107 protein-coding genes, 2 tRNA genes and 3 pseudogenes (1 of these 112 cut by a window edge) are annotated in these 115,021 nt (G+C 59.5%); 61 read left to right on the plus strand and 51 right to left on the minus strand.

What is annotated here, in order from left to right:
• The 5 genes from L904_RS24790 to L904_RS24815 form a co-directional block, all read left to right on the plus strand.
• Positions 1–2,999 (plus strand): M10 family metallopeptidase C-terminal domain-containing protein (locus L904_RS24790; protein ID WP_198157984.1); only part of this gene is annotated, 2,999 nt, incomplete at its 5' end.
• Positions 3,000–3,078: 79 nt separating this feature from the next.
• Entirely contained in the window at positions 3,079–3,594 is a 516-nt protein-coding gene (locus L904_RS24795; RefSeq protein WP_051671902.1) for a toxin-activating lysine-acyltransferase, read from the plus strand.
• Between the two features lie 111 nt (positions 3,595–3,705).
• Positions 3,706–5,421 carry a type I secretion system permease/ATPase gene (locus tag L904_RS24800; RefSeq protein ID WP_245285043.1) on the plus strand — a complete coding sequence of 572 codons (1,716 nt, stop codon included), beginning with the start codon at positions 3,706–3,708 and terminating at the stop codon, positions 5,419–5,421.
• Positions 5,418–6,728: an HlyD family type I secretion periplasmic adaptor subunit gene (locus L904_RS24805; protein WP_245285044.1), complete on the plus strand. Its 1,311-nt coding sequence runs from the start codon at positions 5,418–5,420 to the stop codon at positions 6,726–6,728. Before L904_RS24800 ends, L904_RS24805 begins: the two co-directional genes overlap by 4 nt.
• A gap of 723 nt (positions 6,729–7,451) precedes the next feature.
• The gene (locus L904_RS24815) at positions 7,452–8,624 is read left to right on the plus strand and encodes a hypothetical protein (RefSeq protein ID WP_155272882.1); all 1,173 of its coding nucleotides are present in this window, start codon (positions 7,452–7,454) and stop codon (positions 8,622–8,624) included.
• Between the two features lie 44 nt (positions 8,625–8,668).
• Here the strand turns inward: L904_RS24815 and L904_RS24820 are convergent, their stop codons facing one another.
• The 6 genes from L904_RS24820 to L904_RS24845 all read right to left on the minus strand — a co-directional run bounded on the left by L904_RS24820 (position 8,669) and on the right by L904_RS24845 (position 12,853).
• Positions 8,669–10,084, minus strand: coding sequence for a hypothetical protein (locus L904_RS24820; RefSeq protein ID WP_035263559.1), 1,416 nt, complete (start codon positions 10,082–10,084; stop codon positions 8,669–8,671).
• 9 nt (positions 10,085–10,093) lie between these two features.
• Positions 10,094–11,350, minus strand: coding sequence for a hypothetical protein (locus tag L904_RS24825; RefSeq protein ID WP_051671903.1), 1,257 nt, complete (start codon positions 11,348–11,350; stop codon positions 10,094–10,096).
• 335 nt (positions 11,351–11,685) lie between these two features.
• Positions 11,686–11,946, minus strand: a complete 261-nt coding sequence (locus tag L904_RS28255) for a hypothetical protein (protein ID WP_059762697.1) — start codon at positions 11,944–11,946, stop codon at positions 11,686–11,688.
• Between the two features lie 57 nt (positions 11,947–12,003).
• A complete protein-coding gene (locus tag L904_RS28260; protein WP_059762699.1) occupies positions 12,004–12,318 on the minus strand; it encodes a hypothetical protein in 315 nt (104 codons plus the stop codon).
• Between the two features lie 98 nt (positions 12,319–12,416).
• Entirely contained in the window at positions 12,417–12,701 is a 285-nt protein-coding gene (locus L904_RS28265; RefSeq protein WP_059762701.1) for a hypothetical protein, read from the minus strand.
• 76 nt (positions 12,702–12,777) lie between these two features.
• Positions 12,778–12,853: transfer RNA gene (locus tag L904_RS24845), tRNA-Lys, on the minus strand.
• A 282-nt stretch (positions 12,854–13,135) separates the two neighbouring features.
• Between L904_RS24845 and L904_RS24850 the strand changes: the two genes are divergently transcribed.
• Together L904_RS24850 and L904_RS24855 are read left to right on the plus strand one after the other, a co-directional pair.
• Positions 13,136–13,882 carry a cytochrome c biogenesis CcdA family protein gene (locus tag L904_RS24850; protein WP_035263567.1) on the plus strand — a complete coding sequence of 249 codons (747 nt, stop codon included), beginning with the start codon at positions 13,136–13,138 and terminating at the stop codon, positions 13,880–13,882.
• 34 nt (positions 13,883–13,916) lie between these two features.
• Positions 13,917–14,855, plus strand: a complete 939-nt coding sequence (locus L904_RS24855) for an AEC family transporter (RefSeq protein WP_035263560.1) — start codon at positions 13,917–13,919, stop codon at positions 14,853–14,855.
• On the opposite strand, the gene L904_RS24860 is transcribed toward L904_RS24855, so the two are convergent.
• Positions 14,839–16,047, minus strand: a complete 1,209-nt coding sequence (locus L904_RS24860) for a UbiH/UbiF family hydroxylase (RefSeq protein ID WP_035263561.1) — start codon at positions 16,045–16,047, stop codon at positions 14,839–14,841. The two genes, L904_RS24855 and L904_RS24860, sit on opposite strands and share 17 nt — an antisense overlap.
• A 209-nt stretch (positions 16,048–16,256) precedes the next feature.
• Here L904_RS24860 and pcsA point away from each other — a divergent pair, with 209 nt between their 5' ends.
• From pcsA to L904_RS24910, 10 genes are all read left to right on the plus strand, one after another.
• Positions 16,257–16,982, plus strand: a complete 726-nt coding sequence (gene pcsA, locus L904_RS24865) for a phosphatidylcholine synthase (RefSeq protein WP_035263562.1) — start codon at positions 16,257–16,259, stop codon at positions 16,980–16,982.
• 211 nt (positions 16,983–17,193) lie between these two features.
• A complete protein-coding gene (locus L904_RS24870; RefSeq protein WP_020810305.1) occupies positions 17,194–18,750 on the plus strand; it encodes an ABC transporter ATP-binding protein in 1,557 nt (518 codons plus the stop codon).
• Complete coding sequence (locus tag L904_RS24875) at positions 18,740–19,831, plus strand: ABC transporter permease (protein WP_020810306.1); 1,092 nt, start codon at positions 18,740–18,742, stop codon at positions 19,829–19,831. Before L904_RS24870 ends, L904_RS24875 begins: the two co-directional genes overlap by 11 nt.
• Positions 19,831–20,751 carry an ABC transporter permease gene (locus L904_RS24880; protein WP_031233912.1) on the plus strand — a complete coding sequence of 307 codons (921 nt, stop codon included), beginning with the start codon at positions 19,831–19,833 and terminating at the stop codon, positions 20,749–20,751. Before L904_RS24875 ends, L904_RS24880 begins: the two co-directional genes overlap by 1 nt.
• Before the next feature lie 35 nt (positions 20,752–20,786).
• The gene (locus tag L904_RS24885) at positions 20,787–21,860 is read left to right on the plus strand and encodes a BMP family ABC transporter substrate-binding protein (protein ID WP_003523439.1); all 1,074 of its coding nucleotides are present in this window, start codon (positions 20,787–20,789) and stop codon (positions 21,858–21,860) included.
• 211 nt (positions 21,861–22,071) lie between these two features.
• A complete protein-coding gene (locus tag L904_RS24890) occupies positions 22,072–22,809 on the plus strand; it encodes a FadR/GntR family transcriptional regulator (protein ID WP_031233913.1) in 738 nt (245 codons plus the stop codon).
• Positions 22,810–23,032: 223 nt separating this feature from the next.
• Complete coding sequence (glmU, locus tag L904_RS24895; protein ID WP_020810308.1) at positions 23,033–24,394, plus strand: bifunctional UDP-N-acetylglucosamine diphosphorylase/glucosamine-1-phosphate N-acetyltransferase GlmU; 1,362 nt, start codon at positions 23,033–23,035, stop codon at positions 24,392–24,394.
• A gap of 102 nt (positions 24,395–24,496) precedes the next feature.
• On the plus strand, positions 24,497–26,323 hold the full coding sequence (gene glmS, locus L904_RS24900; RefSeq protein WP_020810309.1) for a glutamine--fructose-6-phosphate transaminase (isomerizing): 1,827 nt from the start codon (positions 24,497–24,499) through the stop codon (positions 26,321–26,323).
• Positions 26,320–26,823, plus strand: a complete 504-nt coding sequence (locus L904_RS24905; protein WP_035263563.1) for a GNAT family N-acetyltransferase — start codon at positions 26,320–26,322, stop codon at positions 26,821–26,823. The genes glmS and L904_RS24905 overlap by 4 nt, the downstream gene beginning before the upstream one ends.
• Positions 26,824–26,836: 13 nt before the next feature.
• Positions 26,837–27,505, plus strand: coding sequence for a DUF502 domain-containing protein (locus tag L904_RS24910; protein ID WP_020012801.1), 669 nt, complete (start codon positions 26,837–26,839; stop codon positions 27,503–27,505).
• A gap of 1 nt (position 27,506) precedes the next feature.
• On the opposite strand, the gene L904_RS24915 is transcribed toward L904_RS24910, so the two are convergent.
• The 4 genes from L904_RS24915 to recG are packed head-to-tail and all read right to left on the minus strand — an operon-like array spanning position 27,507 to position 30,589.
• Positions 27,507–27,890 (minus strand): type II toxin-antitoxin system VapC family toxin, encoded by a 384-nt coding sequence (locus L904_RS24915; RefSeq protein WP_020809195.1) that lies wholly within the window; start codon positions 27,888–27,890, stop codon positions 27,507–27,509.
• Positions 27,887–28,144: a type II toxin-antitoxin system Phd/YefM family antitoxin gene (locus L904_RS24920; protein WP_020809194.1), complete on the minus strand. Its 258-nt coding sequence runs from the start codon at positions 28,142–28,144 to the stop codon at positions 27,887–27,889. The genes L904_RS24915 and L904_RS24920 overlap by 4 nt, the downstream gene beginning before the upstream one ends.
• 54 nt (positions 28,145–28,198) lie before the next feature.
• Positions 28,199–28,471 (minus strand): hypothetical protein, encoded by a 273-nt coding sequence (locus L904_RS24925; protein ID WP_020809193.1) that lies wholly within the window; start codon positions 28,469–28,471, stop codon positions 28,199–28,201.
• A 12-nt stretch (positions 28,472–28,483) separates the two neighbouring features.
• Entirely contained in the window at positions 28,484–30,589 is a 2,106-nt protein-coding gene (gene recG / locus L904_RS24930) for an ATP-dependent DNA helicase RecG (RefSeq protein ID WP_020809192.1), read from the minus strand.
• Between the two features lie 189 nt (positions 30,590–30,778).
• Between recG and L904_RS24935 the strand changes: the two genes are divergently transcribed.
• The 3 genes and pseudogenes from L904_RS24935 to L904_RS24945 all read left to right on the plus strand — a co-directional run bounded on the left by L904_RS24935 (position 30,779) and on the right by L904_RS24945 (position 35,324).
• Positions 30,779–31,090, plus strand: coding sequence for a succinate dehydrogenase assembly factor 2 (locus L904_RS24935; protein WP_003508031.1), 312 nt, complete (start codon positions 30,779–30,781; stop codon positions 31,088–31,090).
• 4 nt (positions 31,091–31,094) lie between these two features.
• Positions 31,095–34,591, plus strand: a pseudogene (gene mfd, locus L904_RS24940) (transcription-repair coupling factor).
• Between the two features lie 394 nt (positions 34,592–34,985).
• Positions 34,986–35,324 carry a hypothetical protein gene (locus L904_RS24945; protein WP_020809190.1) on the plus strand — a complete coding sequence of 113 codons (339 nt, stop codon included), beginning with the start codon at positions 34,986–34,988 and terminating at the stop codon, positions 35,322–35,324.
• 97 nt (positions 35,325–35,421) lie between these two features.
• Here the strand turns inward: L904_RS24945 and L904_RS24950 are convergent, their stop codons facing one another.
• The 5 genes from L904_RS24950 to L904_RS24970 all read right to left on the minus strand — a co-directional run bounded on the left by L904_RS24950 (position 35,422) and on the right by L904_RS24970 (position 40,945).
• On the minus strand, positions 35,422–36,360 hold the full coding sequence (locus L904_RS24950; protein ID WP_020809189.1) for an AraC family transcriptional regulator: 939 nt from the start codon (positions 36,358–36,360) through the stop codon (positions 35,422–35,424).
• Between the two features lie 85 nt (positions 36,361–36,445).
• A complete protein-coding gene (locus L904_RS24955; protein WP_020809188.1) occupies positions 36,446–37,273 on the minus strand; it encodes an oxidoreductase in 828 nt (275 codons plus the stop codon).
• Positions 37,274–37,399: 126 nt separating this feature from the next.
• Positions 37,400–38,332, minus strand: a complete 933-nt coding sequence (locus L904_RS24960; RefSeq protein WP_020809187.1) for a DMT family transporter — start codon at positions 38,330–38,332, stop codon at positions 37,400–37,402.
• A 51-nt stretch (positions 38,333–38,383) separates the two neighbouring features.
• Positions 38,384–39,052 (minus strand): DsbA family oxidoreductase, encoded by a 669-nt coding sequence (locus L904_RS24965; protein WP_020809186.1) that lies wholly within the window; start codon positions 39,050–39,052, stop codon positions 38,384–38,386.
• 45 nt (positions 39,053–39,097) lie between these two features.
• Complete coding sequence (locus L904_RS24970) at positions 39,098–40,945, minus strand: extracellular solute-binding protein (protein ID WP_020809185.1); 1,848 nt, start codon at positions 40,943–40,945, stop codon at positions 39,098–39,100.
• 307 nt (positions 40,946–41,252) lie between these two features.
• On the opposite strand from L904_RS24970, the gene L904_RS24975 reads away from it, so the two are divergent.
• Positions 41,253–41,909 (plus strand): invasion associated locus B family protein, encoded by a 657-nt coding sequence (locus L904_RS24975; RefSeq protein ID WP_003523420.1) that lies wholly within the window; start codon positions 41,253–41,255, stop codon positions 41,907–41,909.
• 92 nt (positions 41,910–42,001) lie between these two features.
• Here the strand turns inward: L904_RS24975 and hspQ are convergent, their stop codons facing one another.
• The 4 genes from hspQ to L904_RS24995 form a co-directional block, all read right to left on the minus strand.
• Positions 42,002–42,331 carry a heat shock protein HspQ gene (gene hspQ / locus L904_RS24980; RefSeq protein ID WP_020809184.1) on the minus strand — a complete coding sequence of 110 codons (330 nt, stop codon included), beginning with the start codon at positions 42,329–42,331 and terminating at the stop codon, positions 42,002–42,004.
• A gap of 88 nt (positions 42,332–42,419) precedes the next feature.
• A complete protein-coding gene (locus L904_RS24985; protein WP_020809183.1) occupies positions 42,420–43,340 on the minus strand; it encodes a DMT family transporter in 921 nt (306 codons plus the stop codon).
• Positions 43,341–43,440: 100 nt separating this feature from the next.
• On the minus strand, positions 43,441–44,850 hold the full coding sequence (gene glnA, locus L904_RS24990) for a type I glutamate--ammonia ligase (protein ID WP_003523416.1): 1,410 nt from the start codon (positions 44,848–44,850) through the stop codon (positions 43,441–43,443).
• Between the two features lie 71 nt (positions 44,851–44,921).
• Positions 44,922–45,260 (minus strand): P-II family nitrogen regulator, encoded by a 339-nt coding sequence (locus tag L904_RS24995; protein ID WP_003515720.1) that lies wholly within the window; start codon positions 45,258–45,260, stop codon positions 44,922–44,924.
• Positions 45,261–45,618: 358 nt separating this feature from the next.
• Here L904_RS24995 and L904_RS25000 point away from each other — a divergent pair, with 358 nt between their 5' ends.
• Entirely contained in the window at positions 45,619–47,094 is a 1,476-nt protein-coding gene (locus tag L904_RS25000) for an NAD(P)H-hydrate dehydratase (RefSeq protein WP_020810638.1), read from the plus strand.
• A 264-nt stretch (positions 47,095–47,358) separates the two neighbouring features.
• Here L904_RS25000 and L904_RS28645 read toward each other — a convergent pair whose 3' ends face one another.
• The gene (locus L904_RS28645) at positions 47,359–48,399 is read right to left on the minus strand and encodes a GlxA family transcriptional regulator (RefSeq protein WP_020810639.1); all 1,041 of its coding nucleotides are present in this window, start codon (positions 48,397–48,399) and stop codon (positions 47,359–47,361) included.
• A 271-nt stretch (positions 48,400–48,670) separates the two neighbouring features.
• Positions 48,671–48,889, minus strand: a complete 219-nt coding sequence (locus tag L904_RS25010; RefSeq protein WP_020810640.1) for a hypothetical protein — start codon at positions 48,887–48,889, stop codon at positions 48,671–48,673.
• 126 nt (positions 48,890–49,015) lie between these two features.
• On the opposite strand from L904_RS25010, the gene L904_RS25015 reads away from it, so the two are divergent.
• Entirely contained in the window at positions 49,016–49,954 is a 939-nt protein-coding gene (locus L904_RS25015; protein WP_020810641.1) for a LysR family transcriptional regulator, read from the plus strand.
• Between the two features lie 54 nt (positions 49,955–50,008).
• On the opposite strand, the gene L904_RS25020 is transcribed toward L904_RS25015, so the two are convergent.
• Complete coding sequence (locus L904_RS25020; protein WP_031233971.1) at positions 50,009–50,929, minus strand: methylenetetrahydrofolate reductase; 921 nt, start codon at positions 50,927–50,929, stop codon at positions 50,009–50,011.
• A 91-nt stretch (positions 50,930–51,020) separates the two neighbouring features.
• Positions 51,021–51,797 carry a formyl transferase gene (locus L904_RS25025; protein WP_031233972.1) on the minus strand — a complete coding sequence of 259 codons (777 nt, stop codon included), beginning with the start codon at positions 51,795–51,797 and terminating at the stop codon, positions 51,021–51,023.
• Between the two features lie 192 nt (positions 51,798–51,989).
• On the opposite strand from L904_RS25025, the gene L904_RS25030 reads away from it, so the two are divergent.
• Positions 51,990–52,151, plus strand: coding sequence for an entericidin A/B family lipoprotein (locus tag L904_RS25030; protein ID WP_003495552.1), 162 nt, complete (start codon positions 51,990–51,992; stop codon positions 52,149–52,151).
• 118 nt (positions 52,152–52,269) lie between these two features.
• Positions 52,270–53,022, plus strand: a complete 753-nt coding sequence (locus L904_RS25035; protein ID WP_371259442.1) for a phosphodiester glycosidase family protein — start codon at positions 52,270–52,272, stop codon at positions 53,020–53,022.
• A gap of 9 nt (positions 53,023–53,031) precedes the next feature.
• Here L904_RS25035 and L904_RS25040 read toward each other — a convergent pair whose 3' ends face one another.
• Complete coding sequence (locus L904_RS25040; protein ID WP_020810644.1) at positions 53,032–53,382, minus strand: hypothetical protein; 351 nt, start codon at positions 53,380–53,382, stop codon at positions 53,032–53,034.
• Positions 53,383–53,773: 391 nt separating this feature from the next.
• Complete coding sequence (locus tag L904_RS28270) at positions 53,774–54,040, minus strand: hypothetical protein (RefSeq protein WP_035260629.1); 267 nt, start codon at positions 54,038–54,040, stop codon at positions 53,774–53,776.
• Between L904_RS28270 and L904_RS25050 the strand changes: the two genes are divergently transcribed.
• Complete coding sequence (locus L904_RS25050; RefSeq protein ID WP_035260630.1) at positions 54,039–55,442, plus strand: L-serine ammonia-lyase; 1,404 nt, start codon at positions 54,039–54,041, stop codon at positions 55,440–55,442. The two genes, L904_RS28270 and L904_RS25050, sit on opposite strands and share 2 nt — an antisense overlap.
• 65 nt (positions 55,443–55,507) lie before the next feature.
• The gene (locus L904_RS25055; RefSeq protein ID WP_035260632.1) at positions 55,508–55,942 is read left to right on the plus strand and encodes a DUF1489 family protein; all 435 of its coding nucleotides are present in this window, start codon (positions 55,508–55,510) and stop codon (positions 55,940–55,942) included.
• 82 nt (positions 55,943–56,024) lie between these two features.
• Here L904_RS25055 and L904_RS25060 read toward each other — a convergent pair whose 3' ends face one another.
• The gene (locus tag L904_RS25060) at positions 56,025–56,633 is read right to left on the minus strand and encodes a transglutaminase-like cysteine peptidase (protein ID WP_035260634.1); all 609 of its coding nucleotides are present in this window, start codon (positions 56,631–56,633) and stop codon (positions 56,025–56,027) included.
• A gap of 239 nt (positions 56,634–56,872) precedes the next feature.
• On the opposite strand from L904_RS25060, the gene L904_RS25065 reads away from it, so the two are divergent.
• Entirely contained in the window at positions 56,873–57,124 is a 252-nt protein-coding gene (locus L904_RS25065; RefSeq protein ID WP_020811311.1) for a hypothetical protein, read from the plus strand.
• A 224-nt stretch (positions 57,125–57,348) separates the two neighbouring features.
• Here the strand turns inward: L904_RS25065 and L904_RS25070 are convergent, their stop codons facing one another.
• Positions 57,349–57,966, minus strand: coding sequence for a PilZ domain-containing protein (locus L904_RS25070; protein ID WP_003508056.1), 618 nt, complete (start codon positions 57,964–57,966; stop codon positions 57,349–57,351).
• 183 nt (positions 57,967–58,149) lie between these two features.
• Positions 58,150–58,707, minus strand: a complete 558-nt coding sequence (locus tag L904_RS25075) for a PAS domain-containing protein (RefSeq protein ID WP_020811310.1) — start codon at positions 58,705–58,707, stop codon at positions 58,150–58,152.
• 353 nt (positions 58,708–59,060) lie between these two features.
• Here L904_RS25075 and L904_RS25080 point away from each other — a divergent pair, with 353 nt between their 5' ends.
• Together L904_RS25080 and L904_RS25085 are read left to right on the plus strand one after the other, a co-directional pair.
• Positions 59,061–59,798 (plus strand): rhomboid family intramembrane serine protease, encoded by a 738-nt coding sequence (locus tag L904_RS25080; protein ID WP_020811309.1) that lies wholly within the window; start codon positions 59,061–59,063, stop codon positions 59,796–59,798.
• A 154-nt stretch (positions 59,799–59,952) separates the two neighbouring features.
• On the plus strand, positions 59,953–60,387 hold the full coding sequence (locus L904_RS25085; RefSeq protein WP_003523399.1) for a CBS domain-containing protein: 435 nt from the start codon (positions 59,953–59,955) through the stop codon (positions 60,385–60,387).
• Positions 60,388–60,439: 52 nt separating this feature from the next.
• Here the strand turns inward: L904_RS25085 and L904_RS25090 are convergent, their stop codons facing one another.
• From L904_RS25090 to folE, 4 genes are all read right to left on the minus strand, one after another.
• Positions 60,440–60,769: a hypothetical protein gene (locus tag L904_RS25090; RefSeq protein ID WP_020811308.1), complete on the minus strand. Its 330-nt coding sequence runs from the start codon at positions 60,767–60,769 to the stop codon at positions 60,440–60,442.
• Positions 60,770–60,823: 54 nt separating this feature from the next.
• A complete protein-coding gene (locus L904_RS25095) occupies positions 60,824–61,765 on the minus strand; it encodes a patatin-like phospholipase family protein (RefSeq protein WP_020811307.1) in 942 nt (313 codons plus the stop codon).
• Between the two features lie 94 nt (positions 61,766–61,859).
• Positions 61,860–62,312, minus strand: a complete 453-nt coding sequence (hisI, locus tag L904_RS25100) for a phosphoribosyl-AMP cyclohydrolase (protein ID WP_020811306.1) — start codon at positions 62,310–62,312, stop codon at positions 61,860–61,862.
• A gap of 126 nt (positions 62,313–62,438) precedes the next feature.
• A complete protein-coding gene (gene folE, locus L904_RS25105; RefSeq protein ID WP_003523394.1) occupies positions 62,439–63,065 on the minus strand; it encodes a GTP cyclohydrolase I FolE in 627 nt (208 codons plus the stop codon).
• Positions 63,066–63,347: 282 nt separating this feature from the next.
• On the opposite strand from folE, the gene L904_RS25110 reads away from it, so the two are divergent.
• The 4 genes and pseudogenes from L904_RS25110 (at position 63,348) to thrS (ending at position 66,806) form a co-directional block, all read left to right on the plus strand.
• Positions 63,348–63,794 carry an iron-sulfur cluster assembly scaffold protein gene (locus L904_RS25110; RefSeq protein WP_020808939.1) on the plus strand — a complete coding sequence of 149 codons (447 nt, stop codon included), beginning with the start codon at positions 63,348–63,350 and terminating at the stop codon, positions 63,792–63,794.
• A gap of 3 nt (positions 63,795–63,797) precedes the next feature.
• A complete protein-coding gene (yidD, locus tag L904_RS25115; RefSeq protein ID WP_020808940.1) occupies positions 63,798–64,157 on the plus strand; it encodes a membrane protein insertion efficiency factor YidD in 360 nt (119 codons plus the stop codon).
• Positions 64,154–64,678 carry a DUF1697 domain-containing protein gene (locus tag L904_RS25120; RefSeq protein WP_020808941.1) on the plus strand — a complete coding sequence of 175 codons (525 nt, stop codon included), beginning with the start codon at positions 64,154–64,156 and terminating at the stop codon, positions 64,676–64,678. Before yidD ends, L904_RS25120 begins: the two co-directional genes overlap by 4 nt.
• A gap of 125 nt (positions 64,679–64,803) precedes the next feature.
• Positions 64,804–66,806: pseudogene (gene thrS / locus L904_RS25125) on the plus strand (threonine--tRNA ligase).
• Positions 66,807–67,023: 217 nt separating this feature from the next.
• Here thrS and L904_RS25130 read toward each other — a convergent pair.
• Positions 67,024–68,004: a hypothetical protein gene (locus L904_RS25130; RefSeq protein WP_020808943.1), complete on the minus strand. Its 981-nt coding sequence runs from the start codon at positions 68,002–68,004 to the stop codon at positions 67,024–67,026.
• Positions 68,005–68,114: 110 nt separating this feature from the next.
• On the opposite strand from L904_RS25130, the gene L904_RS25135 reads away from it, so the two are divergent.
• The 3 genes from L904_RS25135 to L904_RS25145 all read left to right on the plus strand — a co-directional run bounded on the left by L904_RS25135 (position 68,115) and on the right by L904_RS25145 (position 70,573).
• Positions 68,115–68,696 (plus strand): nitroreductase, encoded by a 582-nt coding sequence (locus L904_RS25135; RefSeq protein ID WP_020808944.1) that lies wholly within the window; start codon positions 68,115–68,117, stop codon positions 68,694–68,696.
• Positions 68,696–69,307 (plus strand): flavin reductase family protein, encoded by a 612-nt coding sequence (locus L904_RS25140; RefSeq protein ID WP_020808945.1) that lies wholly within the window; start codon positions 68,696–68,698, stop codon positions 69,305–69,307. Before L904_RS25135 ends, L904_RS25140 begins: the two co-directional genes overlap by 1 nt.
• Positions 69,308–69,382: 75 nt before the next feature.
• Positions 69,383–70,573, plus strand: a complete 1,191-nt coding sequence (locus L904_RS25145) for a DUF2336 domain-containing protein (RefSeq protein WP_020808946.1) — start codon at positions 69,383–69,385, stop codon at positions 70,571–70,573.
• Between the two features lie 167 nt (positions 70,574–70,740).
• Here the strand turns inward: L904_RS25145 and L904_RS25150 are convergent, their stop codons facing one another.
• Positions 70,741–71,160 carry a hypothetical protein gene (locus tag L904_RS25150; protein ID WP_020808947.1) on the minus strand — a complete coding sequence of 140 codons (420 nt, stop codon included), beginning with the start codon at positions 71,158–71,160 and terminating at the stop codon, positions 70,741–70,743.
• Positions 71,161–71,266: 106 nt separating this feature from the next.
• Here L904_RS25150 and L904_RS25155 point away from each other — a divergent pair, with 106 nt between their 5' ends.
• Positions 71,267–71,722, plus strand: coding sequence for a GNAT family N-acetyltransferase (locus L904_RS25155; protein WP_020808948.1), 456 nt, complete (start codon positions 71,267–71,269; stop codon positions 71,720–71,722).
• 182 nt (positions 71,723–71,904) lie between these two features.
• On the opposite strand, the gene L904_RS25160 is transcribed toward L904_RS25155, so the two are convergent.
• A complete protein-coding gene (locus L904_RS25160) occupies positions 71,905–73,143 on the minus strand; it encodes an AI-2E family transporter (protein WP_020808949.1) in 1,239 nt (412 codons plus the stop codon).
• Between the two features lie 229 nt (positions 73,144–73,372).
• Here L904_RS25160 and L904_RS25165 point away from each other — a divergent pair, with 229 nt between their 5' ends.
• Positions 73,373–75,106, plus strand: coding sequence for an ABC transporter ATP-binding protein (locus tag L904_RS25165; RefSeq protein WP_020808950.1), 1,734 nt, complete (start codon positions 73,373–73,375; stop codon positions 75,104–75,106).
• A 25-nt stretch (positions 75,107–75,131) separates the two neighbouring features.
• Here L904_RS25165 and L904_RS25170 read toward each other — a convergent pair whose 3' ends face one another.
• Complete coding sequence (locus L904_RS25170) at positions 75,132–75,359, minus strand: hypothetical protein (protein WP_003523379.1); 228 nt, start codon at positions 75,357–75,359, stop codon at positions 75,132–75,134.
• Between the two features lie 372 nt (positions 75,360–75,731).
• On the opposite strand from L904_RS25170, the gene L904_RS25175 reads away from it, so the two are divergent.
• Positions 75,732–77,057, plus strand: a complete 1,326-nt coding sequence (locus L904_RS25175; RefSeq protein ID WP_020808951.1) for an Nramp family divalent metal transporter — start codon at positions 75,732–75,734, stop codon at positions 77,055–77,057.
• A 6-nt stretch (positions 77,058–77,063) separates the two neighbouring features.
• Here the strand turns inward: L904_RS25175 and L904_RS25180 are convergent, their stop codons facing one another.
• From L904_RS25180 to L904_RS25205, 7 genes are all read right to left on the minus strand, one after another.
• A complete protein-coding gene (locus L904_RS25180; RefSeq protein WP_020808952.1) occupies positions 77,064–77,396 on the minus strand; it encodes a DNA-binding transcriptional regulator in 333 nt (110 codons plus the stop codon).
• Positions 77,386–77,664 (minus strand): BrnT family toxin, encoded by a 279-nt coding sequence (locus L904_RS25185; RefSeq protein ID WP_020808953.1) that lies wholly within the window; start codon positions 77,662–77,664, stop codon positions 77,386–77,388. The genes L904_RS25180 and L904_RS25185 overlap by 11 nt, the downstream gene beginning before the upstream one ends.
• 114 nt (positions 77,665–77,778) lie before the next feature.
• The gene (locus tag L904_RS25190; protein WP_035263962.1) at positions 77,779–81,597 is read right to left on the minus strand and encodes a vitamin B12-dependent ribonucleotide reductase; all 3,819 of its coding nucleotides are present in this window, start codon (positions 81,595–81,597) and stop codon (positions 77,779–77,781) included.
• Positions 81,587–81,718 (minus strand): hypothetical protein, encoded by a 132-nt coding sequence (locus L904_RS28545; RefSeq protein ID WP_256364474.1) that lies wholly within the window; start codon positions 81,716–81,718, stop codon positions 81,587–81,589. The genes L904_RS25190 and L904_RS28545 overlap by 11 nt, the downstream gene beginning before the upstream one ends.
• 552 nt (positions 81,719–82,270) lie before the next feature.
• Positions 82,271–82,768 carry a xanthine phosphoribosyltransferase gene (gene gpt / locus L904_RS25195; RefSeq protein WP_035263984.1) on the minus strand — a complete coding sequence of 166 codons (498 nt, stop codon included), beginning with the start codon at positions 82,766–82,768 and terminating at the stop codon, positions 82,271–82,273.
• Positions 82,769–82,878: 110 nt separating this feature from the next.
• Positions 82,879–83,724 (minus strand): universal stress protein, encoded by an 846-nt coding sequence (locus L904_RS25200; protein WP_035263965.1) that lies wholly within the window; start codon positions 83,722–83,724, stop codon positions 82,879–82,881.
• A gap of 221 nt (positions 83,725–83,945) precedes the next feature.
• Positions 83,946–84,737: a competence/damage-inducible protein A gene (locus L904_RS25205; protein WP_003523372.1), complete on the minus strand. Its 792-nt coding sequence runs from the start codon at positions 84,735–84,737 to the stop codon at positions 83,946–83,948.
• 277 nt (positions 84,738–85,014) lie between these two features.
• On the opposite strand from L904_RS25205, the gene wrbA reads away from it, so the two are divergent.
• Complete coding sequence (gene wrbA / locus L904_RS25210) at positions 85,015–85,614, plus strand: NAD(P)H:quinone oxidoreductase type IV (protein ID WP_003509751.1); 600 nt, start codon at positions 85,015–85,017, stop codon at positions 85,612–85,614.
• 513 nt (positions 85,615–86,127) lie between these two features.
• On the opposite strand, the gene L904_RS25215 is transcribed toward wrbA, so the two are convergent.
• Positions 86,128–86,373: a DUF982 domain-containing protein gene (locus L904_RS25215; protein ID WP_003523370.1), complete on the minus strand. Its 246-nt coding sequence runs from the start codon at positions 86,371–86,373 to the stop codon at positions 86,128–86,130.
• Positions 86,374–86,467: 94 nt separating this feature from the next.
• Positions 86,468–86,773 carry a hypothetical protein gene (locus L904_RS25220; RefSeq protein WP_003523369.1) on the minus strand — a complete coding sequence of 102 codons (306 nt, stop codon included), beginning with the start codon at positions 86,771–86,773 and terminating at the stop codon, positions 86,468–86,470.
• A 708-nt stretch (positions 86,774–87,481) separates the two neighbouring features.
• Here L904_RS25220 and L904_RS27425 point away from each other — a divergent pair.
• A complete protein-coding gene (locus tag L904_RS27425) occupies positions 87,482–87,634 on the plus strand; it encodes a DUF3309 family protein (RefSeq protein WP_003495626.1) in 153 nt (50 codons plus the stop codon).
• A gap of 106 nt (positions 87,635–87,740) precedes the next feature.
• Here the strand turns inward: L904_RS27425 and L904_RS25225 are convergent.
• Positions 87,741–87,814, minus strand: a tRNA-Cys gene (locus L904_RS25225).
• A gap of 304 nt (positions 87,815–88,118) precedes the next feature.
• Between L904_RS25225 and L904_RS25230 the strand changes: the two genes are divergently transcribed.
• The 6 genes from L904_RS25230 (at position 88,119) to exoR (ending at position 96,361) form a co-directional block, all read left to right on the plus strand.
• Positions 88,119–88,790: a protein-L-isoaspartate O-methyltransferase gene (locus tag L904_RS25230; protein WP_035263968.1), complete on the plus strand. Its 672-nt coding sequence runs from the start codon at positions 88,119–88,121 to the stop codon at positions 88,788–88,790.
• Between the two features lie 389 nt (positions 88,791–89,179).
• Positions 89,180–90,187: a cell division protein PopZ gene (gene popZ, locus L904_RS25235; RefSeq protein ID WP_035263970.1), complete on the plus strand. Its 1,008-nt coding sequence runs from the start codon at positions 89,180–89,182 to the stop codon at positions 90,185–90,187.
• Between the two features lie 220 nt (positions 90,188–90,407).
• Positions 90,408–93,251 carry a valine--tRNA ligase gene (locus tag L904_RS25240; protein WP_035263974.1) on the plus strand — a complete coding sequence of 948 codons (2,844 nt, stop codon included), beginning with the start codon at positions 90,408–90,410 and terminating at the stop codon, positions 93,249–93,251.
• A gap of 461 nt (positions 93,252–93,712) precedes the next feature.
• On the plus strand, positions 93,713–95,002 hold the full coding sequence (locus L904_RS25245) for an outer membrane protein transport protein (protein ID WP_035263977.1): 1,290 nt from the start codon (positions 93,713–93,715) through the stop codon (positions 95,000–95,002).
• A 268-nt stretch (positions 95,003–95,270) separates the two neighbouring features.
• Positions 95,271–95,573, plus strand: a complete 303-nt coding sequence (locus L904_RS27430; RefSeq protein WP_245285050.1) for a hypothetical protein — start codon at positions 95,271–95,273, stop codon at positions 95,571–95,573.
• Entirely contained in the window at positions 95,567–96,361 is a 795-nt protein-coding gene (gene exoR, locus L904_RS25250) for an exopolysaccharide production regulator ExoR (RefSeq protein ID WP_003509731.1), read from the plus strand. Before L904_RS27430 ends, exoR begins: the two co-directional genes overlap by 7 nt.
• A 90-nt stretch (positions 96,362–96,451) precedes the next feature.
• On the opposite strand, the gene xth is transcribed toward exoR, so the two are convergent.
• Both xth and erpA read right to left on the minus strand, forming a co-directional pair.
• Positions 96,452–97,249 carry an exodeoxyribonuclease III gene (gene xth, locus L904_RS25255; protein WP_020811520.1) on the minus strand — a complete coding sequence of 266 codons (798 nt, stop codon included), beginning with the start codon at positions 97,247–97,249 and terminating at the stop codon, positions 96,452–96,454.
• A gap of 311 nt (positions 97,250–97,560) precedes the next feature.
• Positions 97,561–97,893, minus strand: coding sequence for an iron-sulfur cluster insertion protein ErpA (gene erpA, locus L904_RS25260; protein ID WP_020811519.1), 333 nt, complete (start codon positions 97,891–97,893; stop codon positions 97,561–97,563).
• A gap of 215 nt (positions 97,894–98,108) precedes the next feature.
• On the opposite strand from erpA, the pseudogene L904_RS25265 reads away from it, so the two are divergent.
• From L904_RS25265 to L904_RS25325, 13 genes and pseudogenes are all read left to right on the plus strand, one after another.
• Positions 98,109–99,325 (plus strand): annotated as a pseudogene (locus L904_RS25265) (deoxyguanosinetriphosphate triphosphohydrolase).
• Positions 99,326–99,400: 75 nt separating this feature from the next.
• Positions 99,401–101,158 carry an arginine--tRNA ligase gene (gene argS / locus L904_RS25270; RefSeq protein WP_003522720.1) on the plus strand — a complete coding sequence of 586 codons (1,758 nt, stop codon included), beginning with the start codon at positions 99,401–99,403 and terminating at the stop codon, positions 101,156–101,158.
• Between the two features lie 66 nt (positions 101,159–101,224).
• Positions 101,225–104,254, plus strand: coding sequence for an SPOR domain-containing protein (locus L904_RS25275; protein ID WP_020811355.1), 3,030 nt, complete (start codon positions 101,225–101,227; stop codon positions 104,252–104,254).
• 260 nt (positions 104,255–104,514) lie between these two features.
• Complete coding sequence (gene nagZ / locus L904_RS25280) at positions 104,515–105,531, plus strand: beta-N-acetylhexosaminidase (protein ID WP_020811354.1); 1,017 nt, start codon at positions 104,515–104,517, stop codon at positions 105,529–105,531.
• Positions 105,532–105,589: 58 nt separating this feature from the next.
• Positions 105,590–106,438, plus strand: a complete 849-nt coding sequence (locus L904_RS25285) for a ScpA family protein (RefSeq protein ID WP_003522723.1) — start codon at positions 105,590–105,592, stop codon at positions 106,436–106,438.
• Positions 106,428–107,162 carry an SMC-Scp complex subunit ScpB gene (gene scpB, locus L904_RS25290; RefSeq protein WP_031234093.1) on the plus strand — a complete coding sequence of 245 codons (735 nt, stop codon included), beginning with the start codon at positions 106,428–106,430 and terminating at the stop codon, positions 107,160–107,162. Before L904_RS25285 ends, scpB begins: the two co-directional genes overlap by 11 nt.
• A gap of 128 nt (positions 107,163–107,290) precedes the next feature.
• Positions 107,291–107,497: a twin-arginine translocase TatA/TatE family subunit gene (locus L904_RS25295; protein WP_003509722.1), complete on the plus strand. Its 207-nt coding sequence runs from the start codon at positions 107,291–107,293 to the stop codon at positions 107,495–107,497.
• Between the two features lie 157 nt (positions 107,498–107,654).
• Positions 107,655–108,413: a Sec-independent protein translocase protein TatB gene (gene tatB, locus L904_RS25300; RefSeq protein ID WP_020811582.1), complete on the plus strand. Its 759-nt coding sequence runs from the start codon at positions 107,655–107,657 to the stop codon at positions 108,411–108,413.
• Positions 108,410–109,213: a twin-arginine translocase subunit TatC gene (gene tatC, locus L904_RS25305; RefSeq protein WP_003522727.1), complete on the plus strand. Its 804-nt coding sequence runs from the start codon at positions 108,410–108,412 to the stop codon at positions 109,211–109,213. The genes tatB and tatC overlap by 4 nt, the downstream gene beginning before the upstream one ends.
• Positions 109,214–109,314: 101 nt before the next feature.
• Positions 109,315–110,598 (plus strand): serine--tRNA ligase, encoded by a 1,284-nt coding sequence (gene serS, locus L904_RS25310; protein ID WP_020811581.1) that lies wholly within the window; start codon positions 109,315–109,317, stop codon positions 110,596–110,598.
• Between the two features lie 206 nt (positions 110,599–110,804).
• Positions 110,805–111,575: a 5'/3'-nucleotidase SurE gene (gene surE / locus L904_RS25315; RefSeq protein WP_020811580.1), complete on the plus strand. Its 771-nt coding sequence runs from the start codon at positions 110,805–110,807 to the stop codon at positions 111,573–111,575.
• A complete protein-coding gene (locus L904_RS25320; protein ID WP_003522731.1) occupies positions 111,572–112,225 on the plus strand; it encodes a protein-L-isoaspartate(D-aspartate) O-methyltransferase in 654 nt (217 codons plus the stop codon). Before surE ends, L904_RS25320 begins: the two co-directional genes overlap by 4 nt.
• Before the next feature lie 345 nt (positions 112,226–112,570).
• On the plus strand, positions 112,571–114,133 hold the full coding sequence (locus L904_RS25325; protein WP_035260163.1) for a LysM peptidoglycan-binding domain-containing M23 family metallopeptidase: 1,563 nt from the start codon (positions 112,571–112,573) through the stop codon (positions 114,131–114,133).
• A 292-nt stretch (positions 114,134–114,425) separates the two neighbouring features.
• Here L904_RS25325 and mobB read toward each other — a convergent pair whose 3' ends face one another.
• Together mobB and mobA are read right to left on the minus strand one after the other, a co-directional pair.
• Complete coding sequence (gene mobB / locus L904_RS25330) at positions 114,426–114,941, minus strand: molybdopterin-guanine dinucleotide biosynthesis protein B (protein ID WP_020809123.1); 516 nt, start codon at positions 114,939–114,941, stop codon at positions 114,426–114,428.
• Positions 114,938–115,021 carry the final stretch of a molybdenum cofactor guanylyltransferase MobA gene (mobA, locus tag L904_RS25335; protein WP_020809124.1) on the minus strand. The gene runs 543 nt beyond the window's last position, so the window shows 84 of its 627 coding nt (coding positions 544–627); the start codon falls outside the window, past its right edge; the stop codon is at positions 114,938–114,940. The genes mobB and mobA overlap by 4 nt, the downstream gene beginning before the upstream one ends.

The following is a 115,021-nucleotide window of genomic DNA, read 5'->3' on the forward strand; positions in this document are numbered from 1 at the left end:
TGGAGGAAATTCTCAGTGGCAGGTCAGATAGTCTATCTGGCGGGAGCGGAAACGACATCTACGAGGCAGACCTGTTCGGCGGGTCGGTAACGATATCTGAAATCGAAGGTTCCGATCTTTTAAGGCTGACCGGTGGTGTCGAACCTAAACACGTTTCATTGACGCGGGAGGGTGACGATCTCGTCATATACAACGTTCAAAATAATGCCAACGCGATTCGAATTCAGGGTCAATTCGCTGCTGGCATACGCAAAGTCGAGGTCCTTCAGTTCTCCGATGGCTACATCATCAATCTGAGTAATCTGATAATCGGTGACGACGGAGACAACACGCTCATCGGAACCGAGGGTGACGATGGCATTCTAGGCTTGGGAGGCAACGATAGCATCCTGGGCCTCGGCGGCGACGACTTCCTGGATGGTGGCGCGGGCAAAGATGCAATTTTCGGGGGCCGCGGTAACGATACTATCCAAGGTTCCGGCGAAGACGACATTCTTTCCGGCGATGAAGGGAACGACGTAATCGTCGGTGGAGCTGGCAATGACATGTTGATCGGCGGGCAAGGTCGGGACACTTTTGTCATCAACATCGAGGACGGCAACCGTGAGACGATCGCTGATTTCGAAAGAGGTCAAGATCGCATCGATCTGACCGGCTTCGGAAATCGCTTCGTATCTCTAAAGCAGATCAAATACTTCGGCTCAGCTATCGAGCAGGTGGGCCCAGACGCGACGTTGAAGTTCGGGAACAGTCAGTCCGTGTTGATTGAAGATATCGATTCCTCTTCTCTTATCGAAAGCGACTTTCTTTTCAACCTTCACAAGATTGAGGGCACAGTCGGCACTGATAAAAACGATATCATCGTAGGTACTCACGGGAGCGATGTTATCAATGACGGTAGCGGCCTCGATCTCCTGACGGGCGGCGCTGGCGGTGACGTCTTCAAGATCACTGCAGGCTATGGAGACATCGACACAATTACAGATTTCAATGTTTGGGAGGATCGCATCGATCTCTCAGGCTTTGGTGACCGAATCTCCATCGCGCAACTGAAAATCACCCAGATCGGAAACGATTCTATTATCGTCATAGGCGACAATCAGCATCTTCTGTTAGAAAATGTCCAAGCAAGTGCTCTCAAGGATGAACACTTCTATTTTGATGTCTTCGTTGATCGGACGATGGAAGCTCAAAGATTCAGCGGGCATATCGATCACGATTTTGGAAGAGACGAGATAACTGAATGGGACGCAGACGACTCGGTCTTTGCTTCGGTTCAGAGGAACGTTGACATTCCTAAGGGTTCAGCTGGTGCGGGCATTTGGCATCACGATCCGTCATTCGACACATTTGATAATATCTTCAAAACAGGTCCCACCTCAGTTTTCCATAACAATGAATATTGGGTTCAGACCGGGGGCAAAAAGAAACGCAATGAGCTCGTTCGAGAGACTGATTTCCGGGTGGAGGAGTTTATCTGGTATTATGATCTTCCAAGTGACGAACCCAACACCTCAAATGACGAGATGCATGGTAACTGGTGGTCCGAGCGGATCTGGTCCTTCGGCGGGAATGACGCAATCCATGCGAATGGCGGTGACGACCAAGTCTGGGCGGGTAATGGAAATGACTACGTCAGCGGCATGGACGGTAACGACACCATTCACGGGGAAGATGGCTTTGATCATCTTATCGGCGGTACCCACGACGACTGGATTCATGGCGGAGGCCACAGCGACAGACTTTACGGAGAGGATGGTCACGACACTCTGATAGGTGGATGGGGCGAAGATCTACTCGAAGGAGGGAATGGGGACGACCAACTTCATGGTGAAGAAGGTTTTGATATACTTCGTGGTGGTAGTGGCCACGATGTCCTCCACGGTGGAGGCCATAACGACACGCTGCAAGGTGACGACGACAACGATCAACTCAACGGTGGCTGGGGCGAAGATTATCTCGACGGTGGAAACGGCAACGACGTATTGAACGGGGAAGATGGGTACGACATTCTGAGAGGCGGCGCCCACAATGACTGGATGAATGGCGGCGGCCACAACGACACCTTGTATGGAGATGATGGTGACGACACTTTGATCGGCGATTGGGGTGACGATCGCTTGATGGGCGGGTCTGGGCATGATGCATTGCACGGTGGCGCCGGATCCGACGATCTCGACGGTGGTGACGGAAACAATCGTCTCTATGGTGGGCCTGGCGCGGACGTCCTGAGAGGCGGTCCAGGCTGGGACTACCTTGTCGGCGAGGATGGCAACGATCTCATTTACGGCAACGGAGGCAATCACTGGATCCATGGCGGAAGCGGCGTTGATGTTATTTATGGCGGCGCAGGCCACGAGATAATTTATGGCGGTTCCGGTTCCGACATGATCGACGGCGGCGATGGAAGCGATCTGATCTTCGGCGGCGTTAACAACGACATTGTGAATGGCGGAGGCGGCAATGATCGCTTGTTTGGAGGCACTGGAAACGATCGAATGAGCGGTGGCTTCGGTGAAGACTACGTCGATGGTGGTTCCGGCAATGACGTTATCCACGGCAATGACGGCAAGGACAGGCTGATTGGGGACATCGGCGACGATGTCTTGGATGGTGGGAACCAAAACGACCAGATCTTTGGAGGGCAAGGCCGCGACCATCTCATTGGCGGACATGGCGCTGACTTCCTCGACGGCGGTGCGGATGATGATGTGCTGGAAGGAGGAGCAGGTGGCGATGTTCTTGCCGGAGGACAAGGCGCGGACCTGTTCAGGTTCACTAGCCTATCAGACAGCCGACGCGTGGCGACGGATGTCATAATCGATTTTGATCGCACACAGGATAAGTTTGACTTCAGGGCACTCGAGTTGAGCTACGCCAATATCGTTGTCGTCGAAAGCTCCAGTCATACCGATATCCTCGCGGATCGTGACAACGATTTCTCGATCAGACTTTTGGGATCTGGCTATAAGCTCGACCAATCCCATTTCTTGCTCTGAGCGGCCCTGAGTGTCGCATTCCGGCTCGATAAATCGTGCCGGAATGCGGATATGTGAACTGAGTTTGAGAAATCAGAACATGACTTTGGAACACAAAAAATTAACCTCTGAAAAAGCTGGCGGCGGAATTTTGGGTATGGCCAGCCCAACACGGCTAAACAAGCTTCTTGGCGAGCTGGTCTATCTGATGTTGGCTTCGGATCTGCACCGAAAGTATTTCATCAACGACATCGGGTCCGTGTTCTTCCCACCGATCGATCTCAACCAGTTTCGAATCTATCACAGAAATGGCGGTCCTGTCGGATTTGTGACTTGGGCCTCACTGAGCAAAGAGATCGAAGACCGGTACCTCAACACGAATTATATCCTGCGCCCCGACGATTGGGGGAGCGGCGACCGGATATTGTTCATGGATCTCATTGCGCCTTTCGGCGACGGCAAAAACATTGTGCGAGACCTCAGAAAAAACGTCTTTCCTGATATTGCGGCGCGATCGTTCCGCGTCCGGCGAGACACCAAACCTCGTGTCCGCCATCTTCACGGCATCAATTACGGGCGGATCAAACGTGAATTTGTACAACAGGACGCTACGTGATCAGCCTGCCAAAACTGAAGTCATTTTTCACTAACTTGTTTCTGCTTCGCTGAGAAACGCTGTTCATCGAGCGCTCGTTTTCACGCGACGCTACCCGTGTGGATTTCACCTTTGCCAAAACATTTGCACTATGAAGGGCGGCGGCCTGCGGTCGCCGCTGCCCTTGCCGCGACCCGAAGCGCTTTTTTCTCCGTAGCTTTGCTCAGCGCTTTCACCAACATCCTGATGCTGACCAGTCCGCTTTATATGATGCAAATCTACGACCGGGTGCTCGCCAGCCGCAGCGTGCCGACGCTCGTTGCCCTGTCGGTGCTGGCAATCGCTCTTTACGTATTTCTCGGCGTGCTGGAACTGATCCGGGCACGTATCTTATCGCGTATCGGCGAGCGGATCGAAGAGCAGCTTAGTGGACCGACATTCGATGCGGTAATGCTGCTTCCGCTGAAAATGTCGAAACAGGATGTCGTCTCGCAACCGGTGAGGGATCTTGAACAGATGCGCCAGTTTATGAGCGGGCCAGGTCCTGTCGCCATTTGCGACATGCCCTGGTTGCCGATCTACGTCGGGGTATTGTTTTTGTTTCACGCTTATCTGGGATGGTTAGCTATCGCCGGAGCTATTGTTCTCATAGCGATGACGCTCTGGAGCGAGGCTATTCTACGCGCGCCTAGCAAGCGGATGGCGCTGCTGGCCTCAACCCGGGCCGATTTCATCGAATCAGGACGCCGCAATGCCGAGGCTTTGCACGCCATGGGCATGAAGAACGCTTATGCGCGCGACTGGGGGTATACCAATGGTGCCTACATCGACGAACAGCGACGGGTTAGCGATGCGATAGCGAGCTTCTCGACCTTTTCGAAAATCTTTCGGTTAGCGCTGCAATCGGCCGTGCTCGCCTTGGGCGCCTGGCTTGCGATCAAACAACTAGCGTCTCCAGGCGCAATGATCGCGGCCTCGATCATCACCTCGAAGGCACTTGCGCCGATTGAACAGGCGATCGGTCAGTGGCGGGGATTCGTTAATTTTCGACAAGCCAAGACCCGCCTTACTCAACTTTTTGAGAAGATCGGGGCCGATAGGGAAAAGATGTCGCTGCCCGCGCCGGCAAAAATGCTGTGTACTTCCAATCTTGCCGTAGCAGCTCCAGGCAATCGGGCTCCCACCGTGCGCGACGTCAGCTTTTCGCTATTAGCTGGACAGGGTTTGGGGATTATCGGCCCAAGTGGTTCGGGTAAGTCCACGCTTGTTCGTGCTTTGGTGGGCATATGGCCGGCTGCGCGTGGAACTGTCAAACTGGACGGAGCTGAACTCGACCAATGGCATCCTGAAGCACTGGGGCCGTCGATCGGTTACTTGCCGCAGGGTGTAGAGCTTTTCGACGGCACCATTGCGGAAAACATCAGCCGGTTCTCCAGCGCTGCTGACCCTTCCAATATTATCGAGGCAGCGAAGCTGGCGGATGTGCATAACCTGATCCTTTCTATGCCTGAGGGGTATGATACCAGAATCGGGAATAGCGGCGCCGTCCTTTCTTCCGGTCAGCGCCAACGAATAGGCCTCGCCCGCGCCCTATTCGGCAAACCCTTCCTGATCGTTCTCGATGAGCCCAATGCCAGCCTTGATGCGGAAGGGGAAGTGGCACTCACAAATGCGATTGCCATGGCAAGGCAACGCGGCGCGATCGTGGTGATTGTGGCGCACAGGCCGAATGCGCTGTCGGCGGTGGACCATGTCCTCGTTCTTGCAAAGGGCGCGATGGTTGGTTTTGGGCCACGCGATGAAGTTCTCCGTAAGACGACAATGCGAGCAATATCGGAAAAAGCATGATCCCGAACAAGCAAACTCCTGCGGGCCGTTCCATACGGCTCTATACGGTGATGGGTGTCGGCACTCTCGCCGTTATGGTCTTATGCGTGGGCGGCTGGGCCGCAACGACTAATCTATCGGGCGCAGTGATTGGTGCGGGAACGGTCGTCGTTGAGGGAAACGTCAAACGTATTCAGCATCGTGAAGGCGGCATCGTCGGGGAAATCCGCGTGCGAAACGGGGTGATCGTCAAAGCGGATGAACTACTCATCCGCCTTGATGCGACAGTCATGCGCGCCAATCTTGCTATCGTTTCGAAACAGATGGCTCAACTGGGCGCCAGGAGAATGCGGCTTGTGGCGGAACGCGACAATGTTGGCAAACTCGCGGGTCCGACACGGCTGCCTGATGAAACCGATGAAGCGGACGTCGCTGAATATATCGCGGCGGAAACCTCGCTTTTCGCCGCCAGGAAACGCACCCTCGATGGCCAGAAAGCGCAGCTCGCCCAGCGAATCGACCAGATACGGCAGGAAAACGAGGGATTGATCGTTCGCAAGAGGGCCAAGGAAGAGGAACTGTCGTGGACCGGACAGGAACTCGTTCGCGTCAGAAATCTTAACGAGCAGCAGCTGATCCAATTCAACCGGCTGGCGGAGCTGGAGCGGCTGCGAGCCCAGCTTGATGGCGAGCGCGGCCAGCTGATTGCGGAGATCGCCAGGGCAGCGACGCGTATCACTGAAACCGAACTGCAAATCCTTCAGCTCTATCAGGACCGGTTGGCGGAGATTCTGATGGAACTTCGCGACGTCGACAACAAGCTCGCAGAGCTATCGGAACAGAAGGTCACTGCTGAAGACCAATTAAAACGCATCGATATCCGCTCGCCGCAGGACGGTATCGTACACGAACTTGCAGTCCACACCATTGGCGGGGTCATCGCCGCCGGCGAAACCATGATGCAGATCGTCCCCATCAATGACCGGCTGGTGGTGGAAACGAAAATCCAGCCGTTCGACATAGACCAGATGCATGTCGGGCAGCAGGCGATCCTGCGCTTCTCAGCTTTCAACCAACGCACGACCCCGGAAGTCGCCGGGTACGTGAAGACAGTCGCTGCCGATCTCATCAGCAATCCACAGACGGGTGAAAGCTGGTACGCAGCGCGCATTGAGATCAAGCCGGAAGATCTGGCGAAACTTGGCAACCTCAGCCTGTTGGCAGGTATGCCGGTCGAAGCCTATATCAAGACTGGCGATAGAACGGCGTTGTCTTATCTCGTCAAACCGCTCGCGGCCCAGATCGCAAAGACTATGCGAGAGGATTAGCGTCAACGATGAGAGGCTGCTTGCACAGATCGAGTGATTTGGCGGATAAGGCTAACACACACGTCCCTCGGACAGGCCATGCGCGCAATGCAGTGCGCGCAGGCTTGCTCATGGCATGAAGAGATCAGAGAAATAAGCGTAGCGCAGCCCTAAGCGGGATTTCGGGCATTTTTGTTATACAAATGGCGGAATATGCGCAGCCGCAAGAGCCTCAACAATGTGGTCCGAAGGAGAAGGCGGGACCGACTGCGTCCGCTTGCGCATTCCGTCTACGTCGCAAGTGAGGTTGCGCTGTCCGGGCCGACAGTAAGTCATTCCCTGCTTCTTCTCGACGTTAATTTCTTCGCACGGGTATAAATCCACCAATCTCTCAATCAAAGCTGTTGGTAAAATGACTTTATCGTCTGGAGTCGTTGACATGTTAGGATTTTCGAACATTTTCACGTTATGCTTCCGTTTTCGACCGAGTTCCCCATTAAGTTGCCAGGTAACCGCGCCGTTTTTGTCGCGGAGGTAATCGCTTGGTTAAAGGGTATCTCAAGCAGCACCGTACTGAATGAAGGGTCCGGCCAGGTGTTGGACCGGGAAAACGCTCACCTTAGAGCTGCTACTGGCGAAGAGTTACGTTTCCGCGAATTGGTCGAGAATGACGTTTGGGAGGCTATAGGCTTCAGACATGACCTGCCGGATGCCGAAGGTAGACTTTGGTGAACTGAAGGTGTTTTGAAACGAGTATCCGGCGATGCAGATGATGGACTTGTGCGGTTTCGTACCCAGTGTTTTGCGAAGGTAGCAGGCGCACGGATTGATAGCCCACGAAAACCATATCTAATCAAATCTTTATTGAGCAATACGTGGGGCGGTATCGACGGTAGTATCTCGGTGTCCGATCAGCCGGTATGGGTAACAGACTCAGACGATGGTCTTGAACTTGCCCATGCCATTACTCTCGGCGGCGCCAGTAGGTGGTTACCTATTGTTTATGTGTCTGCAAATGGAAGAAGCTCTTGGCAGCTGTCTCGAAACGACATCGAGGGCTTGGCTTATGATCTAGGAGGCATTGCGCACGTTTTCGTGGAACCCAATCGAGCGTTCTCTTATAAGCTGCGCAGTATCACAGAGGGTCGTAACGCATATGGCGGCGCCATGGGTCTCTCGATGCCGGGTCAAGGTATCATTAGGCGATATCACGTCGGCTGGGACATTCAAAATAGCAAAGATCTAAAAGAAATATTGAAGCTGGCTGCTATGTCCGTGCGTAGTCAGATGCCGGTACTCGGCTGGGACTGGACTGATCTGCAAGAGCAAGCGTTACGCGCGCAGCGTGAACGTGACAGAAGTAGGTTAAGTGCTGATGACATGGCTCAACTCTATGATGAGGAGATTGCGAACCTTCAGGACAAAATTAGGCAGCTTGAAATCCAAGTTAGTTCAATCGGCATCATAAGTGCGAGTGACAGCGAGTTTTCTGATGATAATTTAGTTCAGCTTATTGGACCGGAGTTCTATTCTGGAGAGATTTCAGATCGCATACGATTAGCCATGAAACTGGGACTAAATGTTGCGGATCAAGTTGGGCTTGATGAAAGATCTAGGGTTATTTTTCATAAAATCATCGATAAGTTGCCTGTTTCTCCTGCGCTTAACGAACTCCTACTAGATCTTTCCAGGGCTACAAAGGATTCAAAGCGCGTAGCGAGCGCACTAGTTTCTCTTTTGGCTAGGCATGGATACTTCGAAAAGGCAGATAATAAGCATATTCGCTTGGAAGCTCTTAAAGGATTTGAAGGTCTCGAAGCAATCACTTTACCGAAGACGCCAAGTGATGGCAGAGGTTTAAAAAATCTCTGCAAACAGGTGGAAAGGACACTGGGCCTGACCAAATTAGTCGACTAGCTCTAGCTATCGACAGCGCCATCGATCATATGGCTGTAATCTGATCAACCCGAACTCGCCTCACGTAGGAATTTATCGACCGCTGCTTCGAGTAGTTCTGGCGATGCACCCGCGGCATTGACGTCGTCTCCCGCGTAAAATGTTTCGCCTCGTTGCACCATGCGTTTATCACCTTGGCGCTGGCGGAGCACGGGGAGAGCCGCCCATTCTTGAGCGACACCTAGGGTGAACGTGTCAAAGTATTCTTTTGGATCTGCTAGAAAATCGTTTCCTTTGCGAACGACCATGAGCAGATGTTCGCCGATCCGGTCCTGCGCTTGTTCATCGAACAAATCTTTTTTCGATAGGCCCGCCTCCTGGTAATTTGTGCGCAGTGTCCTATGAGTCACTTGGTATTTTCCACATGGTGTATGATTGCCCATGTGGTCTTTTTGGAAGGAAAGGACTTCTCCTATCGTCATATCGACAAGTCGTGGATTGTCTATATTGTCCGACCGGCCGAAGACTGCATTGTAGTTGCCGGCGGCTTCGTATTTTCCGATGAAGTCAAGGAACCCAAGGACGCCGTTACGAAACGCAAGCTGAGATTGGACAGCCATTTCCAGTTTTAAACCGTCGACCAGTGCTCCCAATTTCTCGACAACTGGTGCCTTTGCGTCGCCAAACTCCCGCAAAACAGCCTCATGGACCGTCGATTTTAAGGTGTCAGCTCCTTGTGGAAAAAGAAATCGCTCTGAATTAATCAAGCTGGAGGATACCGCTTCTACTCCATTGACTTTGGCCGAGACTGGAGTTTTTTCGTCTAAAGCAGCAAAACGCGTAACAGCATCCAGTCCTATGCGGTGGCCTAACCTCAATAGCCATGCCGGCGGGTCTAGCATGCCGTGGTGATTTTTAAGTTCGAATTGTATCCTGTTCGCCAAGACGGCTGCCAAAAGGGGCTGGTACTTGGGCACAAAGCGATCCGCTTCGGTGAAGCCCCGAAGGATTTCAGCGTAATCACTGTCGGCGAGCGATTCCTTCCACGCCTCCGCCGTAAATTTGAACGGGCCAATCGGCCCCGCCAAGTTAAGCGGTGAGGTTGTCCTATTGTCGCTATCCGTGTTGGTCCATTTGCTTTCTACCCAAGCGAGGAGAAGAAGGTATTCCACGCTCATACCGCCGGCACCGCGATATTCCGACACTACTTGTGCCGCGCGAGAAGAATCTCTGTAGAGATCGATCAGACTGATCGGTTCCAGTTCAATGCTCAGCTCCCCCGGTTCAAGTCGACGTAGGTCGACTTCTTTGATCCACAAATCCTGGGCATCGTGTTCCCTTTTTACTTTGAGGCGGCTATTTTCCACCGTCCCGTCACCGATAAAAGTGTACACGCCGGTAGTAAGTACCTCGAGAACGGTATCGGTCGTAGAATTGGCGTAAACGTCCACATAGGGTCTGCAATTTCTGTAAGTATACATGATCTGCCTCTATTGTGGGTGTTTCTTCAAAAGATCTGCGTCCACAACGTCGCCGGGGGGAAGGCCAAATTCCTTGCGTTTTTCTTCAATCTTCAGGCGGATTGCCTTGGTCAATCGGTTGCTGTCGCGGTTTTCAGATGAAATATTGAGAATTTTCATGAGATAATCAAAACGGGTCGTTCGCTCCGCTTCAACCGTCTTGTAGACTCCGCCATTCGTTAAAGCTGGCGCGTCATGCAAGTATGCACGTTCAAATACAGTCTTGTATCCAAGCGAGGTGCAGTTGCCACTATCAAGAAGCTGCTGAATTTCTTTGTAACTTAGGCCTTCATTGAGCTGAACTGCGATGAGATTCGGTGTGACGGTCGTACGCCAGGCTGTAATCGCTTTTCGAGTTTCGCTGTCAAAGCGCCGAGTTGGTTTTTGACAAAGTGCTTCTTGAAGCGTTCCGATATCGTCACCACCGAGCGCTCGCTCGTTAAGTCCTAGTGCGTTTTGATCTGGCGCGCTCTTTTTTGGGCCTAAAAGGCCTTTATTCGGATCGAATTTCTGTACCCCAGCTTGTGTCTGCGCGATGCCGGACACAAGCTTCGAGGCATCTTGAGCGAAGTCAACCTTACGATTCTCAAGTGTCGCAATTGCTAGGGTGTTGAAGTCCGAACTAATGGAGAGCGGCGAGCATATCCACTGATATTCATGCCAGAGACGAACGAGCTGCGATCTGCTTGACAACCTCCTGCCAACGGCCGCTGCTTCGAACGCCGACTGACGTTGCGTTACGATACGAAGAATGTTCTCCGTCGACATGCCGCGAAGTGGATCTAGGCGCGTAACGTCGTAGAATGTATTTGCGGCCCCTGATCCAAGGATGAGATAGGAAAAGAGCTTCGAGCCAGCGCCTTCCAGCGTCAAGATTCCTGAAATGAATGACTGAACTGAACTACTCGCCTTTCGAAACTGGTCGTCGCGCAACCTTTCCTCGAACACGAACTGGATGTAGCCTCGGCAGCCCAAGCTAATTTCTCCGAAACCGGCCTGAAGCAAAGCTTGATATTGCGTCTCATCGGGATTGGAAGTGCACCGCGTCATACCTCCGGATTTAACCGCTAAACCAGCGGCTACACACATGGTATCTATGTAGGCATCCAAGTTTGTGACGTGACGTTGAGCGCGATTGGCGGATAGCTCCAACCCTGCGCCCCTCACCAAGTTTGGCGCAGCATTGGGTTGGCAGGCAGCGAGGCCGATGCACAACAAGAGAAACATGCAGCGAAGTATCATTTTCGCCTCATTAAATAAATTTACTGATAGAATCCAAATTTTACTTTCTCAATTTAGCGCCTTAGGCATTTTTTAATAGAGGTCTTACACGCGTGAGGTGATTTTTCCACAACTTAGATTCGATTTTTTAAATCAACTCAACTTCGTAGCTGCTTTTTCGAAAATTTTACGCCACGCTTAGATTATATGAGTATTTTTTTAGATAAATTTACTAATAATATAGAATATATAATTGTGAATTTATTAATGAATAAATAGTGATATAATTAGGAAATATTTATTTTTTTAATGTTATTAAATTTTATTTATATTTTACCCTTTTAGTCCAGAATGCTCATGTGTTTCACGGTATGGTGATTCTCGATAATCTCCGCTCTTGTCTGGCAGCTCTCGGCGATCTGGTAGATGTTGGCACCTTCCAACAGGCGCAGGCAGAGATAGGTGCGGCGGAGGTTGTAGACCAAACGTCGGTTGCCCTCGCGGTCGAGCTTGTACCCACAATCGGTCATGGCGCGATTGAACTGCTTCTTGTAATTCTGCGGGAATACAAGATCATTCGGCTTGGGGTTGTTCCGCTTCACCAGCCCGCTTGAACGGGTGCACAGCGCCGGTGGCGCTTTGCAGTACCCAACACGTTTTCAGCGCACCTCGATCAGCAGGATGCGCTCGTCGCCTTCCTCATCCTTCTCGGTGGTCACGTCGCGATATTCGAGCCTGCTGAACTCGTCGGGCCGCAGGCCGGTATTGGCCATGAACAGGACGTAGTCATGGAACTGCTGGGCGGCGTATTGCGAGTTGAGCCCAGCGGCGGATTTGGCGCGCTGACGGGTGTAGGTGTAAAACTGTATGTACTCTTCCGGTGAGAACCGCGCACGATGGGTGATCTTGCCTGACGCTTTGTAGGGGCGCGAAGAAGTCGGGAAGGTGGCTGATCCAGCCGTGGCGCAGGGCAATTTTCATGGTCTGCCGCAGCGTGGTCGTTTCATGGTGAAGGGTGCTGCGTGTCGGCACCTTGTCGAAGTACGGGAAGAGGTGGCTGTTATTAGGTACTTCATGATTTTGAATAGCGCGGATTGTGCTTGTCTTTGGTGAGCGGGACACTGTTTGGCTGCGTCGGCAAAGGTGCGTTCGGTTTTAACTGATCTCGGCTCTTGCCGCGAAGCTCCAGATGCCAGCCTTCGGCAAACTCCTTAGCAAGAGCAAAGACATCGGTTTTTGTGCCGACGCGCCACTCCTTGCCCTCAAAGCAAGTGGCGCATTGCCACAGCGTGCTGTTGGCGCGGTGGTAAACGCGAACCTTGTCACCGAAGACGGCATGCGAGGTCGTTTCACCCACTCAAACTGTGCGAGACATGTGTGAGGGTGATTCTACCGATTTTGGGCTGAAATCAAATGTAAGTGCTTGATTCCGTTGGTGAGAGCGCAGGGATTCGAACCCTGGACCTACTGATTAAAAGTCAGTTGCTCTACCGGCTGAGCTACGCTCTCCCGTGTCGGGGCTTGGCTGCCCTTCGGAAGTGCGCGGAACATAGGTAGAGCGATCCGTTCGGTCAACCCAAAAAAAGCGGTTTCGACAATCAATCCGGTTTTTTTTGTCGCACCCCCGAAAAGGTGATTGGAGAGAGGGGGCGGCTGGGGATAAAACCGGCTTCAGACATGTCGGCCGAACGGGTGAAATCCTTTTGCAGCAATGACATGCACGAAAATGAAGCGTGAAGTGCCGGCGAAGCTCGAGAATCGCGGCGACTTTGCGGAATGCGGAGTTCTTTCTTGTCGATTGCCGATATTTCCCTGTTCAGCGCGCTTCTGGCTGGCGCTCTTTCGTTTCTGTCGCCCTGCGTTCTGCCGCTGGTGCCGCCTTATCTCTGTTATATGGCGGGTGTTTCGGTCGAGCAGTTCAGGACGGAAGATACCGCGCCGCGGCCGGAGATTCGCAGAGCCGTGCTGTTTTCGGCCTTCTTCTTCACGCTCGGTTTCGCAACGGTTTTCGTGGCGCTTGGGGCCGGCGCCTCGACGATCGGTACGCTTCTGCGTCAGAATCTCGACATTCTCGCCAAGATCGGCGGTTTCATCATCATTCTGATGGGTCTGAATTTCCTCGGCTTGTTCCGCATCGGCCTGTTTTCGCGCGAGGCGCGGTTTCAGGGGGCGGGCAAGCCTGCCACGCTGTCCGGAGCCTATGTCATGGGTCTTGCCTTCGCCTTCGGCTGGACGCCCTGCATTGGCCCGGTTCTGGGGGCTATTCTCGGCGTCGCCGCCGCGCGCGATACGGTTGGCGACGGTGCGGCGCTGCTTGCGGTCTATTCTCTTGGCCTTGCGGTGCCGTTCTGGATCGCGGCGGCGTTTTCCGGCTCCTTCATGCGTTTCCTCGTCCGCTTCCGCCGCCATCTCGGCCTCGTGGAAAAGCTGCTCGGCGTATTGCTGGTGCTGACCGGTCTCGCTTTCATGTCCGGTTTTATCACCAATGTGGCGATCTGGTTCCAGGAGACCTTTCCGATCCTGATGCAAATCGGCTAAGCCTCCCGCTGGAGTTGCTTGCGGGGGAAACATAGTGACGGATATCGTCGGATTGCTGTTACCGTTTTTCGGCCTGATCTTCATCGGCTACGGGGCGGCGCGCATCACGAAGCAGCCGGTCGAGGCGATGGGCTGGCTGAACACCTTCATCATCTATGCGGCGCTTCCGGCGCTGTTTTTCAAGCTGGTGTCGAAAACGCCGGTGGAAGAACTGGCGCGGATGGATTTCGTCGCGGCCAGTCTCGCCTGCACCTATGGCATTTTCTTGGCTGTGTTCCTGATCGGCCGGTTCGTCCGGAAAAACAGCCTTGCCGAAACCACGATCCAGAGTTTCGCGGCAAGCTACGGCAATATCGGCTATATGGGACCGGGGCTTGCGCTTCTGGCGCTTGGCGAAAAGGCGGCGGTGCCGGTGGCGCTGATCGTCTGTCTGGAAAACGCCGCCCACTTCATCGTCGCACCGGCGATGATGGCGGTTGCGGGCGGCGACAAGCGCTCCCCGGCGAAGCTTGCGCTGGATGTGGCGCGCAAGGTCATCACCCACCCCTTCATCGTCTCCGTTATCGCCGGTTTTCTTGCCGCTTCGCTGTCATGGCAGCCGCCGGAGGCGGTGCAGCGGCTGGTGGATTATCTGGCGCAATCGGCGGCGCCCTGCGCACTGTTTGCCATGGGCGTGACGCTGGCGCTTCGGCCGATGAAACGGGTGCCGGTGGAAATCAGCTATATCGTGCCGGCAAAGCTGATCCTGCATCCGCTCGCCGCTTATCTCGTGCTCTCGTCGCTCGGGCGGTTCGAGCCGGTGTGGATCTATTCGGCCGTGCTTTTGGCCGCGCTGCCGACCGCGACGAATGTTTTCGTCATCGGCCAGCAATATCACGTCTGGCAGGAGCGGGCGTCGGCAACGATCCTGATCTCGACGGTGCTGTCGGTCCTCACGCTGACCGGCGTGGTGTATTTCATCCAGCCTTTTTGAAGCTGCCGAACAGCAGGGAGGGTAGGGCCTTCAGCCCGCGGCCCGGTTCGATGCCTTCGCGCATGACCATGCTTCTAAGCGTGCCGATGCCGGAAAGCACGTGCAGGCCCGCCGCGCGCGCCATCTGCACCGGCAGGAGATCGGAAAGCAGGGAGCGGTTCAGGAGATCGACGCTCAGCGTGCGGCTATAGACATCCGCCCGCCGCCGGCGGTCGAAGCTGCTGCCGGCATCGGCCGCAATCGGCCGGTCGGAGACGGCGCTCAGCAATTCCGTTAGCGCGATGATGTCGCGCAGGCTGAGGTTCAACCCCTGCGCGCCGATGGGCGGAAAACCATGTGCGGCCTCGCCGATCAGGGCGACGCGGCCCTTGCCGAAGCGATGCGCCGTCATGGAAGAGAGCGGCCATGCCTGCACGCTGTCCTCGACGGTGACGGCTCCCAGCATGGATTGCATGCGCTCCTCGACCCGGAGGCTAAGCGCCTCCAGCGGCAGCGCCGTCAATTCCTCCGCCTGTTGCGGGGTGACGACCCAGACGAGGCTGGAGCGGTTGCCGGGCAGGGGAACCTGCGTGAAAGGGCCGGTGGGGGTGTGGAATTCCGTCGAGACATTGCCATGCGACCGGCTATGGCCGAAGTTCAAAACAATGGCCGTCTGCGGATAGGACCAGGATTTGACGCCGATGCCGGCAGCATCGCGCACCATCGATTTGCGGCCATCCGCACCGATGAGGAAATCGGCGGAGAGCGTTTCCCCGTCCGCAAGCGTCACCGTCACGCGGTCGTTGCCGATGTCGATTGTCTCGGCGGACGTGTCGAGGCGGGTAATATTGTGTTCCTGCCCGACCGCTTCGCTCAGAACGCCGAGCAAAGCCTCGTTGGGGATGTTCCAGCCAAAGGCGTCCAGACCGATTTCGGACGAACGGAACTGCACGGTGGGCGCGCGCAGCAGGCGATCGGTGCCGTCAATGATCTGCATGGTGGAAAGGCGTGCGGCCGCAGGGGCGATGCGAGACCAGAGGCCGAGGCGGTCCATGAAACGGATGGACTGGTCCATCAGCGCCGTGGTGCGCTGGTCCTTCCTGTCGCTGGAAGGTGCAATGAGCGCCACGTGGCGGCCCGCCCGCGCCAGCGCGATGGCCGCGATCTGGCCCGCAAGTCCCGCACCGGTGATGGCGATATCGAAGTGTCTCATGGTCCTGATCCGTTGTTATTTCCAAAGCATCATAAAGGCTTTGGTCGGGTAAATCCACTTCGGTCCCGGAACATCCGGTTGCGAAGATTCGTTGGTTGTGCCGCGATATTAGTCTTAGGATAAGCGGATTGAGCCGGTTGCAAAGCGTGGTGAATGGCCGCATACCGGAATGAACAGGCGGATGAAAAAACGGGGCACAGACGCTGACTATGAAAATTTTCAACTATAAGCGTGTTCCCTACGCGGAAATCCGCGCCTTTTCCGTCCATATGCTCACGGCCTCCGGTTCGTTCCTGGCTTTTCTCGGCGTGGTCGCCGCAGCCGAACACCGTTTCGTCGACATGTTCTGGTGGCTGGGGCTTGCGCTTCTGGTGGATGGCATCGACGGCCCGATTGCCCGCAAGGTCAGGGTGAAGGAAGTGCTGCCCAACTGGTCGGGCGATACGCTCGATAATATCATCGACTATGTTACCTATGTGCTGCTGCCCGCCTTTGCGCTTTATCAGAAGGGCATGATCGGCGAGCCGCTGTCCTTCGTGGCCGCCGGCATGATCGTGGTGTCTAGCGCCATTTATTATGCCGACATGGGCATGAAGACGGACGAATATTTCTTCTCCGGCTTTCCGGTGGTGTGGAACATGGTGGTGTTCACCCTGTTCGTCATGGACGCCAGCGCCACCACGGCGATGATCGTCGTTACCGTTTCGGTGTTTTTGACATTCCTGCCGATCAACTTCCTGCATCCGGTGCGGGTGAAGCGATTGCGGCCGCTCAATCTCGCCGTGGTCTTCATCTGGTGCGCGCTTGGCGGTTATTCGCTGCTGATGCATTTCGAAACCCCGACCTGGGCCGTGATCGGCTTTGTGGCGAGCGGCATCTATCTTTATTGCATCGGTGGAATATTGCAGTTTTTCCCCTCGCTCGGCGCGAAATAAGAAAAGGGTAAAGCCGTTTATTGCTTGTGCAAATTGCATTTAAGCGGCTTCTTTTTCAGTTGTGCGCAGCAGCAAAACCGTTATCAATAAGTTCTGATCGCGTATCATTGCATACTTTTTGGTGCGGGATTGGGAACAATTACCGCAACCGTTTGAAACGCCTCGAAGAAGGCATGACGGTTGGTGAGAGAGGGAACTCGTGACTGGAACTTTGGCGCCGGAGGCCGTGCCTCTCCTGTCCGTTCGCAAGCTGACCAAGCTGTTCGGCAATTTCGCCGCCTGCAACGGCATCGATCTCGATATTGCGCCGGGCGAAATCCATGCGCTTCTGGGGGAAAACGGCGCGGGCAAATCCACGCTCGTCAAGATGCTGTTCGGCGTTCTCGCACCGACCGAGGGCGATATTATCTGGCAGGGCCAGCCGGTTTCCGTAGGCTCACCCAGTGAGGCTCGCCGGCTTGGCATCGGCATGGTCTTCCAGCATTTTTCGCTGTTCGAGGCGCTGACGGTCGCTGAGAACATCGCCCTGTCGCTCGATCCGAAAATTTCATTGAAGGAAATCGCCGGGCAAGCGGAAACGCTGTCGCGCGCCTACGGTCTGCCGCTCGATCCCAATGCGCATGTGGCCGATCTTTCGGTCGGCGAGCGACAGCGCATCGAAATCGTCCGAGCGCTTCTACAGAATCCGCGCCTCATCATTCTCGACGAGCCGACCTCGGTGCTGACGCCGCAGGAGGCCGACAAGCTGTTCGAGACGCTGGAGAAGCTGAAGGCCGAAGGCCGCTCCGTGCTTTATATCAGCCATCGTCTCGAAGAGGTGCAGCGCATCTGCGACCGCGCCACCGTTCTGCGTCATGGCAAGGTGACGGGCGCCTGCGATCCGCGCAGGGAAACGCCGGCATCGCTGGCGCGCATGATGGTCGGCAGCGATGTCGCAAGCGTTTCGCGCGCCACGGGCGAGGCGCTGGGTGCGCCGCAGATCGAGGTCATGGGGCTTTCGGTCGCGCCACGCACGCCTTTTGCCGTGGCGCTGAAATCGATTTCCATGACCGTGCGCGCCGGCGAGGTGCTGGCGATTGCCGGCGTTGCCGGGAACGGGCAGGGCGAGCTGTTCGATGCGCTTTCGGGCGAATATCCGGTCTATAATAACGATGCGATCCATCTGCGCGGCAAGCCGGTCGGCCGCATCGGCATCAATGGCCGCCGGCTGATGGGCGCGGGTTTCGTACCAGAAGAGCGCCACGGCCATGCTGCGGTTCCCGGCATGAGCCTTTCCGACAATCTGTTGCTGGCGCGGGCGCGCTCCGACCGCAAGGCGTTTCTGACCGGCGGTTTCCTGCGCATCGTGCGTGGTTCCGCCATTAAGGCGGCGGCGCGGCGCATCTCGGAAACCATGGATGTACGCAAAAGCGGGGCAGACCCGCTGGCCGGGTCGCTGTCGGGCGGCAACCTGCAGAAATTCATCGTCGGGCGCGAGCTTGACCGCCAGCCTGCCGTGCTGGTGGTCAATCAGCCGACCTGGGGCGTGGATGCGGGTGCGGCGAGCCGCATTCGCCAGGCGCTTGTCGATCTTGCCAAAGCGGGCTCGGCCGTCATCGTCATCAGCCAGGATCTCGATGAAATCTTCGAAGTCGCCACCAATATCGCTGTCATTTCCGACGGCAAGCTGTCAGAGACCCATCCCGTGGAAGACATGACGCTTGAAAAGATCGGCCTGCTGATGGGCGGCATCCACACACATTCGGGAGCCGCCCAGCATGCGCATTGATCTTGAAAAACGGGCAGGAGTCTCGAGGCTTTTCACGCTGCTTTCGCCGCTTCTGGCGCTCACGCTGACGCTGCTCGTCGGCGCCATCATGTTCGCCATGCTCGGCAAGAACCCGCTGGACGCGCTCTACGCCTTTTTCGTCGAGCCGCTGCTGGAAGTCTGGTCGCTGCACGAGCTGGCGATCAAGGCCGCACCGCTGATCCTGATCGGTGTCGGCCTGTCGATCTGTTATCGCTCCAATAACTGGAACATCGGCGCGGAGGGGCAGTTCACCATCGGCGCGATCACCGGCTCCATTCTGCCGGTGCTTTATCCCGACTGGCATTCGCCGCTGCTTTTGCCTTTGATGCTGGTGATGGGCGCCGTGGGCGGCGCGCTTTATGCCGGTATTCCCGCACTTTTGAAGACGAGGTTCAACACCAACGAAATCCTCGTCAGCCTGATGCTGGTCTATGTCGCGCAGCTTTTTCTCGACTGGCTGACGCGCGGCATCTGGCGCGATCCGGGCGGCTACAACTTCCCGCAGACCAAGCCGTTCAACGACAGCGCCGTTCTGCCGGAAATGCTGGCATCGGGCCGGGCGCATTGGGGTTTCGTTTTCGCCATCGTCGCAGCCGTCGCGCTGTGGTTCATGATGCGCTACATGCTGAAGGGCTTCGAGGTCACCGTGCTCGGCCAATCGGCGCGGGCAGGGCGCTTCGCCGGTTTTTCCTCCAGCCGCATGGTGTGGTTTTCGCTGCTGCTTTCCGGTGCGCTGGCGGGGCTTGCGGGCATTTCGGAAGCCTCCGGCTCCATCGGCCATTTGCAGCCCAGCATCTCGCCGGGTTACGGCTTTACCGCCATCATCGTCGCCTTTCTCGGCCGTCTTAACCCTCTCGGTATCATCCTTTCCGGGCTGGTGCTGGCGCTGACCTATCTGGGCGGCGAGGCGGCCCAGCTTTCCATCGGCGTCTCCGACAAGGTGACGCGCGTGTTTCAGGGGCTGATGCTGTTCTTCGTGCTCTCCTGCGATACGCTGATCTTCTATCGCATCAGGGTGGTCTTTTCCGGCAAGGCGCATCGTAAAGAAGGAGCGGCATGATGGATATGCTTCAGGCCATTCTCCTCACCGTCATCACCGCCGCCACGCCGCTCGTCATCGCCGCTTCCGGCGAGCTGGTGACGGAGCGCTCCGGTGTGCTCAATCTCGGTGTCGAGGGCATGATGATCATGGGTGCGGTCTGCGCTTTCGCGGCCGCGCATATGACCGGGTCTCCCTATCTCGGCATTCTGGCCGGCATTGCCTCGGGTGCGGTTTTCTCGCTGCTCTTCGGTTTCCTGACGCTGACGCTCGTTGCCAATCAGGTGGCGACGGGTCTTGCGCTTACCATTCTCGGCCTCGGCGCCTCCGGCATGCTGGGTGAAAGTTTCGTGGGCCTGCCGGGTGTGAAACTGCAGCCCATCGTCTTTCCGCTGCTGTCGGACATTCCCTTCTTCGGTCCGCTGCTGTTCCGGCAGGATTTGATCTTCTACCTCTCCATCGCGCTTGTCGCCGGCATTGGCTGGTTTCTGTTCAAGAGCCGCACGGGCCTCAAAATCCGCGCCATCGGCGACAGTCACGCTTCGGCCCATGCGCTCGGCATCAATGTCATCCGCACCCGTTATCTCGCCGTCATGTTCGGCGGCGCCTGCGCGGGGCTTGCCGGTGCGCAGCTGTCGCTGGTCTATACGCCGCAATGGGTGGAAAACATGTCGGCCGGGCGCGGCTGGATTGCGCTGGCGCTCGTCGTCTTCGCTTCGTGGCGCCCATGGCGGGTGCTGGCGGGCGGTTACCTGTTCGGCGCCGTCACCATCGGCCAATTGCACGCGCAGGCCTTCGGCATCGGGGTGCCGTCGCAATTGCTTTCGGCGCTGCCCTATCTCGCAACTATTGTCGTGCTGGTCATCATCTCGCATAATCGCCGCACGACCTTGATCAATACTCCGGCGTCGCTTGGCAAATCCTTCGTGCCGGACAGGTGAAGAAGTCTCAAGTCTCCAAACCAACAGGGGTAAAAATGAAAAAACTGGTCATCGCACTCGCCGCTTCGGTTGCGGCTCTCGGCGGCGTCGTTTCCTCGGCTGAGGCCGCCGACGCCAAGAAGGTCTGCTTCATCTATGTCGGTTCAAAGACCGATGGCGGCTGGACGCAGGCGCATGATATCGGCCGCCAGGAACTGCAGGCGCATTTCGGCGACAAGATCGAGACGCCTTTCCTTGAAAGCGTTCCGGAAGGCCCGGATGCCGAACGCGCCATCGAGCGCATGGCCCGTTCGGGCTGCGAACTGGTGTTCACCACCTCCTTCGGCTTCATGGATGCGACCGTGAAGGTCGCCCAGAAGTTCCCCAAGGTGAAGTTCGAACACGCCACCGGCTTCAAGACCGCCGAAAATGTCGCGACCTACAATTCGCGCTTCTATGAAGGCCGCTACATTCAGGGCCAGATCGCCGCGAAGATGTCGCAGAAGGGTCTCGCCGGTTACATCGCCTCCTTCCCGATCCCGGAAGTGGTGATGGGCATCGACGCCTTCGTGCTCGGCGCGCAGTCGGTCAATCCCGACTTCAAGGTGAAGGTCGTCTGGGCCAACACCTGGTTCGACCCCGGCAAGGAAGCCGATGCCGCCAAGGCGCTGATCGACCAGGGCGTCGACATTCTGACCCAGCACACCGACACCACCGCGCCGATGCAGGTTGCGGCCGAACGCGGCATCAAGGCCTTCGGTCAGGCTTCCGACATGATCGCGGCCGGTCCGAAGACGCAGCTTACCGCCATCAAGGACACCTGGGGCGCCTATTACATCAAGCGCACGCAGGCTCTTCTCGATGGCACCTGGAAGTCCGAATCCGTCTGGGACGGCCTGAAGGACGGCATCCTGACCATGGCGCCCTATACCAACATGCCTGATGACGTGAAGAAGATGGCTGAGGACACCGAAGCCAAGATCAAGTCGGGCGAGCTGCACCCCTTCACCGGCCCGGTGAAGAAGCAGGACGGTTCGGAATGGCTGAAGGCGGGTGAAAAGGCCGAGGACGGCGTTCTGCTCGGTCTCAACTTCTACGTCGCCGGCGTGGACGACAAGCTGCCGCAATAACGGGACTTTCCATTCCCGCCGATAACAGGCCGCGCATGAAATTCATGTGCGGCCTTTGTTATTTTTGTATGTTTTACGCCGTGGACGAAGTTTGCCTTTGCTTTTCAGGCGACTTGATGTTTTTCACTATATTCTGACTTGAGATATACACGTCTGGCGCGATTTTTAAGATCGCCAACCGAACGGAAGGACATGGCACTTGCAGCGCGGAATGCTCGATGCGGCTATCGGTTTTCGAAAGCTGCGGACAAATCATGCACAGGTCGTTCACAAGCTCGGTCTCGATATCGTGTCCGGCACCTTCAAGACGGGCGATATCCTGCCGGGCGATGCCGAGCTGATGGAGCGGCTGAAAGTGTCGCGCACAGTGCTGCGCGAAGCGATGAAGACGTTGACCGCCAAGGGCATGATTTCGCCCAAGGCCCGTATCGGCACCCGGGTGACGGAGCGCGAAAGCTGGAACATGTTCGACAGCGAAGTGCTGCTCTGGCATTTCGAGGCGGGCGTCAGCGACGAGTTTCTGCTGCATCTTTACGATATCCGTCAGGCCTTCGAGCCCTATGGTGCGGGGCTTGCCGCGACGCGGGCAAAGGACGCGGATATCGCCAAGCTCGCCGCTTACGCCAACGAGATGGGCAATACCGCCTATTCCAAGGAAAAGCGCGCGCTTGCGGATATGAATTTCCATGTCCTCATCACTGAAATGTCCGGCAATCCGTTCATGCGCACCGTCGGTTCGCTGATAAAGGCGGCTCTGGTGGGCATTTTCCGGATGAGCAACCCGGAAACCGATCCCAATGAGATTTCCGACGTCTCCGCGTCCCACCTGCGGCTCGTGGAGGCGTTTCGCCTGCGCGATGAGGCCGCAGCGCGCCGCGAGATGGAAAGGCTGATCGAAAACGGCCGCCAGCAGGTGCTGGAATTCACTGCCCGCAACCCCCGGCGATAAATCAAACCGCGGGAGCGGGATGCGATCCCGTTCCAATCACGTTTGATGAAAATCGGTGCGGAAATTTGGTGCAGATTTGCATGGTTTCTTAAGTGGGCCGCCGTTATAGCAATTCCGGAATGAAATTACCGATGCGCCCGTTCGTTTTGCCGGACGGCGTGAAGTCAAACATATGCCGCTGTCCTGGCCGCCCTGCGGCCGGTGACTGGGTGTTGGAGGTCTTATGGAGCGCAGCTCTCTAGCCGTTATTCTCGCAGCGGGCGACAGCACGCGCATGAAATCGTCGAAATCCAAGGTGCTGCATCCGGTCGCCGGGCGTCCGATGATCAGCCATGTGGTTGAGGCGGTGGCTGGATCTGGCGTCGGCACGGTGGCGCTGGTGGTCGGGCGCGATGCCGACAATGTCGCTGCTGCCGCAAGCATGAAGGGTCTTCAGGTCGAAGCTTTCCTGCAGACGGAACGCAAGGGCACCGGCCATGCGGTTCTTGCCGCACGCGCAGCCATCGAACGCGGTTTCGACGATCTCATCGTTGCCTATGGCGATGTACCGCTCATCACGTCTGCAACGCTCGACCGGGCGCGTGAGGCGATTGCCGCCGGCGCCGATGTCGCCGTCATCGGTTTCCATACCGACCGCCCGACCGGTTACGGCCGGCTTCTGGTCAAGGATGGCGAACTTGTCGCTATCCGCGAGGAGAAGGACGCGACCGATGCGGAGCGTAAGGTTACCTGGTGCAATAGCGGATTGATGGCCATCAACGGCCGTAACGCGCTGGACCTGCTCGACCGGATCGGCAACAGCAATGTGAAGGGCGAATATTATCTGACCGATGTGGTCGAGATCGCCCGTTCCCTCGGCCGCCGCGCCGTCGCCATCGATGCGCCCGAAACGGAACTGGTCGGCTGCAACAACCGCGCCGAACTGGCCTTTATCGAGAAGCTCTGGCAGGAGCGCCGCCGCCACGAACTGATGGTGGACGGCGTTTCGATGATTGCGCCGGAAACCGTCTTTCTCTCCTATGACACGAAGATCGGCCAGGACGTTTTGATCGAACCGAATGTCGTCATCGGTCCCGGCGTCACCATTGAGCAGGGCGCGGTCATCCATGCGTTTTCGCATCTGGAAGGGGCGCATGTCGCCGAAGGTGCGGCCGTCGGTCCCTATGCGCGGCTGCGTCCGGGCGCGAACCTGCACGCCAATGCCAAGGTGGGCAATTTCTGCGAGGTCAAGAAGGCGGAGATCGGCGAGGGCGCCAAGGTCAACCATCTAACCTATATCGGCGATGCATTCATCGGCGCGGGCAGCAATATCGGCGCTGGCACCATCACCTGCAATTACGACGGCTACAACAAGGCTGAAACGCGGATCGGTGCCAACAGCTTCATCGGTTCGAACTCGTCGCTGGTCGCTCCTGTCACCATTGGAGAGGGGGCCTATATCGCCTCCGGCAGCGTGATTACCGATGACGTGCCTGATGATGCGCTAGCGTTCGGGCGCGCGCGGCAAGAGATGAAGCCGGGCCGCGCGACCGTTGTGCGCGAGCGGGCGAAGGCGCTGAAGGAAGCGAAGAAAAAGTCGTCCTGACGGACGTTACCAAACGATACCGAAAGTGACCGGCGCCATAATTGCGGATTGTTCGGGAACGGTTAGTAGTTTCGGCGAAGAGATCGCCGTCTGGAGAAATATATGTGCGGAATTGTCGGAATTGTCGGAACCCAGCCCGTTGCTGAACGGCTTGTCGATGCGCTGAAGCGTCTCGAATATCGCGGTTACGATTCGGCTGGTGTCGCCACCATCGACAATGGCGCGATGGACCGTCGTCGGGCGGAAGGAAAGCTCTTCAACCTGGAGAAGAGACTTTCGGAAGAGCCGCTGCCGGGTGTGGTCGGCATCGCACACACCCGCTGGGCGACCCATGGTGTTCCGAACGAAACCAATGCCCATCCGCATTTCGTCGACGGCGTCGCCGTCGTCCATAATGGCATCATCGAAAACTTCGCCGAACTACGTGAAGAACTGACCGCCGAGGGCGCGAGCTTCACCACCCAGACCGATACCGAAGTGGTGGCGCAGCTTCTGGCGAAATATACCCGCGAGGGTCTCGGCCATCGCGAGGCGATGCTGAAGATGCTGAATCGCGTGACGGGCGCCTATGCTCTGGTGGTGATGTTCAAGGACGATCCCGGCACGCTGCTTTCGGCGCGTTCCGGCCCGCCGCTTGCCGTCGGTTACGGTCGGGGCGAAATGTTCCTCGGGTCCGACGCCATCGCGCTGTCGCCCTTCACCAACGAGATCACCTATCTGGTGGATGGCGACTGCGCCATCGTGACCCGTCAGGGTGCGGAAATCATCGATTTCTCCGGCAAACCGGTGAAGCGCGAGCGTCAAATCTCGCAGGCGACGGCCTATGTGGTCGACAAGGGCAACCATCGCCACTTCATGGAAAAGGAAATCTACGAGCAGCCGGAAGTCATTTCCCATGCGCTCAGCCACTATGTGGATTTCGCTTCCAAGACCGTGAAGCAGGCCGACACGGCCATCGATTTCGCCAAGCTTTCCGGTCTTGCCATTTCCGCCTGCGGCACAGCCTATCTGTCCGGCCTGATCGGCAAATACTGGTTCGAGCGTTATGCGCGTCTGCCGGTGGAAATCGATGTCGCCTCGGAATTCCGTTACCGCGAAATCCCGCTCGTTCCCACGCAGGCTGCACTGTTCATTTCGCAATCCGGCGAAACCGCCGATACGCTGGCGGCCCTGCGTTATTGCCAGCAGGAAGGGCTGAAGATCGGCGCGGTGGTCAACACGCGTGAATCCACCATGGCGCGCGAATCCGATGCGATCTTCCCGATCCTTGCCGGTCCGGAAATCGGCGTCGCCTCCACCAAGGCCTTCACCTGCCAGCTTGCCGTGCTCGCTTCGCTTGCCGTTGCCGCCGGAAAAGCACGCGGTACGGTCACGCCCCAGCAGGAAACCGAACTGGTTCGCCATCTCACCGAGATGCCGCGCATCATGAGCAAGGTTCTCAACAGCATCCAGCCGCAGATCGAAGCGCTTTCTCGCGATCTGTCGCGTTTCAAGGACGTGCTTTATCTCGGCCGCGGCACCAGCTTCCCGCTGGCGCTGGAAGGCGCGCTGAAGCTCAAGGAAATCTCCTATATCCACGCCGAAGGTTATGCTGCGGGTGAGCTGAAGCATGGGCCTATCGCGCTGATCGACGAGAACATGCCGGTCATCGTCATCGCGCCGCATGATCGTTTCTTTGAAAAGACCGTTTCGAACATGCAGGAGGTCGCCGCGCGCGGCGGCCGCATCATCTTCATCACCGATGAGAAGGGGGCCGCCGCTTCCAAGCTCGACACTATGGCGACGATCACGCTGCCCAATGTCGACGAGCTGATCGCGCCGATGGTCTTCTCGCTGCCGATCCAGCTGCTCGCCTATCACACCGCCGTGTTCATGGGCACGGATGTGGACCAGCCGCGCAATCTGGCGAAATCGGTAACGGTGGAATGATCATCCGGCCGGAGCGTCAGGGCGATGAAGAGGCGATCGCTCGCGTTACGGAAGATGCTTTCCGTAACGTCGATTATAGCGACAAGACGGAACATCTGATCGTCGAGCGGTTGCGCAGGGCGGGCGCGCTCACCGTTTCACTGGTTGCCGAGGATAGCGAAGGCATTATCGGCCATGTCGGTTTTTCGCCGGTGACGCTTACCAGCGGCGAGACCGGCTGGTTCTGCCTCGCGCCGCTTTCCGTGACACCGGAACGGCAGGGGCAGGGCGTCGGTTCAAAGCTGGTGCAGGACGGGCTTGCCGTTCTGGAGCGTCTGAATGCTTCCGGTGCGGTTGTCGCGGGCGATCCGGACTACTATGGCCGCTTCGGTTTTCGCCATGTCGAAGGGGTGAATGCGCAAGGGATTCCTGACGAATATTTCACAGTTCTTCGCTTGCATGGTGGAACTCCATCCGGCATTGTCGGTTTTCATCCGGGTTTCGATGGCGACAACGCTTAATTCCGAACGGTAAATGACCGATATTCCAGTCAAAATTTCATTCGCAGCCCGGCTGCGCAATAGTTTCCTCACGGGCGTTCTGATCCTCGCGCCCGTCACCATCACCATGTGGCTGGTGTGGAGCTTCCTGCAATGGGCCGATAGCTGGGTGAAGCCCTATATTCCGGCCCGTTACGATCCCGAGCAATATTTCGATGTGGCTATTCCCGGTTTCGGCCTGCTGATCGCCGTTATCGGCATCACGCTCATCGGCTTTCTCGGCAATAACCTCATCGGCAAATGGATTTTCGGCGTCGGCGAATCCATCCTCAACCGCATGCCGCTGGTGCGGCCGATCTACAAGAGCATTAAGCAGCTGTTCGAATCCGTCCTGAAAGAGCATTCGAACTCCTTCAAGAAGGTCGGCCTGATCGAGTTTCCGTCATCCGGCACCTGGGCGATGGTTTTCGTTGCCTCCGAGGCCAAGGGCGAGCTTGCCCATCGTTTCAATGAAATGGGCCAGCAGATGGTCGCCGTCTTCCTGCCGCCGACACCGGTGCCGACAGCCGGCTTCCTGCTGTTCGTGCCGAAAGACAAGATCGTGATGCTGGACATGACGCCGGAAGATGCGGCGAAACTGCTGATATCCGGCGGTCTGGTGGCCCCGGATTTCACGCCGCCGAAAATGATCGCGCCGGTTTGAGCTAGATAACGCCGAGGATGTCCGTCTGCGAAAAGTCGTTGCCGACATAAAGCAAGGGGCAACCCTCGGTTTTCGCCAGCTCGTAGGCAAAACAGTCGCCGAAATTCAGTCCGGCGGGATGAATGCCCTTGCCCCAGATGCGGTAAGCTTCGGAAACGCCATGCGCCGATTTGGGGGTGACGGGTCTGATTTCGGCGCTCAGACCTTCGATCAGCATCTCTAATTCCCGGCTGCGGTCGCGCCGCTGCGCCACGATCATGGTTTCCGCAAGCGTACCGGCGGAAATGAGCAGAGGCTCATCCGTTTCGAGAGCTGCAGCGCAGGCATCCGCTTTGGGTTCATCAAGCAGGATCGCCATCAGAGCCGACGTATCGATAACGATCATTTCGGAAGGCCGTGCTCGTCATAGAGAAAATCCTGACTATGCGCGGCATCCGGGCCATCATCGGCTTTGTTGGCGACAGTCGCGCGCACTTTTGCGAGCGCGGCCCTGCGGGATGTTTTATCCGCCACGGCGGTGACCGGAACCAGCCGTACGGCTGCGTGGCCATGACGGGTGAGAATGACCTCATCACCGGCTTCGGCGCGGCGCACCAGTTCGGTAAGCTGACTTTTTGCATCCGTCACGGATATCTGCACGGCTAACCTCGGGCGTTAAAGTTAGCATTATATTAGTCCATTCAATGGACCATATCAATCCTCGTCATCCAGATCATCCACGTCCGTGCCCGTATTGGTCGCGTGGAAAACGGGAACGAAAAGCCGCATATAGACCAGCCGCACGCTCCAGCCTTCTTCCAGCGCTTGGCTCCAGGCCTTCTTGCGTCCGGGCTTCTTGAACGCCTTGCCGATGGCCTTTTTTTCGCTTTTCGCGAACGTCTCCGGTTGCAGGATATTCTGAGGCGAACACAGCGCATAACCTTTGCGGAAGGCGGGTGGTGGGCGGCGCGGGTCGATCATGTTCATGGGCGTTCACTTTCAGCCGGCGTGCAGGAAGCGGATCGCTTCGTCGCGGCGGTGCAGGTAGAGCAGGGTGCGCAGCGCATTGCCGCGCGGGCCTGTCAGTTCGGGGTCACGTTCGATGACGTAAGCCGCGTCCTTGCGGGCGATTTCCAGAAGGTCGGCATGGGCCTCGAGGCTGGCGATGCGGAAGCCTGGCGTGCCCGATTGCCGGGTGCCGAGCAGCTCGCCTTCGCCGCGCAGCTTCAAATCCTCCTCGGCGATTAGGAAGCCGTCCTCGCTGTCACGCAGGATGGAGAGCCGGGCACGGCCGTTTTCGCTGAGTGGGCCTTTATAGAGCAGGATGCAGGTGGAGGCCTCGTCGCCGCGGCCCACACGGCCGCGCAGCTGGTGAAGCTGGGCGAGGCCGAAACGTTCGGCATGTTCGATGACCATGATGGTTGCATCCGGCACATCGACGCCCACTTCCACCACCGTCGTCGCTACTAGCAGTCGGGTTTCGCCATTCTTGAAGGCCAGCATGGCGGCATCCTTCTCCGGGCCGCTCATGCGGCCGTGGATGAGGCCGATATTGGCGCCGAGCATCTGCGAGAGAACCGCGTGCCGCTCCTCCGCCGACATCAGGTCGGATTCTTCCGTTTCCTCCACCAGCGGGCAGATCCAGTAGGCCTTCTTGCCCTCCTTCAGTGCCGCACGAAGTCGCTCGACAATATCGCCGATCCGTTCGGTGGGGATCGTCACCGTCTGGATGGGTTTGCGGCCGGCCGGCTTTTCGGTGAGCTTGGAGACATCCATGTCACCGAAGGCGGCCAGAACCAATGTGCGTGGAATGGGCGTGGCGGTCATGACCAGCATATGCGGCGTGATGCCCTTTGCGGTGAGGCGCAGGCGTTGGTGAACGCCGAAGCGATGCTGCTCGTCCACCACTGCCAGCACGAGGTTCCTGTAACTCACGCTGTCCTGAAACAGCGCATGGGTGCCGATGACGATCTGCGCTTCGCCGGAAGCGACGCGTTCCTCGATCTCGCGGCGCTCCTTGCCCTTGGTGCGGCCGGTCAGCACTTCGACGGTGATGCCCGCTGCCTGAGCGAGTTTGGATATGGTGGCGTAATGCTGGCGGGCGAGGATTTCGGTCGGGGCCATCAGCACCGCCTGTCCGCCGGCCTCCACTGCCGTTGCCATGGCCATCAGCGCCACCAGCGTCTTGCCCGCGCCGACATCGCCCTGCAGCAGCCGCAACATGCGGTCTTCGCCGGCCATATCTGTCAGGATATCCTTGACCGCAGCGCTCTGGCTTGCCGTCAGCGAGAAGGGCAGCTGCGACAGGATTTTTGCGACGACGTCACCCTTGGCGCGGATCGGCTGGCCCGCCACCTTGCGCAGCCGCTGGCGCACCAGCGCCAGTGAGAGCTGCCCGGCGAGGAATTCGTCATAGGCGAGCCGTCTGCGCGCCGGGGCCTGCGGCTCGATATCGGCGCTGTCGCGCGGGTCGTGCAATTCGCGGAAGCTCGAGGCAACATCGCCGAAACCCTGCCGGGTCTTGAGCGTCTCATCGATCCATTCCGGAAAGACCGGCAGCTTCGACAACCCGCCTTCGATTGCCCGCCGCAGCACCTTGGGCGATAGACCGGCGGTCATGGGATAGACCGCTTCCACCAAAGGCAGGTTTTCCGCCTCGGAAAGCTTCACCATGAAATCCGGATGCACCATGGAAGCGCGGCCGTTGAACCAGTCCACCTTGCCGCTGACGAGAACCTCTTCGTCCACTGGCAGGGCCTTGGACAGCCAGTCGCCCTTGGCGCGGAAGAAGGTCAGCGCCAGTTCACCGGTCTCGTCATGCAGGAAGACGCGATAAGGCGCGTTGCGGTTTCCCGGCGGTGGCGGCTGGTGGCGGTCGACGCGTCCCTGAATGGTGACAATGGCGCCGGGGCTGGCCAGCGCAATGCCGGGGCGGTTGCGGCGGTCGATGACGTTGGATGGCGCGTGGAACAGAAGATCGATCACGCGGGTGTCGTCAGCGCTTTCCCGGCTCAGGAGCTTGGCCAGAAGATCGGCAAGTTTCGGGCCCACACCGGCAAGGGTGGAGACGGAGGCAAACAGCGGATCGAGAATGGCCGGGCGCATGGGTCAGCAAAATCGGGGAAGGGGGCGGCTTATGCAAGACTTCGCTGGCCACAAAGACGGGTTATCACCGGCAGATTTTCACCGCCGTGGCATTATTTCGATAAAAACCGGTTCCCAAGCGTTCGCCTCCTGTTCTATAGGAGGTCGCAGTCAACATCCTGTTGAATAGCCAACCGAAAGGTGAATGCGATGACTGGACTGGTGCGCACGAGTGCCGACCTCGATCCGAGACGCCGGCGGATTCTTTACCGCTGCTGGCATCGGGGCATTCGCGAGATGGATCTGGTGCTCGGGCAATTCGCGGAAGACAATATTGCCGGGCTTTCCGATGATCAGCTCGACGAGCTTGAGATCATCATGGCGGAAGAGGATAACGACCTCGTCAAGATGGTGACGGGCGCCCTTGCCATACCGGAAAAATTCCAGACCCCGCTGTTTGAGAAGATCGCCTCCTACCGTCCCGATTTCGATCTCGTCACCGCCGAAACCCTGAAAGCCTGAAAATATGATAGCCGGATTCGATGCAAAGCTGGTGTCGTCGGCCGATACGCCGCTGACCATCGGAAACGTGCCTTCCGGCATGGAAGCCCTTTTGCTTGCCGATATGGCGCGGGCCGGCACGTCGGTCGCCTATGTGATGTCGGATGGCCAGCGGGTCGCCGATCTCGAGCAGATCCTCGGTTTCGTCGCGCCTGACATTCCGGTGATGACGCTGCCCGCCTGGGACTGCCTGCCCTATGACCGCGTGTCACCGAGCGCCGACACCTCGGCGCGCCGGCTGGCTGCGCTCTCCGGTCTGATCGCCCATGCGAAGAAACCGCATCCGGCCATCGTGCTGGTCACCGTCAACGCCATGCTGCAGAAGATGGCGCCGCGCGACATTATCGAAAGCCTCGGCTTTTCGGCGAAGCCCGGCAACCAGATCCGCATGGAGGAGATTGCCGCGCGGCTGGAACGCAACGGTTTCGACCGGGTGGCGACGGTGCGCGAAGTGGGTGAATTCGCCGTGCGCGGCGGTATTCTCGATGTGTTCGTGCCGGGCACGGAAGAGCCGGTGCGGCTCGATTTCTTCGGCGATACGCTGGAAAGCATCCGCACCTTCGATCCGGCCAGCCAGCGCACCATCGGCCAGGCGCGCTCGCTCGATTTGAACCCGATGAGCGAAGTGACGCTGACGCCGGATACGATCAGCCGTTTCCGCAAGAATTACCTGTCGCTGTTCGGCGCGGCGACCCGCGACGATGCGCTTTATCAGGCCGTCTCCGAAGGCCGCCGTTATGCCGGCATGGAGCACTGGCTGCCGCTGTTTTACGAGCAGTTGGAGACCGCTTTCGACTATCTGAAGGATTTCCGCATCGTCACCGATCACACGGCGCGGGAGGCGGCGAAAGAGCGCTCCAAGCTGGTGCTCGATTATTACGATGCGCGCCGCAGTTCCGGCGAAACCAAGGGCTCGACGCAGGGTGCGCCCTACAAGCCGGTTTCGCCCGGCCAGCTTTATCTCGATGGCAAGAGCTTCGATGCCGCGCTCGCCGCCGTTAACGCCGTGCGTCTGACCCCTTTCAACGAACAGGACAGCGAAGGTCGCCCGGTCGCGACGCTCGACGCCCATGTCGGGCCGCGCTGGGCGCGTCCGCCAACCGAAGGCGAGAGCGAAGAGCGGGTCAATGTTTTCGATCTGGCGGTGAAACACATTGCCGAGCGCCGCGCCAAGGGCTGGAAGGTGCTGATAACCGGCTGGTCGGAAGGTTCGCTTGACCGGCTGTTGCAGGTGCTGAACGAACACGGGCTTGAGAAGATCAAGCCGGTCACCTCGCTGAAAGAGGTGGAGAAGCTCGGCAAGGGTGAGGCGGCCTCGGCGGTTCTCAGCCTTGAGGCGGGGTTCGAAACCGGGACGCTGGCCGTTATCGGCGAGCAGGATATTCTCGGCGACCGCATGGTGCGCCGCTCCAAGCGCCGCAAGCGCGGCGCGGATTTCATCTCGGAAGTGGCGGGGCTGGATGAGGGCTCGCTGGTCGTCCATGCCGAACATGGCATCGGCCGTTTCGTCGGCCTGCGGACCATCGAGGCGGCGGGTGCGCCGCGCGCTTGTCTGGAACTGCATTATGCCGATGACGCCAAGCTGTTCCTGCCGGTTGAAAATATCGATCTTCTGTCCCGTTACGGCTCGATGCGGCGGAAGCGCAGCTGGACAAGCTGGGCGGCGGCGCATGGCAGATGCGCAAGGCCAAGCTCAAGAAACGCCTGCTGGACATGGCCGACGAGCTTATTCGCATTGCGGCTGCGCGCCTGGTGCGCCACGCGCCGGCCTTGGTTGCGCCGGACGGGCTTTACGACGAATTTGCCGCCCGTTTCCCCTATGATGAGACCGAGGACCAGCTGAACGCCATCGAGGCGGTGCGCGAGGATCTCGGTGCCGGCCGGCCGATGGATCGCCTGATCTGCGGCGATGTCGGTTTCGGCAAGACCGAAGTGGCGCTGCGCGCCGCGTTCCTCGCCGCCATGAACGGCGTGCAGGTGGCGGTGGTGGTGCCGACCACGCTGCTTTCCCGCCAGCATTTCCGCACCTTCTCTGAACGTTTCCGTGGGTTGCCGATCCGGGTGCAGCAGGCGTCGCGCCTCGTGGGCTCCAAGGAATTGACGCTGACGAAAAAGGAAGTGGCTGATGGCAAGACGGATATCGTCGTCGGCACCCATGCGCTGCTCGGCGCGGGCATCAGCTTCGCCAATCTCGGCCTGCTCATCATCGACGAAGAGCAGCATTTCGGTGTGAAGCACAAGGAGCGGCTGAAGGAATTGAAGAGCGACGTGCATGTGCTGACGCTCTCGGCGACGCCCATTCCGCGCACGCTGCAGCTGGCCATGACCGGGGTTCGCGAGTTGTCGCTCATCACCACGCCGCCTGTCGATCGCATGGCGGTTCGTACCTTCATTTCGCCCTTCGATCCGCTGGTGATCCGCGAAACGCTGATGCGCGAACATTATCGCGGCGGCCAGAGTTTTTACGTCTGCCCCCGTCTTGCCGATCTTGCTGACATTCACGCGTTCCTGCAATCGGACGTGCCGGAACTGAAGGTGGCGGTGGCGCATGGGCAGATGCCGGCCGGCGAACTGGAAGACATCATGAACGCCTTCTACGACGGCAAATATGATGTGCTGCTGTCGACCACCATCGTTGAATCCGGCCTTGACGTGCCGACCGCCAATACGCTGATCGTGCATCGTGCCGACATGTTCGGTCTGGCCCAGCTTTACCAGCTGCGCGGCCGTGTTGGCCGTTCCAAGGTGCGCGCTTTCGCGCTCTTCACTTTGCCGGTCAACAAGGTGCTGACGACGATGGCCGAGCGGCGGCTGAAGGTGCTGCAATCGCTCGATACGCTGGGCGCCGGCTTCCAGCTGGCGAGCCACGATCTCGATATTCGCGGCGCGGGCAATCTGCTTGGCGAGGAACAGTCCGGCCATATCAAGGAAGTCGGCTTCGAGCTTTACCAGCAGATGCTGGAAGAGGCGGTTGCCGAGGTGAAGGGCGACGAGCAGGTGCAGGATAGCGGCTGGTCGCCGCAAATCTCGGTCGGCACCTCTGTCATGATCCCGGAGGACTATGTTCCGGATCTGCATCTGCGCATGGGCCTTTACCGTCGTCTCGGCGAGCTTGCGGATATAAGCGAGATCGATGGTTTCGGTGCGGAAATGATCGACCGTTTCGGCCCGTTGCCGAAAGAGGTGCAGCACCTCCTCAAGATCGTCTACATCAAGTCGCTCTGCCGCACCGCCAATGTCGAGAAGGTGGATGCCGGGCCTAAGGGGGTGGTTGTGCAGTTCCGCAACAAGGAATTCCCCAACCCTGCAGCGCTTGTCGCCTATATCGGCAAGCAGGGCACGATGGCGAAAATCCGCCCCGATCACAGCCTGTTCCTGACCCGTGACCTGCCGACGTCGGAGAAGCGGCTGGCAGGGGCGGCGATGGTCATGACACAGCTTGCGGAGCTGGCGCGTTCCTAAAGCTTTCGAGAGGTTGCCGATCCAGAGCGGACCGATGCGCGTGGGGCTTACCCCCCTCTGCCCTGCCGGGCATCTCCCCCTCAAGGGGGGAGATCGGCAAGAGGCCCTTTTGTCGCTTCATTCTCAAGCTTCAAGATGGACGAGACATCGCCGCAGATCGATCTCCCCCCTTGAGGGGGAGATGCCCGGCAGGGCAGAGGGGGGGTAAGCCCCACGCGCATCGGTCCGCTATGGATCGGCAACCTCCGCAAAGCCAACACCCAAGGCTCTGCAAACATTACCGGTATGTAACGAAACGGACATGCGCCGGTAGCCTCGACGGGCGTAGTCTTGTTCCCATCTCCTGCACTGCGCCCAATATAACGCGCGAGTGGGAAGACGAAGGAGCAAGACAATGTGGACCAGGATGAACAGGTTCGTCTCCGCAGGTCTGGTTGCTTTGACAATTGCGGGCACCACAATTGCCACCACCGATCAGGCGGAAGCACGCAACCACTTTGGACATGGGCATGGCGGCGGCGGCATTGCTGCAGGTATCGCCGGAGCGATTATCGGCGGCGCCATCATCGCCGGGGCGCGGCACTCCTATGGCGGCCCCTATTATGGAGAGCCTTTTTACGGCCCGCCCGTTTATGGCCCGCCGGTGATCTATCAGCCGGCCTATCCGCGCTGCCACGTCGTCTGGCGACAGAATGGCTGGGGCGACATGTATCGGGTCAGGGTTTGCGACTAGGTCATGAAATGCAACAGGCGCAATGATCCGCGACGCGGAAAGCGAAACGCAGCTTCCGGCCTTTGGCCGGTAGCTGCTGGCGGCGCTCTGTTCAATGTCAGTGCATCCCTCGCCATTGGGCTGGCGTCACGCCTTCCCAGGTTCGAAACGCCCGATAGAACGAGCCGGTGTCCTGGAAACCCAGCAGGAAGGCTATCTCTTCAATTCCATTGCGTTTGTCTGAAAGCAGGTCGCGGCCGAGTTCCTGCCGCGCCTGCTCAATGAGCGCTCGATAGTTCGATCCCTGTTCGGTGATACGACGCTGTAGGGTTCTTTCGCTCATGCCGAGTTCGCGCGCCACCTCGGAAATCTCCGGCTTGCCGCTTGCGATGCGGCGTTTGATCAGAATCTTGACCTGCTCCGGCAGCGAGGATTGCGCCTCGATCTCTCCAATGGAGGTTGCAAGCGCGGGCTCCAGTATAGCCAGCAGTTCAGGATTATGCCCGGCGAATGGAAGATCGAGATCGTCGCGTTTCAGCACCATGGCATTCTGCGGACAGCCGGTGCAGATGGGTGCGTTGAAATAGCTCCGATGGACGTCGGAAACAGGTTCACGGCGAATCATCTCCACCCGAACCGGGGTGACATGTCTGCCGGTGCCCCGCCGCCCCAGTTCGAGAAGGGCGGCGAAAGTGACATCGGCCGCAGCATCCGGCTCGGCCTCGCCAGTATGTAACCATCTTACGGCGATCCGGGCTTCGCCGCCGCTTTCCGTTACCGAAAGCTCTTCCGGGGTGCATAGCCGCTTGAAGCGGGCCAGCCGGTGCAGCCCGTCGCGATAGTCGCGGGCGAAGAAGGCTGACATGGTGGCGGGTGGATGCATCGCCGTGTCTGTCTCGACCGTCATCCGGAGGCCGATGGCTGGATCCTGCGACAGGTCCTCGACCGCCCGCCACAGGTCGAAATATTGCGCCGTGGTCAACCATGCGTCCGGGGCGATGTGCAGCGTTGCGGGAAGCTTCGCCTGCCGCAGCAGGGCTGGGGCGGGCAGCCCCATACGTTCTGACGCCCGCCAGAAAGCCTGAGGCAGCCTGCACCTGTCACTCAAATCCCTGCTCATGATCCGACCTCCAGCCTTCTTTCTACATCTGGCTTCTGATCAGCCTGTCGAAGGCCCGGTCGCCGAACCATTTGCGCACGCCGATCATCAGCCGGGCGTATTTGCCGGCCGCATAACGTGTCTTCGGGCGGGCGGACCTGACCGCCTTGCTCACCACGTTGGCAATGACCTCGGGATCGGTGCCCATACCCTTACCGTAGCTTCGCTCCATGGAAGCCGCAACGCTCTGCGCCATCTTCGCATAAGGGCCGTTTGCCGAGCGTTCGAGGAGACCCTGCGCTGCGGCCGCGCCGAAACCGGTCTCGATCAGGCCCGGTTCGATCACCACGACGCGGATGCCAAATGGCTCAGCTTCCAGCCGCAGACTGTCCGACCAGCCTTCCAGCGCGTGTTTGGTCGCATGATACCAGGCACCCAGAACGGTGTAGATCTTACCGCCCATCGAGGTGATGTTGATGATCGTGCCTTTGCCCCTTGCGCGCATGGCCGGCATAAGGAGCTGTGTCAGACGGGCGGTGCCGAAAACGTTGACCTCGAACTGGTAGCGCGCCTCGTCGAGCGGAACCTCCTCGACGGGGCCGTAGAGCCCATAGCCGGCATTGTTCACGAGCACGTCGACGCCACCGGATCGTGCGGTAATCGCGGCAACGGTGGCGACGATGTCTTCGTCGCTTGAGATGTCCATGCGCAGCGCAACCGCGCCCAGCTTTTCCAGATCCGCCATCCTGTCGAGGCTGCGCGCGGCGACATAGACGAGATAGCCATCGGCGATCAGGCGTTTGGCGATGCTTTTGCCCATGCCGGATGACGCGCCGGTAACGAGGGCGGTCGGTTGGGTTCGTATGTTCATGTCGGCACCTTTTGCTCTTGGATAGGGCCAACATAAGTCGTGGATCGTGCCATCGCAGTGGCGGAACGCGCCATATTTATGGTGCAAGCCGCCAGGTCTCGTGTTTCAAGCTTATGAGGGGCAACCTTATGAGGGGTTTTCCGGCGTGATGCCGACGGCCACGTTCTGGTCGGTGGCGGCGATCGAAGCGGGCAGCGGCACCTTTCTCTGCTTCTCGCGGATCAGCGTCAGCAGGCCGGAGCCGACGATGAGGGCGATGCCGACCAGCATCCATCCGTCGATACGGTCGCCGAAAATCAGGTAACCGAACAGGATGGCCCAGAGTATCTGGCTATATTGCGTTGGGCCGATCATGGCGGCGGGCGCATATTGGGCGGCATACATGACCAGTACGTTGCCAAGAGCGCTGAGCAGACCATATCCCGCCAGCAGCAGCCATTGCTCGCCGGCTGGCATGACGAAAGTCGGCACCATGGCGATGCCGCTTATGGTGAGACAGCCGAGTACACCGGCACCATAAAGCGAGACGTTCTTTTCCGACGGGCCCATGGCGCGGAAGATGACGATGCTGAGCGCACCGCTGAAGCCGCCAATGATGGCGCCGAGATGGCCGATGTCCAGTTCGCGGAAGCCCGGCCGCAGGATGACCAGCACGCCGAGGAAACCGATGATGACGGCTGACCAGCGCTTGATGCCCACCTGTTCCTTCAGGAACACCACCGACATGATGGTGACGAACGAGGGGAGCAGGAAGATCAGTGCGAAGGCTTCCGCCATGGAAAGATGGGTGAAAGCGGTCACGCTGCCGACTGCGCCGGTGCCGGCGGCAAAAAAGCGGATGATCCACAAAGGGCGGTTCGTCGTTCTGACGATATCCACCCAGCGGTCGTTGCGTTTGCGGATGAAGGGCAGGGCGGCAAAGCCAAAAAGGGCGCCGAAGAAGGCCGATTCGATCGGCGAAATCTGGCCTTCTATGAGTTTAACGCTTGCATCGCTCCAGGCGTAGGCAGCGAAGGCGGCAAAGGCGAGCAGAATGCCTTTCAGGGTCTGGTCGGACACGGAAACACCGGCGAAAAATCGAGTTGATGAAAACCGCCGGTGGTTTGACCGTCAGTTCATCGATCTATGCTCGTCCGCCTTGATTTTTGCAATATCCCGCAGTGCAGCAATCAATACATCCGGCGTTTGTGCACCGCTTATGGCGTATTTCTGATCGATGATGAAGAAGGGCACCCCGGCGACGCCCATTTGCTGCGCCGCATCAATTTCGGCGATGACCGTATCCTTGTCGGCGTCCGAGGCCAGAAGCCGGGCTACGACCTTGGCGTTCATGCCGGATTTTTCGGCCACATCGGTCAGCACTGCGTGATCGCCGATGTTGCGCCCTTCCTCGAAATTGGCCTTGAACAGGGCGGTGACGACCTTTTCCTGAACGTCGCGGCCTTCGGAATGCGCCCAGAGCGACAGCCGATGGGCGTCGAGCGTGTTCGGGCCGATCTTGATCGCATCGAAATCGTAATTGATGCCGACTTCCCTGCCGAGCTGTATCAGCGTGGCATGCGCCTGTTCCAGGCGTTCCTTGCCGAGCTTTTCCTCGAGAGCGGCTTTCTGGTCGACGCCTTCAGGCGGATAATCCGGGTTGAGGCGGTAAGGACGCCAGTTCACGTCAACGCTGATTTCGTCCTGCACCTCGGCAATGGCGAGATCGAGCCTTGCCTTGCCGAGATAACACCACGGGCAGACCATATCCGATACGACGTCGACAACGATGCGTTCCATGGCTTTATCTTCCCTTTTCTCTGCCGGGGATGGGTGCGGTGCGGTTTATTGCGCCCGCGCATCCCACCAGGTCTGTTTCTGATTGCCGGATATCGGCGTCATATCCGGGCGGTCGATATATTTCCAGCGGGCCACCCATTGCGCGCCGATATAATAGAGCGGAATGACATAGTGGCCGGCAACGAGAAGGCGGTCGTAACCGCGCACCGCCGCCTGAAAATCCTCCGTCGACCTTGCCTGCAGCAGGGCCTCGATCATGCGGTCTATATCGGGATTTGCAGCACCCGCATAGTTGAAGCTGCCCTGCGCATCCCGCGAGAGCGAACTCCAGCGGTTGAGCTGTTCCATCCCCGGTGAGAGCGAGGAGGGCAGGGAGCGGATGATCATATCATAGTCGAAGCTGTTCGAGCGGGCCTGATATTGCCCGTCATCGACAGAGCGGATGCCCATGGCGACGCCGATCAGGTTGAGCGAACGCTGATAGGCAAGCGCGATGCGCTCCTGCGCCGGGTTCTGCGTCATGATCTCGAAGGCAAGCTGACGACCGTTGGCGTCGGACATCCTGCCGTTCTTGATGCTGTAGCCAGCCTCTTTCAGCTTGTCGACGGCCATTTTCAGAACTTTGCGGTCCGCGCCGGTGCTGTCGGTGGTCGGCATGGCATAGGTTCCCGCCAGCAGTTCCGGCGGCATGGTTTTCGCCGCGTCGCCAAGCAGGGCAAGCTCGCGCTCGTCGGCGGCATTGCCATAGGCGCCGAGCGGGGAGTTCTGCCAGTAACTCTGCGTGCGCTTGAAGGAGCCGCCGAGGATGTTCTTGTTCATCCATTCGAAATCGAGCGCATAGGACAGGCCTTCGCGCACTTTTTCGTCGGCGAAGACGGCGCGGCGGGTGTTGAAAACGAGGCCGAACATGCCGGTGGGCAGGCGCGGCTGGAAGACGTCCTTGACGATATCGCCGCGATGGACGGCCGGGAAATTGTAAGCCTGTCCCCAGTGGGAGGTATCGGAAGTGCCGTTGATGGCGTCGCCTTCAGGGTAAATGTCGATATCGCCCTTCTTGAAGGCCTCGAACATGGTGGTGACCTGAAGGAAATAAGTGACGCTGATCTCGTCGTAATTGTCGAAGCCGACCTTGCCGGGAATATCCTTGCCCCAATAGTTCGGGTTCCGCTCCCAGATGATTCGTTCGCCCGGCCGCAGGGTTTTGATTCGGTATGGACCCGAGCCGACGACCGGGCCGAGGCCCGCCTGCTCGAATTTTTCCGGATCGATCGCATGTTTCGGCAGGATCGGGGTGGAGGAGGCGAGAATGAGCGGCGTTTCGCGGTTCGCCTTGTCATTGAAGGTGAAACGCACGCTGCGATCGCCGATTTTTTCCAGCTTCGCCACGCCGTCCAGACGGGTGTTGAAGGGCGGGCGGCCTTTTTCCTTCAGGAGGTTGAAGGTGAAGATCACGTCATCTGCGGTCACCGGCTCGCCGTCGGACCATTTTGCCTTCGGGTTGAGGTTGAACTGGACGAAGCTGCGCTCCTCATCCCACTCCGCGGTTTCGGCCAGCAGGCCGTAAAGGCTGAAAGGCTCGTCGCTGGAGCGCAGCATCAGCGGTTCGTAAAGAAGATTGCCGAATTCCGGGTCCCAGACGCCGCGTGCGGTGGTGCGCATTCCCTTGAGAACGAAGGGATTGAGGCTGTCGAAGGTGCCGACGACGCCATAGGAGATGCGGCCGCCTTTCTTCACGTCCGGATTGACGTAAGGGAGGTGGCGGAAATCTGCCGGCAGGGCGGGCGTGCCATGCATGGAAATGCCGTGAAGCGGCTGTGCCAGGGCGGTTCCGGCGGGAAGCAGGGATGATCCCAGAAGGAACAATGCGGGGATGAGGGCCGCAAGGTTGCGCATGTCACTATCCTGTCTCAACGGTCAGTCCGATATGTGGACCTGACCGGTTTATCGTCATGATTCTGGCAGATATGTAGCACACGGACATTGCATGACCCATGCAACGGCGGGAAATCTTGGGTCAGCTCAAGAAAAAGTTAAAGAAGTGCTGGATATCGCCGCGATCGGCATGTAACAGGGGGACCGGAAGAGACGGGTCACGCATTTGCCTCATTTAAACGACAGTTGAACGGGCAGAAGGATACCGCCATCGGCGAACAGGATCTTGCGGTTCTGTTCTGGCAGACATTCAGGAGACGGAACTCTTATGATGCACAAGGCAAACACATTCACCCGGACGGCTCTGTCCGCTCTGGTCCTTTCTCTCGGCGCAATGTCCGCTCCGGCCATCTCGCAGGCGCAGGATGCCGCGCCCGCCGCTCAGGGCGCTGGCGCTCCGCCGCTCGGCTGGTTCAAGACCTGCTCCAAGCAGGAAGACAACGATGTCTGCGTCGTGCAGAACGTGGTCCTTGCCCAGAACGGCCAGATGATCACCGCCGTCGGCCTCATCACCGTTGAAGGCAAGGTCAACCGCAAGCTGCTGCAGGTCTCCGTTCCGACCGCGCGTCTCGTTCCTCCGGGCGTGATGATGCAGATCGACGGCGGCAAGGGCCAGAAGCTCGATTACGCCGTTTGCCTTCCCGATAAGTGCACGGCCGAAGTGCCGCTGACGGACGCCATGATTGCTTCCCTGAAGAAGGGTAGCGAGGTGGTCTTCACGTCCATCAACTTCCGCCGCGCGCCGAACCCCATCAAGATCGCGCTCTCCGGCTTCACCGGCGCCTATGACGGCCCGGCGATCACCCAGTCGCAGCTTGCCGAAAGCCAGCGCAGCCTGCAGGAAGGCATGCAGAAGAAGGCTGAAGAGGCTCGCAAGAAGCTGGAAGCCGCACAGGACGCTGCCAAGGGCGCGCCGAAGCCCTGATCGCAGCTTAAGCTCCAAAAACAGGAAAACCGGTCTGGCGACAGACCGGTTTTTTTATGCCCCTGGGAGGGAGGGGAGAAAGTTGGCGGGCGTCAATGCGCCGTCGATATTTTCGGGCGCCATTCGCCGTTCGGCGCCTTGTCGAAGATGCGGCCGATATTGGGATTTCTAAGCGGCGTCTCGTTTTCGTCGTGGACGAGGTTCTGTTCGGAAACATAGGCGACATATTCCGTCTCCTCGTTTTCAGCCAGAAGATGATAGAAGGGCTGGTCGCGATCCGGCCTGATTTCCGCAGGGATGGCGTTCCACCATTCCTCGGTATTGGCATATTCCGGGTCCACGTCGATCACCACACCGCGGAACGGAAACACCTTGTGGCGGACGATTTCGCCAAGCGTGAATTTTGCGTTTCTTTGTTTCATGGCATGTACTTCCTTTCCCAATACTAGTTGGTATCGGAATGCGAAATATCAAGACCTAGCGGTTTGGGCGCCGGTCTGCCGTCCGCGTTCAGCGCCTTCTGCCGATGGGTGCGGTGGCGATGATGACGCCGCCGGTGACCAGCACGATGCCGATGGCGTGATAGGTCTCGAAAGTCTCCCCCAGGAACAGCGTGGCCATGAGGATCGAGACCGGCGGCATCATGTAAAGCGTGATGCCAGCGGTGGCGGGCCCGAAGACGCGCACCGTATGGGTGAAGCAATAAAAGGCCAATAGTGAGGCGAACAGGATGATGCCGCCGATCTTGGCCCAGGCCATTGGCGTGGCGGGCAACATGCCGCCCTGCGCCAGTTCCAGCGCCGCCGGCGGCAGAAGCACGAGTGCGCCGGAAAAGGCGATCAGGCCGAAAAGGCTGAAAGAGGCCATCTGCCGTGCGGCGGGATCGCGAAGCAGCAGCGAATAGACCGCAAAGGCGATGGCCGCCGTCAGGATCGCGAAATCGCCAATGTTGAAATTCAGGTGCCAGAGGGCGGACATATCGCCCTTGAGCACGATGGCCGCCACGCCGGCAAAGGCGATGACCATGCCCGCCACTTCGAGTTTCCGGATCGGGCGGCCCTGGAAGACGCGCTGGAACAGGATGATGAACAGCGAGGACGTGGTGTAGATCAGCGTGCCGTTGGCGGCCGTCGTCATGGTCAGCCCCCAATAGACCACGCCGCCGCAGATGCCCATGCCGAGAATGCCGAGGATGAGCCAGAGCAGCGTTTTCCGCCGCACGAAGGCAAGGCAGTTGCGCCAGTCGGCGATCATGAAGGGGGCGATGATGAGGGTCGAGCCGATCCAGCGGATGAAGGCGGCGATGAAAGGCGAGACTTCGCCGACGACGCCACGGCCGAAAATGACATTGCTGGAGAAAAAGAACGGCACCGCCAGAAAGATGAGCCAGTCCGAAAGGCGGGTTTGCTGAGAGGCTGGCTTGTTCGACATTCTTCGCAATGATGGCTGGGCTTCAAAAGAAAACGGCGGCTTTCCAGGGAAAACCGCCGGAATGGATGGAGCGCCCCGATGGGAGCGCTCCAAAGGCCGATCAGGCCGAGTAGTACATGTCGAATTCGACCGGATGCGGGGTCATTTCGAAACGCATGACTTCCTGCATCTTCAGCTCGATGAACGAGTCGATCTGGTCGTCGTCGAACACGCCGCCGGCGGTCAGGAACTTGCGATCCTTGTCGAGGCTTTCCAGCGCTTCGCGCAGCGAGCCGCAGACGGTCGGGATCTTTTTCAGTTCCTTGGCGGGAAGGTCGTAAAGGTCCTTGTCCATCGGCTTGCCGGGGTGGATCTTGTTCTTGATGCCGTCGAGGCCGGCCATCAGCATGGCCGCAAAACCGAGATAGGGGTTCTGGGTCGGGTCCGGGAAGCGGACTTCGACGCGCTTTGCCTTCGGGTTGGAGCCGAAGGGAATACGGCACGATGCGGAACGGTTGCGCGCGGAGTAGGCGAGCAGAACCGGCGCTTCATAACCCGGCACCAGACGCTTGTAGGAGTTGGTGGTGGGGTTGGTGAAGGCGTTGATGGCCTTGGCGTGCTTGATGATGCCGCCGATGTAATAGAGGCAGGTCTCGGAGAGGCCGGCATATTCGTCGCCCGCAAACGTCGGCTTGCCGCCCTTCCAGATCGACTGGTGAACGTGCATGCCCGAGCCGTTATCGCCGAAGATCGGCTTCGGCATGAAGGTTGCCGTCTTGCCATAGGCATTGGCGACCTGGTGCACGACGTACTTGTAGATTTGCATCTTGTCGGCGCTGGATACCAGCGTGTCGAACTTCACACCCAGCTCGTGCTGTGCGGCGGCCACTTCGTGGTGGTGCTTTTCGACGACCACGCCCATTTCGGCCAGAACCGTCAGCATTTCGGAGCGCATGTCCTGCAGGCTGTCGATCGGCGGAACCGGGAAATAACCGCCCTTGACGCGCGGGCGGTGGCCGAGGTTGCCGGTCTCGTAATCCGTGTCGTCGTTGGACGGCAGTTCGGACGAATCCAGCTTGAAGCCGGTGTTATAGGGATCGGCCTTGTACTTCACGTCGTCGAAGACGAAGAATTCCGGCTCCGGGCCAACGAAAACGGTGTCGCCGATACCCGACGCCTTGAGGTAGGCTTCGGCCTTCTTGGCGGTGCCGCGCGGGTCGCGGTTATAGGCTTCGCCCGAAACCGGGTCGAGGATGTCGCAAAGGACGACCAAGGTGGACTGGGCGAAGAACGGGTCGATGTGGGCGGTGGCCGGATCGGGCATCAGCACCATGTCGGACTCGTTGATGGCCTTCCAGCCGGCGATCGAGGAGCCGTCGAACATGACGCCATCGGCGAACATGTCTTCGTCCACACAGACAACATCCATGGTGACGTGCTGCAGCTTGCCCTTGGGATCGGTAAAGCGCAGGTCCACGAACTTGATGTCGTTATCCTTGATCTGCTTCAAGATATCGTTTGCGGTCGTCATTTAAACGTTTTCCTTGAGTGTGATGATGACGAGGTGAAAACCCAAGCCTCCCCGGCTCGGGACGTTCTTGATTATATGGCGTCCACGCCTGTTTCACCGGTACGGATGCGGATGACTTCCTCGACATTGGAAACGAAAATCTTTCCGTCGCCGATACGTCCTGTCTGCGCCGCATTGCGGATCGCCTCGATGACGGCTTCCGCATTCTCATCCGCCAATACGACTTCGACTTTCACTTTCGGCAAAAAGTCCACGACGTACTCTGCTCCGCGGTAGAGTTCCGTGTGGCCCTTCTGACGACCAAAGCCTTTTGCTTCCGTGACCGTGATTCCCTGAAGTCCGACTTCCTGAAGGGCTTCCTTCACTTCATCGAGCTTGAAAGGCTTAATGATCGCTTCGATCTTTTTCATGAGAAAATATCTCTCCGCTTCTCCCGTTAAAGCAGGTAACTCCCGCTCTGCCACAAGAATGCACGTATTGTGCCAGATCGGAAGCGGGCTTGAAGAAAAAACTTCGATCCCCCGGCTTTCCGACACAAAATGCATTCGCTTTTTGCGCTTTTCCAGCCAATTTCTCGCGGAAACCCGAAAAATCCATCAGCATTTCTGTGAATTTGTATTATTTTAGTTTTTTTGAATATTTGGAAAGGTGCGAACGGAGGAATGGCTGTTTGTTTATATTTTATGCATTTGTCTATTATTTAGGCATGGCTATTTGCTTATTTTTGTATCGATTGCCTTTCCGGCGTTTTGAAGGGATGATCGGGACATGAAATCCCTTCCGCGCCTCTTCCTGATCGACCCTGTTGTCATGGCCCGCATCGATGCGGCGGCCGGGCAATCCGGCATTCCTCTTTATGACCTGATGGAGCGGGCGGGGCAGGCGGTTGCCGCCTCGGTGCTGCGTCACTATCCGCAGGCGCAGCGTTTCGTCGTGCTCTGCGGCGGCGGCAACAATGGCGGCGATGGTTATGTGGCGGCGCGGGCGCTTTTGCAGAGCGGGGCGGTCGTCGCGGTTCATCGTCTCGGCGATGTCGGCGCGCTCAGCGGCGATGCGCGCACGGCGTTCGAGCGGAGTGGCGTGACGCCGCTGCCGCTTGACGGCTATTCGCCTCTTGCCGGCGACGTGGTGATCGATGCAGTGTTCGGGGCCGGATTGTCCCGCGATGTTCCGCGGGAGCTTATCCGGGTGATCGAGGCGGTCACGCGGGCGAAGGTGCCGGTTCTCGCCGTCGACCTGCCCTCGGGCCTCTGCGGCAGGCGGGGCGTGCCTCTCGGCGCATCGTTCAGGGCCGAGCGGACGGTGACCTTCATGGCGCGCAAGCCGGGTCATCTACTGATGCCGGGGCGGGAGCTTTGTGGAACGCTCGAGGTGTTCGATATCGGCATTCCGTCCCGCATCCTTGATGCCCATGCGGGATCGGTGGCGGAAAATAGCCCGCTGATCTGGCGGGATGCCTTGCCTCATGCCGATATGGAAACCCATAAATTCCGTCGCGGGCATCTGACCGTCTTTTCCGGCCCGGCCCATGCGACGGGCGCAAGCCGCATGACCGCGCTTTCGGCACTGAAGGCGGGGGCGGGGATCGTCACCATCGCTGCGCCGAGGCAAGCGCTCGACGTGCTCTCCGTCACGCTGACGGCGGTGATGAACGCAGCGGTGGACGATACCGACGATCTACGGTCGTGGCTGGACGATGGGCGTCATGGCACTTTCGTTCTCGGCCCGGGTTTCGGCGACCTCGAAAAGGCGCGGCAATTCGTGTCCCTGCTTGGAGACAGGGCTGTGGTGCTGGATGCCGATGCGATCACGGCTTTCAGGGATCATAAGGAGGCCCTGTTTGCGCATGTCACGTCAGGCACGGGCAAATTCGTGCTGACGCCGCATGAGGGCGAGTTTGCACGACTGTTTCCCGATCTTGCCGCCGACAGGATGCTGAGCAAGATCGAGAAGGCGCAGGTCGCCTCGGCGCGCAGCGGCGCCGTGCTGGTCTACAAGGGCGCGGATACGGTGATTGCCGCGCCGGATGGCCGGGCGCTGGTCAACACCAATGCTCCCGCGAGCCTTGCGACGGCTGGGTCAGGCGATGTGCTGGCCGGTATCATCGGCGCGCTGCTGGCGCAGGGAGCACCCGCCTTCGAAGCGGCCGCGGCCGGGGTCTGGCTGCATGGCGAGGCGGGCCACCGGGCAGGCGACGGCATGACGGCGGAGGACCTTGCCCATGCGATTCGGCCGTTTGGGTGACTTGGTCTGATTGTGCTGGGGCAGTCTTGCGAACCGGGTCTTTGCTGGCCGTTCGCTTAACCTGCGATCTTATCACAGTTCCATCATCCGCACTTCGTCACCCCGGACTGGATCCGGGGTCCAGCGCGATCAAGTCCTTGATCGCAGGAGACTCTTCTTACGGCGCAGACGCGCCGTGGCTGGATGCCGGATCTAGTCCGGCATGACGAAGGAGAGGTTTATCCCTGAAGCAAGTCCGTCGCGTTTGCGGCATTCAGCCCGCATTCAATGCGCAGCCTTGCCTGCCTGGCTCGCCATCGCCATTCGCGATGCGCTGATAAGGAGTTTGCGTTCGGCGCGCTCCTGCTGCGGCGTGCGATTGTAGATTTCGCGATAACACTTGGAAAAATGCGAGGCGGAGACGAAACCGCAGGCGACGGCGACTTCGACCACCGGCATGGCCGATTGCACCAGCAGGTGGCGGGCGCGGTCGAGGCGGATTTCGAGATAATAGCGGGCGGGCGAGCGGCCCATTTCCTGGCGGAAGAGACGCTCCACCTGCCGGCGCGACAGATCGGCGGCGTCGGCGATATCGAGCAGCGACAGCGGTTCGGCGAGATTGCCTTCCATCAATTCGATGATCGAAAGGACCTTGCTGTTCTGCACGCCGAGGCGGGCGCGCAGCGGCAGGCGCTGGCGGTCATTGGGGCTGCGGACCCGGTCGGTCAATTGCTGTTCGCAGACGCGGTTGACGAGGTTTTCGCCGAAATCCTGGCCGATCAGGCTCAGCATCATGTCGAGCGAGGCCGTGCCGCCGGCGCAGGTATAGATGTTGCTGTCGACTTCGAAGAGATCGGCATAGACTTCCACCTGCGGGAAGGCCTCGGAAAAACCGGGCAGGTTTTCCCAGTGGATCGCGCAGCGCTTGCCGTTCAAAAGGCCCGCCTGCGCGAGAATATGGGCGGCGGTACAGAGGCTGCCGATGGCGATGCCGCGATTATAGGCTTCGCGCAGCCAGGCATTGACGGATTTGTTGATGTGTTGATCCACATCGATGCCCGAACAGATGATCGCCATTTCCGGGCGGTTTTCGCCGCTGACGTAGCGCCGCTCATCGGCAAGACAGGTATCGGGCTCAAGACAGATGCCGCTTGACGACATGACCTTCTGGCCATCGAGCGAGGAGAGGCGCCACTCATAGGCCTGATAGCCCAACATTCGGTTGGCGATGCGAAGCGTTTCAACCGCTGCGGCGAATGGCAGCATGGTAAATTGCGGAATGAGAAAAAAGACGATTGAGCGTTTCTTCTGGGAATTTCTGCTCATTTGCCCGTGCTCCGTTGCGAATACGCAATTCCTCCCTTGGAATTGGTCTTCTGGATGTCCTGTTTACGACATCTTTAACGAAAAATACGCCGTGGAATCGGGGCTGTCAAAAAATCGCTTTTGAAATATGCAAATTTTGCGACAAGCCTTTAAAAAAGGCGGTGTGTCGCATGTAAAACAGGCAGGCTATTTTGCGCCCTTGTCCTTCCATTCGAAGGGCGGGCAGGGATGGCTCGCACGTCCAGAAACGTTGCGAGCCACCGGTTGAATGTCATCTGCGGATGACGTTTATGCGGCTTTTGTCCGTCGTCGGCCATCCGATATCCTTCAATGTTTCAGACGGCAATGCTTCCAGTGCGCGAAGCATTTTTTCGCGACGCCATGCGGCGTAACGGGCGGCAACATGGTCGGACAGGCGATGAAGCCAGCCGCTGGATGACGGACGGTGCGAGGAACGGTTCGCCACGGGGAGATAATGTATCATGGTCATGTCTTGATCCTTTCCTGAACCACGATCCTGTTTGCGACTTCGGTATGCGCTTGCCGACGAGGCTAAATCCGCCCCGTCAATCGATGTCCCGGATGGTGCACGCTTGTTGACATTCAATCAAACGAAATGATATCCATCTATAAATCAAAATATTTGAAGGTGCGTGCCATGACCGTGACTTTCCGCCAACCGCTGCCGTTGCTGGATAACGACATATTGAGAACCTTCGTCGCCATCGCGGAAACGGGAAATTTCTCCACCGCCGCAGAAGTGGTGTTCAGAACGCCGTCCGCCGTTTCCATGCAGATCAAGAAGCTTGAAGAGCAGCTGAAAACGACGCTTTTCCTGCGCGATGCCCGTTCGGTGACATTGACGGCGCATGGGGAGACGCTTCTGACCTATGCGCGGCGCATGATCGCGCTGTCCAACGAGGCCGTGTCGCGTTTCGTCATGCCCGAGCTTTCCGGCGTCGTCCGGCTCGGTGCACCGGAGGATATTGGCGAGCGTGGCCTGCTGCCGGGCATTCTCAAGCGTTTTGCCGAGGCTTTCCCCGGCATCATGATCGACGTCACCATCGATTCCAGCTCCAATCTTTATAAGCGCATGGATGAGCAAAGGCTCGATCTCGCCCTCGTCAACTGTGCCTCCCATCCCCTTCGGGATACGGGCGAGGTGCTGATGCGCGAGCGTCTGGTCTGGGCGGGCGCAAAATGCGGCACCGCCTATCTGCGCGATCCGTTGCCGATTTCCATCTGGGAAGAGGGCTGCATCTGGCGCTCGGAAGCGATCCATTCGCTGGAAAAGCGCGGCCGCAATTTCCGCGTGGCCTATCTCAGCGGCCATACCATGGCGCAGCGCGCGGCGATTGCCGCCGATCTCGCCATCGCGCCGCTGCCGCGATCCTATGTGCAGAACGACATGGTCATTCTGGGCGACAAGGAAGGCCTGCCGGAACTCGGCTGTTTCGATATCCGCCTGATCATGGGTGACAAGGCGTCCCGCCCTGTTCTTGCCGTGGCTGAAAGCATTCGAAACGCTTTTGTCGAAGTCGCCAAGGCGGCCTGAGATATTGGCAGTGCGCGGCGGCCGTGGCCCGTCGCGCCGTTAGAAACGCGGTTTTTAGCCCGCCATCGAATCCGGCGATGCCGAACGGTCCGCTGCGCCGGTTTGCCAGCTTCCGCGCTTGACCAGCCAGTCGGCCGAATTCTGCAATCCGCCGAAGGGGAAGACGTGAACTTGCCGGATCGGCCCTTGCGGATTTGCCTGCCAGTGCCGCTCGATGGGTCCGACGATGCTTTCCGGTGAATGGCCCTTGGCAAGCGTTGTCAGCGAAAGCGCGTTCTTCTTGAGATAGGCGATGGAATTGCCGACGCCGCAAAGCGCGGCATATTTCAAGAGCGTCGTGATCTTGGCCGGGCCGGAAACGCCGATATGCACCGGAAGCTCGATGCCTGACGCCGCAAGTCCTTCCGCCCAGGCGATGAAACGCGCGGGATCGAAACCGAACTGGGTGACGATGCGCATGACTGCATCGCTTCTTTCGGCAAAATCGCGTTTCAGCCTGAGTGCGGCCATCGCCGTCTCCTCGTTGAAATCGGGGCTGCCTTCGGGGTGGCCGGCGATGGCGATCTGCCTTATGCCGCAACGGTCGAAAATGCCGGTGGACAGCATGTCCATGCTGGATGCGAAGGGACTGGCCGGGCGGTCGACGCCGCCGCCGACAACCAGAACATCGGTTACGCCCGCTTCTTCGGCAAGCCGTTTTACCTGTTCCTCAAACGCTGCGCGGGAGGGGATGCGCCGCGCTGCAAGATGCGGCACCGGCTCGTAACCGAGGTCGCGCAAATGTCCTGCGGCTTCGACGAGCCTTTCCTGCGAGGCCGCTCCAGTGTCGGTGAGATAGACGCGCACACCCTGCGGAAAGAGACCGGCAAGGTCGGTCGAGCCAAGTACCTGCGCGGGCGAGGCTTCGATGGAGGCGGGAATGATGGAAGCGGTGGAAATATCGGGCAATTTGTGCGTGATCCTTTTTATTATCATGCACCTATTTTACGGCGAAGTCTGTGCCTGTTGCGGCAAGACAGGCTTGCATCTGCGACGAAGCTCGGCCCCAATCCCCTGACGCGCGGCTTCACCAGATCCGTTTCGTCAGGCCATTCCAAAGCCATGTCCAGATGGTCGGCGGGAAGCGCAGTACCGATTTGCCGGGTGCGGGCGGCTGCGGCGCAAGGCTGCCGGAAAGGGCGTCTTCTATGGCGCTGACGGCGATATCCACCGAAGCGGCGGTCAAAAGCAGCGGATAGGTGGCAATCGTGTCGGAAGGGGATGGTTTCAGCCGCTTCTCGTAGAGCGTGGCGCCGGTATCCACGCCCTTGTCGACCAGATGCACGGTCGCGCCGAAATTGCCGCGGTCTTTTTCCACAAGCGCCCAGTATCCGCCCATCTGCCCGCGATAGGCGGGATTGATGCCGGCGTGGAAATTGATGACCGGGCATTGCAGGGCCTGAAGCGTGGTCGGTGTCAGCAGGCGACAGGAAATGGTGAAGATCGCCGCCGGTTTCAGCAGATTGGCGGCCTTGCGGCATTCCTCATCGTTGAGCGAGGCGAATTGGGTGACGGGGAGGCTGTGATGGAGATCGGGAGAAAGGCCGTGTTCGGCGATGATCGCATCGCTTCTGCGAAGCGTGAAGCGTTTGCCGAGCCGCGAGGCGATCATCGTCGCCATCTGGCCCGCAGCGACTATCCAGCCGAGCCGGCGCGCGCGCCGCCTGAGAATGACCGATTTGCTTTCCGGCTGCTCCATGAAAACATGGATGTCAGGAAATCGGGCCGCCAGCGCATTGATCATGACATTGGGGTTCACCCCGCCCGCCGTCATCACCAGAAGCCGATTGTTGATGTCAGTCATATCACCCACGGGATTTTCCTAAGCCATGATCCAGACGCCGAGTTTCACGCGTGAACTTCAAAACCATGTTAATTTTCATCGACAGGATTTTTTGAAATGCCGCTGGAACGGATTTTTGGGACTCACGTTATTGTGACGCATATCACATCGGTACTTGCCTTTGGACGGCAAGTCATAGGGGAGTAGTTTCACATGATCACACGCATTCTTTCGACCGTTTTCGTGGCTTTGTTGACCGTTGTCACCCTGAGCTCTTGCGGCAACACCATTCGCGGCATGGGTCGTGATACGGCGAACGCCGTCGACGCGACGCAGGATGCCGGCCGTAATGTGGACCGCGCCGCCCGTCGCTGACGACATCTCCCCTTAAAGGTCCGGCGTCATCCTGAAACACGGGTGACGCCTTTTGTTTGACCGAATTTTCCTGCGAATGTGCCCCGACAAGAATCACGGGGCGGGCATGAACGGATCGATGAAAAGACTTGCGAAGCTGCTGTTGCCTTTGCTTTTGCCGTTTTCGGCTCAGGCCGGCGGGCAGGCGGATTTCTGCAGGATCATGGATCATGCTGGCGGTCGTTATACGGTCTGCAGTTTCGATCCGGCAAAAAGCACCATCCGGATTTACGACCGCGATCATGTTTCCGGCCAGGGATACGGTTCCTTTGCCGCTCTCTCGTCGGCGCTGTGGCGGCAGCACATGTTCAGCGTCTTCGCCATGAACGGCGGCATGTACCATTCGGACTATTCCCCCGTCGGGCTCTTTATCGAAAATGGCATCGAACGCTCGCCGATCAGCACCGGCGGCGGCTGGGGCAATTTTCATCTTCTGCCCAATGGCGTGTTTTATCTGAAGGGGGCCGCGGCAGGCGTGCTGGAAACGCAGGCCTATCTGGCAGCGGATCCCAAGCCGGACTTCGCCACGCAATCCGGGCCGATGCTCGTCATCGATGGCAAGCTGCATCCGCGCTTTCTGCCCGATAGCGACAGTCTGAAGCGGCGCAATGGTGTCGGCGTTTCCCGCGACGGAATGGTGCATTTCGCTATTTCGGAAAATACCGTGCGCTTTTACGATTTCGCCACGCTGTTCAGGGATGTGCTGGACGCGCCGAATGCGCTCTATCTCGACGGCACCATATCCAGCGTCGATATTCCCGCAATGAAAAGGCGGGACTCGCTGTTCCTGATGGGGCCGATCATCGCCGTTGTCGACAGGGTGCCGGATTAGCCTGAACGATCAGATCGGCGCCTTGGGATAGGCTTTTTCGAGACCGGCCGATGCCGTTAGCCCCTTGCGGAAGGCGAGAAAAGCGGGGTGCTGGCTCGCCCTTGCGGTTTCCGTGATGCGAATCTGCAGCCGGGCAGGGGCATTGCCGCCAAGCCATTCGCCGGTCGTTTCCAGCTTCAGGCTGTTGAGGAAGCGGGCATTGGTCTGCTGGTCGAGATAAAGATCGAGGCCAGCCAGCAGGTTTTCGTCCTGCAGGGCGTTTTCCATCAACAGCAGCACCCAGGCTTTATCCTCGCTTGCAAGCGAAGTGAGTTTCGATGCGACCGTTTCGCGATCAGGGAAGGAGGATGCCTGCTGCATGGGGTGACTCGCATCGTTGCCGTTGCCATCGTCGATAAAGCACAGGTTACGCCCTTTCAAGGCGCAGTATTTCAGCCAAGGAAGTTCGACCGTAACGTGCCGGCGGCCGGGGTTTTCAACAGGCGTTTGTGCATAAGCTTTAAATAACAGTTACACTTTAGTCCAAATTGCGGCGATCGCCAAAATGGCGCTTATGCGGGCTTCACGCTAACACCTTGTTTTTTCACATACCTATGCACGGGGCGAATGGCAGCCTGTCAAAAACGCCTTCATTTAGCCGCTTTTTGCATTTGCCTTCGCCGCCGGATTTTAATAAATGCTTGCCTCAACGGGCCGGGTCTTGAAGATCCCCCGGAGAGTGAATAGCTGGAGTAATCATGGAAGAAACCGCTCAGAAATCCTGCTGGGGCGTCACCTTGCGCGCACTTGCAGGCTTTGCCGCTTTTCTCGCATTGACGTACATTTTTGGCAGCCCATAAGCATCTCTCCTGAATGACGGGTTTTGAAACGGCGCGGTTTTCCTTAGGAAACCGTGCTGTTTTCGTTTGAAGGCAATTATGTCGCAGCTGCGCAAACTGCTGACGCTCTTTTGTGGCGATCCGTTTCGGCTTTGGATATGATGGTGGTGGAATCCATTCTTATTCAAGGCGAACTTCATGTTTCTTTCGGTCTTTGACGTCTTCAAGATCGGTATCGGTCCTTCGAGCTCCCATACGATGGGGCCGATGACGGCAGCCAACCGCTTTCTGGCGCTGATCCTCAGCGATGAGTGGCCGCGGCCGGCAGGCGCGGCCGTTGCGCAGCTGAAGGTCAGCCTGCATGGCTCGCTCGCCTTTACCGGTATCGGCCACGGTACCGGGCGTGCCGTCATTCTCGGCCTCACCGGCGAACGGCCGGATATTGTCGATCCCGATGCGATGGACGCCATTATCGAGACGGTGGAAAAGGCCGGCACCGTGACGCCGCCCGGCCATCCTTCCTATGTGTTCCGCCCGGCCGAAGATCTGGTCTTCGACAAGAAGAACCCGCTGCCCGGCCACGCCAACGGCATGACCTTTTCCGCCTTCGACAATCAGGGCAGGCTGCTTATCAAGCGCATCTATTATTCCGTCGGCGGCGGTTTCGTCGTGACCGATACGGAGCTGGAGGCGATCAAGCAGCGCGGCAAGACCATCGATAATGGTCCGCGCGTGCCTTATCCCTTCGCCACCGCGCGGGAAATGCTGGATATGGCGGCCCGTTCCGGCCGCACCATCGCCCAGATGAAGCGCGCCAACGAGGAGACGGTGGTTTCCCGCGAGGAGCTGAACGAGCGTCTCGACCAGATCTGGGAAGCGATGAACGGCTGCATCGAGCGCGGTCTGAAAGTGGACGGCATCATGCCTGGCGGCCTGAAGGTGCGCCGCCGCGCCCGCTCCATTTACGAGAAGCTGAATGCGGAATGGCGCAGCAACCGGCTGAACCCGGTCATGGCCAATGACTGGCTGAGCGTCTACGCCATGGCCGTGAACGAGGAAAACGCCGCCGGCGGCCGCGTGGTGACCGCGCCGACCAACGGTGCGGCAGGCGTCGTTCCGGCCACCGTCAGATATTTCCGGCATTTCCATGAGGATGCGAGCGTCGATGACGTGCGCGACTTTTTGCTGACGGCGGCCGCCATCGGCGGCATCATCAAGCACAATGCCTCGATTTCAGGCGCGGAAGTGGGCTGTCAGGGCGAAGTGGGCTCGGCTTCCGCCATGGCGGCGGCGGGCCTTGCCGCGGTCATGGGCGGATCGCCGGAACAGGTGGAAAATGCCGCCGAGATCGCGCTCGAGCATCATCTCGGCATGACCTGCGATCCGATTGCCGGGCTTGTGCAGGTGCCGTGCATCGAACGTAACGCCATGGGCGCGGTGAAAGCGGTGACGGCGGCCTCGCTGGCGCTGAAGGGCGACGGCCAGCATTTCGTGCCGCTTGATGCCTGTATCGAGACCATGCGCCAGACCGGCAACGACATGAGCGAGAAATACAAGGAAACCTCCACCGGCGGCCTTGCCGTGAACGTTGTGGAGTGCTGAGCGGGCAGGGCGTCAGGCATGGTTGCCATGCTTGACGCCCGCCGCAAAAAGGCATTGATAGAACCATGCCTCTACATCTCATCAAACTTTGCGTCGGCGCGGATTCAATCCAGGACTTGAGAGACTGGGTCGCGCATCGTGCGCTGACCGCAATTGCCGCAGGCCTTGAGCCGCACAGCGTCCACACCACCCGGATGATCCCGAAACGTGTCGAGGAATTGCTCGAGGGCGGTTCGCTCTACTGGGTCATCAAGGGGCAGGTGCAGGCGCGGCAGAAACTTCTCGATATCCGCTCCTTCAAGGGCGAAGACGGCATTTCCCGCTGCGATCTCATTCTCGGCCCCGAGGTTATCGAAACCTCACCTGCGCCGAAGCGCCCGTTTCAGGGTTGGCGTTACCTGAAGGACGACGAGGCGCCCCGCGATCTCGGCGGCGGCACGGGCGGGGAGGACATGCCTTCCGATCTCAGGCGGGAACTGGCGGAGCTTGGGCTGCTCTGACGCTTAACGGATTTGAAAATGAAAAAGCCGGCATCCTTGCGGAGCCGGCTTTTTCATTGGGGGAGACGGGTCGGTCGTGCGGTCAGTTGATGCCGCCGACCGCATTGGTGGCGCGGCCATCCTGAATTTTGACCCAGCGGCCGGGATTGGCGGTGTCCTGACGCTTCAGGTAGGTATATTCGGTTTCCGACCAGTTCATGACCTTGTTGCGCATGTTGTCGAGAACGAAATCGCCACGATCGGTGCGGACGGTCAGAACGGCGTGGCCTTCGCCATTCGGCTGCAGAACCACGGTGATCAACAGGTTGGAGGCGGAGAAGCCCTTGTTCATCAGCATCTTGCGCTTCAGGAGCACGAAGTCTTCGCAATCGCCGACCGTGGTGGGATAGGCCCAGCGTTCTTCGACGCCATAGATTTCCATGTCGGTCATCGGCGTGATGGTGGTGTTGACGGTGTAGTTGACGTCGAGCATCGTCTTCCAGCGCTCTTCGGTCAGCTTCATCGGGCCGTTGTCCAGCGAGGTCGGCTGGCATTCGCTCTGATAGGTCTGGCAGAATTCATAGTGGCCGATCGGCGGATTGGCCTTTCCGATGACGCGCATGACGGCGGCCGGCGAGGCGCTTGCCTGATGCGCGAAGGCGCTGACGATGAATGCGATCAGAGTGAAAACGAAACGGTTGTTCTTGTTCATTGCTTGTCTCCCCGTGGTGAGGAGACATTCGCAGGTATATTTTGACCCGGCGGAAATTTGCGAAGCGCAATTTGAGCTTAAATTTCAGCAAATTAGCCGTTGTTTTGAACTGTATTCGAACTAGTTTTTATGCGTGTTTGAAGCAAATTTTATTACAATTTTACGCATCCTGGCTTTAGGCTTTTGGTAGCCATCTAGACCACTGTATTGACAGCGGTTTTCGGCGTCACGCGGTTTCCTTGGTCGCGCGCGGCCGGCTTGCGGCGCGTGGCGAAGAGGTGGATTTCCCGTTTTGGGATGGCTGTTTCAGGCTGGGACAGGCCGGAAAAAGCGACAAAAAAACTTCAAAAAAACTGCATTTTTTCTGGAAAAAAGTTTTGCGGAGCGATTTTCGTGCCGTTGATGATCTGGCCAAGGGCGCAACATGTTCCGCCGCGCTCATCCTTTTTACCGACTATGGTGGATCCAGGCCGATCTGCCGCGTGCCGTAGGCGTCAGGGCGTGAAAATGGAAGTTCGGTAGCGAGAAATGGAGAATGAGGCGCCTGACGCCAGGAGCGGCTGGTGAGCCCGATATAGGCGAAGACAGAGCATAGCCTGCCAAGGCGCCGTCCGGGAATCTTCGCAATTATGCGATTGGGGCGAGCGCAAAACGCGCCGAAAATGCCGCACGCATTCTTACGGGCGCAAAACCTGCCGTGTCCGGGTGGAACTATTTAGAGAAATTCGATCAGTGCGTCGGGCGACTGGACGCGGTCGAATTCGACGGCGACGCCTTCCATGAAGTGGCGCACGATCTTGCCGCTCATGTTCTTGCCGAGCTGGACCCGGCTTCCGAGCGGCGGCCGGTTTTCGATCTCGATTGCCGCACCCGACAGGGAAAGGTCGATCAGCCGGCAGGCGACGAGCACGCCGTCTTCCAGAACGAGCTGGGCTCTCGCATTGCGCGGCGTCAGGCGGTCGTGGCGACGGTCTTCCGGCAGGCCGAGCAATTGACGCTTGGCGATCCAGGCGAGCTGTGCGGCGAGTTTTTCCCGCTTGCGCTCCGGCGCGTTGATGGCGATGAGGAAGCCCGATGCGGTGAGCGATGTCACCGTGCCTTCGATCCGGCCGATATGCTGGAGATAGGCGATGACGCGGTCACCGTGGCGGGCAATGCCCGAGCAGGTGAACTGCGCCCTTTCGGCGGTCATCTCGGTCGCGGTGCAATCATATTCTTCATGATCGGGCAACATCAGGCGGCCGGTGAAGGACACACGGACGGCGTCGTCGAGATGAGCTTCCTCAACCGGACGCAGGATTTGGGCGGTGTTGACCGAGCGGGACGAAAACATGGGCAGCGCAATTGTAATGAATGATGACGGTAAGTTTCTACCCTGCGCGAGTTAACAGACTGTATTGTTTAATCTCTACAATTTTTCTGATCGGCAATATCGTTACAGTTCTGACGTATTTTTTTGAGATTCCGGTGCTGCCGGACCTCTCCCGAAGGGGCGGGGAGCGTTGGAACAGGTCCGTCAGCAGCTTTCGGCGCGCGGTGTATCCTCGGCCCCCTTATTCACCGGATACCCTGCCGGTGCGATGTCCAGGCGCAGCAGGCGGCTGCTTTTCATGGACAGGCACTGGATGGGCGCGGCGAATTCGTGTCGCGGCCGCTCCGCAAGCAGCGCTCCGAGCAGCCTTGGGGCGGCGTCGGGATCGGTGCGCAGCGGCAGGAGCAGCATTTCGAATGCCAGCGGTGCCGCGCCATAGCTGTCCTCCGCCTCGACATCGAAGACCACGGGCAACTGGTGGTGAAGGATGCCGCGCGCGACGCGGCAGGGGAAGACGGCATTTGCCGGCTGCCACAATTCCGAAAACGGGCGATCCCGCAATTCCCGGCCGAACAGATCGCAAAGACGAGTACCGGCAAGGCGGAAGAACGGAGTGTTCTCTCCCTTGTCCGTGAGGATAAAAAGATCACCAAGGTGATGTTTCAGCTTTGCGGGGTCGATGTCCTCGCGTCGCGGGGCCGATCGCTTGCCACGCAGTTCATCCCAATAGGCATATATGTCCAGTCCGGCCATGCTCTTCATAGCATCTCTCCATGTTCGTTTTTGGGACATCATGTCCATCCGAACGTCTGTATCTGGAGGTGTAGCGATTTTCGTGCCAAACGGATTTATTAAGGTTAACAAAGGGTTGATATTGCCCGATGGCGATAGTCGTGGCATCGGAGCGGCCATGTCGGGGAAGCTCCGTCAGCACAATTCGATGGCGTCGCCTGTTATTTTAAGGCGGGCCCGCAAGCCGGACCGCCCGCGGCCCGGCGTCCTTGCCGACAGCGGTTTGGGCGTCGAGCGCTTCGAAGGCGGGACGGCTTTTTTTTCGTTCGGGCTTCCTATATTGCTCGGGGAACGCAAAATTCGACCAAGACAGGGATGGGATCATGTCCTACGGGGACGGCGAACAGCCGCCGGTTTCGGAAACGCCGGAGCCGAAAGACGACACGAACAATCCCGTCTTCAACCTGCCATCGCTGCTGGTGGGCATCCTGGCCGCGCTGATCCTCGCCTATGTCGTTCCCGCCTATCTTCTGTCGGAGGAAGGCAATGGCTGGTTCATCTTCACCTTCGGCTTCATTCCGCTGCGTTATGCGGTGCCGTTTTCCCAGCAGGGGCTGGAATGGCTCTGGACGCCGGTGACCTATTCTTTCCTGCATGGCGGCATCGAGCACATTCTCTTTAACGGATTGTGGCTGATGGCCTTCGGAGCGCCCGTTCTGCGCCGGATCGGAACAGTGCGCTTCGTGCTGTTATGGTGCATTTCCGCCGCCGTTTCCGCCTTCGGCCATGCGGCGCTGAACTGGGGCGATGTGACGGTCCTGATCGGGGCGTCCGGTGTGGTTTCGGCGCTGATGGGGGCGGCCTGCCGCTTCGCTTTCCCGGCACGTGGCGGATATAGCGCCTCCTTCGGCCATCTGATGCCGCGGCAGAGCATTCTTGGTGCGCTCTCCAACCGCACCGTGCTGATCTTCACGCTGATGTGGCTGTTCGGCAATGTGCTGATTGCGGTCGGCGTGCCGCTGTTCGGCGATGTCGGCGGTGAAATCGCCTGGGACGCGCATGTCTTCGGCTTTCTGCTCGGCTTCCTGTTCTTCGGGCTTTTCGATCGACGACTGGCCTGAGCCGATCACGCTCCTTGTCGGCCGTGGCGCAAATTTGCTTTCGCGCGTCCCATCCGGGATTGCATTCATGCGGACCTCAGCGCACCATATCCCATGATTTGCAACCGCCGGGGGAGACTGCGGCGCTGCGTATCGCTGAAAAGAGGAGGAAGGCATGCCAACATTCGTAAAGGATCTTCTCGACCGCAAGGGCCGGGACGTCGTGACTGTCGGTCCGGAGGTCAGCATTGGCGAAGCGGCGGGAACGCTGCACGCGCATAAGATCGGTTCCGTCGTCGTGACCGACGCCGATGGCGTCGTTCTCGGCATCTTCACGGAGCGCGATCTCGTAAAGGCCGTGGCGGGCCAGGGTGCCGCTTCCCTCCAGCAATCCGTGTCGGTGGCCATGACCAAGAATGTCATTCGCTGTCATCACAATTCCACCACCGATGAGTTGATGGAAATCATGACGGGCGGGCGCTTCAGGCATGTGCCGGTTGAAGAGAATGGCCGCCTTGCCGGCATCATTTCCATCGGTGACGTGGTGAAGGCGCGGATTGGCGAGATCGAAGCCGAAGCGGAGCACATCAAGGCCTATATTGCCGGATGATCTTGCGTCCCGGCGTCAGACAGCTGGAAAAGCTTCAGTCTCGGGCCGGGACTCATATATCGCCTTCCGTCACGTATCGCCATTGAAGAAAGTCGGCTATTTTGGTGGACATGTCCACGTAGAAGTCTCGCTGTGGACAATCGGCGCAGACGATTTCAACCCGATTGAACTGTGAAATGAATTTGCCGCTGCTTGACCAGTTGCCATCGGCCGTTCCTTTCACAATGGTGATGTCGATCCAGGGCTGACCCTCCGCCGACGCAAAGCTGACATCGTTAGTCCGTTTGAGTTCAGGTTGTTCTTCCAGAAACCCGACCAATCGATTCGTGTCGCACAGTGTGTTTTCGTCGGTCGGGGGCAGGACTGAGATATACCAATACATGGTCTCACCACGGCTGGGCGTTTCATCTATTCGTTTCGTGCTTAAAGCAGGGCGCTAGCGCCGGAAAGCCTGCTGCATGCGCTCGAGCTCCGGAATGCGGGAGCGCGTTTCCTCATATCCCCGGTCGATGGCTTCGCTGGCGCGATGGAATTCCGAGAGGCCGATATCGTTGATGCGGGGGTGAAGCATGAGGTCGGGCGGGTCGCCCGCCAGGCGCGAGCGTGAAATCCTGTCCTGAATGATGTTGAAAGCCTGCACCATGACGCCCGGCAGGCCGGGACGCGGCGGGCTTTCCACCGCCGGTGCGACGCCCCCATGCGATGGCGAGGCGGCGTGCTTGACCACGGCGGAGCGGCCGAAGAGGTCGTAATTCAGATTGACCGCGACGACCAGCGCTTGCTCATAGGCCCGGCAGACCGAAACCGGCACGGGGTTGACGAGCGCACCGTCTATCAGGGTGCGGCCGTTGCACTGCACGGGTTCGAAAATGCCCGGCAGCGCGTAGGAAGAGCGCAGCGCGGTGACGAGATCGCCCTGGTGAATCCAGACCTCGTGGCCGGTGCGCAGTTCCGTCGCGACGGCGATGAAGGGATGGTCGAGGTTTTCGACGCGCAGGCCTTCCAGATGTTCCTGCATGCGCTTGGTCAGCCGCATGCCGCCGAAGAGCCCGCCGCCGCCGATGGTGAGATCGAGCAGGCCGGCAATGCGGCGCATCGTCAGCGAGCGGGCGAATTCTTCCAGCTCATCGAGCTTGCCGGCGAGATAACAACCGCCGACCAGCGCGCCGATAGAGGTGCCGGCGATCATGCCGATCTTCACCCCGGCCTCATCCAGCGCCCGCAGGACGCCGATATGGGCCCAGCCGCGTGCAGCCCCGCCGCCAAGGGCGAGCGCTATCCTGCGCGTATCGACGATCTGGGTGACCGGCGGTTCGTTGCCGAAGGCTTCGGGATTGCCAGCCGAAAGTTGATTGTGACGATTTCCCCATCCCAACATGACCGCACTCCCTGCCAGTTCCTTCAGGCTCCGTCCTATCCCCGGAACCCGCTATATTGGTAGCAAATTGGTGCGGCCGATGGAAGGTGGCCGTTCAAGTTGCGGAATAGGTGGTCGCCGGATCGAAATGGCGGGTATCGTCGGTGATCTTCGTCACCGCCTGGCCGTCGGAGAGTTCGACCGTGCGATAAAAACAGGAGCGGCGACCGGTGTGGCAGGTGGCGTCATGGCCGGCGACGGAGACCTTCAGCCACACGGCGTCCTGATCGCAATCGGTGCGGAATTCCTTCACCGTCTGCAGATTGCCCGACGTTTCGCCCTTCTTCCAGATCTTGTCGCGCGAACGGCTGTAATAGTGGGCGATGCCGGTCTCCAGCGTCAGCGACAGGGCTTCCGCATTCATATGGGCGACCATCAGCAACTCGCCGTCACGCGAATCGGTGACAACGGCGGTGACGAGGCCGTGAGCATCGAATTTCGGCGAAAAAAGACCTGCGTTTTCGAGCACTTCCTTATCCGCAGGGGCGGATGGAAAGGGAATGGACATGGTAACCCCGGAAAATCAACTGGCGGAACGATCGGAGCGGCGGATAAACGGATCTGCTTCCGCCACTCTGAATTTTCTTGCGCATCGGATTTTCCGAAAACCGCGTTACGGCCTTCGGTCCGGCGCTTAGCGGTTCCGCACCATGGTCATGAAGCGCACCTGTTCGGCCGGATCGTTCTTGAACACACCGGTAAAGCTGGTGGTCAGCGTCGTCGACCCCTGCTTGTTTACGCCGCGCATGGACATGCACATATGTTCGGCGTCGATCATGACGGCCACGCCGCGCGGTTTCAGGGTTTCCTCGATGGATCTCGCGATCTGCGCGGTCATGTTTTCCTGCGTCTGCAGGCGGCGGCCGAAGATTTCGACGACGCGGGCGATCTTCGACAGGCCGAGCACGCGGCCCGCCGGAAGATAGGCGACATGTGCCTTGCCGACGATCGGCACCATATGGTGTTCGCAATGGGAGAAGAAGGGGATGTCGCGCACCAGCACAACATCGTCATAACCGCCGACTTCCTCGAAGGTCGTGCCGAGCACGTCCTGAACGTTCAGCTCATAACCGGCAAAAAGCTCGCGATAGGCCTTGGCGACGCGCTTCGGCGTATCCAGAAGTCCTTCGCGGGCGGGATTTTCTCCTGCCCAGCGCAGAAGAACGCGCACTGCTTCTTCCGCTTCGGCCTGGCTTGGGCGAGCTTCTGCCACGTCGGGTTTTGCGCCAGCGCCGGGGAAATTCTTCACGATCGCATCCATTCCGTCTCTCCCGATGCGGGTAAAGGCCGCACCTGAATTCGTTTTTCATCGCGAACTCTTGTTCGCAGTTGCTGCTATCTGGTTGTTTTACAGCATTTTGGCAAGACCGATGCTGTTATTTCGGTATCGGAGCCGTTAATTTCATCACGGCTTGATGTCCAGAAAGCTCGTTAGCATATAATGAGAATGAAGGGCAGGAAAGCTTCACTGCGACAAACGCTGTGTTTGAAAAATTTGACCTGTCCTGTTTTTGGGCAATCTTGAGCGCGCCGGGCACCGACGATGGACGATATCTACAATAATCGCATTCTGGACTTTGCCGGGAATATTCCGCTCATCGGCGTTCTTGAGGATGCCGACGCAAGCGCCGAGAAACACTCCAGGCTGTGCGGCTCTAAGCTCAAGGTCTATCTGAAGGTCGAAGGCGGCATCGTGACGGCGTTTTCGCATGAGGTTCGCGCCTGCGCGCTCGGCCAGGCCTCCGCTTCCATCATGGCGCACCACATCATCGGGGCTTCCAGCGGCGAAATCCGGCAGGCGCGGGAAGACATGCTCGCCATGCTGAAACAGGACGGTAAGGGGCCGACGGGCCGTTTCGAGGATATGCGGGTGCTTCAGCCTGTCCGCGATTTCAAAGCGCGCCACGCTTCCACCATGCTGACCTTCGAAGCGGTGGTCGATGCGCTCGACCAGATCGAAGGGCGGCCGGCTCTCAACGCCGCGGGTTAGGCGATGTGCGGCGAACCGGGCTGCCGGCACCAGCAGACGGCGGAAAAAGCGGGCCGATCCCGCAACTGGACGGGCAGCTTTGCCAAAACGCCGGGGCGGCTTCTGGGCGTCGGTTTCATCCGGTTTTATCAGCTGACGCTATCCGGCTTCATCGGGAATTCCTGCCGCCATATCCCCACCTGTTCCGAATATGGCTATGAAGCCATTGCCCGACACGGGCTGTGGGCCGGCGGCTGGATGACGCTGTTTCGCGTTGCGCGCTGTGGGCCGGGCGGCACCAGCGGCCTGGACCCGGTGCCGGAAGTGATCGATGGCCGCAGGCGCTGGTGGATGCCGTGGCGTTACTGGAGCCTGCATCGATGAATGACTATGTGGCCCTGCTGCACAGCATCGTGCTCGGCGCGGGCAAGCGGCTCGTCATGGCCGATCTGCGGGCATTGGCGGAAGAGCTGGGATTTGCCGAATGCAGAACGCTGGTCGCGACTGGAAATCTGGTTTTTCGCGCCGGGGCGACACCTGTTCGTGAGATTGAAGACAGGCTGGAGCGCGCCTTCGAAGACCGCTTCGGCAAACATGTCGATATTCTCGTTCGTTCGGGCGGCGACTGGCTGAAACTGGCGGCGGACAATCCTTTCGTCCAGGGCAATCCGCCGGATGTCTGCGTTCGGGTGATGCGGGCGCCGCTGGACAACGGCGTCCTCGAATTGCTGGAGAAATACCGCGAGAGGGAAAAGATCGCGCTTGCCGGCGGCGATCTATGGATCGATTTTGGCGGCAAGCCGAGCGAGAGCAGGCTGCTGTCCGTGCTGACCACCAAAAGGCTCGGTATCGGCACGACCCGCAACGCCAATACGGTCAATGGTCTCGCGCAAATGCTTCGCTGAGCGATCCTTCGCCTTTGACTGCAATGGCAAAAGCCTTTATCAGCCTGCCTGTTCGCTTGTCGCGGGCAAATCATTATTCCAACACCACCCGCATTCGTTGGCGGGACTGGACAGGAGATTAGACAATGTCTGAAGCTGTTTCCCTTACATTTCCCGATGGATTCGTGCGCAGCTACCCCGCCGGTACGACCGGCCGTGAGGTCGCCGAATCCATCTCCAAATCGCTTGCCAAGAAGGCCGTCGCCATTGCGCTTGACGGCACCGTGCGCGATTTGTCCGAGACCATCACCGATGGCAAAATCGAGATCGTCACGCGTGAAGACGGGCGTGCGCTGGAACTCATCCGCCACGATGCCGCTCACGTCATGGCCGAAGCCGTGCAGGAACTGTGGCCCGGCACGCAGGTGACGATCGGCCCGGTGATCGAGAACGGCTTTTATTACGACTTCGCCAAGAACGAACCTTTCACGCCGGAAGATCTGCCGAAGATCGAAAAGCGCATGAAGGAAATCATTCTGCGCAACAAGCCGTTCACCCGCGAAATCTGGTCGCGCGAGAAGGCCAAGGAAGTCTTTGCCGCCAAGGGCGAGAACTACAAGGTCGAGCTGGTCGACGCCATTCCGGAAGGTCAGGACCTGAAGATCTATTATCAGGGCGACTGGTTCGATCTCTGCCGTGGCCCGCATATGGCCTCCACGGGGCAGATCGGCACGGCCTTCAAGCTGATGAAGGTAGCTGGTGCCTATTGGCGCGGTGACAGCAACAATGCGATGCTGTCGCGCATCTACGGCACCGCCTGGGCGACGCAGGAAGAGCTGGACAATTATCTGCATGTGCTGGCGAAGCCGAAAAGCGCGACCACCGCCGTCTCGGCCGCGAAATGGACCTGTTCCATTTCCAGGAAGAAGGCCCGGGCGTCGTGTTCTGGCACGGCAAGGGCTGGCGCATGTTCCAGACGCTGACGGCCTATATGCGCCGCCGGCTCGCCAATACCTATCAGGAAGTCAACGCGCCGCAGGTGCTCGACAAGTCGCTGTGGGAAACCTCCGGTCACTGGGGCTGGTATCAGGAAAACATGTTCGCGGTGAAATCCGCCCATGCCTTCACCCATCCCGATGACGAGGAAGCCGATCAGCGCGTCTTTGCCCTGAAGCCGATGAACTGCCCGGGTCACGTTCAGATCTTCAAGCATGGCTTGAAGTCTTACCGCGAAATGCCCGTCCGCCTTGCGGAATTCGGCACCGTGCATCGTTACGAGGCTTCCGGCGCGCTGCACGGCCTGATGCGCGTTCGCGGCTTCACGCAGGACGATGCGCATGTCTTCTGCACCGAAGAGCAGATGGCGGCGGAATGCCTGCGCATCAACGATCTCATCCTCTCCGTCTACGAGGATTTCGGTTTCAGCGAAGTCGTCGTCAAGCTCTCCACGCGCCCTGAAAAGCGCGTCGGTTCCGACGATCTCTGGGATCGCGCCGAAAGCGTGATGATGGATGTTCTGAAGACCATCGAGGAACAGTCCGGCGGCCGTATCAAGACCGGCATTCTGCCGGGCGAGGGCGCGTTCTACGGGCCGAAGTTCGAATATACGCTGAAGGACGCCATCGGCCGTGAATGGCAGTGCGGCACGACGCAGGTGGACTTCAACCTGCCGGAACGTTTCGGCGCCTTCTATATCGACCAGAACTCCGAAAAGACGCAGCCGGTGATGATCCACCGTGCCATCTGCGGCTCGATGGAGCGTTTCCTCGGCATTCTCATTGAGAACTTCGCCGGCCATATGCCTTTGTGGTTCGCGCCGCTTCAAGTCGTGGTCGCGACGATCACCTCTGATGCCGATGATTACGGCCGTGAGGTTGCCGAAGCGCTGCGCGAGGCGGGCATGGCGGTCGAGACCGACTTCCGCAACGAGAAGATCAACTACAAGATCCGCGAGCATTCGGTGACCAAGGTTCCGGTCATCATCGTCTGCGGACGGAAAGAGGCGGAAGAGCGCACCGTCAACATCCGCCGTCTCGGTTCGCAGAACCAGACGCCGATGTCGCTGGAAGATGCGATTACGAGCCTCGTGGACGAGGCGACGCCGCCGGATGTGAAGCGCAAGCTCGCGGCGAAGAAGCAGGTTGCGTGAGAAATGACAACGGCCCCTTCGGGGGCCGTTTTTGTTTGTGGGTATGTGCGGGTAATTTCACTGGCAAAGGCGACGCATTCGCCTCCGTCACCCCGGACTGAATCCGGGGTCCAGCGCGATCAAGTCCTTGATCGCGAAAGACTCTCTTCACGGCGCAGGCGCGCCGTCGCTGGATGCCGGATCAAGTCCGGCATGACGGATGAGATGTAGGTGACGCCTACTCGAAATCCCCGGTCATATCTTCCGGAGCCTGATCCTTCATCAGCACTTCCACGTCCGAATCCCGGCCGGAGGTCACTTTGAAGTTGCGCTGGTAGACCTTGTCCTTGTTGCGGGCGATGGCGGTATATTCGCCTTCCGCCAGCACCATGGTCGAAAAGGCGCTAACGCTTTCGTTCACCACGTCGCCGCCGCCGTTCAGCACCGACCAGGCCGTATCGGCAATGGCCTCGCCGCCTTCTTCGGAGACGAGCTTGAGGGTGATCTGCGCCGCCTGATGCTGGAGCGTCGCTTCCGTCAGCTTGCCGGCTTCCACCTGGATGTCGGCGCGCACCACCGCGTTGACGTTGCCATATTCGGAAACCACGTGATAGGTGCCGGCATTCAGCCGCACGATGGTGTTGGGCTTGATATCGGCCATGACGAGGCCGCGCTCGCCATCGGGGCGGGCGTCTGACGAATAGACGGAAAATTTGAGCTGGTTGCCGGAAATCTGCTTGTCGGAACCCGCAACCGCATTCAGCACGAAGCCGCCGGCATCGAGAATCAGCACCTGTTTCTGCACATTGCCGGAAGTCGGGACATTGAGTTTCTTGGTGACGCCCGCACGGCCGAAGGCGACGTTGACGAAATATTCGCCCGGCACCAGATGGAATTCCGCCGAGCCGCCTTCCGAACTTGCCAGCATCGGCAACTTGCCGTCCGCGCCGGGAATGGGGCTGAAGACGCGCCAGGACAGGCCTTCCTTCACCGCTTCGCCTTCGCTGGTCAGCTTGGCTTCCATGCTGATATCGCGGGCGGTGCTTTCCGGGGCGTTGGGTGCGGAAGGGGCGGTGAAAGCGTTCAGCTTCGGCATTTTAGGAGTGCCGCCGAGCTGCTTGAAGTCTTTGAAGGCGTCCTGCGAAAAAGCGGCTTGCGATAAAAGGCCAAGCACGGCACATGCAATGGTCAGACGTGCCGTGATTTTGATTGCCGACATTTTCGATACCGATTGACTTCTTGATTTTCCCGGATCACTTCAAAACCAATGCCGTGGCTATTTCAAGGCCCATGTTTTTGCGATGACAGCAGAATGGAAGATTTTTGATCATGACAAATGATATCAAGCTCCTCGATTATCTCAAGGTTCGCCGCTCCACGCCGGCCCTGCAACTTGCCGAGCCGGGACCTTCGAAGGCGGAAATCGAGGACATCCTGCGCCTTGCCGTGCGCGTGCCTGACCATGGCAAGCTCGCCCCCTGGCGTTTCGTCGTCTATCGCGGCGAGGAGCGTGTGCGTCTCGGTGAGACGGCGCTGAGGATCGCGCTTGAAAAGAACCCGGAACTGGACCTGCAGCAGCAGGAAGCGGAACGTACGCGTTTCACCCGCGCGCCCGTCGTTATCGCCGTCATCAGCACCGCAAAGCCGCATTTCAAGATTCCGGAATGGGAACAGGTCATGTCCGCCGGTGCTGTGTGCCTCAACCTCATCTTCGCTGCCAATGCCAGCGGTTTTGCGGCGAACTGGCTGACGGAATGGTTTGCTTTCGATTCCGCATTCCTCGCGGAAATCGAGGTCGGCGCGGAAGAGAAGGTTGCCGGGTTCATTCATATCGGCTCGACGACATTCCCGCCGGTGGAGCGGCCGCGGCCGGAGCTTGCCGACGTCGTCACCTGGGTCGGGGACGTTTGATGTTCTACACCACGGACACCAACCAGCATGGCCTGCCGCACGATCCGTTCAAGGCCATCGTCGCACCGCGTCCGATCGGCTGGATCGGCTCGAAGGGCAGGGACGGTTCCCGCAACCTCTCGCCCTATTCCTTCTTCAATGCGATTTCGGACCGGCCAAAGCTTGTGATGTTCTCCTCCAGCGGCAGGAAGGACAGTCTGCGCAATGTCGAGGAAACCGGCGTCTTCACCGCCAATCTCGTCAGCCGCCATCTGGTGGACCGGATGAATGCGTCTTCTGCACCCGTCGGTTATGATGTCGACGAGTTCGCCCTTGCCGGTCTCACCGCTGTCGACGGGCGGGTGGTGGATGCGCCTTTCGTGGGCGAGGCGCTGGCGGTTCTGGAGTGCCGCGTGACCCAGATACAGCAGCTTAAGGACGTTGACGGCCAGCCGGCGGATTCGTGGATGGTGATCGGACAGGTCATGGCGATCCATATCGATGAAACGATCATTCGCGACGGGTGCATCGATATGGGGCTGTCGCGACCCGTGGCGCGCATGGGCTATATGGATTACTGCGATGGCGGCAGCGATGTATTCCAGCTGCAGCGCCCCTCTACTGCGCCATAAATATAGTCCTTCTTCGGCTACGGTTAATTTTTATGGTGAACCAAACGTAAACCATTTGCGCCTAGAGTTTTATACATGGTGGCGGCGATGATGCCGCCATCCATTGTTGCGAATGTTTTCGAGGCTCAGGTGATCGTACAGGCATTTCTTCGCTGGTCTGAAAAGGCTGGCTCGACCGAGCGGGCGAAGGCCGCCAATGCTCTCGGCCGTGCCTATCTTCAGTCCGACATGGCGCGCGAGAACCGCGATGCCGCCTATATGGCGATGACCTATCTGCTCGACGATCCTTCGCCGCGTGTGCGACTGGCGCTTGCCGAAGCGCTGGCGGATGCCCATGACGCTCCGCGCGCCATTCTCGTTTCACTCGCCGAAGACCAGCCGGAAATTGCCTGCACTGTCATTGCCCGCTCACCGGTTCTCGGCGAGGCCGATCTGGTCGATCTCGCCGGGCGGGGCGAAAGCCTGACGCGCGCTCTCATCGCCGCACGGCCTGGCCTGCCGCGCGGTGTCTGCGCAGCGCTTGCCGAAGTCGGCGACCTGCCGGAAACCATCATCCTGCTCGAAAACGACGATGCTTTCATCACGCCGTTTTCGCTCAGGCGTATCGCCGAGCGCCATGGCTCGGACGCCGATATTCGCGACCTCCTGCTTCGCCGTGAGGCGCTGCCCGCGGATGCGCGTCACCTGTTGATGGGCCGCATCAGCGAAGCTCTCGCGGGCTCCGCGCTGGTTCACGCGATGATCGCGCGCAACCGCGCCGACAGTCTTTTCCGCGAGGCGGAAGATTCCGCCACCATCCTTATCGCCGCCAGCGTTTCCTCGCCGGAGCTGCCGGCGTTGGTGGAGCATCTGCGCCAGCGGCTGGAACTGACGCCGGCGCTTCTGATCCATGCCGTCTGTTCGGGTCGGCTGGAATTCTTCACGGCGGCCATGGTCAATCTCTCCGGTCTCGATGACCGCAAGGTGCGCGCCATTCTGGCGACGGGGCGGCCGCATGCATTGAAGGCGCTGTTCCAGTCGGTCGGTCTTTTCGGCGATGTTGTCGACGTCTTCATCGAGGCGACGCTGATGTGGCGCCGTGCCGCCCGCTCGCAGCTTTCTGATGTGGCGGCCTCCGTCTCGGCGGAACTGCTGGCGCATTTCCGTGACGTCAACGGTTCCGAAACGCTGTTCGAATTGCTGCATGCCGTGCGCAAGCTCGCCATCGCCGAAGAGCGGCAGAAGGCGCGGTATTATGCGGAAGCGCTGACGGTCGAGGCGGCGTGAGGTCCGGGTTTCCGTGGGTGTATCCTTTCACCCTCATTCCTGTGCTTGTCACAGGAATCCAGCCAGCCCAAGTCCTTTGGCCGAAAAGACTCCTTCCGCCGCGCGGACGCGCGTCGACTGGATTCCTGTGACAAGCACAGGAATGAGGGAAGATCGGTTCCCAGCAATCACTTATCGAACCGCTTGGCGATCCACGAATAGCTGTTTTCAACCATCCTCACCGGCGTTCCCAAAAGATGCTTTATGCCTTCGGTGGAAGGCAGGATACGGCTGACGCGGCTGATTGCCTGTTTGGTGAGGCTTTCCTCTTCCTTCGGCGTCACCGCTGCCGTTGCCTGCGGTGCAGTGGCCGGTGCCGTGGCGGGAGGTTGCGTGCCGGCCGTCTGCGGGGGCTGTTCGCCCGGTGTCTGGCACACGGCTACTACTACTGGGTAAGGTGCGTTGGCGTAACGCTCCAGCTCCTTTTCCGACACGGCGTCGCACAGTTCGATGCTCGTCCAGCGCTGCTGCGAGGTCGCGAGGTAATGGCAATCGGTGGCGCTGTCGTCGCAGCCAAGGAAGGTCATGAGAACGAGGGCTGTTTTCATGGTGTCTGTTGCCTCTGTCGGGAATTATGCTCTAGAAACTCATCTATCCCGATTGCAGTGACATTACGACGAAATACGCATTTTTATAGAGAAGGCAGGCATCGCATTGGCCACCGAAATCAAGCTTGAAACACCCCGGCAGGATGCGGTTCTGCGCCTCATCGACCTTTCCAACGCCTATATGGCCTCGCTTTATCCCGCCGAGAGCAATCACCTGGTCGATATCGGCGCGCTCGAGCAAGACAATGTCTCGTTTTTTGTGGCCCGGCACGATGGCCGCGTGGTCGGCTGCGGCGCGCTGGTGGAGGCGGGTGACGGCACGGCGGAGGTGAAGCGCATGTTCGTCGATCCCGAGGCGCGGGGATTGCGAATCGGCAAGCTGATCATGGATACGCTTGTTGCGCGCGGCGCCGAGCTTGGCCTTTCCGCCATCCGGCTCGAAACCGGCATCAGCCAGCCGGAGGCGATCGGTCTTTATCGCAAGGCGGGGTTTGTCGAGATCGAGGCCTTTGCGCCTTATAAGCCGGATCCGCTCAGCCTGTTCATGGAGAAGGTGCTTTAGGCCTACGGCGCGAGTTTGCCGTATCCTGCACGTCATCCTCGGCCCTGTGCCGAGGATCTAATCACGTATCGTAGAATCAATTGGTGGCAGATGCTCGGGACAGGCCCGAGCATGACGGATGCGCGGTTTAAGGATTATCTATAGGCACCAGCGTCGAGGCGTCTGCCTGCAGGCTTCACCGATCAAAACGCCGCTTTCCGAAAAGCGGTCGTTTCCTCGCTATTGTCTTCGAGCGCGGCAACCTCATCGATGGCGTCTTCCTGCGTGGGCGGTGGGGGCGGAGCCTCGGCGCTGGCGGCGGCGGAGATTTCCACCTCACGCACCCATTCGCGCCAGATCGCGACAAGGAGCGCCATCAGCACCGGGCCGATGAAGAGGCCGAGGAAGCCCATGGTCTTCACGCCGCCGACGAGGCCGAAAAAGGTGGGCAGGAAGGGCAGTTTGATCGGCCCGCCGACGAGTTTCGGACGGATGGTCTTGTCGACGATGAAGAGTTCCACCGAACCCCAGACGAACAGCGCCAGCCCGTGGGCGGGCGAGCCACTGGCGACCAGATAGATCGATACCAGCGTAAACGAGAGCGGCGCACCGCCCGGAATGAGCGCCATGACGCCGGTGAGCACGCCGAGCGTGACGGGCGAGGGCACGCCGGCGATCCAGTAGGCGATGCCGAGGATGATGCCTTCACCGATTGCGATCAGCGTCATGCCTGTGACGGTGGAGCTGATGGTGGCGGGCACGACGCGGGAAATGCGTTCCCACCGCGTCGGCAGGATGCGTTCGCCGACCAGATCGACCTGCCGGGTGAAGCCCGCGCCGTTGCGGTAGACGAAGAACAGCGCGATCAGCATGAACAGCAGGGTCAGCACCAGGTGGAACGCGCCGTTGCCGGCGGCAAGGATCGCCCGGTAGATATTGCCGATATTGGCGCCGCTGACGAGCTGGATGAGTTCGCCGATGGCGCCCGGCGTGCCGATATATTTCACCCATTGTTCGCCGAGCCAGGGGCCGACGGCGGGAAGGGCGGCGATCCAGTCCGGCACGGGCGCGCCCGTCTTGTTGACATGCACCGCCCAGCCGAACCATTCGCGGATTTCGCTTGCCGTATAGGAGGCGGCGATGAAGATCGGCACGACGAGGAAGGCGAGGATGAGGATGATGGCGATGGTGGCGCCGAGCGTGGTGTTGCCGCCCACCTGCCGCAGAAGCCGGGTATAAACCGGCCAGCTGGCGAAACCGATGACGAGAGCGGCGAGAACGGGGACGAGAAAGCCGTGGAAGAAATAAATGCCGGCAAGGGCGACGAGAACGAGAAGCCAGCGCGCAGCCGAGATGGGCGGGATCAGGGCGATCCGCGTCGGGCTGGCGGGACCAAGCCATCTCGGTTCGCCACTGGGCTTACGGCTGTCAATGTTACTCACGGCAGGCTCTTTCTCGCATTCTCCCCGAAGGGTGCATTCACTCTGTCACACCGATACATATAAGTGCAATATAATCGGATCACATTACCGTTGTGTGTTTATTGCTGAACCTATTGAACGATTTTGGTAAAAATAGAACATCGGTCTTGGCGCGCGCATCGAAATATGAGAATTGAACTCCGTTTTTCTTGCGGCGTAAGGTTGCCGCGCCCGATCTCCAGGTCATGCCATGCTCCGCCGTTTCTTCGCCTATTATCGCCCCTATCGCGGTCTGTTCATTCTCGATTTTTCCTGCGCGGTGTTGTCGGGCGTGCTCGAACTCGGTTTTCCGATGGCGGTGAAGGCCTTCGTGGATGTGCTGCTGCCGGGCGGTGAATGGGCCATCATCCTTGCCGCCTCGGTGGGGCTGCTGCTTATCTATGTGCTGAATACCGGGCTGATGGCGACAGTCACCTATTGGGGACATATGCTCGGCATCAATATCGAGACCGACATGCGGCGTCTGGCCTTCGATCATCTGCAGAAGCTTTCCTTCCGTTATTTCGACAACCAGAAGACCGGCCATCTGGTCGGGCGGCTGACCAAGGATCTGGAAGAGATCGGCGAGGTGGCCCACCACGGCCCCGAAGACCTGTTCATCGCCATCATGACCTTCATCGGTGCGTTCCTCTTGATGCTTTCGGTCAATGTGCCGCTGGCGCTCATCACCGCCGCCGTCGTGCCCGTTACCGCCTGGGTCACCAGCCGTTACGGCGGCCGCATGACGCAGAATTTTCGCGCGCTTTATGGCCGGGTCGGGGATTTCAATGCCCGTATCGAGGAAAATGTCGGCGGCATGCGGGTGGTGCAGGCCTTCGCCAATGAGGACCACGAGCGCGCGCTGTTCGAGAAGGACAACCAGAAATACCGCCGCACCAAGCTCGATGCCTACAAGATCATGGCGGCCAGCACCTCGCTCAGCTATATGAGCATGCGTCTGACGCAGATGATCGTGATGATCTGCGGCGCCTGGTTCGTGCTGACGGGCAGCCTGACCGAAGGCGGCTTCGTCGGCTTCCTGCTGCTGGTGGGCGTGTTTTTCCGGCCGGTGGAAAAGATCAATTCGGTCATCGAGACCTATCCGAAGGGCATTGCCGGTTTCCGCCGTTTCACCGAACTTCTGGATACCGCGCCCGATATCGTCGATGCGCCGGATGCGGTGGAAGCGCCGCTGCTGCGCGGCAATATTGAATATCGCCATGTCGGTTTCGGTTATGCCGAGGGCAAGACGGTTCTTACCAATATCGACCTGAAGATCAGCGCCGGCGAGACGGTGGCCTTTGTCGGTCCTTCGGGGGCGGGCAAGACGACGCTCTGCTCGCTTTTGCCGCGTTTTTACGACGTCACCAGCGGCGCGATCACCATTGACGGCATCGATGTCCGCAAGATGAAGCTTGCTTCGCTGCGCAACCAGATCGGCATCGTGCAGCAGGATGTCTTCCTGTTCGGCGGCACGATCCGTGAGAATATCGAATATGGCCGGCTCGGCGCCTCGGATGCGGACATCATGGATGCGGCGCGGCGCGCCCGTCTCGATGGCGTCATCGAAGCCATGCCGCTCGGGCTCGATACCGTCATTGGCGAGCGCGGCGTCAAGCTTTCCGGCGGCCAGAAACAGCGTCTCGCCATTGCCCGCATGTTCCTCAAGAACCCGCCGATCCTCATTCTCGATGAGGCGACCTCCGCGCTCGACACGGAAACCGAACGCGCCATCCAGCAATCGCTGACGGAGCTTGCCAAAGGCCGCACCACGCTCGTCATCGCCCACCGGCTGGCGACGATCCGCGACGCCTCGCGCATCGTGGTGGTGGACCAGACCGGCATTGCCGAAACCGGCGCCCATGCCGAGCTGCTGGCCGCCAAGGGCCATTACAGCCGCCTGCACGAGGCGCAGTTCAGCGGGCACCTTGCGGGCCTGAGCTGATAAGCGGCGCGTTATACGCCGCAATCTATCCGCCGTTCTCGGCTGCCTGTTCCTCCACGATGCCGGGGTTGGGCTCCGGCTTGCCGGGATGGCTGGTGACGAGATAACCCATGGCGACCGCGGCGGCGACGATGAACAGCAGCACGATGCCGCTGATCGTCATCAGCCAGTCGCGCGGTTTTCTGTGCGCCATGATATATTTCGGCCATCGGCTCGGATGGTTCACCAGGCTGAATTTGTGGCCCTGTCGCATGAACTTTCCCGCAATAGGTTGCTTCCTGAAAGGTCAACGCAGGCGGGTGTGCGGCCGTTCCGAAATCGACGGGGCAGGGCGATGACAAGGCCGTGAGGCCCTCGAGATAACAGCGTCTCCGCATTCTCCGCCGCCCTTTTCCCCCGACCTCCATCATCCCAGCCTTAGACGGAATCCAGCCGGCCCACGGCGGGAAGGAGAGGAGGGTCAGCCGTAAGCGCGTGATGGTGTGTCGGTTCGCGCCCGAACCGGCACGCGCCTGCGGCATCGAACGCCGATATCCGGCCGCAAAACTCCCCTTGCCAGCCGTTGCTGCTTATGCGAATGATTTGCAATTGCACCAATTCAATCTCCCCTTTGAAAGCGCAGAAAATGGACAAGCCAGTCTTTGGATGGCGACGGAACGGCGACGATCTCTCGTTGTCCGACGTTCACAGCTCGATCCGGGTCAAACCGAATGCCGGCACGTTTCGCCGGGCGATGGCCTTTTTCGGCCCCGGCTATCTCGTTGCGGTCGGTTACATGGATCCCGGAAACTGGGCGACGTCGCTCGCCGGCGGCTCCAGATTCGGCTACACGCTGCTGACCGTCGCGCTGGTCTCGAACATCATGGCGATCGTGCTGCAATCGCTCTGCGCCCGTCTTGCGATCGCCTCCGGCCGCGATCTCGCCCAGGCCTGTCGCGATGCCTATCCGAAACCGGTGGCGATGGTGCTGTGGCTGCTGGCCGAAATCGCCATCATCACCACCGATATCGCCGAGGTGATCGGCACGGCCATCGGCCTCAACCTCATTTTCGGCATTCCGCTCGAACTCGGCGTTCTCATCACCGCGCTCGATGTGTTCCTGATCCTTTATCTGCAAAAGCTCGGCTTCCGCTGGGTGGAGGCGCTGGTCATCACGCTGCTTGGCGTCATCGCCGTGTGTTTCGCCATTCAGGTGGCGCTCGCCGACCCTGACTGGGGGCAGGTGATCCTTGGTTTTGCGCCGACGACCGAGATCGTCACCAATCCGGACATGCTCTATCTGGCGCTTGGCATTCTCGGCGCCACCGTCATGCCGCATAATCTCTATCTGCATTCGGGCATCGTGCAGACCCGCGAAATCGGCGAGACCATTGCCGAAAAACGCGAGGCGCTGAAATTCGCCACGCTCGATTCCACCATCGCGCTGATGTTCGCGCTCACCATCAACGCCTCAATCCTCATTCTAGCGGCGGCGACCTTCAATAAGGCGGGGCAAACGACCGTTGCCGAACTCGGCGAAGCCCATAATCTGCTGGCACCGCTGCTCGGCCTTGCCATTGCGCCGACGCTGTTCGGCGTGGCGCTTTTATGCTGCGGCATCAATTCCACCGTCACGGCAACGCTTGCCGGCCAGATCGTAATGGAGGGTTTCCTCAAGATGCGGCTCGCCCCCTGGCTGCGCCGCCTCATCACCCGCGCCATCGCCATCGTCCCCGCCGCCGGCGTCACCATCTTCTATGGCGATAGCGGCACGGCGGAACTGCTGATCCTGACGCAGGTGGTGCTCAGCCTGCAACTCTCCTTCGCGGTCTTCCCACTCGTGATGTTCACCGCCGATAAGGCCAAGATGGGCGAGTTGCGCTCACCGCTCTGGCTTTCGGCGTTTGCGTGGCTGATTGCGGTGGTGATTGCGGGGTTGAATGTGAAGTTGCTGGTGGATTTTATGGGGTGAGATGGGTCAGGCCGCGCCTTTACGAAGCGCGGCCGCCGTTCCCTCCGGATCGACGGCGATGACCTTTAGATAGGCGCGGGCCGGTTGATCCGGCTCGCTTCGACCCTGTTCCCAATCACGCAAGGTGCCGAGCGGAATATGATAACGCACGGAAAACTCTTCCTGCGTCAGCTTCAGAGCCCGGCGGATGATCTTGATGCGGGGCATTCTGGGCGCTGCGGCGAGCTGTTCGGCGGAAAGCGGTAGATTATCAGGGTCGGCCAGCGCATTGGCCTCTGCTTCCTCGTCGGTCATGGCGTGAAGACGGACCCAGTCGGTTTGATCGGTTTTACCAGCCATTGTCGTCATATTCCTTGCGCTCTGCGCGTGTCGCCTTTCGTGCGGAGATGATGCGGATCACTTCGCTTCGTTCGGTATAGATCACGGTCAGAACCAATCCGTTGCCCAACCCCACTATACGCCGTCGGACTTCACCGTAATTCGCTGAACGATCCTCGATATCCACGGCAAATGGATCGTCAAAAACCCTGCGGGCGGTTTCAAAACTGACGCCATGTTTGGCTAGATTGGCTGACGCCTTATGCGCATTCCATTCGAAATATAACATTCTGAACTACGGGTTTCCAGTAGTTTCAATAAATAAAACATCAAAACAATAAGGGCTCTTTCATATCTGAAAGAGCCCTCAAGACTAATCATTTTTTGGTGCCTAAGCTAACGCTTAGCTGCAACCGCTCGTCGCACCGCAAGTATCGCACTTCTCGCAAGTGCCGTTCCGCACCATCGTGAAGTTCTGGCATTCCGAGCACATGTTGCCGGTATACCCTTGAGCAATCGAGCGCATGCGGCGTTCGTTTTCCACCTTCTTGGCTTCCGTCTTGGCCGATGCAGCGTCGGCGGCGGCCTTGTCGGAGAAGAGGGCGGTTGCCGTCTGCTGGGATTCCTGGGCGACGTCGTCGATGACTTCCTCGGCGATTTCTTCGGCCAGTTCCCTGGCGCGCTCCTCATAGTCCCGCTTGAAGGAGACGATTTCGGAGGTCGCGACGGAGACGGTCGGTTCCAGCTTGCGGGCGGCGGAGCCGGCAAAGGAGGTGACGTTGGCGGAGCCACGGGCAGGGGTGGCCGTTGCCGAGCCCTTCGGCTCGGAAGACGAACGTTCGCCGCCATTGCTGGAAACCAGCGTCGGCTTGTAACCGCGGGTCCAGCCGGTGGAAACGAGGTTGGTCTTGCCTTCCTGGATGCCCTTGCCGAGTGCCGTGTTGGAGAAATCCGACGTATCGACATGGGCCAGATCGTGGCGGCCGAGATAGGAGACGGCGAGTTCGCGGAACACGTAGTCGAGGATCGACGTGGCGTTCTTGATCGCGTCGTTGCCCTGCACCATGCCTGCCGGTTCGAACTTGGTGAAGGTGAAGGCCTCCACATATTCTTCCAGCGGCACGCCATATTGCAGGCCGAGCGAGATGGCGATGGCGAAGTTGTTCATCATCGCACGGAAGGCGGCACCTTCCTTGTGCATGTCGATGAAGATTTCACCGATGCGGCCGTCACCGAATTCGCCGGTGCGCAGATAGACCTTGTGACCGCCAACGGTTGCCTTCTGGGTATAACCCTGACGGCGGTTCGGCAGCTTTTCACGCTCGCGCGAGACACGCTCGATGACGCGTTCGACGATCTTTTCGGTGATCGTCACGGCCTGCTGGGCGAGCGGCTGCTGGATCAGCTCCTCGACGAAATCCTCTTCGTCGTCATCTTCCACCAGCGAAGCGTTGAGCGGCTGGGAAAGCTTGGAACCATCGCGGTAAAGGGCGTTTGCCTTCAGCGCCAGCTTCCAGGAGAGCATGTAGGCCGCGCCGCAATCTTCCACCGTCGCATCATTCGGCATGTTGATCGTCTTGGAGATCGCACCCGAGATGAAGGGCTGTGCCGCCGCCATCATGCGGATATGCGATTCGACCGAGAGATAACGCTTGCCGATCTTGCCGCAGGGGTTTGCGCAATCGAAGACGGGCAGGTGTTCGTCCTTCAGGAACGGTGCGCCTTCCAGCGTCATCGCGCCGCAGACGTGCACGTTTGCTGCTTCGATGTCCTTCTTGCCGAAGCCGAGATGCTCGAGCAGGTTGAAGCTCATGTCAGAGAGCTGCTCGTCGGAAACCTTCAGCGTTTCCTTGAGGAAGTCGGCGCCGAGCGTCCACTGGTTGAAGACGAACTTGATGTCGAAGGCGCTTTTCAGCGCGGCGTTGACGGCTTCGATCTTCTCATCGGTGAAGCCCTTGGCCTTCAGCGTCGAGGGGTTGATGGCCGGCGCCTGGTTGAGATTGCCATGGCCGACGGCATAGGCTTCGATTTCGGCGATCTGGCTTTCGGAATACCCAAGCGAACGCAGCGCATCGGGAACCGCGCGGTTGATGATCTTGAAGTAGCCGCCGCCGGCAAGCTTCTTGAACTTCACCAGCGCGAAGTCGGGCTCGATGCCGGTCGTGTCGCAATCCATCACGAGGCCAATCGTGCCTGTCGGCGCGATGACGGTGGTCTGGGCGTTGCGGTAGCCGTGCTGTTCGCCAAGCGCCAGCGCCTTGTCCCAGGCGGCTGTTGCGTGGGCGATGAGGTCCGGATCGGTGCAATCGGCATGGATGAGCGCCACAGGGTTGACCGACAGGCCCTCATAACCATCCGACAGGCCATGGGCGGCGCGGCGGTGGTTGCGGATGACGCGCAACATGTTGTCGCGGTTCGGTGCAAAGCTCGGGAAGGGGCCAAGCTCGCCGGCCATTTCAGCCGAAGTGGCATAGGAAACACCGGTCATGATGGCGGTCAGCGCACCGGCAATGGCGCGGCCCTCATCGCTGTCATAGGGAATGCCAGACGACATCAGCAGGCCGCCGATATTGGCGTAACCGAGGCCGAGCGTGCGGTATTCATAAGAGCGCTCGGCGATCTGGCGCGACGGGAACTGCGCCATCATCACGGAGACTTCGAGCACGACGGTCCACAGGCGCACGGCATGTTCGTAATCGGCGATATCTATGCGCTTCGTCTTGGCATCCTTGAACTGCAAGAGGTTCAGCGAGGCAAGGTTGCAGGCCGTGTCGTCAAGGAACATATATTCCGAGCACGGGTTGGAAGCGCGGATCGGGCCTTCGGCCGGCGAGGTGTGCCAGTCGTTCATGGTGGTGTTGAAGTGCAGTCCCGGGTCAGCAGATGCCCAGGCGGCATGGGAAATCTTTTCCCAGAGATCGCGGGCCTTCAGCGTCTTCATGACCTTGCCGTCCTTGCGGGCGGTGAGGTTCCAGTCGCCGTCATTTTCGACAGCGCGCAGGAAGTCATCCTTCAGCGAGACGGAGTTGTTGGAGTTCTGGCCCGAAACCGTGAGGTAGGCTTCCGAATCCCAATCCGTGTCGTAGGTCTTGAACTGGATGTCCTTGTAACCCTGTTCGGCGAACTGGATGACGCGCTTGATGTAGTTTTCCGGCACCATGTCCTTCTTGGCAGCGCGGATTTCGCGCTTCAGGGCAGGGTTCTTGGCCGGGTCGAAGCAGTCACCATTGTCAGCCTCGCAATTGACGCAGGCTTTCATGATCGCCTTCAGGTGCTTGGCGACGATCTTGGAACCGGTAACCAGCGCGGCAACCTTCTGCTCTTCGTTCACCTTCCAGTCGATATAGGCTTCGATGTCAGGATGGTCGGCATCAACGACGACCATCTTCGCCGCACGGCGGGTGGTGCCGCCGGACTTGATGGCGCCGGCTGCGCGGTCGCCGATCTTGAGGAAGCTCATCAGGCCGGAGGACTTGCCGCCGCCCGAAAGCTTCTCGCCTTCGCCACGCAGGTAGGAGAAGTTGGAGCCGGTGCCGGAGCCGTATTTGAACAGGCGCGCTTCACGCACCCACAGATCCATGATGCCGCCTTCATTGACGAGGTCGTCCTCAACGGACTGGATGAAGCAGGCATGCGGCTGCGGATGTTCGTAAGCGGACTTGGACTTGGTCAGCTTAGCCGTGAAGGGATCGACATAGAAGTGGCCCTGGCCGGGGCCATCGATGCCATAGGCCCAGTGCAGGCCCGTGTTGAACCATTGCGGGGAATTCGGCGCAACGCGCTGGGTGGCGAGCATATAGGCAAGCTCATCGCGGAAGGCCAGCGCATCTTCTTCGGACGAGAAATATTTGCCCTTCCAGCCCCAATAGGCCCAGGTGCCGGCCAGACGGTCGAAAACCTGACGCGCATCGGTCTCGGAGCCGAAACGCTCGGCTTCGGGCACATCCTTCAGCGCCTTTTCATCGGGCACCGAGCGCCACAGGAAGGAAGGAACGTCGTTTTCCTCAACCTTCTTAAGGAACTTCGGTACGCCGGCCTTGCGGAAATATTTCTGCGCCAGAACGTCGGTGGCAACCTGGCTGAACTGCGCGGGAACGTCGATATCCGCCAGACGGAACACGATCGATCCATCCGGGTTCTTGATTTCACTGACGGCCTTGCGGAAGTCGATTTCCGCATAAGGCGATTGGCCGGGCTTCGTGAAGCGGCGTTCAATGCGCATGGTTTCTGTCCTCGTCCATTGGGCGCCCGGTAAAGGGCGCAAAAATCCGGTCCAGCCGTGCGATGCCTTCGCGCAGCCGGTTGTTGCCGATCTGAAAGGGATGTTCATCCTTGGATGTCATCCCTGTATCTCGTGGCTTATTCGGCTGCAAGCATGTCATGGAATACTAAATATAGTATCAACAGCTTCCTGCCGCCAGTCCCCGCGTCATGTTTTTGGCGGTTCCCAAAGGCGCGCAAAAGCCTGCGGCGAACCGCCCCCTCATGGCCGGGACGCCGCTTTGGACATGCGCGCTGAAGATGGAGAGGAACCGGCCTCGTTACTTTCCGGTCCGTTGCCGCCGCAACATAATTGTCACTTTCCTCTCGCGGCACAGATTCGTCAAGCCATAGATTGAAACCCATTTTTAACCACAAGATATTGTGTGGAGTGCCTGTGGAAAACGGGGATAGGAAAAGCTCTTAGAAAAATCAGTGACTTGGCGGGAAAGTTTGAAGCTTGCGCGAGGCTGGTTTCCGCAAGGGAAAGGCAAAACCCCGCATTTTCGGGGTGAGGCATAAAGGCGACACTGCGGTTTTTCCGTGTTTTTTAGCTGTCGCCATAAAGGCGTTTCCCGACAAAAAACCGCCCCGATGGGGCGGTTTCAAAGCGTGATTTCCCCCTGCGGTGCTGGTCAGCCGCGCGATCCCTTGGCAATCGGCTCCTGATAGGTGAAGCCCATGTCCCAGGGGAAATAAATCCAGGTGTCCTGGCTGACTTCGGTGACGAAGGTATCGATGGTCGGCACGCCCTTCGGCTTGGCGTAAACACAGGCGAAATGCGCCTTGGGCAGCATTTCGCGCACTTCGAGCGCCGTCTTGCCGGTATCGGTCAGGTCGTCCAGCACCAGCACGCCTTCGCCGCCATCCGCTGAAAGTTCCGGGGCGACACCCTTCAGCAGAACCGTTTCGCCCTGATTGACGTAATCATGGCGGGTGGCGATGCAGACCGTGTCGATCAGGCGGATATTCAGTTCGCGGGAAATGATCGCCGCCGGCACGAGGCCGCCGCGGGTGATACAGACGATCGCGCGGAACTCTTTGTCGAGACCGGCAAGACGCCAGGCAAGCGCACGGGCATCGCGGTGGAACTGGTCCCAGGAGACGGGAAAGGCTTTATCGGGAAGGGACATGTCGTCTACCATCTGGTCAAAATTGTCGATGGCTTTGGCTAATAGCCGCAAGACCGGCAAAAAGGCAAGCTTTCCGCACGGTCTTGTGGCTCAATCCACTTCCACCGATTTTAACGCGACAGCAGCGTCAGCGCCGTCATGGAATCGAGCAGGGTGCGGGTGACACCGCCGAACAGCAGTTCCCACCAGCGGGAATGGCCGTAAGCGCCCATGACAAGAAGGTCGATGCTGTTATCGGACAGCCGGTTTTCGATGGCGGCCTGCGGCGAGACGCCGGCGATCTTTTCCTGCGAGGTCACGGTGACGTTGACGCCGTGGCGGGCGAGCGTGGCGGCCAGTTCCGCACCGGCGAGGCCGGAAGACTGCGTTTCGCTCTCGGCCTGATCGACGGAGAAAATCTCGACGCTATCGGCCGCCTTGAGGAAGGGCAGGGCGTCGAAGGTGGCACGGGTCGCCTCGCGCGAGCCATTCCAGGCGATCAGGACGCGCTTGATCGGTTTCGCAACGGTCAGCACATGCGGCACGAGAAGAACGGGGCGGCCGCTTTCATAAAGGAAACCGTCAATATCCGAACGGCTGTCGGAAAGTGCGGAGGAGTTGCTCTGGCGGGCGACGATGAGATCGGCGCAACGGGCGCTGTCGATGGCGGATGCGGAGGCGTAACCCACCGATGTGACGAAGCTGCGCCATTCATGCGAGATGCCGTTGGCGGACAGCGTACGCTCGAAGATGGTTCCGACGTCGGTGGTTTCCTTATGCGCCACATCCTGCAGCGCCTGCACGGTGGCGGGATCGGGAATTTCCATCGGTGCGACGAGGGGAACGGCGGCCAGCGTTTCCATATGCAGGCCGATCACATGCGAGGAAAACTGATCGGCAAGGCTTACCACGAATTCGCCGAGCTTTTGCGTGTTCGAAACATTGTCGACCACTGCCAATATCGTCTTGTAACCCATTTCTCTCTCCTCGGTGACATGTCGTTTTCAGATCGTTCTGGCTTTTCTTCGAATCGCCAGAACGATCCAAGTCTCTGTTTTATGCATTGTCCGGACGGAAAAGCTGTTCCGCTTTTCCTGGAAATGCTCAGGGGGAGAGTGGCCGCCTTTACAGGCCGCCACCTTGATTTTGGTCAAAGCTTCCCGGTCTCAAGCCTCTTCTGTCTCAAGCCTTTTCTGCCTTAGGCGGTTGCATCGCCCTTGCTGGCTGCCAGTCTTTTTTCATGGCCGATGGTCTCGATCATGGCGGCAACCGCGTCTGCTGCCGCCTTCAGGACGCCGGCGTCGCGGGCGCGCACCACGATTTCCGTCGAAAAGCGCTGCCCGTCATATTTGGGATACGAGCCGATGCTCGTTTCGGGATGGGCTTTCTGGATGGCTGTCAGCGGCGTGCCGATATCGCCCTCGCCATAGGGCGACCGCACCGCCTGCGACATGACTTTTGCGCCGGTGCGCAGCGTCGGCATGACATTGTCCAGCATGGCCTGAAACACCTGCGGCACGCCGGCCATGACGTAAACATTGCCGATGACGAAGCCGGGGGCGACGGAAACGGGATTTGCGATGTGGGCGGCTCCTCTCGGCATGCGCGCCATGCGCTTGCGCGCCTCGGTGAACTCCATCTCGCGGACGCGATACATGTCACCCAGCAGGCGCAGCGCCTCGGCATCGTGCTCGCAGGGCAGGCCGAACGCCGCAGAGACCGCATCCGCGGTGATGTCGTCATGGGTCGGGCCGATGCCGCCTGATGTGAAGACATAATCATAGCGGCCGCGCAGCGCGTTCAGCGCTTCCACGATCGCTTCCTCCTCGTCGGCGACGATGCGCACTTCCTTCAGGTCGATGCCGGACATGGTGAGGACATCCGCGAGGTGGCCGATATTCTTGTCCTTGGTGCGGCCCGAAAGCAGTTCGTCGCCAATGGCAAGCATGGCGGCGGTCACGACGGATTGGGCAGAGGAGGGATTGGACATGGTTGCACTCGTCATCTGTTTCACCCGACGTTAACGCCGCGCCAGCGCGAATGCAAAGCGGTTTTGAAGAAACGCAAAAGGGGGATTGGTTGACGATGGCTCCGAGCGTTCACTCATCGTGAACAGTGCGTATGCCAATCCCCGGCTGGCGGCAGACCGATCCGTCCGCTACCTTTTTGTCATACGCTTTTACAGGTCAAAGCCGATGATCATTGAGTTTTTAAAGAAGCTTGTCGCCGGTACGCCGGAAACAGTTCCAGCAAAGGAAACGAAGAGAATGACGAAGGTTCTGGTACTTTATTACTCCTCTTACGGCCATATCGAGAAAATGGCCTATGCCGTTGCCGAGGGCGTGAAGTCCACCGGCGCGGAAGCCGTGGTGAAGCGCGTTCCCGAACTCGTTCCGGAAGAAGTTGCAAAGTCTTCCCATTTCAAGCTGGATCAGCCGGCCCCGGTGGCGACGGTGGACGAACTGGCGGATTACGACGCCATCATCGTCGGCGCCGGCACGCGTTTCGGCACGGTCGCCTCGCAGATGCGCAATTTCTGGGACCAGACCGGCGGCCTGTGGTTCAGCGGCAAGCTGGTCGGCAAGGTCGGTTCGGCCTTCACCTCTTCCGCCACCCAGCATGGCGGCCAGGAATCGACCATCCTCGGTTTCATCCCCACCTTCCTGCACCATGGCATGGCGGTCGTCGGTCTGCCCTATGCTTTCCAGGGCCAGATGGGCGTCGATGAAATCAAGGGCGGCTCGCCCTATGGCGCCTCCACCATCACCGATGGCGACGGCTCGCGCCAGCCTTCGGAAATCGAACTGGAAGCCGCTCGTTATCAGGGCGCGCATGTCGCCAAACTGGCTGCCAAGCTTTCGGCCTGATTGGATGATTTGTCCAAAAAAAATGCGGCCCACAAGGCCGCATTTTTTAATGCCGGAACGTCACGTCGCCGGTCCTGTCGAAGAAGAATTTTTGCCGTGGGTCAGATCGGTAGGTTGACCATGAAAAGGCAGCTTGCGACCACGAAGCCGAGCATCGAGATTTCGAGAAAACCGTTCAATCCGTCACGCATTCCAATCCTCCTCCTGTTGGATGAAAAGAGAACGGCCAGAGTTTATCGCGGTTCCATAACGAAAGAATGAAATTCAGGAAATTCTAATGTCCACTCGTCCCGTCTTCCGGCGGAGGGGATTTTTCCGCTTCAGCCGGTGACGACGAAGGCCACCACGAGGTGGCCGAGAAGGCCGATCGCCAGGCAGGAGAGGAGAAAAATGAACAGGGCTTTTTTCATGTTTCCGGAAGCTTCCATCTGTTGCGATCCATCCAACGTCTTATTCTGAAAAGCTGACGCCGCAGGCGGCATTTCTAGTCGACGGCCGGCAGTCACTCCGCCATCAGGCCTTGATATCGAGGCCGGCTTCGATTGCGGCTGCGATGAAGGCCTTGCGCGCATCCTCAGGCTTTTTCCTGCCGGCATCGACGGCGGCGCAGATCAGCAGCGCCTTGTCCAGCGCATCCCCGTCTTCGATCGGCCAATCCTCGATCAGCGCCCAGGAGGCCGCCTGCGTGGTGTCGATGCTCGTATAGTCGCCCGGCGTTTCGAACGCGATCAGGACGGGTTTTTGCCAGCGCGTATTCATCGCCTATCCATAGTGGTTGTTGCGCCCGGCTCTAAACCAAGCGGTCAGGATGCGCAATCCCGTTCCCGGCCCGTTTCGCGCGGTTGCGGTGCGGTCAGTCGTCGCGCCCGAACAGCCATTCGCGGATGATGCGGCGGTCGATGAGTTCCAGCGAGCGGTCCGGCGCGATGCGGTAGGTTTCCACCGCCCGCGTGCTGGCGTCGATGCGGAATTCATGGGTGAAGGTACTGCCGATCGGCGATTTCGTCAGTTTGGTGCGCGGCTGGCCCCTGTAGATGATGCTGCCAGGGATGGGTTCGACATAGGGCGCGGGGCCGACATAGGCGGCCGGTCCGGCCGTGGTGCATCCGGCAAGCGCCAGTGTAAGCGCGATAGCGGCCGACGATACGAGCGTTTTCATCCTGTCCTCCGAAGTGCGTCCGTGAAAACGATGTCGAGGCGCGGCGGTTCCCGGCGGGCAGGGGGCCGGAGACGATTTCCCCGACTATTTGCTCTTCGGATTCTGAATGTCGCGCGCGACCCAGCGAAAGAAAAAGTAGACGAGGAGGCCGAAGATGAAAAGCGGGATGAGGTTCGCAAAACCGGACATATGATTCTCGTTTCTCCCTCCCGGTCCGGGGTCTAGCCGGAGTGAAACCGGCAAGGCAAGGGAAACGAGAACACAGTCGGTAAAATATCCGTGTGCCTGCAAAGGAGAATTCGAGGAGCGTGGGGAGGGGCGGGAGAGATCTGGCGCACTGCCAGTGATGCCAGATCTCTCCGTCTCCCGCCAGTTTCAGGGTACGGGGGACTGGCGCTAATATGACGGACAACTGCCGATAGACATAGGCCGAGAAATTACCTCGAATAAATCGCTGCTTTCATCGATCCCGGTGAAGGCCGGCCCGCCGCAGGCCTTCAGGGCTTTTTGCGGCGATATAATTAGCCAGAGAATTATTTTCCGAGACGGGAGCAGGCAAGGCCGCATTCCCGAATTTCCGGTGTAACCCGTTGAAACGGAAGAGGATGCCTTTCTACCATTATGCTGCCGGCTATACAGGAAAGGGAACTTTTTGCGCGTTTCATCATTCAAACAGGCAGGACACATGCCAATAGTGGAGGGTTACACATGCTCGGCACCATCCTCGTCATCCTGCTCATTCTTTTCCTGATCGGCGCACTGCCAAGCTGGGGTTACCATAATTATGGCTATGGCCCGTCAGGCGGTCTCGGACTGGTTCTGGTGATCGTCCTGATCCTGGTTCTGCTTGGGCGGATCTGATCATGCGAAAAGGGGCAGCGTCGCTCGCATGATGACAGGCGAGTTGAACTCAAGCGCCTGTGTGGCGCTGCTCAGTTCATACCGAAATTGGGTGTGATGTAAGATATGGAGGCCTCGCCCGGAATTGAACCGGGGTACAAGGATTTGCAGTCCTCTGCGTCACCACTCCGCCACGAGGCCTCAACCGCTCGTCGTCTTGAGCGATGGCGGGCATTTAGAACGAATCCATTTAGGGTGCAAGGCCCTAATTTCGAATGCGCTTGTTTTTTAGTTTCTGCGCACGAAGACAGATCGTTACGATAAAAAGTCTCCTTCATGGGCGTGATATCCTGTCGCTTTTTCCCACACATCCGGCTTAGCGCGCTTGAAAGCGCGCGCCTTGGCAATTATGAGATTATCCAAAGGCGAGGGTGAGCCCCTGCCGTTTTGAGCTTTTGGAGCCGAGGCTTCCCGACCGGCATCCGTGAAATTGAGGCGATACGATATGATGGATTTCGAAACCGCACGCGCCAATATGGTCGACAGCCAGTTGCGCACGACCGACGTGACGTCGCATTCCGTGCTGAAGGCGTTTTTGAGCGTGCCGCGCGAGGCATTCGTGCCGGCGGGCGTGCGGCAGATTGCCTATGTGGACGAGGACCTGCAGATCTGTCCCGCCCGCGATGGCCGTCCGGCCCGTTATGTCATGAAGACCTCGCCGCTGGCGAAGCTGCTGCAGCTTTCGGCCGTGTCGAAGGAGGACGTGGTGCTGGAAGTGGGCGGCGGCGCAGGTTATGCGGCCGCCATCCTTTCGCAGCTTGCCGGTTCGGTGGTTTCCCTTGAAAGCGATGAGGCGCTGGCCGCACAGGCGACCGAGACGCTCGCTTCGCTTGGATATGACAATGTCGCCGTCGTGACCGGCGATCTCGAAAAGGGCTATGCGGGCGAAGCACCCTATGACCTCGTTTTCATCAACGGCTCGGTGGAGGAAGTGCCGGCGGCACTGACCGACCAGCTGCGCGACGGCGGCCGTCTGGTTGTCGTCGTCGGATATGGCGGCGCCGCGAAGGCCACCGTCTATCGCCGCGATGGCAACAGCACATCGGCTGCCACTTTCTTCAATGCTTCGGTCAAGCCGCTGCCGGGTTTTGCCAAGGCGGCCGAATTCGTTTTCTGATCGGCAAACGATCCTCTTCTTTCTGACGCCGGGGTGGAGTTTCCGCCCCGGCGTTTTTATGTTCGGTTTGCCGGCGCGGCGCGTCCTTTCGGGCCATTCTCACAAAGCTGTGCATCATCACGAAACTTGTCGAATCAGTGATTTAGTTCCTCGCTATGCTGACCTAAACTAAGGGTGATTCGGGGTGTGCGTATTTCTGCCCCGCATGATCCTGCGACAGGGACGGCGAAATGCTCAGGCGCTTGGCCGGCCATGTTTCAGAGCATCGGTGTGACGATCGATTTCGGTTGTCGAAAACGCGATGTGAAAATTGAACAGGTCAAGGAGCGCTCATCCGGTGTCCGAGGGATGCGGCAAGGGTGCTCGAAGAGTGGAAACCGGGGATTGATATGGCTCAGCCAAGCGTAGCGCGTGAACCGTCCATGGAAGAGATTCTGGCGTCTATCCGCCGGATCATCGAAAGCAACGAGACCGGACCTGCCGGTGCGTTTTCCGGGCAGTTGCCGCCGGTCTATGACGATGAAGACGAGGCTGCGAGCGAAGCGGCCTTCGTGGCGGAGCCCATCAGCCCGCCGGCGCGCGTTCCCCCCGCCGCAAACCAGGCTTTTGGCGCACGGCCTGCGCAGGATTTCTCGCCGATTTCTGAAGGACCCATGGCTGAACGGCAGGAAAGCTCTGCCGAAAAGACCATGTCGCTTGCAGATGTTGCCGCCCGTGTGCGTGCCGCCGCAGACCGTAACGCCGCCATGGGGCCGCAGGCTTTCGCCGCGCAGGCCCAGCGTGGCGTGGCCGAGACCGTGCCGTCGGCTGCTGCCCCGACCGTATCGCAGCCTTTGTCCGTATCGTCTTCCGAACGCGCCGCACCGCAGCGCCCGACGGATGTTCGGCCGCTGATGGCGGCTGCGGCCGCCGCGAGCGTGAGCGAGCAGCCGGCATCCAGCGTGAACGAGCAGCCGGTATCTTTTGCCGCTGAGGATCGCGCCGCCGCTGCCGCCATCGAAAGCGCGTCTTCGGCCGAAAACCGCTTCGATCAGCTTTCGCTGCGCGGCGCCCTCGAAACGCCGCTGACAGCGGAGCGTTTCGACATAGCGGTGCTGGAACCTGCCGTTGGCAAACCGGCATTCGATCTGGCCGAGCCACAGGCAAAAGACGAGGCGGGTGTCGAGGGCGGTCTGTCGCTCAATCTTCTTTCTGCTGCTGCCGGTGCACAGATCGCCCGTTCGTTCAGCGAGCTTGCAGAGGTTTTCGACGGCGTCGAGCGGCGCTCGATCGAAGATATGGCCGCCGAAATGCTGCGCCCGATGCTGCAGGACTGGCTGGAGGACAATCTGCCGACGCTCGTGGAGCGTCTGGTGCGCGAGGAAATCGAGCGCGTGGCGCGCGGTTCGCGCCGCTAAGTTCCGCTTTGGCCGCATGTGCGATTGCGGCGGGATGCGACGAAACAGGGGCCGCTCCGGCATCGGGGCGGCTTTTTTGTTGAAGATGAAGGTGTTATGGGGTCATAGTCACCCGTGGGTCCGCTCAATGGTTGGCTCGCGGGCGGGTTTCTGTTGACTCTCTCCCGTCCATCCTTATTTAAAAAAATCCACACAAGAACTCTAAAATTCAGGTCAGGAAATGCTCGAAAAGACCTACGATTCCGCATCCGTCGAACCGAAGATCGCCAAAGCCTGGGACGAGGCTAACGCTTTTCGTGCCGGCGCCAACGCCAAGCCGGGCGCGGAAACCTTCACCATCGTCATCCCGCCGCCGAATGTGACCGGCTCCCTGCATATGGGCCACGCGCTCAACAACACGCTGCAGGATATTCTGGTCCGCTTTGAGCGCATGCGCGGCAAGGACGTGCTGTGGCAGCCGGGCATGGACCATGCCGGCATCGCCACGCAGATGGTCGTCGAGCGCAAGCTGATGGAGCAGCAGCTTCCGGGCCGCCGCGAGATGGGCCGCGAGGCCTTCGTGGAGAAGGTCTGGGAATGGAAGGCCGAATCCGGCGGTCTGATCTTCAACCAGCTGAAACGTCTTGGCGCCTCCTGCGACTGGTCGCGTGAGCGCTTCACCATGGATGAGGGGCTTTCCGAGGCCGTTCTCGAGGTCTTCGTCACCCTTTACAAGCAGAACCTGATTTACAAGGACAAGCGCCTCGTCAACTGGGACCCGAAGCTGCAGACCGCGATTTCCGACATGGAAGTCGAACAGATCGAGGTGAAGGGCAACCTTTGGCATTTCCGTTATCTGCTGGAAAAGGGTGTCACCTATCAATATCCGATCGCTTTCGACGAGGAGGGCAAGCCCACCGAGTTCGAAACGCGCGACTATATCGTCGTCGCCACGACGCGGCCCGAAACCATGCTCGGCGATACCGGCGTTGCGGTGAACCCGAAGGATGAACGTTACAAGGGCATCATCGGCAAGCATGTCATCCTGCCCATCGTCGGCCGCAAGATTCCGATCGTCGCCGATGACTATGCCGATCCGACGGCCGGCACGGGCGCGGTTAAGATCACGCCTGCGCATGACTTCAACGATTTCGAAGTCGGCAAGCGCTGCGGCCTGCGCGCCATCAACATCATGAATATCGACGGCACGATCTCCATCAAGGAGAACGAGGATTTCCTCGAGGGTCTCAGCCATCCCGCGGCGCTGCATGGCGCATGGGATCGTCTGGAAGGACAGGATCGCTTCTTCGCCCGCAAGGTTATCGTCGAAATCTTCGAGGAAGCCGGCCTGCTCGACAAGATCGAGCCGCACAAGCATGTCGTGCCGCATGGCGACCGTGGCGGCGTGCCGATCGAACCGCGCCTGACCGACCAGTGGTGGGTGGACAACAAGACGCTGGCCCAGCCGGCGATTGCCTCGGTTCGCGAAGGCCGCACCAATTTCGTGCCGAAGAACTGGGAAAACACGTACTTCCAGTGGATGGAGAACATCCAGCCCTGGTGTATCTCGCGGCAATTGTGGTGGGGTCACCAGATCCCCGCTTGGTATGGTCCGGACGGACAGGTCTTCGTTGAGAAGACCGAAGAAGAGGCGCTTCAGGCGGCCATCCAGCATTATATCGCCCATGAAGGTCCGTGGAAGGCCTGGGTCGAGGAGAAGCTTGAGAACTTCAAGCCGGGCGAAATCCTGATCCGCGACGAAGATGTGCTCGACACCTGGTTCTCGTCGGCGCTGTGGCCGTTCTCGACGCTCGGCTGGCCCGAGCAGACACCGGAACTGGCGCGCTATTATCCGACCAACGTGCTGGTGACCGGTTTCGACATCATCCCGTTCTGGGTGGTGCGGATGATGCAGATGGGCCTGCATTTCATGAAGGACGATGCCGGCAACCCGGTCGAGCCTTTCAGCACGGTCTATATCCATGCGTTGGTTCGTGACAAGAACGGCCAGAAGATGTCGAAGTCCAAGGGCAACGTCATCGATCCGCTGGAACTGATCGACGAATATGGTGCGGATGCGCTGCGTTTCACGCTCGCCATCATGGCGGCGCAGGGCCGTGACGTGAAGCTCGACCCGGCGCGTATCGCCGGTTATCGCAACTTCGGCACCAAGCTCTGGAATGCGACGCGTTTTGCCGAGATGAACGGCGTGAAGCGCGATCCGCATTTCCTCGCCGAAACCGCGTCGCTGACCATCAACCGCTGGATCCTGACCGAGCTTGCCAATACGGCGCGCGACGTGACGGCGGCGCTCGAGAACTTCCGCTTCAACGATGCCTCCGGCATTCTCTACCGTTTCGTCTGGAACCAGTTCTGCGACTGGTATCTGGAACTGCTGAAGCCCGTCTTCAGCGGCGAAGACGAAAAGGCCAAGAGGGAATCGCAGGCCTGTGCGGCCTATGTTCTGGACGAGATCTACAAGCTCCTGCATCCCTTCATGCCCTTCATGACGGAAGAGCTGTGGGCGCATACGGCGGGCGAGGGCGAGGAGCGGGATAATCTGCTTTGCCTGACCGACTGGCCGGTGCCGGAATTCCGCGACGATGCCGCGGCGGCCGAAATCAACTGGCTGATCGATCTCGTCTCCGGCATTCGCTCCGCGCGCGCCGAGATGAATGTGCCGCCGGGCGCCACCGCTTCGCTGGTGGTTGTCGGCGCCAATACCTCCACCGAAGCGCGGCTCGACCGCCACGCCGCCGCCATCCGGCGCCTGGCGCGGGCGGATGAAATCCGCGCCGCCGATGTCGCGCCGAAGGGCTCCGCGCAGATCATCGTCGGTGAGGCCACGGTCTGCCTGCCGCTCGGCAAGCTCATCGATCTGGCCGCCGAGGAAGCCCGTCTCGAAAAGGCGATCGGCAAGGTGGATGCGGAAATGGAACGTATCGACAAGAAGCTGTCGAACGAAAAATTCGTGGCCAATGCCGATCCGGAAGTGGTCGCCGCCGAGCGCGAGCGCAAGGCGGAGCTGGAAGTGCAGCTTGCAAGCCTGAGAACGGCGCTCACGCGGGTCAGCGAAGCGGGGTAATAGCTGCTTCCGGCTCTTTTATGGAAACAAAAACGCCCCGTCCGAAACGGGGCGTTTTTATTTTGGTGTAACAATTCGTCTCGATTGATTGCTGCACTGCAATGGCGAATCATGGGCGTCTGAAAGAGCGATTATTTCACGCCACGCCCGGCCAAAAATCTCTGAAACAGTCAAAAAATCCAACAAAAACGGCCTGATAAGCGCGTTTCCTCGGGAAACTCGTGAGTGTGGTTATTTGGCGACAATTCCTGTCTCAAGTGGGAATTTGTTTCATTTTATGTCTGATTGCTTCAATTGGATTAGAAAAATAACCTAAAATGATTATGCAAGGGGATCGGCATGAAATTCTTACGTAAAAAATGGAGAAGTGTCGCAGAACTGTGCCAGAGTGCGGCAGATTGTCATTTGCTGCGAAGCGCTTCACTCTTTTGATGATCACATTGCCTTGATTGGGGAGAGAGATGGCAAAAACTGCAATTTTTCGCGGCGCGGTATGTTTCGCAGTCAGCATCGCGGCGGTAACGCCCTCACTGGCCGGTGGCCTTGAGCGCGGCGGTTACAATATCGACCTGCTGTTCGATCCGTCCGATTATGTTCTCGATAGTTCCGCAACCTTCGTCGCGCCGCAGCGCAAGGTAGAGAATGCGCGGGACAATCCGCTGAAAAGCGGTCCTTTGCCTGCGTCCTGGTCCACCAGTGCAGATGATTCCGAAAATTTCTGGTCGACCCGCATCGGCGCCAAGGCGGCAATCGGTGATTTCGGCGACTGCATGTTCGATTACTCACAACCGTGGGGCGCGCATCTCAATCCCGGCATCTGGCAGGGATCGAGCTACAATATCGAAACCAAGGTCAAGTCGCACAATTACGCCACCACCTGCCGGGTGAAGTTCGATCTTGGCAAAGGCGACTTCTCGATCATCGGCGGTGGTTTCTATCAGGAACTCAGCGGTTATAAATACCGTCAGGTTCTCGGGCCGGCCGTTCTGGGCCTCAATCCGGCCTGGTCCAGCTTCAGCGGCGTTGGCAAACTTGAGATGGAAGGTGACGGCTGGGGCTGGCGCGCCGGCATGGCCTATGAGATTCCCGAGATCGCCTTCCGTGCGAGCCTCGTTTACAACAGCGCCGTCGATCACGACCTGACGGGTTTCGCCGACGTCAGGGCGATCCCGCAGACGCCGCCGTCCATTTCTCCGACGCTTGCGAAATACGGTGGCAAGCTCGTGCCGATCTACGGCTCTGTTTCCATGCCCGACAGCATCGAACTCAAGGTGCAATCCGGCATAGCGCCGGACTGGCTTGCTTTCGGTTCGGTGAAGTGGACGGACTGGAGCCAGATTCAGGTCATTCCTTTCTGCGCGGTCGGCACGTCGCCGTGCGTTCCGAGCGGAGCTGACACGCTCAACACGCTTGACCTGTTTTATCGCGACGGCTGGACGATTTCGGGCGGCGTCGGTCACAAGTTCAACGAGCAGTGGAGCGGTGCTGTGAGCCTGACCTGGGATCGCGGTACATCGACTATCATTGGCACCCAGACCGACACCTGGACGCTGGGCACGCAGATCGTCTACTCCCCGAACAAGAACATCGAGTTCAAGATTGCCGGCGCTCTCGGCCTCCTGACCTCCGGTAGCTCTTCCATCAATGGCGGACCGTGCGGCGCAGGCTTCACCTGCGGCAATGAGGCGGGCTACGACTTCGGTAACGATCTCGTCGCAGCCATCTCGACCGGCGTGAAGGTCAAGTTCTGACATCATCCTTCCGTAGATGCTAAAATAAAGGTCCGGTTTACCAACCGGGCCTTTTTTCATGCGCGACTATGATTCCTGCTCGATAAAATTTTCTAGCCCGAAAGTTTTGTGACGATTTGGCAACACTTTTCTGCAAGCGTGTGGTCGCGTTGGAATGTGAGCATATCTGTCCATTTCCCGCCACAAACAGGGTGCTTGGCTTATGTTTAGGGACGCGGGAATGGAAGAACATGCAGGCGTTTGATGTGGTGGTGCGCAAGGCCGGAAAGTGAAAACGGGTTTGGATTCAGGGTTTAAGCAAGTAATACGGGAGTTTCATCCGGCTTTCTTGTTTGGCGCTGACCGGTGGATGGCGAAATGCCGTTATATTGCCGGAAATTATGCCTATATCTGTCTCACTGGAAAATTAGGGCAATTGCCGCAAAAGACCACCGGTGGTGCGCTGGAAAGTGCTGCCGGAAAGACGCAGTGTGTTCGAAAAATCGCGACCCGGCGGGGTTCGGCTTTGCAGTATTCCGCAAGTATTGGCTATATGCCGGGAAGAGTTAAGAGAAGTTCGCTGAAATGCTGAAATGTGAAGCCAACGTTTTAAAGCCGCTCCTCATGGGCATGTTGCTTGCGTCGCTCGCAATGCCTGCTGCGGCTTTTGACATCAATGCGGGCGTGACCAAGGAATCCGGCCCCTTCGACCTGTTCAAGTTCGGCTTCAAGGCCTACAAGAACGGCAACAAGGGCGAAGCCGTCGAGGCCTATCGCTACGCGGCTGAAAAGGGCCATACCGGCTCGCGCTGGGCGCTTGCCAATATGTATGCCTATGGCGATGGCGTCGCCAAGAACGACTTCGAAGCTTTCAAGATCTACAGCGAAATCGCCAATCAGGGCGTGGAGCCGGGTTCGGAAGATACCGGCTTTTTCGTCAATGCGCTGCTTTCCCTTGCCGATTATTACCGTCACGGCATTCCCGGCAGCCCGGTAAAGATGGACCTGTCGCAGGCTCGCCAGCTTTATTTCCAGGTTGCTTCCACCTTTGGCGTCGCTGAGGCGCAGTTCCGTCTGGCGGAGATGATTCTCGCCGGCGAGGGCGGCCGCGCCGATGTGCAGCAGGCCAAGAAGTGGCTCAACCAGGCCCGCAAGCACGGCCATGCCGGCGCCATGTCGATTTTCGGCAACCTGATCTTCCAGGAAGGCCAGACGACGCAGGGGCTGGCCTTCATGACCGCGGCGCTCGACAAATGCACGGCGGCGGACTGCACCTGGATACAGAACCTGCAGGAACAGGCTTTTTCGCTTGCCGGTGAGAACGATCGCCGCGCCGCCATCGCCATGGCGCAGAACATGCAATTCAACGATCCGGATTGAGAACGGGCCGGACTGAGAACGGGCCGGATTGAGAATGGGCCGGATTGAGAATGGCGATCGAGGCGGCTTCTTCCGCCTGAAGGGTGTCTGTCAGCCGATCGGACTGAAATCGAAATAACCGCAGACCGGCACATGGTCGGACGGTTTTTCCCAGGCCCGCACATGTTTTTCGATGCTGACGGATTGCAGCCTGTCGGCAGCTTCGGCAGACAGCATCAGATGATCGATGCGGATGCCATTGTTTTTCGGCCATGCCCCGGCCTGATAATCCCAGAAGGAATAAAGTCCTGCTTCATCCGTCGTCGCACGCGCGGCATCGGTGAAACCCAGATTCTCCAGCCTGCGGAAGGCTGCGCGTGTTTTCGGCAGGAACAGGGCGTCGCCCTCCCAGACACGGGGGTCGTGGCAATCGAAGGGTTCGGGAATGACGTTATAGTCGCCCGCAAGGATCAGCGGCTCCTCGAGCGCGAGGCGATCTTCGGCAAAATGCCGCAGCCGTTCCATCCAGGCAAGCTTGTAGGGATATTTCACTGGATCGTCCGGCGGATTGCCGTTCGGCAGGTAAAGCGAGCAGACGCGGATCGCGCCGCCATCGACGGAAAACACGCCTTCGATGAAACGCGCCTGTTCATCGGCATCGTCACCCGGCAGGCCGCGATTGACCTCGTCGGGCTTGACCTTCGAGAGCAGGGCGACACCGTTGAAGCCCTTCTGGCCATGGGTCTCGACATGATAGCCGAGCGCCTCCAGCTCCAGCCGGGGAAAACCCTCGTCGACCGATTTGATTTCCTGAAGGCAGACGATATCGGGCGATGAATCCTTCAGCCACTGGCAGAGGTTTTCGATACGCGCCTTGACGCCGTTGATGTTCCAGGTGGCAATCTTCATCGGAGTTTCCCTTTTGCGAGGGTACTTTTACCCGATGCAAAAGCGATTGCCACCGTTTTTGGAAATTGATGGTGCGGATGTGGTGGAAAGACGCCGGACGGGCAGGGTCGCTGCGTTTTTCCTCCCTCATTCCTGTGCTTGTCACAGGAATCCAGCCAGCCCAAGTCTTTGGGCTGAAAGGACTCTTCCCGCCGCGCAGACGCGCGTCGACTGGATTCCTGTGACAAGCACAGGAATGAGGAGAGAAGAGAGATGCGAGTTACTTCAAAGCTTGGTGACTGGCGTGCGGATTGCACGCCGGTATTTCCCACTCAAATAGAAAAGCTGGTGCCACAGCCGCAGCTTGCCACCGCATTCGGGTTCTTGATCTGGAAGGACTGGCCGAGCAGATTGTCGACGAAGTCGATTTCGGAGCCGGCCATATAGACGACCGAGAGGCTGTCGATCAGCACCTTGGCGTCGCCGCGGGCAATCACGATGTCGTCATCGGCTTTGTCTTCGGCCAGATCGAACTTGTAGGAGAAGCCCGAGCAGCCGCCGCCTTCCACCGAGACGCGCAGCGCCTGTTTGCCGGCTTCGGCCGCGACGATCTGGGCGATTCGCTTCGCCGCAGCTTCAGAAAGGGTAATGTCGCTGTTTTCCATGTCGTTTCTCCTGCCGGGGTCAAGAACCGGAGAGCAATAATCTCGTTGTCACCATTATAAACCGGTCAAATTAACGGTCTATAGCCTGTGTGAAGGCGGTCAACACGGCGATGATGCTTTGCGCCGACCTCTGCGATAGGTATGAAGGGTGAATGAAAAGGTCAATGGCCGAGACCAAAAGGAAGTCCCGGCTGGAGAAGACAACAGGTGGATGCATGATCATAGACCAGCGCGCATTGGGTTTCGGAAGCGGCGAGAGGGCGGTTTTCGCCTCGGATCCATGGACCACGCGCGGGCGTCTTTTTCCCGAAACCGGAAGCCTGACGCGCTCGGAGTTCCAGCGCGACCGCGACCGCATCGTCCACACGACAGCCTTTCGCCGCCGAAGCACAAGACGCAGGTGTTCATCAGCCCTGACGGCGACCATTATCGCACGCGTCTCACCCACACCATCGAGGTGGCGCAGATCGCCCGGGCGCTCGCCCGCGCGCTGAAGCTCGATGAGGATCTGGCCGAAGGCGTGGCGCTGGTGCATGATTTCGGCCACACGCCCTTCGGCCATACCGGCGAGGATGCGCTGGATGCGGTGCTGCTGCCCTATGGCGGCTTCGACCACAATGCGCAGTCGCTGCGCATCGTCACCAAGCTGGAGCGCCGTTATGCCGAATATGACGGCATCAACCTGACCTGGGAGACGCTCGAAGGGCTGGTCAAGCACAATGGACCGCTGGTGAATGCGAAGGGCGAGGGGATCAAGGGACCGGTTCCTCTGCCCATTCTCGAATATTGCGAGCTGCAGGATCTGGAAATCGGCAGCTATGCCAGCCTCGAGGCGCAGGTGGCGGCGATTGCCGATGACATCGCCTATAATACCCACGACATCGATGACGGGTTGCGCGCCGGTTATCTCACCTTCGAGATGCTGGAGGAAGTGCCGTTCCTCGGCGGCCTGATGGCCGAGGTGCGGGCGAAATATCCCGTGCTCGACAAGGAGCGTTTCGCCAATGAGATCATGCGTCGGCAGATCACCCATATGGTGGAGGATGTGATCGGGGTTGCGCAGCAAAACCTGGCCCGTCTGAAGCCGAAGAGTGCGGCGGATATCCGCGCTGCCGATTTTACTGTCGCGACCTTCTCGCCCGAGATGGCCGAGACCGACCGGCAGATCAAGAAACTGCTGTTCGGCCACATCTACCGGCATCCGGAAATCATGCGCATCCGCGCCGGCGCGACACAGATCGTCACCGATCTTTTCCACCGTTATATGGAGACGCCGGCGGAAATGCAGAGCCACTACTGGGTGGACAGCATTTCCGGCATGAGCGTGGCCGCAAAAGCCCGGCATGTGGGCGACTATCTGGCCGGCATGACCGACAGTTATGCACTGCGCGCCCACCAGCGGCTGTTTGACCGCACCCCCGATTTGCGATAGGGCAGCGGGCGATCGCGAAGCCGACCCGGTTAAAAGGCCGGATATAAACAGAAGCCCTTCGCGCAGGTTGGAACGATGAACATTTTTGCCGATTTCGATACCAGGATCAAAAACGCGCTCGAGACCCTCGATCTCGTGAAAGAGAACCGCGAAAAGGTCGATTTCAGTCGAATTACCGTCGAATCCCCGCGCGATCTCAGCCACGGCGATGTCGCAACCAATGCCGCCATGGTGCTGGCGAAGCCGCTCGGCACCAATCCGCGCGCGCTGGCAGAACTCATCGTGCCCGCCCTTCAGGCCGATGGCGATGTCGATAGCGTCAATGTCGCGGGTCCAGGCTTCATCAATCTCAAGGTTTCCGTCGGTTACTGGCAGCGTCTGCTTGCCGACATGATCGGGCAGGGCGTCGATTTCGGCCGATCCACCATCGGTGCCGGCCAGAAGATCAACGTCGAATATGTTTCCGCCAATCCGACAGGCCCGATGCATGTCGGCCATTGCCGTGGCGCCGTCGTCGGCGACACGCTGGCGAACCTGCTCGCTTTTGCGGGTTACGGCGTTACCAAGGAATATTACATCAACGATGCCGGCTCGCAGATCGATGTGCTGGCCCGTTCGGTGTTCCTGCGTTACCGCGAGGCGCTCGGCGAAGATATCGGCACCATTCCGTCCGGTCTTTATCCCGGCGACTATCTCGTTCCCGTCGGTCAGGCGCTGGCGGATGAATATGGCATCAAGCTGCGCGCCATGCCCGAGGAAAAGTGGATGCCAATCGTCAAGGACAAGGCGATCGACGCGATGATGGCGATGATCCGCGAGGATCTGGCGCTGCTCAACGTCCGGCACGATGTGTTCTTCTCGGAGCGCACGCTGCATGAGGGCAATGGCGGCCCGATCCTCTCGGCCATCAACGATCTCACCTTCAAGGGCCATGTCTATAAGGGCACCCTGCCGCCGCCGAAGGGCGAATTGCCGGAAGACTGGGAAGATCGCGAGCAGACGCTGTTCCGCTCCACCGAGGTGGGCGACGACATGGACCGTGCGCTGATGAAGTCGGACGGTTCCTACACCTATTTCGCCGCCGACGTCGCTTATTTCAAGAACAAGTTCGACCGTGGTTTCTCCGAGATGATCTATGTGCTCGGCGCCGACCATGGCGGTTACGTGAAGCGGCTGGAAGCGGTTGCGCGCGCCGTCTCCGAAGGCAAGTCGAAACTGACGGTGCTTCTGTGCCAGCTCGTCAAGCTGTTCCGTGACGGCGAGCCGGTGAAAATGTCGAAGCGCTCCGGCGACTTCGTCACGCTGCGCGATGTTGTCGACGAAGTGGGTCGCGATCCGGTGCGATTCATGATGCTTTATCGGAAGAATTCCGAGCCGCTGGACTTCGATTTCGCGAAAGTGACCGAACAATCGAAGGATAATCCGGTTTTTTACGTGCAATATGCGCATGCCCGCTCCATGTCGATCTTCCGGCAGGCGCAGGAAGCGTTTCCGGGGCTTTCTCCTTCGGCGGAGGAGATGGCGGCCTCTGTTGCTTTGATTAGCGATATCAATGAGTTGCAGCTGGTTGCAAAGCTTGCGGAATATCCGCGCCTGATCGAATCGGCGGCCCTTTCGCATGAGCCGCACCGGCTTGCTTTTTACCTCTACGATCTCGCCAGTTCCTTCCATGGACACTGGAACAAGGGTAAAGACCAGCCGGAATTACGTTTTATTAACGATAAAAACCGAGAATTGAGCATTGCCAGACTTGGGCTGGTGAATGCTGTCGCAAATGTTTTGAGGTCCGGCCTTACGCTTTTAGGAGCGGACGCACCTGCTGAAATGCGATAACATATCACCATTATTTGCTCACAATACGCTGGCAAGAGCTGCAATGCGTAGATGGTGGAACACGTAATGGTCGAAAAAAATGTCGCGTATAACCGGGACGCCCGGTCCGAAGGGTTCGCTGACAACGATCCTCTGGCAGAACTGGCGCGTATCGTCGGCTTCGAAGATCGTCCTTCGCATGCGGGTTCCGAGGCTGCGCCATCGGTGACCCGCCGCGAACCCGAATTCAATCTCGAAGATGAGCTTCTGAGGGAATTCGAGGTTTACGACTCACCGCACGCCGATCCGGTCGTTCTTGATCCGGCAAACGATGTTCGTGCGGGCATCCACCCCAACGATTTCATGCAGCGTGTCGAATCGGTTTTCGCCCGTCGCGAGCCCGAGCTTGCACCGGCGGACGAACCCGCGCCCGTGGCCGCATCCGCACCGGAGGTGAGGGAAGAGCCGCTTCCGGAAGTCGATCAGGCCTATATTCACAACTACGTCGAAACGACCACGCAGGATATTCGCGCGGATTTCCGCGACGATGCCTCCGCGGTGGCGGAAGTTTTCGATGTGCATTCGCGCCAGTCGCGTCCCGCCGAGCCGATGGTTTACCAGCCCGCCGCCCAGCAGGTGGCATGGGAAGAACCGCAGGCCGCAGAACCCGTAGAGCCAGAATGGCACACGATGCCGGAGCTTCCGGCCGATGTTTCGAGCAACATTCACGCCGATGGTCATTCCTATGCGCCGGAGCCGCAGGCTTTCGATCTCGCCGATGAGGTGGAAATAGCCGTCGCCGAGGAAGCGCCCGCACCGGTTTCCGTGCGTCCGCCGTCACATGGCGGCCGTTCCTCGCTGGAATTTTCCAGCCTGCGGCTGCCGCTCGCCAATTTCGGCGCGCGCCGGGATGTTTCTGCCGCCGATCCGAAGCGGGTCGAGCCGCGTTCCGAACAGCAGCCTGCCGCAGCCCGTATCGAGCCGCAGGTCGCTCCCGCTCCCGCGCCTGCCGTCGTGCAGGCGGAAGAGACCGCGCCGTCCTTTACGCCTCCGGTCGCCGAGACCTTTGCGCCTGCCGCAGAGCCTCTGGCGTTCGAGGCTGCCGAGAAGCCGGCAGCGAAACATCTCTCGCCGATGGACGAGCTGATTTACGACGTCGCGAAATATTCCATTCCCGGTCGCGGCGAAACACCGCTGGTGCAGGACGTTCCCGCTGCGCAGGCTGCAAAGGTGGAGCCGCCCGTGGTTGCCGCCGCGCCCGTGAAGGCAGCGCCGATTGTCGCTGCTGCGCCCGCAGCACCCGCTGAGGAGCTTGATTTCACGGATTTCGCCGGCTTCAACGACGATGATTTCGAGCTTGCGCTCGACGATCTCGATCTTGATCTGGACCTGTCTGAAATCGCCGAGGCGGAAGTTGCGCCTGCGCCCGCACCGCAGCCCGTTCGCCAGCCGCCGGCCGCTCCGGTTGCCGCTGCTGCCGTTGCGCCGCAGCCGGTGAGGGAACAGCCCGCGCCGCAGCCGCGTCCGGGCCCCATTGCCGCCGTGGCGCCAGTGGCCGCTGCTGCGGTTCAGCCGCGTCCGGCCGCCGCAGCAGCGCAGCCGGCCGCGCCGCAGACACTGGAAAGCCTGCCTTTCGATCCTTCGCAGATCGGCGAAACGGAAGAACATCCGGAAAACATCGTCGAGATGGACGTGCCGGAACTGCCGGTCGGTGTTTTCGAACCCAAGCCGGCCGCGCGCCGTCACGAGGAAGATCTCGATATCGATACCGAGCTTGCGACGCTGTTTGCGCCTGCGGTTGCCGGCGGTCTCGACCGTCATAAGCATGCGGAAAACCGTGGCGCCGCCCAGGCGCGTCCCGCGCAGGCTCCGGAAGAGGCCGACGAATTCGAACGGGCGCTGGAAGAGGATTTCCGCCGCTCCATGCAGGAGGCTGCGGCTTCCCGTGGCAGCGCCCCGCGCGATGCCGAAAACACCTATGTCGACCATCAGGCGGCCTATCGTGAGGAAGATGAACGCGGCGGTCGCCGCTGGATCATGCCGGTTGCCGCCGCAATCGGTCTGGTGCTGATCGGTGGCGGCGTTTACGCGCTGGTCTCCGGCGGTTCGTCCAGCACCGGTTCCAATGGCGCACCGGTCATCATCTCCGCCGACAACGATCCGATGAAGGTCGTTCCGGAAAATCCGGGCGGTCGCGTTGTGCCGAACCAGGACAAGGCGGTTTATGACCGCGTGGCCGGTGGCAGCGCTGCCGATCCGAAGCAGCCGGCGCTGATTTCCAGCAACGAGCAGCCGGTGGATGTGGTTCAGCGCACGCTGATCCCCGAACAGTTGCCGCTGGAAGGCGAAAACGACGCGGATATGGAAGCCGCCGGCACGCCGGTTGGCGAAACCGAGGATCCGCGCCTGCTTTCGCCGGAAGAAAAGGCCGCACAGACCGAAGGTTCGGCTGCAACCGGCGTTTCGCCGCGCAAGGTCCGCACCATGATCGTCAAGCCTGACGGCACGCTGGTTGCCCAGGAAGTCGAGGTACCGGCAGCCCAGCCGCCGAAGGCCGACAAGGTCGAGGAGCTTGCAGCACCGCAGACCGCAAAGCCGGGTGAGGGCGCTCCCGCCGTCATCGCCGCATCGCGGGTTCCGGTCGCGCCGGAACAGGCTCAGCCGCAGGCAAATACGCCTGCCGCCGCTGCCAAGCCGGCAGCGCAGTCGGCAGCACCGCTTCCTGCGGCGCGTCCGTCCTCGCAGCCCGCCAATGTGGTGGCAACGGTGACCAACCAGGGTAACGTCCGCCCCGCGACCGCTCCGGCGCAGCCGCAGGCCGCGCAGCAGCAGACGGCAGCCGCGACGCCTGCAGCGACCAGCACGCCTTCCGCCGGTGGCTACTACATCCAGATCGCCTCGCTGCCGAGCCAGGCGGAAGCCCAGAAGTCCTACCAGAACATGTCGGCCAAGTTCGGCTCGGTCATCGGTGGACGCGGCGTCGACATCAAGGCCGCCGAAATCGCCGGCAAGGGCACGTTCTACCGCGTCCGCATCCCGGCGGGTGACAAGAACGAAGCCGTGGCGCTGTGCGAAAAGTTCCGCTCGGCCGGCGGTAGCTGCCTCGTGGCGCGGTGATAGAGACGCGCCGGGGGTAGTACCCCGGCGCTGTTGTCTAACGACAGTGACGGAGCACCTAACCTCCGTCATGCCGGACTTGATCCGGCATCCAGCCACGGCGCGTCTGCGCCGTGAAACGAGTCTTACGCGATCAAGGACTTGATCGCGCTGGACCCCGGCTCGGAGGCCGGGGTGACGGACGGTAAACGTCGCCGCCCCGGCATTGGCCGAGGAGCAGGCAAAGTTCTTCCCATCTATTCTGTAACAGGCGTGACACCATGACCGATTGCAAAGCTATGATCCTCGGATGCAGCGGGCTTTCGCTGACTGCCGACGAGATTGCCCTTTATCGCGATGAGCAGCCCTGGGGCTTCATCCTGTTCGGGCGCAATATTGGCGAGCCGCAGCAGATCACCGATCTCGTCGCCGCCATGCGCGATGCCGTCGGGCGGCCAGATGCGCCGGTTCTTATCGATCAGGAGGGCGGGCGCGTGCAGCGTATCAAGCCGCCGATCTTGCAGGCCTATCCGAACGCCCGCATTCTCGGTGAAATCTATGAGCGCGACCGGGGGGCGGGTCTGCGCGCCGCCTGGTTGATGTCGCGCCTGCATGCTTTCGACCTCATGAAATTCGGCATCAATGTCGATTGCCTGCCGGTGCTCGATGTGCCGGTGGAAGGCGCGAGCAATGTCATCGGCAACCGCGCCTATGGCTACACGCCGACCATGGTGGCCGAGATGGGGCAGGCGGCGGCCGACGGGCTGAAGGCGGGCGGCATGCTGCCTGTCATGAAACATATGCCGGGCCATGGCCGCGGCATGGTGGATTCGCACCATGAACTGCCGGTCGTCGATGTGCCGCTCGATGAGCTGGACGCTCATGATTTCGTGCCGTTCCGGGCGCTGAACCGCGAATTGATGGCGATGAGCGCGCATCTGGTGTTCAACGCCGTCGACCGCGAACGGCCGGCGACGACCTCGCCGAAGGTGATCGAAGAAATCATTCGCGGCCGGATCGGATTTGACGGCCTGCTGATGTCCGACGACAGTTCCATGAATGCGCTGAAGGGCACGCTCGGTGAAAGAGCTGCGAATATTGTTGCGGGCGGCTGCGATATAGTCTTGCATTGCAACGGTGTGATGGGTGAAATGCTTGAGGTCGTGAAGGAGGTTCCCGTTCTTTCCGGCCGTTCGCTGGAGCGGGTGCGGGCCGTGGAAGCGGGTTTCCCCGTTGCGGACCCTTCCGACGAAGCGGAGCTGAGAGCCGAATTCAACGCCATGTGGGCCGTTTCCTGACAGTCGGGCGGCGGCCCGTTACTCGGGACGACAGGCCGGACGCCCGGCGGATGGAACAATGGCCGCAGACAAGTCTCGCAATTCGACACCGATGGACAAGCTCTGGCAGGATGTGACGCCGGAGCGGCTGACGGGCGAGGCCGGGCTGGTCATCGATGTCGCGGGTTTCGAAGGCCCGCTCGATCTGCTGCTGCATCTTGCCCGCACGCAGAAGGTCGATCTGTCGCGCATTTCGGTGCTGGCGCTTGCCGAACAATATCTGCAATTCGTGGAAAGCGCACGGCGCGTGCGCATCGAGCTTGCCGCCGATTATCTCGTCATGGCGGCGTGGCTCGCCTTTCTCAAATCCAAGCTCCTCATTCCGCAGCAATCCAAGGATGACGGTCCCTCGGGCGAGGAAATGGCCGCGACGCTCGCCTTCCGGCTGAAACGCCTGGAAGCGATGCGCGAGGCGGCGGAACGCCTCGTCAACCGCGCCCAGCTCGGCCGCGATGTTTTTGCCCGTGGCGCGCCGGAGCATATTCCGCATATCAACCGCTCGGCCTATGAGGCGAACCTCTACGATCTCCTGAGCGCCTATGCCAATCTGCGGCAGCGGCAGGCGATTACCCAGGTCACCATTGAAAAACGGCAGGTCTGGTCGCTTGTCGAGGCGCGTGAGCTTCTGACCCATCTTCTCGGCGATGTCGGGGAATGGACCGTGCTCGATCAGTATCTGCTGCAATATGTGCCCGATCCCGCCATGCGGGTGACGGCGATTGCCAGCGCCTTTGCCGCTTCGCTGGAGCTGGTGCGCGAGGGCTCGCTGCAAATCCGGCAGGAGGGCGCTTTCCAGCCCATTTATATGCGTAAGGGTGGACGAGACGACCGTGCGGTGAATGCCGAAAGGACTGACAATGATGAATGACGATGAGACCGCCGAGGCCACCATCGCGGCCGAAGGGGCCGAGCCCGAACCCACGGTATTTTCCGAGCGCCAGTTGAAGGAGGCCGAGCGGATCGCCGAGGCCCTGGTCTTTGCCTCGTCCGAGCCGGTTTCCGTGGGGTTCATCGCCGAGCGCCTGCCGCGCGGCATGGATGTCGTCGCCATTCTCCAGCATCTCAAGGTTCTTTATGCGGAGCGGGGCGTCAATCTCGTGCAGGTGGGCGGGCAATGGGCCTTCCGCACCGCTGGCGATCTCTCCTTCGTCATCCGCGCCGAGGAAAAGGAGCCGAAGAAGCTGTCGCGCGCGGCGCTGGAAGTTCTGGCGATTATCGCATATCATCAACCGGTGACACGCGCCGAAATCGAGGAAATCCGCGGCGTTCAGACCTCGCGCGGCACGCTCGATGTGCTGATGGAGGCGGGCTGGGTCAGGTTCCGTGGCCGCAGGCGTACCCCCGGCAGGCCGGTGACGATCGGCACCACGGTGGAGTTTCTCGACCATTTCGGCCTTGAGGAATTGCGCGATCTGCCGGGCCTCGAGGAGCTTAAGGGGGCAGGGCTGCTTTCGGGCCGTATTCCCTCCAATTTCGGCGTTCCTCTGCCGATGATGAGCGACGAATTGCGGGAAGACGAAGACCCGATCACGCAGCTCGATCTCGAGGAACTGGGCCTGCTTGCGCCGGGCGGCGGCGATGGCGACGACTGATATCGCCATCCTGTTGGCGGGGCCACGAAAACTTTATGCGCACTCGCTGTTGAAGCGACGATTTGTCGTTTGAAAAAGCCTTTCAAACGTCTTACATCGTCTGAAAGCGAAATTCAGGAGTTTCAGTTATGGGTTCTTTTAGTGTGTGGCATTGGCTCATCGTGCTGGTGATCGTTCTCGTCCTCTTCGGACGCGGCAAGATCCCGGAATTGATGGGCGATGTCGCAAAGGGCATCAAGAGCTTCAAGAAGGGCATGGCTGACGAAGACCAGACGCCGCCGCCGGCCGATGCCAACACGAAGACCGTCGACCACAAGGCTGACGAGATCAAGTAAGCGGCCTGTCGCCGCTTGGTGTGGGACTGGCGCTAGAGCGCCGTGCGTTCTTTCGGACGCACAAGGACGCTCTACCACTTGTATGTTGCGCATCGTTCCGGTCGAAAATCGATTCCGATTTTTCGGGCCGATGCGCTAGGGTCTCGGGAGCATATTGATGTTAGATATCGGCTGGAGCGAGCTTCTGGTGATTGCGGTCGTATTGATCGTGGTCGTCGGGCCGAAGGATTTGCCGCCCATGATCCGCGCTTTCGGCAAGACGATGGCCGGCCTTCGCAAGATGGCGGGGGATTTCCGCACCCAGTTCGATGAGGCCCTCAAAGAGGCCGACATGGACGATGTGCGCCAGACCATCTCCGATGTCCGCAATCTCAACCCCACCAATTCGCTGCGCGATGCGATGAACCCGCTTCGCCAGCTTGGCAACGAGATCAAGTCCGATCTGCAGAAGGCGACCACCCCGCCGGACGGCCTGTCTTCCACCCCAGCACCTGTCACAAGCGAGCCGGTTGCGCCACTGGTCAGCGTGCCCGAGCCGGAGATGAAGCTGCCGGATGCGCCGCCTGCTGTCGCCGCGCCGGTTGCCGCAGTCGTCGCTGCGGAGGAGAAGCCGAAGCGCGCGCGGGCGAAATCGATTGCGACCGTGGAGGCCGAAGCGGTTGCCGCCAAGCCCAAACGCGCCGCCCGCAGCAAGGCCGCGGCGGCAACGCCCGAAACCGCTTCGGCGACGAAAACCGCCGCGAAAACCAGTGAGCCCACCGTTTCGAAGCCCGCCGTTTCCAATCCCACTGTGAAGGCCGTCGCCAAAAAGGCTGCCGTCAGGAAGTCTGCCGCAGATAAGGCGGTCGTGGCCGAGACCAAGCCGGCGAAAACGGCAAAAACCAAGGCCGCAAAGCCCAAAAAGGATGAAGCATGAGCGGGGATATCGAGGACAAGCCGCAGCCGCTTATCGAGCATCTCATGGAGTTGCGCACGCGGCTGATCTGGGCGCTCGGCGCGTTCTTCGTCGCCTTCATCGCCTGTTTCGCCGTTGCCAAGCACCTGTTCAACCTGCTCGTCATTCCTTACAAATGGGCGGTTCTGTGGGCAGGCCTCGATGTCACGAAATCGTCGCTGATTTATACCGCGCCGCAGGAATTCTTCTTCACGCAGATCAAGGTCGCCATGTTCGGCGCGATGGTGATCTCGTTTCCGGTGGTCGCCTCGCAGCTCTATAAATTCGTGGCGCCCGGTCTCTACAAGAACGAACGGGCTGCCTTCCTGCCGTTCCTCATCGCTTCGCCGATCCTTTTCCTGATCGGTGCGGCGCTCGTTTATTTCTTCTTCACGCCCATGGTCATGTGGTTCTTCCTCGCCATGCAGCAATTGCCCGAGGATGGCGAGGTGGCGATTTCGCTGATGCCGAAGGTGTCGGAATATCTCAGCCTCATCATGACGCTGGTTCTCTCCTTCGGTCTGGTGTTCCAGCTGCCTGTCGTCACCACGCTTCTGGCGCGCGTTGGGCTTTTGACCAGCGACTGGCTGCGGGAAAAGCGCAAGTTCGCGATCGTCCTCGCCTTCGTGGTCGCCGCCGTGCTGACGCCGCCGGATCCCATGTCCCAGATCGGTCTTGCGCTGCCTGCGATCATTCTCTACGAGATTTCCATCTACATGGCTCGACTCGTGGAGAGGAAACGTGCGGCGGAATCCAAAAGCACGGAGCTGGAGGAGACCTGACATTCTTGAAGGTCTCGCCGCTCACGACATTTCCTCGCGCCGGGCTCATGCCCGGCGTTTTGCTGTAAAACGCGACGATGCAACAACGGTCTGGAACGACGATGCACGACATTAAATGGATACGCGAAAACCCCGAAGCTTTCGATGCGGCGCTTGCACGCCGTGGCGCGGAGCCCGCCGCCAGCGGCCTGATCGCGCTCGATGAAAAGCGCCGTTCCGTCATCCAGTCCCTGCAGGACATGCAATCGCGCCGCAACGCCGCCTCCAAGGAAATCGGCGCCGCCATGGCGCAGAAGAACATGGAGCTTGCCGAAAAACTCAAGGCGGAAGTCGCCGATCTCAAGGAAAACATGCCGCGTGCGGAGGAGGAAGACCGTCAGGTTACCGCCGAGCTCAACGATGCGCTGTCGCGCCTGCCCAACATGCCCTTCGATGACGTGCCCGACGGCAATGACGAGCATGACAATGTGGTGGCCCGCGTGGTCGGCCAGAAGCCCGGCTGGAACCATGAGGCCAGGGAACACTTCGATATCGGTGAAGCGCTCGGCTATATGGATTTCGAGCGCGCCGCCAAGCTTTCCGGCTCGCGCTTCACCGTGCTGACCAGCCAGCTCGCGCGTCTGGAACGGGCGCTCGGCCAATTCATGATCGACCTCCACACCGGCGAACACGGTTATACCGAAGTGTCCTCGCCGCTGATGGTGCGCGACGAGGCGATGTTCGGCACCGGCCAATTGCCGAAATTCACCGAGGACCTGTTCAGGACCACGGATGGCCGCTGGCTGATCCCGACGGCGGAAGTGACGCTGACCAACCTCGTCTCCGGTGAAATTCTCGACCAGGAGAAGCTGCCGCTGCGCTTCACGGCGCTGACGCCGTCCTTCCGTTCGGAAGCGGGCTCGGCCGGCCGCGACACGCGCGGCATGTTGCGCCAGCACCAGTTCTGGAAGTGCGAGCTTGTCTCCATTACCGATGCGGAAAGCGCTGTCGCCGAACATGAGCGCATGACGGCCTGCGCCGAAGAGGTGCTGAAGCGCCTTGGCCTGCATTTCCGCACCATGACGCTCTGCACCGGCGATATGGGCTTCAGCGCCCGCAAGACCTACGATCTGGAAGTGTGGCTGCCCGGGCAGAATACCTATCGCGAAATTTCGTCCTGCTCGGTCTGCGGCGATTTCCAGGCGCGGCGCATGAATGCGCGCTATCGCGGCAAGGACGACAAGGCGACGAAGTTCGTGCACACGCTGAACGGCTCCGGCACGGCCGTCGGCCGCTGCCTGATCGCGGTTCTCGAAAATTATCTGAACGAGGACGGTTCCGTCACAATTCCAGACGTGCTGCTGCCCTATATGGGCGGTCTGAAGCGCATCGAGAAGGCGGCCTGATTGTTCGTCTGCTAAAGACGCGGCCGTCATTCCGGCCTTGAGCCGGAATCCAGCCAGCCCAAGTCCTTGGGCTGAAAAAGACTCTTCCCGCCGCGCAGACGCGCGTCGACTGGATTCCGGCTCAAGGCCGGAATGACGGTCGTGGGGGTGCTTCTGTGAGAGAAATCATTGTGTCCTCATAGTGGGATACAGCAGCGGAGGAAAACATGCGGATTTTGCTGACGAATGACGACGGTATCCACGCCGAAGGTCTGGCCGTGCTGGAGCGTATCGCCCGCACGCTGTCCGACGATGTCTGGATCGTCGCGCCGGAGACCGACCAGAGCGGTCTCGCGCACTCGCTGACCTTGTCCGAACCGCTGCGTCTGCGAAAAGTTTCCGACAAGCATTTCGCGCTGCGCGGCACGCCTACCGATTGCGTCATCATGGGCATTCGCGAAGTCCTGCCGGAAAAGCCGGATCTCGTGCTTTCCGGTGTCAATGCCGGCGCCAACATGGCCGATGACGTGACCTATTCCGGCACCATTGCCGGCGCCATCGAAGGCACGCTGCAGGGCGTGCGCTCCTTCGCACTCAGCCAGGCCTTCAGCCACGCCGACGGCCGTGTCGTGCCCTGGGAAGTCGCAGAAACCTATGCGCCGGATCTTCTGCGCAAGCTGATGAATGTCGATCTGCCCGATGGCACGTTCCTCAATCTGAATTTCCCCAATTGCGCGCCCAAGGATGTGCAGGGCGTTTCCGTGACCGGACAGGGCAAGCTCGATTTCGGCCTGACGGTGGAAGAGCGTCAGGATGGCCGCGGTTTTCCCTATTACTGGCTGCGCTTCGGCGAGCGTCTCGGCACCTTCCGCGAAGGCACCGATATCCACGCTTTGAAACATGGCAAGATTTCCGTCACACCGCTTAAGCTTGACCTGACGGACTACACGGTGAAGGATCGGGTTGCGCAAGCACTTGGATTCGGAGTCGCCGATTGAAATCCGCAATGGTCGAAAAGGAAGGTTTTGCCGCTCTCGTTCTCCGCTTAAGGGGCGAGGGGATTTCCGATCTCGACCTTCTGACGGCGGTCGAGCAGACGCCACGCTCCAAATTCGTGCCGCCGCAATTTGCGGCGGACGCCTATTCCAGCCGCACGATCCCGATCGACTGCGGCGCCTTCATGGAAGGCGCCGACATGGCGGTGAAGATCCTTGCCCGGCTGCAACTGAAACCCGGCCAGCGTGTGCTGGAAATCGGCACGGGCAGCGGTTTCATGACCGCGATCATCGCGCGCCGGGTGGAGCGCGTCTTTTCGCTGGAGCGTTACAAGACGCTGGTGCAGCAGGCGCAGAACTGTCTCGACGATCTCTCCATTCGCAACGTCGTCATCCGTCAAGCGGATGGCAGCAACGGCCTGGTGGGCGAGGGCACCTTCGACCGCATCGTCTCCACCGCCGCCTTCACCACCATGCCACGCTTCTTTGCCGAGCAGATCGTTTCGGGCGGCATGATGATCGCGCCGATCATTCTCGAAGACGAGCGTTGCGTGATGACACGCTTCTCCAAGACCGGCAGCCGCTTCGAGAAGGAAGAGCTGTTCGAGGCGCCTTACCTGCCGCTCAGCACTCATATTGCGCGTCATTTGTGACAAAATGAAAATTTTGGCGACATTCTATTTTTGTCTCCTAATGTTCTGAATTGCCGCAACTATCTGATTTTCAATATCATTATTGTATCAACATGACGCACCCGGTTTTCGTCATGGTTATCGAAGTGTCAAAAAAGCGCTGAACGGCTTAACGTTTTAACGGCGTGGTAACACTAACGCGCTTTAATCATAAACATCGACGCATGGTTTTCCCCACCTCGGGAAATGGGCCTTGCAAGAAGTGAAATTTGTGCCGGATCGGTCTCGATGCGGCGGGTTGGCGTCAGTGTAGATCGAGTCATGCGTATGAGACATTCGTCTAAAATCGGAAAATCAGTCGCAAAAATGTTCGCAGCGGCATTGCTGGCAAGCGTCGCAACGGGCTGTAGCTCGGATGCAACGCGGTTCAGCGGCCTCTTTTCCAGTGGACCGGATCAGATGACCACGGCGTCAATTCCTGCCCGTCAGGGCGGCGGTGCTTACGGGCAGGCCCCGGTTCCGCAGGGCGACATGAATGGCGGTTACGCCTCTGCCGCACCGCAGGGCGGTTATGCCAACCAGAACATGGCGGGCAATTCCTACCCGCAATCGGGTGGTTATGGCGGCGTTCAGCCTTCCACGGCCCGCTCGGCTTCGGCCTCTCCGGTGCAGCGTTCCGAGCTGTCGGCACCGACGGCGGTGGCAAGCCGCGATCCGTCGACCCGCAACGAAGCCATGGCCCAGCCTTTCCCGTCCGCTCAGCCCAAGGCCGCGCCGTCTCTTGCAGCGCCCGCCCGGCAGGCTGCCGCTCCCGTTACCGACAATCTGACGACCGCAACCGTTCGTTCCGACAAGAACGGCTGGCACACAGATGGCGCTTCCTCCGTGACCCTGCGTCCCGGCGAAAGCATCGCGACCCTCTCCAACCGCTACGGCGTTCCGGAAAAGGAACTGCTGCGCGTTAACGGTCTGAAGACCGCATCCTCGGCGCAAGCCGGCCAGTCGATCCTCATTCCGAAGTTCGGTCAGGTCCGCAATGCCGCCAAGGACGCGGCCGGCGATATCGCCCTCAACCGCAATGGCGACCAGCCGACACCGCTGCGTAGTCAAGGGAACGTGGCCGTGCTGCCGTCGCAGGCCGCCGCCCGTGACAAGGTTTCCTCCGAGACCGGCAAGCTGACGCCTCCCGGCGGCAAGCCGCTGCCGCCGACCGGTGGCTACAAGGTTCAGCCGGGCGACAGTCTGGCGAAGATCGCCCGCGAAAACGGCGTGTCGGTCGCTGCCCTCAAGGCGGCAAACGGTCTCAGCAACGAAAGCATCCGCGTCGGCCAGACGCTCAACATGCCGGGCGCTTCGACGGATGCGATCAAGACGGCTTCCGTTCCCGCCAAGGAAGCGGCCAAGCCGGTCGAAACCGCATCGGCCAAGCCTGAGCCCTACAAGGCGCCGGCTGCTGCCGCGGCCCCGACTGCGCCTGCCACACCGGCCACCGCCAGTGTCAGCGACATCGAGAAAAAGTCCGACATGGCTTCCGTCGCACCGGAATCCACGGGCATCGGCAAATATCGCTGGCCGGTTCGCGGTGCGGTCATCAACAATTTCGGCGACAATGTCGAAGGCAGCCGCAACGATGGCATCAACATCTCCGTTCCCGAGGGCACGCCGATCAAGGCTGCTGAAAACGGCGTGGTCATCTATGCGGGTAACGGCCTGAAGCAGCTTGGCAACACGGTTCTCGTCCGCCATGACGACGGTAAGGTCACCGTTTACGGCAATGCCGCCAATCTCGACGTGCAGCGCGGCCAGAAGGTGCAGCGCGGCCAGACCATCGCCACATCGGGCATGACCGGCAGCGCCAAGCGTCCGCAGGTTCACTTCGAAGTTCGCAAGGATGCGACGCCGGTGAACCCCTCCAGTTTCCTTGAATAGGTATTGCGTCTCAAGGAATGATGAAGCCGGGTGAAGAGCCCGGCTTTTTCATTTTTGGGGTGGGGATCACGGGAGATTGCGTCGTCGTTGCGGCAGGCGTTTTGGGTTTCGGTTTCATGGCACATCTCCTCCGTCATGCCGGACCTGATCCGGCATCCAGCCGACGCGCGTCGGCGCGGCGAGAGGGTCCTTTCAGCCCAAGGACTTGGGCTGGCTGGATACCGGCTCAGGGCCGGTATGACGGAAGTGGGGAGGCGGCCTGGGCGCCGAGCCGCTCCGTTCCGACGCCTGTTTACGCCCTCGCTAACCCAACCGTCCTCTCGATGAAATCGGCAATGGCGCCGGTATCGTCGAGATCGAAAACCGGCAGCGCCGTGTCCGTCACCGCGTGATCGGCGGCAATGGCGACGATATGCGGATCGAGCGGCGCAAGCGGTTCGGTCTTGGCGGCCTCCAGCCGGCGTGCTTCGATCTTCGGCACCGGCTCGTATTTGTAGCCTTCGATCAGCACCAGATCGCAGGGGGCGAGGCGGGCGAGAATATCCTCGAAGGAGGGTTCCGGTTCGCCGCGCAATTCATGCATGATGGCGAAGCGGGTGCCGGAAACGATGGTGACCTCATGTGCGCCGGCCTGCCGGTGACGCCAGCTATCCGCGCCGACCTTGTCGATATCGAAATCATGATGGGCGTGCTTGATGGTGGAGACGCGGTAGCCGCGCGCCGTCAGCTCGGTGACGATACGGACCGCAAGGCCGGTCTTGCCCGAGTTCTTCCAACCGGCGATGCCGAAGACCTTTTGTTCCGTCATGATTGCAGGTTCTCCAGATAGCTGCGCGCCAGCGCCAGTTCATCCGGCGTGTTGATGTTGAAGAACGGATCGAGGCTGCC

Origin of the sequence: Agrobacterium sp. LY4, from assembly GCF_001526585.1 — a bacterium.
GTDB lineage: Bacteria > Pseudomonadota > Alphaproteobacteria > Rhizobiales > Rhizobiaceae > Agrobacterium > Agrobacterium leguminum.

Bases quoted from the DNA above. Each gene is read 5' to 3' on its own strand.
- L904_RS24795 (WP_051671902.1), top strand. From the start codon at position 3,079: ATGACTTTGGAACACAAAAAATTAACCTCTGAAAAAGCTGGCGGCGGA.
- L904_RS24805 (WP_245285044.1), top strand. From the start codon at position 5,418: ATGATCCCGAACAAGCAAACTCCTGCGGGCCGTTCCATACGGCTCTAT.
- L904_RS24820 (WP_035263559.1), bottom strand. From the start codon at position 10,084: ATGTATACTTACAGAAATTGCAGACCCTATGTGGACGTTTACGCCAAT.
- L904_RS24825 (WP_051671903.1), bottom strand. From the start codon at position 11,350: ATGTTTCTCTTGTTGTGCATCGGCCTCGCTGCCTGCCAACCCAATGCT.
- L904_RS24860 (WP_035263561.1), bottom strand. From the start codon at position 16,047: ATGAGACACTTCGATATCGCCATCACCGGTGCGGGACTTGCGGGCCAG.
- pcsA (WP_035263562.1), top strand. From the start codon at position 16,257: ATGAAAATTTTCAACTATAAGCGTGTTCCCTACGCGGAAATCCGCGCC.
- L904_RS24875 (WP_020810306.1), top strand. From the start codon at position 18,740: ATGCGCATTGATCTTGAAAAACGGGCAGGAGTCTCGAGGCTTTTCACG.
- L904_RS24880 (WP_031233912.1), top strand. From the start codon at position 19,831: ATGGATATGCTTCAGGCCATTCTCCTCACCGTCATCACCGCCGCCACG.
- L904_RS24885 (WP_003523439.1), top strand. From the start codon at position 20,787: ATGAAAAAACTGGTCATCGCACTCGCCGCTTCGGTTGCGGCTCTCGGC.
- L904_RS24890 (WP_031233913.1), top strand. From the start codon at position 22,072: ATGCTCGATGCGGCTATCGGTTTTCGAAAGCTGCGGACAAATCATGCA.
- glmU (WP_020810308.1), top strand. From the start codon at position 23,033: ATGGAGCGCAGCTCTCTAGCCGTTATTCTCGCAGCGGGCGACAGCACG.
- glmS (WP_020810309.1), top strand. From the start codon at position 24,497: ATGTGCGGAATTGTCGGAATTGTCGGAACCCAGCCCGTTGCTGAACGG.
- L904_RS24905 (WP_035263563.1), top strand. From the start codon at position 26,320: ATGATCATCCGGCCGGAGCGTCAGGGCGATGAAGAGGCGATCGCTCGC.
- L904_RS24910 (WP_020012801.1), top strand. From the start codon at position 26,837: ATGACCGATATTCCAGTCAAAATTTCATTCGCAGCCCGGCTGCGCAAT.
- L904_RS24915 (WP_020809195.1), bottom strand. From the start codon at position 27,890: ATGATCGTTATCGATACGTCGGCTCTGATGGCGATCCTGCTTGATGAA.
- L904_RS24925 (WP_020809193.1), bottom strand. From the start codon at position 28,471: ATGAACATGATCGACCCGCGCCGCCCACCACCCGCCTTCCGCAAAGGT.
- recG (WP_020809192.1), bottom strand. From the start codon at position 30,589: ATGCGCCCGGCCATTCTCGATCCGCTGTTTGCCTCCGTCTCCACCCTT.
- L904_RS24935 (WP_003508031.1), top strand. From the start codon at position 30,779: ATGACTGGACTGGTGCGCACGAGTGCCGACCTCGATCCGAGACGCCGG.
- L904_RS24945 (WP_020809190.1), top strand. From the start codon at position 34,986: ATGTGGACCAGGATGAACAGGTTCGTCTCCGCAGGTCTGGTTGCTTTG.
- L904_RS24950 (WP_020809189.1), bottom strand. From the start codon at position 36,360: ATGGGGCTGCCCGCCCCAGCCCTGCTGCGGCAGGCGAAGCTTCCCGCA.
- L904_RS24955 (WP_020809188.1), bottom strand. From the start codon at position 37,273: ATGAACATACGAACCCAACCGACCGCCCTCGTTACCGGCGCGTCATCC.
- L904_RS24965 (WP_020809186.1), bottom strand. From the start codon at position 39,052: ATGGAACGCATCGTTGTCGACGTCGTATCGGATATGGTCTGCCCGTGG.
- L904_RS24970 (WP_020809185.1), bottom strand. From the start codon at position 40,945: ATGCGCAACCTTGCGGCCCTCATCCCCGCATTGTTCCTTCTGGGATCA.
- L904_RS24975 (WP_003523420.1), top strand. From the start codon at position 41,253: ATGATGCACAAGGCAAACACATTCACCCGGACGGCTCTGTCCGCTCTG.
- hspQ (WP_020809184.1), bottom strand. From the start codon at position 42,331: ATGAAACAAAGAAACGCAAAATTCACGCTTGGCGAAATCGTCCGCCAC.
- L904_RS24985 (WP_020809183.1), bottom strand. From the start codon at position 43,340: ATGTCGAACAAGCCAGCCTCTCAGCAAACCCGCCTTTCGGACTGGCTC.
- glnA (WP_003523416.1), bottom strand. From the start codon at position 44,850: ATGACGACCGCAAACGATATCTTGAAGCAGATCAAGGATAACGACATC.
- L904_RS24995 (WP_003515720.1), bottom strand. From the start codon at position 45,260: ATGAAAAAGATCGAAGCGATCATTAAGCCTTTCAAGCTCGATGAAGTG.
- L904_RS25000 (WP_020810638.1), top strand. From the start codon at position 45,619: ATGAAATCCCTTCCGCGCCTCTTCCTGATCGACCCTGTTGTCATGGCC.
- L904_RS28645 (WP_020810639.1), bottom strand. From the start codon at position 48,399: ATGAGCAGAAATTCCCAGAAGAAACGCTCAATCGTCTTTTTTCTCATT.
- L904_RS25010 (WP_020810640.1), bottom strand. From the start codon at position 48,889: ATGACCATGATACATTATCTCCCCGTGGCGAACCGTTCCTCGCACCGT.
- L904_RS25015 (WP_020810641.1), top strand. From the start codon at position 49,016: ATGATATCCATCTATAAATCAAAATATTTGAAGGTGCGTGCCATGACC.
- L904_RS25020 (WP_031233971.1), bottom strand. From the start codon at position 50,929: ATGATAATAAAAAGGATCACGCACAAATTGCCCGATATTTCCACCGCT.
- L904_RS25025 (WP_031233972.1), bottom strand. From the start codon at position 51,797: ATGACTGACATCAACAATCGGCTTCTGGTGATGACGGCGGGCGGGGTG.
- L904_RS25030 (WP_003495552.1), top strand. From the start codon at position 51,990: ATGATCACACGCATTCTTTCGACCGTTTTCGTGGCTTTGTTGACCGTT.
- L904_RS25035 (WP_371259442.1), top strand. From the start codon at position 52,270: ATGAAAAGACTTGCGAAGCTGCTGTTGCCTTTGCTTTTGCCGTTTTCG.
- L904_RS25040 (WP_020810644.1), bottom strand. From the start codon at position 53,382: ATGCAGCAGGCATCCTCCTTCCCTGATCGCGAAACGGTCGCATCGAAA.
- L904_RS25050 (WP_035260630.1), top strand. From the start codon at position 54,039: ATGTTTCTTTCGGTCTTTGACGTCTTCAAGATCGGTATCGGTCCTTCG.
- L904_RS28270 (WP_035260629.1), bottom strand. From the start codon at position 54,040: ATGAAGTTCGCCTTGAATAAGAATGGATTCCACCACCATCATATCCAA.
- L904_RS25055 (WP_035260632.1), top strand. From the start codon at position 55,508: ATGCCTCTACATCTCATCAAACTTTGCGTCGGCGCGGATTCAATCCAG.
- L904_RS25060 (WP_035260634.1), bottom strand. From the start codon at position 56,633: ATGAACAAGAACAACCGTTTCGTTTTCACTCTGATCGCATTCATCGTC.
- L904_RS25070 (WP_003508056.1), bottom strand. From the start codon at position 57,966: ATGTTTTCGTCCCGCTCGGTCAACACCGCCCAAATCCTGCGTCCGGTT.
- L904_RS25075 (WP_020811310.1), bottom strand. From the start codon at position 58,707: ATGAAGAGCATGGCCGGACTGGACATATATGCCTATTGGGATGAACTG.
- L904_RS25080 (WP_020811309.1), top strand. From the start codon at position 59,061: ATGTCCTACGGGGACGGCGAACAGCCGCCGGTTTCGGAAACGCCGGAG.
- L904_RS25085 (WP_003523399.1), top strand. From the start codon at position 59,953: ATGCCAACATTCGTAAAGGATCTTCTCGACCGCAAGGGCCGGGACGTC.
- L904_RS25090 (WP_020811308.1), bottom strand. From the start codon at position 60,769: ATGTATTGGTATATCTCAGTCCTGCCCCCGACCGACGAAAACACACTG.
- L904_RS25095 (WP_020811307.1), bottom strand. From the start codon at position 61,765: ATGTTGGGATGGGGAAATCGTCACAATCAACTTTCGGCTGGCAATCCC.
- hisI (WP_020811306.1), bottom strand. From the start codon at position 62,312: ATGTCCATTCCCTTTCCATCCGCCCCTGCGGATAAGGAAGTGCTCGAA.
- folE (WP_003523394.1), bottom strand. From the start codon at position 63,065: ATGGATGCGATCGTGAAGAATTTCCCCGGCGCTGGCGCAAAACCCGAC.
- L904_RS25110 (WP_020808939.1), top strand. From the start codon at position 63,348: ATGGACGATATCTACAATAATCGCATTCTGGACTTTGCCGGGAATATT.
- yidD (WP_020808940.1), top strand. From the start codon at position 63,798: ATGTGCGGCGAACCGGGCTGCCGGCACCAGCAGACGGCGGAAAAAGCG.
- L904_RS25120 (WP_020808941.1), top strand. From the start codon at position 64,154: ATGAATGACTATGTGGCCCTGCTGCACAGCATCGTGCTCGGCGCGGGC.
- L904_RS25130 (WP_020808943.1), bottom strand. From the start codon at position 68,004: ATGTCGGCAATCAAAATCACGGCACGTCTGACCATTGCATGTGCCGTG.
- L904_RS25135 (WP_020808944.1), top strand. From the start codon at position 68,115: ATGACAAATGATATCAAGCTCCTCGATTATCTCAAGGTTCGCCGCTCC.
- L904_RS25140 (WP_020808945.1), top strand. From the start codon at position 68,696: ATGTTCTACACCACGGACACCAACCAGCATGGCCTGCCGCACGATCCG.
- L904_RS25145 (WP_020808946.1), top strand. From the start codon at position 69,383: ATGGTGGCGGCGATGATGCCGCCATCCATTGTTGCGAATGTTTTCGAG.
- L904_RS25150 (WP_020808947.1), bottom strand. From the start codon at position 71,160: ATGAAAACAGCCCTCGTTCTCATGACCTTCCTTGGCTGCGACGACAGC.
- L904_RS25165 (WP_020808950.1), top strand. From the start codon at position 73,373: ATGCTCCGCCGTTTCTTCGCCTATTATCGCCCCTATCGCGGTCTGTTC.
- L904_RS25170 (WP_003523379.1), bottom strand. From the start codon at position 75,359: ATGCGACAGGGCCACAAATTCAGCCTGGTGAACCATCCGAGCCGATGG.
- L904_RS25175 (WP_020808951.1), top strand. From the start codon at position 75,732: ATGGACAAGCCAGTCTTTGGATGGCGACGGAACGGCGACGATCTCTCG.
- L904_RS25180 (WP_020808952.1), bottom strand. From the start codon at position 77,396: ATGGCTGGTAAAACCGATCAAACCGACTGGGTCCGTCTTCACGCCATG.
- L904_RS25185 (WP_020808953.1), bottom strand. From the start codon at position 77,664: ATGTTATATTTCGAATGGAATGCGCATAAGGCGTCAGCCAATCTAGCC.
- L904_RS25190 (WP_035263962.1), bottom strand. From the start codon at position 81,597: ATGCGCATTGAACGCCGCTTCACGAAGCCCGGCCAATCGCCTTATGCG.
- L904_RS28545 (WP_256364474.1), bottom strand. From the start codon at position 81,718: ATGACATCCAAGGATGAACATCCCTTTCAGATCGGCAACAACCGGCTG.
- gpt (WP_035263984.1), bottom strand. From the start codon at position 82,768: ATGTCCCTTCCCGATAAAGCCTTTCCCGTCTCCTGGGACCAGTTCCAC.
- L904_RS25200 (WP_035263965.1), bottom strand. From the start codon at position 83,724: ATGGGTTACAAGACGATATTGGCAGTGGTCGACAATGTTTCGAACACG.
- L904_RS25205 (WP_003523372.1), bottom strand. From the start codon at position 84,737: ATGTCCAATCCCTCCTCTGCCCAATCCGTCGTGACCGCCGCCATGCTT.
- wrbA (WP_003509751.1), top strand. From the start codon at position 85,015: ATGACGAAGGTTCTGGTACTTTATTACTCCTCTTACGGCCATATCGAG.
- L904_RS25215 (WP_003523370.1), bottom strand. From the start codon at position 86,373: ATGAATACGCGCTGGCAAAAACCCGTCCTGATCGCGTTCGAAACGCCG.
- L904_RS25220 (WP_003523369.1), bottom strand. From the start codon at position 86,773: ATGAAAACGCTCGTATCGTCGGCCGCTATCGCGCTTACACTGGCGCTT.
- L904_RS27425 (WP_003495626.1), top strand. From the start codon at position 87,482: ATGCTCGGCACCATCCTCGTCATCCTGCTCATTCTTTTCCTGATCGGC.
- L904_RS25230 (WP_035263968.1), top strand. From the start codon at position 88,119: ATGATGGATTTCGAAACCGCACGCGCCAATATGGTCGACAGCCAGTTG.
- popZ (WP_035263970.1), top strand. From the start codon at position 89,180: ATGGCTCAGCCAAGCGTAGCGCGTGAACCGTCCATGGAAGAGATTCTG.
- L904_RS25240 (WP_035263974.1), top strand. From the start codon at position 90,408: ATGCTCGAAAAGACCTACGATTCCGCATCCGTCGAACCGAAGATCGCC.
- L904_RS25245 (WP_035263977.1), top strand. From the start codon at position 93,713: ATGGCAAAAACTGCAATTTTTCGCGGCGCGGTATGTTTCGCAGTCAGC.
- exoR (WP_003509731.1), top strand. From the start codon at position 95,567: ATGCTGAAATGTGAAGCCAACGTTTTAAAGCCGCTCCTCATGGGCATG.
- xth (WP_020811520.1), bottom strand. From the start codon at position 97,249: ATGAAGATTGCCACCTGGAACATCAACGGCGTCAAGGCGCGTATCGAA.
- erpA (WP_020811519.1), bottom strand. From the start codon at position 97,893: ATGGAAAACAGCGACATTACCCTTTCTGAAGCTGCGGCGAAGCGAATC.
- argS (WP_003522720.1), top strand. From the start codon at position 99,401: ATGAACATTTTTGCCGATTTCGATACCAGGATCAAAAACGCGCTCGAG.
- L904_RS25275 (WP_020811355.1), top strand. From the start codon at position 101,225: ATGGTCGAAAAAAATGTCGCGTATAACCGGGACGCCCGGTCCGAAGGG.
- nagZ (WP_020811354.1), top strand. From the start codon at position 104,515: ATGACCGATTGCAAAGCTATGATCCTCGGATGCAGCGGGCTTTCGCTG.
- L904_RS25285 (WP_003522723.1), top strand. From the start codon at position 105,590: ATGGCCGCAGACAAGTCTCGCAATTCGACACCGATGGACAAGCTCTGG.
- scpB (WP_031234093.1), top strand. From the start codon at position 106,428: ATGATGAATGACGATGAGACCGCCGAGGCCACCATCGCGGCCGAAGGG.
- L904_RS25295 (WP_003509722.1), top strand. From the start codon at position 107,291: ATGGGTTCTTTTAGTGTGTGGCATTGGCTCATCGTGCTGGTGATCGTT.
- tatB (WP_020811582.1), top strand. From the start codon at position 107,655: ATGTTAGATATCGGCTGGAGCGAGCTTCTGGTGATTGCGGTCGTATTG.
- tatC (WP_003522727.1), top strand. From the start codon at position 108,410: ATGAGCGGGGATATCGAGGACAAGCCGCAGCCGCTTATCGAGCATCTC.
- serS (WP_020811581.1), top strand. From the start codon at position 109,315: ATGCACGACATTAAATGGATACGCGAAAACCCCGAAGCTTTCGATGCG.
- surE (WP_020811580.1), top strand. From the start codon at position 110,805: ATGCGGATTTTGCTGACGAATGACGACGGTATCCACGCCGAAGGTCTG.
- L904_RS25325 (WP_035260163.1), top strand. From the start codon at position 112,571: ATGTTCGCAGCGGCATTGCTGGCAAGCGTCGCAACGGGCTGTAGCTCG.
- mobB (WP_020809123.1), bottom strand. From the start codon at position 114,941: ATGACGGAACAAAAGGTCTTCGGCATCGCCGGTTGGAAGAACTCGGGC.